Below are 110,468 nucleotides of genomic sequence, written 5' to 3'. Positions count from 1 at the left end.
GGTGTTCAGCCGAAAGCTCACGCGCGGCAAACTACTCGACTTCTTTGCGGCACACCCGCGCTGCCTCGTAGCGCTGGAAGCATGTGGCGGGGCGCATCATTGGGCCCGCGAGTTGCGGGCGATGGGTCATGAGGTCCGGCTGATCCCGCCGGCCTATGTAAAGCCGTACGTGAAGCGGCATAAGAATGATGCGGTGGATGCAGAAGCGATATGCGAGGCGGCGCAGCGGCCGAGCATGCGCTTCGTCGCTGTGAAGACCGAGGAACAGCAGGCGGCAGCGCTGGTGTTCCGTACGCGTGACCTGGCAGTGAAACAGCGCACACAGCTCGGCAATGCAATCCGCGGGCACTTAGCTGAATATGGCTGGGTCGCACCCAAGGGCGCAACGCATCTCGCGATGTTGGCGGACCTGCTTGAAGACGGCGAGATCGGAGAAACTCTACCCGGAGCGGCGCGACCGATGTTCGCGATGATGGTCGAAATGCTGGCTGACCTCGACAAGCGGATCGCCGCGCTGGACAAGGAGATCACGCGTCGCGCTCGCGAAGACGAGGTTGCGCGCCGGCTGATGACCATTCCCGGCATCGACCCGATTACTGCAACGGCAATCGCGGCGATCGCACCGCCAGCGGAGACGTTCGCGAAGGGGCGCGACTTCGCTGCCTGGCTGGGACTAGTACCGAAGCAGGCGTCGACCGGCGGCAAGCAGAAGCTGGGTGCGATCTCGAAGATGGGAGAGCGCACTCTCAGGCGCCTGCTCATCATCGGCAGCAGCGCGGTCGTGCTCCAGGCGAGCAAGCGCGGCGCGCCGGCTGGCTCGTGGCTAGAGGGTATGCTGGCGCGCAAGCCGCGCATGCTGGTCACGGTGGCACTCGCCAACAAGATGGCGCGCACCGTCTGGGCATTGCTGGTCAAAGAAGAGGATTACAGAGCTCCGGTCGCAGTCGCGGCGTAAAGCCGAGGCGGGCCAGAGGCGTCGGAGGGCGCAGTCGGTCGAAGGAGAGTATGGCACAACAGTCGGCGAGACGGGGCCGGAAGAACCAGATAGACCCATCGTGCGCTAGAACACGCGATTGTGAAATGGATCCGGTCCGCGAACTCCCATACAGGCCAGCAGCTCACTGCTGCATCACAGGCCGGACAGATGGCAGCATCCGACTACTGCGTCAGACCTTCAAAAACCACTTGCAACCAAAGGGGCGTCCACAGATGGGTCTTAGGCGCACAGCTCCCTAATCCGCCGCATATGATCTTGTAGGCATCTCTCGGGGCGAAGCGCGCATTTCATCCCAGCGACTTTACCTCTTACCAGCCATCTCAGCCCCACATCCCAGAGAAACGCGGCGATCTCCAGCCGCCAAGGGGAAGCACGCCCAAGGCGTACTCCTGTCACGGAGGTCCGGTTTCGGTGTCAAAGGATAGACCGCTGGATGCCCCGTGAGGATTCGAACCTCAATTAACGGAGTCAGAGTCCGTAGTCTTACCTTTAGACGACGGGGCAACGCGGGCGCTTCCCCTAAGTGGCGACGCTCCTGCTGTCAACCGATTGCGTGTCGCGGCTTGCCGCATCGTCGCACCTGCACTAGCTTGGGTCCAAGCACCGAGCGTGGGCCATTCCGGCCGGCGTGACGGCAGAACCTAAGAGAGTGAGTTGACGGCATGGGGGATCAGTCGCCCAGAATGCCGCATCGGCGGGATGTGTCTCCCGTCCGTCCGGCCCCGAAGGAGGCGCGTGGCAGATGGCCCGAGGCGCGCCATTACGCCGCGCTCGATCTCGGCACTAACAATTGCCGGCTGTTGATCGTGCGGCCGCAGGGTAGCGGCTTCGCGGTGGTGGATGCGTTTTCGCGAATCGTCCGGCTGGGGGAGGGTCTCGCCTCGTCAGGTCGGTTGAGCGATGCCGCGATCGACCGCACCGTCGCCGCGCTGAAGATCTGCGCCGACAAGCTGCGGCGCCGCAACGTCGCGCTGTCCCGCGCGGTGGCGACCGAGGCGTGCCGGCGCGCAGCGAACGGCGCGGACTTCATCGCGCGCGCCTATGACGAAACCGGCATCCACCTCGACATCATCACCGCCGAGGAGGAGGCGCGGCTGGCCGTGCTCGGCTGCCACGCGCTGATCGAGCCGGGCGAGGGGCCGGCGCTGATCTTCGACATTGGTGGTGGATCGACCGAACTGGTGCTGATCGACACGCGCGGGCCGAACCCGGTCGTACTGGATTGGCACAGCGCACCGTGGGGGGTGGTGTCGCTGACCGAGAGCCTCGGCCACGGCGATGGCGAGGATGGCCGCGCCGCCGCCTATGCGCGCATGCGCGCGGCGGTGACGGAGAGCTTTGCCGGCTTCGCCAGCCGGCTGCCGCGCAGCGTCGAGCGGCCGCGCCTGCTTGGCACCAGCGGCACGGTGACGACGCTGGCGAGCGTGCACCTGCAACTCTCGCATTACGACCGCGCCGCGATCGACGGGTTGATCGTACCCGCCGCGTCGATGCGCAAGATCAGCAGCGACCTGTCACGGATGAGCCTTGCCGAGCGCGCGACGCTGCCGTGTATTGGCACCGAGCGTGCCGATCTGGTGGTGGCGGGTTGCGCGATCCTTGAAACCATTCTCGACCTTTGGCCGGCGGAACGGCTCGGCGTTGCCGACCGTGGTATTCGCGAAGGGATTCTGCGGCGCCTTATGAACGGACCGGTATTTTGAGTAGAGATGGCGGCGGCCTGCGCACTCGCGTCAAGACGGCGCGCAAACGCACCGCGCAATCCACCCGCTGGCTGGAGCGTCAGCTCAACGATCCATATGTGAAGCGTGCCAAGGCGGAGGGTTATCGCAGCCGCGCCGCGTTCAAGCTGATCGAACTCGACGAGCGGTTCGGCTTTCTGAAGGGTACACGGCGCGTGGTGGACCTCGGCGTGGCGCCGGGCGGCTGGGCGCAGGTGGTACGCCGGCAGGTGCCGAAGGCGGCGGTGGTCGGTATCGATCTGCTGCCGGTCGATCCACTTGACGGCGTGGTGCTGCTCCAGATGGACTTCATGGACGATGCCGCGCCCGACAAGCTCGTCGCGGAACTTGGCGGCGCGCCCGACCTGGTGCTGTCTGACATGGCGGCCAACACCGTCGGTCACCCGCAGACCGACGCGCTGCGCACGATGGCGCTGGTCGAGGCGGCGGTCGCCTTCGCGGTCGACGTGCTGGAACCGGGCGGCGGCTTCGTCGGCAAGGTGTTCGCCGGCGGCGCCGATTCCGCGCTGGTGGCGGAGTTGAAGCGCAACTTCACCAGCGTGAAGCATGCCAAGCCGCCGGCCAGCCGCAAGGCGTCTTCGGAATGGTACGTCGTCGCGCAAGGGTTCAAGGGGCGGGCGCAGGTCGAGGGGTGAGGGTGCCGGGGGAGATCGCTTACTGTTGCGGCCACTTTCGCCGACTGCAATCGCTGTGTTCTCCTGTTAGGTTCTCAATCTAGGGAGAGCAGCGATGGCGGTCATAGATTGGGTGTGGGGGCACAAGACCAGAAGTGCTCTTGTTGCAGTCGCGTGCGCTAATGCCGTGTTTGTCTGGTGCCCTCTGGCTGATGCTCCTACATTCTCGTGGCTGAAGCTGGTTACGCCCATCGTAATACTAGCGGTCGCGCTTCGAAGCTGGGTAGAATGTCGCGACGGCAGCTAAACACACCTGTCTGAACGTGTCTCCGGCGCCCTCGCTCATCCCGCCTATTCCAATGCATTGATCGCGGCGTGCACCACCGCCTCCGCCTGTTTGCGGGGTGACCCCGGTGGCACCGCCTCGCCGAAGCGGATCGTCACCACGCCCGGTCGCTTCCAGCCTTTGCGCGGCCACACCCGTCCGCTGTCGAGTGCGATCGGCACCACCGGCAGCTTGAGCATCTGGTACAGGCCGGCGAAACCCGCCTTCAGTGGCGGCTGCTCGCCGGGGCGCACGCGCGTGCCTTCGGGGAAGATCAGGATCGACCGCCCCGCCTCGAGCGCAACCCTCGCCTCACGCAGCATCCGCCGCAGAGCGCTCGCCGACGCCTCGCGATCGACCACGATCACACCGTAGCGCCGCGCGGCCCATCCCCAAACCGGGATCGCCGCCAGCTCCTGCTTCATCACGATCGCGGGTCGTTTCAGCAGGCGGCTGAGTTCGATCGTTTCGTACATCGATTGATGTTTGACGGCATAGAGCACCGGCTCGAACAGGTGTGGATCGCCCTCGACCCGCGTCACGATGCCGAGCAGCACCCGCGTCGCCCAGCCGTGAAACCCGAACCAGCCGCGTGCATAGCGGAGCATCGCACGCTGACCGAACAGCGCGGCAACCGGCGACAGCAGCACGAACGGCACCGATCCGCCGTAGAAGATCAGCATGAAGGCGAGGTTGCGCGCCACGATCATGCGTCGGCCCCCACCAGCAGGGCGATGCGGCGCACGATCAGTTTGTTATACTCCCCAAGCAACGTGACGAAGCGTGGCTTGCTCGCCACGCCGTCACCCAGCACGGTGATGTCGGCGCCGGTCGCGGCGACAAGTTCCATGCGCGCGCGCGGCAGGTGCCAGTTCGAGGTGACCAGCCGCACGGTGTGATAGCCATGCTCACGCAGCCAGCCGGCGGTTTCCTCCGCGTTCGAGCGCGTATCGACCGCCTCGTGGCCAAGATCGACGCAGCACGCCATCAGCGCGGACGACACGTGGTACTCCGCCGCCAGCTCTCCGGGGGTCACCTCCGGCGCGACGCCGGACACCAGCATGCGTTTGGCGGCATGGCGCTGGAGCAGCGCGAGCCCGCGGTCGATCCGCCCCGCGCCGCCGGTCGGCACGACGATCGCGTCGGTATGCCGGTCGTCGAGCGGCTTTGGCATCATGGTCAGGAACACGCCGAACCCGCCGACCCACAGTACCCCGAGTAAGCCGACGAGCTTGCGGATCACAGGATTTTCCTCAACGCGCCCATCACTGCATACCGCGCGGCGACGGTGGCGAGCAGCGCGAACGCGAACGGTAACATAGCCAGGAGCGCCCAGTCGCGCTGGCCGAGCGTCAGCCCGTCGAGCAGGTCGGAGCCGAGCGTCGCCAGCCGCGCGCCCATCGCCGCCGCGACGAGTCCCGCCAGCACCGTGCCCGCCGCCCCGCCGATAAGCGTATCAAGCGCGATGCGGCGCTGAAACAACCGCGCGAGCTGCACATCGGTCGAGCCGAGCATGTGCAGCACCTCGATCGTCTCGCGGTGCGTCTCAAGGCTCGCGCGGGTGGCGAGGATCACCACCGCCGCCGTCGCCGCCGCGATCAGCGCGACGAGGCCGGCGGTCAGCCACGTCACCAGCCGCATGAAGCTGCTGACCGGCGACATCCAGCTTTCGTGCCGGTCGACCCGCGCGGAAGGGGCGGCGCGCGTTACTGCAGCCTGCACCGCCGCCACCGCCGCGCTGGTGCCGGAGGCAAGATCGACGTCGATCATCGCCGGGATCGGCAGTTCGGGATCGGCACCGTCCGCGCCCAGCCACGGCCGCAGCAACCGCGCGAGCCGGTCGCGATCCACTTCCACCGCGTCGCGCACGAAAGGCATGCCGCGCAACGCGGCAATGGTGGCGGCGGTCTGCGCGGTACGTAGCGGGGCGGACGGCTCGACGATCTGCACGGTCAGCCGCCCGACCAACTGGCGGTCGAGCAGCGTCGTCGCGGTCAAGGTGGCGAGGCCGAGCGCAGCGGCGAGTGCGGTCAGGAACAGCATGATCGCCATGATCCACATCATCGCGCGTGTGCCGCGCCGCTCGTCGAGCAGGCGGCGATCGGCGGCGGCGGTGACGAAACCGATCTTCATGCGCCTTCCCCAGTGGGCGGGAAGCGCAGTGAGCCGGTCGGATCTAGCAGCCGGCCCTTGTCGAGCCGCATCATCCGCGCATCGGGAATGCGCCCGAGCAGGTGGAAGTCGTGCGTCGCCACCACCACCGTCGTGCCGAGCCGGTTGAGCGAATCGAACAGGTGCAGCAACCGCTCGGCCATGTCGGGATCGACGTTGCCGGTCGGCTCGTCCGCAACGAGGATCTCCGGCCGGCCGATCACCGCGCGCGCGATCGCGACGCGCTGCTGCTCTCCGCCCGATAGCGTCGGCGGCTTCGCTTCGATGCGCTGATCCAGCCCGACCCAGGCCAGCATCTCGCGCACCGGCGCATCGATGTCGCTCTCCGCCACGCCCGACACGCGTAAGGGGAGCGCAATATTATCGTACGCCGACAGGTGCGGCACCAGTCGGAAATCCTGGAACACCACGCCGATCCGCCGCCGGAAGCCGGGAATGCGCGCGCGCGGCAACGTCACCGCATCCTCGCCGAACATGCGAATGCCGCCGCGCGTCGGGCGTTGCGCGAGATACAGCAACTTCAGCAGCGAGGTCTTGCCCGCGCCGCTCGCGCCGGTGAGGAAGTAGAACGCACCGCTCGACAGCGTGAAGCTCACGTCGGACAGCGTCTCGGCGCCCCCGCCGTAACGCAGGCCTACATTCTCGAACTGGACGATATTCGCCATGCTTTCGGCGCTTGCCGCTCGCTTAATTGCCGTACCCCGACGAAACCCATCGCACGATCGCACGCGATCCTTCAAGCGGTGCTGCTCGAAAGACTTGCCACCGCGCCGAACCGATGCTTAGATTCCGGGGCGAGGCTGTGGGTGGCCGGCTGCCTTTAGACTGCGTAACCAACATGATCCTCGAATGTCCCGAATGTCGTAACCGCTATCTCGTTCCCGATGCCGCGATCGGTGTCGACGGGCGCACGGTTCGTTGCGCCAATTGCCGCCATAGCTGGTTCCAGACCGGCGTCGAACCGGAAGAGGACGTGCAGGAGCCCGTCGCGGCACCCGCGCCGGCGGAGTCCGCGCTTCAGCAGATGGCGACGGCCGAGCCTGCGCAGCCGCGGGTTTATGAGGACGCCAGCTACACGGCGCCCGATTACGACGCGTTCGCGCACCGGCCACCGTTCAAACCACGTCGCAACCCGGCGAAGCGTTGGACCATGGCGGCGATCGCGGCCGGGCTGGTGATGCTGATCGCGGCTGCCGGCGTATTGTATTCAGGCGCGCCCGGGCTTGCCGCGAAGATCGGCCTGCCGATCGGGCCGGGCGAGACGCCGCTCAAGATCGTCAGCAAACCGATCGACCATCACGATCTCGACAATGGCAGCGAGATCTTCGCGATCAGTGGCAACGTCCTCAACCCGACCGATTCGCGCCAGCAGGTGCCGGACATCCGCGCCGAGCTCCGCGATGAGCAGGGCAGGCTGGTCTATAGCTGGACGATTCGCCCGGATGCGATGATGCTCGCTCCGCACGGCCAGGTCGGCTTCAACAGCGCGAAGCTCGACGTTCCGGTCAACGCCAAGAAGCTGGTGCTGAGCTTCTCGGGCGATGAGCGCGACTGACGAAAGCGCATAATCTGCGAAACCCGCAGATTGTAGATTGCCAGCCGGAAAACGCCCTGCTAGTGGCGCTCGCCTGCCAGCCACCGGGGCCTCCCCGGTGTATCACGTGCGGTCGTGGCGGAACTGGTAGACGCGCAACGTTGAGGTCGTTGTGGCCGAAAGGCCGTGGAAGTTCGAGTCTTCTCGACCGCACCACTCTCCCGGATCGGCGCGTGCCCAAGCGGCACGCGCCGCCGGAGCAGGCCTGATCCTGAAGCGACCGATCAACCCCTGGGGGCAAAATCGCCTGCAATGCGCGGCGCATCTTTCGCTTTTGCGCGAAATCCCCTATATAGGCTGGTCTGAAACATCAGGAGCAATACCCATACGTCCTCCCATGATCCGGCGCCCACAGGGCGCGCCGATGCCGATGAACGGCCCGCGCTTCAATGAATTCATCCAGTCGCCCAAGGTCCGCGTGATCGATCAGGACGGCGAGAATCTGGGTGTGATGTACACGCGCGAGGCGTTCGAGCAGGCACAGGCCGTTGGGCTCGACCTCGTTGAAGTGTCGCCCAACGCCGATCCGCCCGTCGCAAAGTTCCTCGACGTGGGCAAGTTCAAGTACGAGGCGCAGAAGAAGGCCAACCTCGCGCGCAAGTCGCAAAAGACGCAGGAGATCAAGGAGATCAAGATGCGTCCGAATATCGACGATCACGACTATGACACCAAGATGAAGAAGATCATTGAATTCATCGGTGAAGGCGACAAGGTCAAGGTGACGTTGCGCTTCCGTGGTCGCGAGCTTTCGCACGGTCAGCTTGGTATGCAACTGCTCCAGCGCGTGCAGGCCGATGCGGCCGAAACCGCCAAGGTCGAAGCCTATCCACGTATGGAAGGCCGTCAGATGCTGATGGTGCTTTCGCCGAAGTAACGCGTAACGCCCGGCTGCGCTCGCGTTGCGCGCCGGGCTAGGCCTCTCTCACCTGAGCGTCGGCATGGCATCGCCTGTCGTAGAGCGCCAGGAGACGACAGGATCCCTTTATCAGAGCTTAGCGACTCGCCCTTTGCAGATTTGGGCAGCGTTTTGCCGTAATACGATCAATCCGCACCGCTCTGCAGCGATGCGGATTTGATCCTTTGGTGCTTATTCTGCGATTATCAACAGACAGTCGCCGCGTTTAAGCTGGCTTCCGAGACAGCTTTCGGTCGCATCGGAGATGATCCAGAAACGACCGTAGCCATGCCGTTAACGTTTCCAGCAGCCGCATCTGCGATGCGCTAAGCCTTGTCAGGCGTCGTCGCGTGCGTGCTTGAGCGCGTCGATGCGTTGCGATGCCTCTGCCTTGGTCAGATCCTCTGCCGGCGGTTCCTCGCCGACCTCTTCGCTGAGCGTCGTCAGGTAACTGGCCTGCGCGCCCGTCATCGGCTCACCGCCGGACACCCAGTTCGCCGGGTCCTTCTCGGCATTCGAGCCGGGGTGTTCATCGAGCTTCGGGTTATGGACTTGATCGGTCATGATGTGCCTCGCATGTTCGTTATCTGTTCCAACGCGGCGCGATGCCCGACGGTTCCCAACAATCACACACCAAGCCAGCGCAGCCCGCCTGGCAAATCCTCCGCCGCGAAATCGATCTGGAGGACCCGCCGCCGCCCGATGTGCTCTGCCACCGCCGAAGCATGAACGATCGGCGTGGCGTAGAGCCACACGTCACCAGCTTCGGCGAGGCACGCGACGCTGCCATGATCGCGCACCACCGCGGCGATGCGATCCTCGGCAATGCGGCCGAGCCGGTGTGAGCCGGGCGCGACAAGCAACGGCGCGTTGTTGGCGGGTACGGCATCGACGTGGACACGCATCGTCAGCATCGCCGCGTGAAGCTCGGGTGGCGGAGCGACGTGGATCAGCCCGCGTTTGATCGACCACGGACCATAACCAGCTGTTTCGATCCGCTCGCGTACGACGATGACGCGGTCCTGATGCCAGCCGAGCGCCCAGTTCGTAGCGGGTGTCTTGTCGAACAGAAGCGCGCGTACCGGCCGCGAGGCAGCGCCGAGATGCGCGGCGGCAAGGCGACCGAGCGGCGCATCGGCCGCAAGCAACGCGGAGAGTGCGGGCGTTCCATGAAGCCGGCTGCCGGCGCGCTCGGTCGGTAGCGCGTCGGCCAGTGCCTTTAAAGCGGGCAAGATCCCCCGCGCCGCGCCCTGCAGACATTCGGCGCCGTGCTGCCGCAATGCCAACGCACCCGGTACAGGCATCATGTCCGATCGCGCGGCATCAGTTCCACACGACACCACGCGGCACGCCCGCTCTGTTCGTGCACGACGTTTTCGACCGGCCCAGCCGGCGATCTACAGTTTCGAGGTCAGTTCCGGCAAAATCGTGAACAGATCGCCGACCAGCCCGACATCGGCCACTTGAAAGATCGGCGCATCCTCGTCCTTGTTGATGGCGATAATGACTTTCGAGTCTTTCATCCCGGCGAGATGCTGGATCGCCCCGGAGATGCCGATCGCGATATACACTTCGGGCGCGACGATCTTGCCGGTCTGACCGACCTGATAATCGTTCGGCACATAGCCCGCATCGACCGCGGCGCGGCTCGCGCCCACGCCGGCGCCGAGCTTGTCGGCGAGCGGCTCGATCAGCTGGGTGAAGTTCTCGCCGCTCTGGAGCGCACGTCCACCCGACACGATGATCTTCGCGGAGGTCAGTTCCGGCCGCGCCGACGTGGCGATCTCGCTGCCGACATAGCGCGACACACCCGCGTCGGTTGCGCCGGAAACTGGCTCGGTCGTGGCCGATCCACCCTCGGCAGCAGCCTTTTCGAACGCGGTGCCGCGTACCGATAGCACCAGCTTGGCGTCCTTGGTCTGGACGGTCGCGATCGCGTTGCCGGCGTAGATCGGCCGCGTGAACGTATCCGCGCCCTCAACCGAGAGGATATCGGAGATCATCGCCACGTCGAGCAATGCCGCCACGCGCGGCGCGATGTTCTTGCCGTTGGTGGTACCGGGCACCAGGAAAGCGTCATAGCCCGCCATCGTGCTGGCGACGAGTGGCGCGACGTTCTCTGCCAGCATGTGCGCCAGCGCGGCATCGTCGGCGACCAGCACCTTGGTCGCGCCGGCGATCTTCGCGGCGGCCTCGGCCACGCCGCTCACGTTTTCGCCCACCACCAGCAACGTCACATCGCCGAGCTTTGCAGCGGCGGTCACGGTCGGCAGCGTGGCATCCTTGATGGCGTGGCCGTCATGCTCGACCAGAACAAGCGTCTTCATTTCTCGACCTTTCCCGGGGTTCGCACCCTCAAAACCGTTCGGGCGAGGCCTGTCTCGGCCCGAACCCGCAAGGCAATTGCGTGCTCGCGTCAGCCTAGGACGCCGAGCACCTTCAACTTGTCGACCAACTCATCGACCGAGGCGACCTTGACGCCGGCCGATCGCTTCGACGGCTCCTCGACCTTCAGCGTGGTGAGGCGCGGCGCGACGTCGACGCCGTAATCGGCCGCGGTCTTGGTCGCGAGCGGCTTCGCCTTGGCCTTCATGATGTTGGGCAGCGAGGCATAGCGCGGTTCGTTGAGGCGCAGGTCGGTCGTCACGATCGCCGGCAGCGTGAACGTCTCGGTCTCGGCACCACCGTCGACCTCACGCGTCACCGTCACGGCGCCGTCCGCCACCTCGACCTTGGAGGCGAACGTGCCCTGACCCCAGCCGGTCAGCGCGGCGAGCATCTGCCCGGTCTGATTGTTGTCGTCGTCGATCGCCTGCTTGCCGAGGATCACCAGCGAAGGCTGTTCCTCGTCGGCGATCGCCTTGAGCAGCTTGGCCACGCCGAGCGGCTCGACCTTGGTCTCGCTGGTGACGAGGATCGCGCGGTCGGCACCCATCGCCAGCGCGGTGCGCAGCGTGTCCTGCGCCTTTGGCTCACCGATCGAAACCACGACGATCTCGGTGACGACGCCCTTTTCCTTGAGGCGGATCGCCTCTTCGACGGCGATCTCGTCGAACGGGTTCATGCTCATCTTGACGTTGGCAAGATCGACGCCCGTTCCATCCGCCTTCACGCGGGGCTTCACGTTATAGTCAAGCACACGCTTGACCGGCACCAGCACCTTCATGCGGCTGTCCTCTCAAAATTCGTCGCGACCATTGTCGTCATCTGGCGACCATCGCTGAAAACGCAACCGGCCGGCAACGGGAAAGTTGCCGGCCGGACGCTTACACTTCCAAACAAAACGCCGCGGCGTCGGTTCAGGCGGCCTTCTGAACCTCGGCAACGATCTTCTTGGCGGCATCGCCGAGATCGTTGGCGGGAACGATGGCGAGACCCGAATTAGCGAGGATGTCCTTGCCCTGCTGCACGTTGGTGCCTTCCAGGCGGACGACCAGCGGCACCGACAGGTTCACTTCCTTGGCAGCGGCGACGATGCCCTCGGCGATGATGTCGCACTTCATGATGCCGCCGAAGATGTTGACGAGGATGCCCTTCACGTTCGGATCGGCAAGGATGATCTTGAACGCGGCGGTGACCTTCTCCTTGTTGGCGCCACCGCCGACGTCGAGGAAGTTGGCCGGGAACATGCCGTTCAGCTTGATGATGTCCATCGTCGCCATGGCAAGGCCCGCGCCGTTGACCATGCAGCCGATATCACCGTCGAGCTTGATGTAGGCGAGGTCGTACTTCGACGCTTCCAGCTCGGCGGGATCTTCCTCGGTTTCGTCGCGCAGTTCCATCAGATCCTTGTGGCGGAACATGGCGTTGCCATCGAACGCGACCTTGGCGTCGAGCACGAGTAACTGGCCCTGCTTGGTGACGGCGAGCGGATTGATCTCGATCTGCTCGGCATCGGTACCGAGGAATGCGGCGTACAGCTTCGACGCGGTCGACGCGGCCTGCTTGGCGAGATCACCGGTCAGGCCGAGCGCGCCGGCAACGGCACGGCCGTGGTGCGGCATGAAGCCGGTCGCGGTGTCGATATCGATCGCGTGGATCTTCTCCGGCGTGTCGTGCGCGACGGTCTCAATGTCCATGCCGCCCTCGGTCGAAACAACCATCGACACCCGGCCAGTCGCGCGGTTGACGAGCAGCGCGAGGTAGAACTCCTTGTCGATGTCGGCGCCGTCGGTGATGTACAGGCGGTTGACCTGCTTGCCGTGCTCGCCGGTCTGGATCGTCACCAGCGTGTTGCCGAGCATGTCGGTGGCGTGTGCACGAACCTCTTCCTCGTTCCAGGCGAGGCGGACGCCGCCCTTCGCATCGGGGCCGAGTTCCTTGAACTTGCCCTTGCCGCGGCCACCGGCATGGATCTGCGACTTAACCACATAGAGCGGCCCAGGCAGCTTCTTCGAGGCTTCGACAGCCTCCTCTACGGTCATCGCCGCGTAGCCTGCGGGGACGGGCACGCCAAACTTCGCGAGCAGTTCCTTGGCCTGATATTCGTGAATGTTCATGTTGGCGCGCCTTTCGACTTGCGGGAATTGCTCTGCCTAAAGCACAGCCGGGCGCGTGAATCCACCCCCGCAGCACCAAGCGGGCAGATCGTACCCAGCACTATTGCAGTTGCGAAGCGTTATCAGTGCAGGCCAAGCGCGCAGAGCGCCGCGGCGGTGGTCGTCACGTCAACGATCCTGGGATCGTTCAACGACCGCAATCGGTGCAGCAGTTCGTCTAACCCGCGCGCGTGACCAGCCTTCCCGATCTCGGCGAGTTTGCGCATTTGCGTCAGCGACAAACGATCCGACATGCGCGTTGCCATGCAATTTGCGATCGATGGTGGCACGCCTTCCCGGAGCAAACCGGCGCGGAGCTGCTGCTCGGGTGACGAACAGCCAACCAGCGCGGCGAGGACGAGCAGGGGGATGAAGCGTCGCGTCTTGGCCATCACCGCATTATAAGCGGCGTCATGTTGCGGATGCACGCCCTTTTGCGCTTCGCCGCAACGCTCGCGGGGGTGGAGGCAGGCGCCGATGCCGCGCACCGCTGGCTGCCGCGCGGCTGCGGCTGGCTCCGCTACGCGCGGCGGCCGGGGGCCTCACCAATCGACATCATGCGCTGGGCCCGCGCCGACATGCGGGCCGCGCATTGACCGACTCGCTGCTGTTCTACGCGGTGGCGGTTCCGGCGGTGATCCTGCTCGGCCTCTCCAAGGGCGGCTTTGCGGGACTGGGCGCGCTGTCTTTGCCGGTCCTGGCGATGATCATATCGCCGGTGCGCGCGGCGGCGATCCTGCTGCCGATCCTCATCGTGCAGGACGTGGTGAGCGTGTGGGCGTTCCGGCGGAGCTGGGACGGCTATGTGCTGGCGTGGATGTTGCCCGGCGCGGTGATCGGCATCGCGCTCGCCTATCTGTTCGCGGCGCATGTCGATGCCGATGCGGTGCTCGGGCTGGTCGGCGCGATCTCGATCGTGTTCGGCGTGTACCGGCTGTGGCTGGCGCGGCGCGGCGGCGAAGTCGTCGCGGCCAGTTCTCCTGGCTGGGTAGGCACGCTGGCAGGTGTCGTCTCGGGCTTCACCAGCCAGATCGCGCACGCCGGGCAGCCGCCGTTTCAGATGTGGGTGTTGCCGCGCCGGCTGACGCGGGATGTGCTGGTTGGCACCACCGCGATCTTTTTCGCCGCGACCAATTGGCTCAAGGTGCCGGCCTACTGGGCGCTCGGCCAGTTCACGCGCGACACGCTCACCGTCGCGGCGTTGCTGATGCCGGTCGCGATCGCATCGACGTTCGCCGGCGTGTGGCTGGTGCGGCGGGTGTCGCCCGAGCGATTCTACACCGCGATCTACGTGCTGATGATCGCCGTGGGCATGAAACTGGTGTGGGACGCGGTCGTCTAACGATCAGTCGAACAGCGACGATACCGAGCTTTCATCCGCGATCCGCTTGATCGCTTCGCCGACCAGCGGTGCGATCGTCAGGTGGCGGACGCGCTTGGCGGCTGTGATCGCCTCCAGTGCGCCGATCGAGTCGGTAATCACCAGTTCCTCAAGCTCCGACGCCTCGACCCGCGCGACCGCGCCGCCCGACAGCACGCCGTGGGTGACATAGGCGACCACGCCCGCCGCGCCCGCTTCCTTCAGCGCGGCGGCAGCGTTGCACAAGGTGCCGGCGGAATCGACGATATCGTCGATCAGGATGCAGAACCGGCCTTCGACATCGCCGATGATGTTCATCACCTCCGATTCGCCCGCGCGCTCGCGCCGTTTGTCGACGATCGCGAGCGGCGCGTTATCGAGTCGTTTGGCAAGCGCCCGCGCCCGCACCACGCCGCCGACATCCGGCGACACCACCATCAGATTTTCCGAGCCGAACCGCGTCTCGATGTCGAGCGACATCACCGGTGCGGCGAACAGGTTATCCGTCGGGATGTCGAAGAAACCCTGGATCTGCCCGGCATGGAGATCGACCGACAACACCCGGTTCGCGCCCGCCACGGTGATGAGGTTCGCCACCAGCTTGGCCGAAATCGGCGTGCGCGGCCCGGGTTTGCGATCCTGCCGGGCGTAGCCGAAATACGGGACGACGGCGGTGATCCGCTTGGCCGAGGCGCGTTTCAGCGCGTCGATGCAGATCAGCAGTTCCATCAGATTGTCGTTGGCCGGGTAGCCGGTCGACTGGATCACGAACACGTCCTCGCCGCGTACGTTCTCCTGGATCTCGACGAACACCTCCTCATCGGCGAAGCGCCGCACGCTCGCCTGCGTCAGCGGCGTGTCGAGATAGGCGGCGATGTCGCGCGCCAGCGGCAGATTGGAATTGCCGGTGAGGAGTTTCATGAAGTGCAGCCCCTTACGCGCGGTGTTTCGCGGCTCCTTTAGGGGGGTGGATGGGCTGGGGGAAGGGTGCGCGTGGCCCGATTATGACGCCGGGCGTCATAATCGCGGTGCCGTCGCCGCGGCTTGCCGATCTACGGATGCTTGGCCTAGGCGCTTGGGTCATGACCATCCGCACGCGCTTCGCCCCTTCACCGACCGGCCTGCTCCACGTCGGCAACATCCGCACTGCGCTTCACAACTGGCTGTGGGCGGCCAAACATGGCGGCGAGTTCTGGCTGCGGATCGACGACACCGACCCCGAACGCAGCGAAGAACGTTTCGTCGATGCGATCCGCGCCGATCTCGGCTGGCTGGGGTTGAACCCGCACGGGCAGGAACGCCAGTCGGAACGGTTCGCTCTGTACGAGGCGCGCTTCGAAGCGCTCAGGGCGGCCGGCCGCGTCTATCCCGCTTACGAGACCCAGGCCGAGCTCGACCTGAAGCGCAAGATCGCCGCCGGGCGCAACCTGCCGCCGCTGTACGACCGCGCCGCGCTGGCGCTGACTGACGCCGATCGCGCGCGGCTGGAAAGCGAAGGCATCGCCCCCCACTGGCGCTTCAAGCTCGAACACGAAACGCCGATCGAGTGGGACGATCTGATTCGCGGGCCGCAGCGGTTCGATGCCAAGACGATGAGCGATCCCGTCATCCGGCGCGCCGACGGATCGTGGCTGTATATGCTGCCGTCCGCGATCGACGATGCCGAGATGGGCATCACGCATGTGGTGCGCGGTGAGGATCACGTCTCGAACACCGCGTTGCAATTGCAGATGTTCGACGCGATGGGCGCGACGCCGCCCGCCTTCGCGCACGAGGCGCTGTTGACCGGCAGCGAGGGCAAGCTGTCCAAGCGGCTCGGCAGCCTCGGCGTCGAGCATTTCCGGGGAAGCGGCATTGAACCAGAGGCGGTGCGCGCGCTGCTTGCGCGGATCGGCACCAGTGACTCGGTAGAACCGGTCGTGGAGGTCGCCACCCTGATCGAGGGGTTCGATTTCAGCCGCTTCGGTCGCGCGCCGGCGCGCTTCGACGAAGTGGAACTGGCGACGCTAAACGCGCGCATCGTGCATCAACTCGACTTCGCGCGCGTTGCATCGCGCCTGCCGAACGGCATGGGCGCGGCCGAGTGGGCGGCGGTGCGCCCCAACCTGACCCGTATCGACGAGGCGGGCGAATGGTGGCGCGTGATCGAAGGCCCGATCACCGCCGACCGCGATCCCGCCGATGCGGACTTTCTCGCTGCCGCCGCGCGGATCGCCGCGTCGCTCGACTGGTCGGCCGAGCCTTGGGGGGCGCTCACCGCGCAGTTGAAGGCGGAGACCGGGCGCAGCGGCAAGGCGCTGTTCCTGCCGCTACGCCGCGCGCTGACGGGCTTGGATCACGGCCCCGACATGAAGGCGCTGGTGCCGCTGATCGGCCAGACCCGCACCGTGCAGCGACTTTCTTGAGGATATAACATTACGCTTGCCAAAGATGTGACGATGTAACATCCTCTCCCTTGCCGTCGAACCGGGCGGTACGACTCCAGGAGAAGGAGACCCAGGCATGTATGCGGATCGTTACGGACGGCACGGGCGGATCAACCCCGGCAGCTTTATCCTCGCGCTCACCATCAACGGCGCGATCCTCGGCGGATTGGTGTTGTTCGCCAACCCGACGTTCAAGAAACAGATCGAGCACCATCTGAAGCTCATCCCCATCGCTGCCGACCCGCTGCCACCGCCGCCGTCACCGCCACCGCCCAAGCCGCACCCCGAGCTGAAGGTCGAACCGGCGCTGCGTCAGCCGGTCGACACCAGCAAGAGCGTCATCGTCACCACGATCGCCGATCCGACGCCGCTCCCACTGCCGACCTTCACGCCCGGCCCGATCGATGGGACCGGCACCGTCGGCACCGCCACGGTCGAACCGGTCAAGCCGCTGCCGCCGGTTCTCACCACGCCGACGATCGATCCGCGCTACGCCAACCTCTTCCAGCCGGTCTTCCCGCCCGACGAGCAGCGCGCCGGGCGCAGCGGCCGGGTGGTGGTGCGTGTGCTGGTCGGCGTCGACGGGCGCGTGAAGGATATCGCGCGGGTCAGCGCGACCAGCGACTCGTTCTACGATGTCACCCGCAAACGGGCGCTCGACAAATGGCGGTTCAAACCCGCCACGCGCGACAGCATCCCGGTGGAAGCGTGGCGCGAAGTCGCGGTCAGCTTTGTCCTGGCCGAGGGAGAGTAAGCAGCGCTGGCAAGGGGGTGGCGTCCGGCGGGCGCCACCCCTATCTTCAAAAGCATGAAGTTCCGCATGCCCTGGATGTCCGAAGATCTCGCCAATGCGGTGTCGCCGCGCGGCGCGATTCGCGATCTGCTCGCCTATATGCGTCGCCGCCAGCGGCACGAGATCGTGTTTCTGACCGGTGCCGCCGGCCTGACGTTCCTGATGCTGTTCGGCTTCACCATCGAAATGCACGGGCCGAAACGGGAATATCACCGCGACATCATCTATTTCCAGCAGTGGAATGCTAACCGCACCGATGCGCAGATCATCGCCCAGCAGAAGATCGACGGGCCGGAACAGACCAAGCGCGAGGAAGCCGAGCGCAAGCTGGAAGCCGAGAAGCGTGCGATCTTCAAGCGCTTGGGCGATCAGATGAACTCCGTCGGCCTGTACTGACCGGCCGATGCTGGGGGCGGGCGACGACAGGCGCTGGATGGCGGCGGCGCTGTCGTTGTCCGAACGCGCGCGCGGGCGATCGACCCCGAATCCCAATGTCGGCTGCGTCATCGTGGCGGATGGCCGGGTAGTCGGACGCGGCTGGACCCAGCCGGGCGGGCGACCCCATGCCGAGGCGATGGCGCTCGCACAGGCGGGCGACACGTCGCGTGGCGCGACCTGCTACGTCACGCTCGAACCCTGCGCGCATGTCTCGCCTCGCGGCCCCGCCTGCGCCGATCTGCTGATCGCGTCCGGCGTGGCGCGCATGGTGATCGCCTGTCGCGACCCCGATCCGCGCACCGACGGCGACGGCATCGCCCGGCTGGAGGCGGCGGGAGTCGCGGTGCTGACCGGAGTCGGCGCAGACGGTGCACGCCGTGCCATGGCCGGCTTTCTCGCCCGCCAGCAGTATGGCCGCCCGCATGTCACGTTGAAGCTGGCGCTGTCGCTCGACGGTGCGGTGGCGATGGCGGATGGCCGCAGCCGCTGGATCACCGGGCCGCAATCGCGCGCGCACGCGCATCTCGAGCGCGCCCGTCATGATGCCATCTTGGTTGGGCGTGGGACGTTTGCGGCGGATCAGCCGCGCCTCGATGTGCGGCTTGCCGGGCTGGAGCACCGCGCGCCGGAGCGTCTGCTCTTGTCGGCCACGGCACAACCGGGCTGGACCACGCTTGCCGCGCCGTCCGACATTGCCGGGCTCACCGACGTCGATCACCTGCTGGTCGAGGGCGGGGCGGCGACGGCGGCGGCGTTCCTGGCGGAGGATCTGGTCGACCGGCTGCTGCTCTACCGCGCGCCGGTCGTGATCGGCGGCGGGCGCACCTTGCCCGACATCGGCCTCGCCGATCTCGCGGCCGCACATCACCGCTGGGCGATGCTTGACGCGCGCGCGCTTGGCAGCGATCGACTCGAGGTCTACGAGCGCGTGAGGAAAGACTGATGTTCACCGGAATCATCACCGATGTCGGCACGATCGAGGCCGTCGAGCAGCGCGGCGATACGCGCATCCGCATCGGGACGGCTTATGATACCGCTACCGTCGATCTCGGCGCGTCGATCTCCTGTTCGGGCGTATGCCTGACGGTCGTTGAAAAGGGTGCCGGCTGGTTTGCGGTCGATGTATCGGGCGAAACGCTGTCGCGCACCGCCGGCGCGCAATGGACCGCAGGCCGCCGCCTCAACCTCGAACGCGCGTTGAAGCTCGGCGACGAACTCGGCGGGCATATCGTCACCGGGCACGTCGACGGCACCGGTACGATCATCGATCTGCATGAAGAGGGCGGGTCGAAGCGCATCACCATCCTCGCCGGTCCGGATATCGCACCGTACATGGCGGAGAAGGGCTCCGTCACGCTCGACGGCGTGTCGCTCACCGTCAACAGCGTCGAGGATCGCGCCGATGGCGTCGCGATCGGCGTCAACATCATACCGCACACCGCCGCCGTCACCGCGATCGGATCGGCCGCCGTGGGCGACACCGTCAACATCGAGATCGATGTGCTCGCCCGCTACCTCCAACGCATGGAAGCTTATCGTGCCAAACGCTGAACCCCGCAGTCCGTCCGGCACGGGCGATCTGCATCGCATCCGCCACGGCTTCCTATCCAGCCCCGAGGAGATCATCGACGAGGCGCGTAACGGCCGCATGTACATCCTTGTCGACGACGAGGACCGCGAGAACGAGGGCGACCTCATCATTCCGGCACAGATGGCGACGCCGGACGCGATCAACTTCATGGCCACGCATGGCCGCGGGCTGATCTGCCTCGCGCTCACCAAGGAGCGGGTCGATCAGCTCGGCCTAGACCTGATGAGCCGCAACAACGGTACGCGACACGAAACCGCCTTTACCATTTCGATCGAAGCGAAGGAGGGCGTCACCACCGGCATCTCCGCCGCCGATCGTGCGCGCACCGTCGCCGTCGCGATCGACGGCAATCGCGGCAAGGACGAAATCGTCACGCCGGGCCATGTCTTCCCGCTCGTCGCCAAGCGCGGCGGCGTGCTGATCCGCGCCGGACATACCGAGGCGGCGGTCGACGTCTCGCGGCTCGCCGGGTTGAACCCTTCTGGCGTGATCTGCGAGGTGATGAAGGACGATGGCACGATGGCGCGGCTCGACGATCTCGTCGCGTTCGCGCAAAGGCATAACCTCAAGATCGGTACGATTCGCGATCTGATCGCCTATCGCCGCCGCCACGACCATCTGCTGGAACGCCGCATGGATACGCGCTTCACCAGCCGCTGGGGCGGCGAGTGGACCGCGATCAGCTTCTATAACAAGGCGGTCGGCTCGGAGACGATGGCGCTGGTCAAAGGTCATATCGATCCAGCTCGGCCGACGCTGGTGCGGATGCACACGCTGTCGGTGTTCGCCGATACCTTCGGCGAAAAGTCGGATCGCGAAGGTCTGCTTGCCGGCGCGATGAAGATGATCGCGGAGGAAGGGAGCGGTGTCGTCGTCATCATCAACCGCGCGATGCAGAACCTCGTGTCGCGGCAGATGGAAATCCAGAACAACGGCTCGCGCGAGAGCGATGTCGAGGAACTGCGCGATTACGGCATTGGTGCGCAGGTGCTGGCAGAGCTAGGTGTTCACGACATGGTGCTGCTCACCAATACGCATCACACCCTTGTCGCGCTCGAGGGCTATGGCCTGTCGATTGTCGGGGAACGCGAAGTCGAACGCGTCGTGGAAGGAAACGCCTGATGGCCCATATTCTGATCGTCGAAGCCCGCTTCTACACGCATCTTAACGACCTGCTGCTCGAAGGCGCCCGCGCCGCGATCGAGCAAGCGGGGCACAGCCACGAAACCATCACCGTGCCGGGCGCGCTGGAAATCCCCGGCGCGATCGCACTGGCGGCGGAAAGCGACCGCTATGACGCCTTCGTCGGCATCGGCGTGGTGATCCGGGGCGAGACCTATCACTTCGAGATCGTCGCAGGCGAAAGCGCGCGCGGGCTGATGGCATTGTCGATGGACGGGCTCGCCATCGGTAACGGTATCCTGACCACCGAAAACGAAGCTCAGGCGCTGACCCGAGCCAGGCGTGATGAAAAGGACAAGGGCGGCGAGGCGGCCAAGGCCGCGCTTGCCATGCTCGCGCTGCGCGAACGCTTCGCCCGCTAGGCATGCGCCCCGTTCGCCGATAGCGGCGAACGGGGCAAAGCGTCAGGCGTCCGCCGTTTCCAGCGCCGGATAATCGACATAGCCCTTCGGGCCACGGCTGTACCAGGTCGGCGCGTCCGACACGTTGAGTGGCGCGCCGATCTTCAGCCGCTCCGGCAGGTCGGGGTTGGCGAGGAAGGTGCGCCCGAACGCCACCGCGTCCGCTAAGCCTGAATCGATCACCGCCTGTGCGGCTTCGGCCGTGTCGTAATCGGAATTGACCACCAGCACGCCGCCGAACACCTTTCGAATCGCTGGCGACAGCTTCGGTACATCGGTCTTGCCGAACGTTCCGTCCGGCCCCGGCTCGCGCAGTTCGAGGAAGCCGATGCCGAGATCGGACAGCAGCTTGGCAGCATGGGTGAACAGCGGCTCCGGGTTGCTATCGTTCACGCCCTGCGAATCGCCATTGGGCGACAGCCGCACCGAGGTCCGCCCGGCACCGGCCACCGAGATGACGCGCTCGGTCACTTCGCGCAGCAGCCGCGTGCGGTTCTCGATCGACCCGCCGTAGCGGTCGTCACGGAAGTTCGCGTTGTCGCGCAGGAACTGGTCGATCAGATAGCCATTGGCGGCGTGGATCTGCACCCCGTCGAACCCGGCGGCGAGCGCGTTACGCGTCGCGGTCTCGTAATCGTCGAGCAGGCCGGGGATCTCGTCCAGCGTGAGCGGGCGCGCCGTCTCGAACGCCTGCTTGCCGTCATAGGTGTGTGCCTCGCCCGCGGTTGCGGTGGCGGAGGACGACACCGGCTGTTCGCCGATTACCGAGGAATGCACCTGCCGACCCATATGCCAGAGCTGCGCGACGATCCGTCCGCCGGCCGCGTGTACGGCATCCGTCACCGGCTTCCACGCGGCGACCTGCGCGTCGTTCCATAGCCCGGGCGCGTAGGGCCACCCGAGCCCCTGTTGCGAGATTCCGGTCGCTTCGCTGATGATGAGCCCGGCGCTGGCACGCTGGCGGTAGTATTCGATCATCAGCTCGGTCGGCACATGGTCCTGCGTGGCGCGCCCACGCGTCAACGGCGCCATCAGCACGCGGTTGGGGGCCTGGATGTCGCCAAGGGCGATCGGGTCGAACAATGAAGCCATATGGCGAAATCCTTTATGTACCTGTTGGTCTGAATGTAGGAACGGTGGATACGCGCGGCACCGCCTGCGGGTTCAAGAAATTCTGCTGCACTGCAAACAAAGCTATGGGTCGACGTTGCTCCGGTTGCATCGGCGGCGCGCAGGCACCACACAGGGCGCGGAGACTTCACCCATGCAGACCATCGCCCCCGACGCCACGCTCGACGAAATCGCGATCCAGCTCGCGCCCGCCATCGCCGCCAACGCCGCGTTTGACGGTTGGGGCGACGAGGCGCGCGATACGGCTGCCGCGGGTGCTGGCGTCGACCCCGACGTCGCGCTGCTGGCCTATCCGCGCGGGCAGATCGACATGATCGCGGCGTGGTTCCGCAGCGTCGACGCGGCGATGCTGGCGCGTGTGCCCGCCGCCGATCTCACCACCATGAAGATCCGCGAGCGGATCACCGCGCTGGTCGAGGCGCGTCTGGCGATCGTCGCGCCGGACCGGGAGGCGCTGCGCCGCGCGCTGGCCATTCTCGCGCTGCCGCAGAACGTCGCGACGGCTGCGAAGCTCGGCTGGGCGGCGGCGGATACGATTTGGCGTGCAGCCGGCGATACCGCGACCGACTACAATCACTATACCAAGCGAACGATCCTTGGCGGCGTCTATGCGGCGACGGTGACGGTGTTCCTCGACGATGACAGTGAGGACTGGGCGGACACGCGCGGGTTCCTGGCGCGGCGGATCGACGGCATCCTCCGCTTCGAGAAGACCAAGGCCGGGCTGCTCGCGCGCGCCGCGTATCGCCCGAGCCTGTCGCGCTTCATTGGGCGGCTGCGTTATCCGGTGGTGTGAGCCGACCGACCGCCCCGCAGGCGAGGTGAACGGTACGATTACGCTGGTGCTCGCCGCAAGTTAATGATAATCAGTCGCATCATGAACATGTTCTCGCGTATCGACTCCGGTGTCAGCCTTGAATCCCTGCCCAACCGTCAGCCGGCGACTGTCGCCGCGATCGACTGGACGCGGCTGAGCGTGCCGGAAGCGCGGCGGCTGCGCGAACTCGGCTTCGATGAAGGTGTCGGCGTCGAGGTGTTGCACCGTTCGATGATCGGCAAGGGGCCGATCGCCTGCCGGATCGGCCGCATGACCGTCGCGCTACGCCGCACCGTCGCCGACGCGATCCGCGTTTCCGCGCAAGCCGCCTGACAGGTGATCGCCTGACATGAACGCCGCGCCGCTGGTGGCGCTGGTCGGCAATCCCAACGCCGGCAAGAGCGCCCTGTTCAACGCGCTCACCGGTGCGCGTCAGAAGGTCGGCAATTACCCCGGCGTCACCGTAGAACGCCATTCGGGTCGGCTGGTACTCCCCGATGGCCGCCCGGTCGAACTGGTCGACCTGCCCGGCGCGTACAGCCTCGAACCCTCCAGTCCAGACGAGCGCGTGACGCGCGATTTCCTGACCGGTACGCAGGCCGGCGAGCGGCTGCCCGACGCGCTGGTGGTGGTGGTCGATGCGTCCAACCTCGACAACCATCTGCGCTTTACGCTGCAACTGATCGCGCTCGGCCTGCCGGTGGTGGTCGCGCTGAACATGGTCGATCTCGCCGAGCGTGACGGGCTGAAGCTAGATCCGGACTTGCTGTCGCGCGAACTCGGCGTGCCGGTGGTGCCGACGGTGGCGGTGCGGCGGCGCGGCCTGGACGACCTGCGCGACCGGCTCGACGGCATCCTTATCGGCGGCGCGGCGACGCGGCTGCGGGCAAGCGACGGCAGCATCGCGGACGACATCGCGACGCTGCAACGGCGTGCGCGCAAGATCGCCGCGCTCGCGACCGTGTCGGAGGCGCCGGTGCGGCGCTGGGGCAATGCGCTCGACGCGGTCGCGCTGCATCCGGTGTCGGGCGTGGTGATGCTGCTCGCGATCCTGTTCGTGATGTTCCAGACGGTGTTCTGGGCGGGCGCCGCCCCCGCCGACGCCATCGCTGCCGGGTTCGATGCGCTGTCCGGCCTCGTCAAGCAGGTGATGCCCGATTCGGTTCTCCGCTCGCTCCTGACCGATGGCGTGATCGCCGGGGTCGGCGCGGTCATCAAGTTCCTGCCGCAGATCCTCGTCATGTTCCTGTTCATCCTGGTGCTGGAGGCGAGCGGCTACATGGTGCGCGCCGCGTTCCTGATGGACCGGCTGATGGCGCATGCCGGCCTGTCAGGCCGCGCGTTCATTCCGCTGCTGTCGTCGTTCGCCTGTGCGGTGCCCGGCATCATGTCGACCCGCACGATCGACGACGAGAAGGACCGGCTCACCACCATCCTGATCGCGCCGCTGATGACGTGTTCGGCGCGGCTGCCGGTCTACACGCTCATCATCGGCGCGCTGATCCCCAATGTGCGCGTGCTGCCCGGCGTCGGCTTGCAGGGGCTGGTGATGCTTGGCCTCTACATCATGGGTGTGGTCGGCGCGTTCGTCGTCGCCGTCGTGTTGCGCAAGACGGTGACGCAGGGCGCATCGTCGGGCTTCATGATGGAAATGCCGAAATATCAGCTGCCCCGGCTCAACCACCTTGCCATCGGGCTGTGGAGCCGGGCGGCGATCTTCCTCAAGCGCGCCGGTACGACCATCGCCTTCACCACCATCGTGCTGTGGGCGCTGCTGAGTTTCCCCAAGCCGCCCGAAGGCGCGCACGTCTCCCCGGTCAACTATTCGGTCGCCGGCCGGATCGCCAACGGCATCGAGCCGGCCTTTCGCCCGATCGGCTTCAATCGCGACATCGTGCTCGCGCTGATCCCGGCGATGGCGGCGCGCGAAGTGGCGGTGGCGGCACTCGGCACGGTCTATGCCATTGATGAATCCGGCAATGATGGCGGCGAGGCGCAGATCGCGACCACCCTGCACGCGCGCTGGAGCCTGCCGACCGCGCTCGCCTTCCTGATGTGGTTCGTGTTCGCGCCGCAATGTATCTCCACCATCGCGGTTACCCGTCGTGAGACAAACGGGTGGAAATGGCCGGCGTTCATGGTTGGATATTTGTTCGTGCTCGCCTACGGTGCCGCCGGCGCGACCTACTGGGTCGCAAAATTCTTCGGGCTTTAGGATAATCGATGGCGGGTAGCGTCAATAAAGTGATTCTGGTCGGCAATCTCGGGCGCGACCCGGAGAGCCGCTCGTTCCAGAACGGCGGCAAGGTGGTCAACCTGCGCATCGCCACCTCCGAATCGTGGAAGGATCGCAATTCGGGCGAGCGCAAGGAAAAGACCGAGTGGCATTCGGTCGCGATCTTCAGCGAAGGTCTCGCCAACGTCGCCGAACGGTTTCTGCGCAAGGGCAGCAAGGTCTATATCGAGGGCCAGCTTCAGACGCGGAAGTGGCAGGACGCGCAGGGCCAGGATAAGTATTCGACCGAAATCGTGTTGCAGGGCTTCAATGCGGTGCTGACCATGCTCGACGGTCCCGGCGGCGGTGCAGGTGGTGGTGGCGGCAATGCCGTTCGCGACGATTTCGGCGGTAACGAGGACTTCGGCGGCGGCGGCGGCGGTGGTTCGCGCGGCGGCTATGGCGGCGGTGGCGGTGGCCGCTCGAGCCAGCCGGCCGGGGGCAACCGCGGCGGCGGCTTCGCAGACGATCTCGATGACGACGTTCCGTTCTAAGGATGGTCGACAAACGCAGGCCGGCCGCGGGACGCGGCTGGCGGCTTGACGAAACGGTCCGTGCCGAAGCGCTTGCCGCCTATGATTTGACCACCCTGGCCGGCAGCGCCGCGCTCAGGCGTATCACCGATTTTGCAGGCGCCCTGTGCGACACGCCGGTCGCGCTGGTGAGTTTGGTCGAGGAGCATATCCAGTGCTTCGTCTCGCGCACCGGCACCGAACTGATCGCCACCCCACGCGATATGTCGTTCTGCCAGTTCGCGATGCTCGGCGACGACGTGATGGTCGTGCCCGACGCGCTGAACGACCCCCGCTTCGCCGATACCGCCTTGGTCACCGGGGAGCCGTACATCCGCTTCTACGCAGGCGCGCCGCTTATCAGCGACGCGGGCGTCCCGCTCGGTGCGCTGTGTGTGATCGACACCAAACCGCGTGAGGGGCTCACACCGCTTCAGCATCAGGGTCTGCTCGTTCTGGCGGCGGACGTGATGTCGCGCTTCCGCGCGATCGAAGCCGGACGCCGCTGAGCGACGGTTACGGCTGCGCGCGCAGCATATCCGCGATGCCGGGCGCAAGCCGCTCCATGAACCGGTCGGGGCGCACCGGCGCGTGGAAGCCGAGTGCCGCGTAGACGCCGTGCGCGTCCATCGTGACGAGCGCGATGCGGCGTAGTTCGGCAAAGTCTGGATGGTCGAGGAACCACTGCACCATCGCGCGCCCGAGGCCTTGCCCGCGTGCGCCCTCGTCGACCCAGACATCGGCAAGCCACGCGAACGTCGCATGATCGGTAATCATCCGCGCGAAGCCGACCTGTTCGCCCGCGCGGTACGCGCCGAGGCAGTGCGAGCCGCGAATCGCCCGCTCGACCTTCTCGCGCGCGATGCCGGGCGACCAGTAGCTCGACGCAAGCCAGCCATGGATGCGCGCGACCTGCAAGCGCTCTGTGTCGTCGGACAGGATGATCTCGACCATAGCCGTGTCTAGCCGAATCGCCGCGCCGGCGCGCGTGCGGCGATGATCGCCTCCGCCGCCAGCCGTCCCGTCTGCGCGCCGCCGTTCATATAGCCGGGATAGGCGTCGGAGAGATGCTCGCCGGCGAAGTGTACCGGCCCGGACGGCACCGGGCGGCTGGCGATGCCGTCCGTCTCGGTCCAGATCAGCCGGCCGAAACGGGTGAGCTGGCCGGGGCGGAAGTTGACATAGCCGCCCATCGTCATCGGGTCGCGGTGCCATGCGCTACGCCGCGCCGCGCCGCTTGCCGCGACCATCCCGGGCAGTCCGCTCTCGACCTGCGCGGCAAAGCGTTTCGCCTGCGCGCGCGCGTCGCCGGTGGCCGCCGCCGTTACCTGATCGCCACCAAGATACCAGTTCCATACGCCACCCGCCCCGGTCGCGGGGCGTACGCCCGCGTCCCAGCCCTGCGAGACGCCGGATTTCGCACTCACGTCCCAAACCTCGCCACCACGGCCGATCGGCTTTTCCCACGGCCGGGTCGGTGTCACCGCCTGCACCTTCTCGTTCTTGCCCAAGCCCACCTCGGCGATGAAGCGCTGCCACAGCGGCGGCAGCGGCAGGGTGAAGGCGATGTTGCGGGTGATGCCCGCTGGCGTCGCGACGATCACGGCGGAGGCGTCGGCGGTCTTGCCGTCCGCGAACACCAGCCGCACGCCCGAGCCAAGCGCGTCGACCCGCTTCACAAGCTTGCCGGTCGAGATCCGCCCGCCGAGCCGTTGCGCCATCGCCGCGACCAGCGCGCTGCTGCCGCCGCTGATGAGGAAGCGTTCGTCGCTGCGGCTGAGCACGTCGATGCGCCGCCCCTCGATCGCCGGCAGGTTGAAGATCAGCTCGATCGCGGAGGCCTGGACGGGCTCGCAGCCATATTCGGTGCGGGCGGTCGCTTCCATCAACTGCCGCACCCACGGATCGGGCATCAGGCGCGCATATTTGTCGAGATAGTCGGTGAAGCTCAGCCGATCGAGATCGAGCGAGACCGTGGCGTAATTCTGGTCGAGCCGCACCGCATCCGCATCGATCTGCCCCGCGATCCCGCGAAGGCCGGCGGCGAGCTTGCCCTCGGCGATCTCCTTGCCGTTCTGCACGACCATGGTGCGGTGCGCGAAGCCCTTGCGGTCGATCAGCGCGAGGCCGAACTCGCGACACAGCGCGTGCATGTCGGCATGATCGGTGTTGACGAATTGCCCGCCCATTTCGATCGCCGGCTGGCCCGCGACCTTGGAGGTCCACATCCGTCCGCCCAATCGCAGTCGCGCCTCGTACAGCCGCGCGTCGATGCCGGCCTGCGTCAGGTGCCACAGCGCGCTCAAACCCGCCATGCCGCCGCCGATGATCGCCACCGGGCCGGGCGCGATCGGCGCGGCATAGGCCGGGCGTGGCAGCGCCGCCGCGATACCGCCGGCGCCGAGCGCGGCCAGCACCGCGCGCCGCGTCGCGCCGGGCGCACCCGGCGCCGGCGCCGCAACCCCCATATCCTTCAGGTTCAGCCGTCTGGCCGCTGCCAGCGCCTCCCATACAAACCCGCTACCGCGCATCGCCGCCCCTTCGTCCCGCGCCCTGATAGCAGCCGCGCGGCAGAGTGCCAGCTTGGCCTTGCCCAACTTGCCATACCCGCCCGCATCCGTCATGCGATCGCCCATGCTGCCTTTTTCCCGCGTCACCGTGATCGGCATAGGCTTGATCGGCTCCTCCATCGCCCGCGCGGTGCGCGCCACGATGCCGAGCGTGCGGCTGACCGGCTACGATGCCGATGCAGGCGTGCGCGCCACCGCCGACCGGCTCGGCCTGTTCGACGATGTCACCGACACGCCGGGTGCAAGCGTGATCGACGCGGATCTCGTCATCCTGTGCGTACCGGTCGGTGCGATGGGGCGGGCGGCGGCGGCGTTCGCGGAGGATCTGCCCGCCGACGCGATCGTCAGCGATGTCGGCTCATGCAAGGCGGAGGTGGTGCGCGCGCTCGCCGAGGCACTGCCGGGCGCGACCGTCATCCCCGCGCATCCGGTGGCAGGGACCGAGAACAGCGGACCGGAAGCGGGCTTCGCCACCCTGTTCAAACATCGCTGGTGCATCGTCACGCCGCCGGAGGGCGCGGCCCCGTTCGCGGTCGAGCGGGTGTGCGAGTTCTGGCGGCGGTTGGGTGCCGAGGTCGAGACGATGGCGCCCGATCATCACGACCGGGTGCTGGCGATCACCAGTCACCTGCCGCACCTGATCGCCTATACGATCGTCGGCACCGCCTCGGACATGGAGGAAGTCACCAGTTCCGAGGTCATCAAATATTCCGCGGGCGGCTTCCGCGACTTCACCCGCATCGCCGCGTCCGATCCGACCATGTGGCGCGACGTATTCCTCTCCAATCGCGAGGCCGTGCTCGATATGCTGCAGCGTTTCTCGGAGGATCTAAGCGCGCTGCAACGCGCGATCCGCTGGGGCAAGGGCGACGAACTGTTCGATCTGTTCACCCGCACGCGAGCGGTGCGTCGCTCGATCATCGATTCGGGGCAGGACGATCCCGCGCCCGACTTCGGCCGCACGCGCGAATAGCGCCGAGAACGCCAATCAGAGTTTGCGATACGGGTTGGGCAGATCCGGCATCCAGCCGGCGGTCGGCCCCGAGGTTCGCACGTCGCGCGGTGCGTCGGCTTGCGGGCGCGGCGTGATGACCGCCTTGGCACGAGCGTCGTCCGGGTTGATCGGCTCGATGAAGCGCAACCCTGCCGATCCCTTGTCGACCCACACCACGGTGGCGCCGATCGCCTGGAGTGCCCCTATCGAAATCAGCACCGTCGCGCCGACCTGAAGTCCGATCGCCTGGTCGATCCGGAGTCCGTCCGTCGAAAGGTCACGCACACGGTGGCGTGAGGGTTCACCGCCCCCGAAGCGTTCGATGGACGCAGTCAACATCACGCTCGCGCGCGTCTTGCGCGGCGTAGGCGCCGTGCTGACGCCGTCGGGGTCAGGAGTGTCTGTCATCGCTGCTATGTGGGAAATTCCACGCACCCGCGCAACGCCGCATCATCGCGCCGCGCCGATTTGCGCGTATATCAGCGGGTCGCAGCGCGACTTATTGCTCTGCGCCGCCACCCAGCGCCCGAAACGTATCGCTCGCCGCCTGCAATTGTTGGGTGCGCAGTTGCAGCAATGCGCGCTCGGCATCGAGTGCGGCGGTCTGTGCCGTCACCACTTCGAGATAATCGGATGCGCCATCGCGGTACCGGATCAGCGCGAGATCGCGGGTCCGCTCGGCCGCTTTGGCGGCCTGCGCCTGATTGGCCTCGCCCGCGACGAGCAGCCGCTGGGTGGCAAGGTCGTCCTCGACCTCGCGGAAAGCGGTCAGCACGGTCTGGCGGTAATTGGCGGCGGCTTCCGCGAACTGCGCACGCGCCTGCCGCACCTGCCCGGCACGCCGTCCGCCGTCGAACACGGTCAGCGCGGCCTGCAGCGGCCCGAGCGCCCAGAAGCTGCTCGCCGCGCCCAGCCAGTCGCCCCCGACCGATTCGAAGCCACCCTGCGCCCCCAGTGTCACGTTGGGGAAGAACGCCGCGCGCGCGACGCCGATCTGCGCGTTGGCGGCGGCGACGCGGCGTTCGGCGGCGGCGATATCGGGCCGCCGTTCGAGCAGCGTGGAGGGCAGGCCCGCCGCGATCGCCGGCGGTCGCGTTTGATCGTCCGCGACGGGGATGGCGAAGGTCGAGGGCGTTTCGCCGATGAGCACGGCGATGGCATGTTCGTCCTTCGCCCGATCGATCTCGACCGAGGACAATTCCGACTTGGCGCTGGAAAGCTGTGCCTGCGCCCGGCTCACGTCGATGCCGGAGGCGATGCCGCCGCTGTGCCGCGTATCCGTCAGGTCGAACGCGCGCTGGTAGGAGGTGACCGTCTGGTTGAGCAGGATGATGCGCGCGTCGAGGCCACGCAGATCGAAATAGGTCGCTGCCAATTGGCTTTGCAGCCCCAGCCGCACGCCCGCCACGTCGAACGCCGACGCACGCGCGTTGGCACGTCCTGCGGCGATATTGTTGCGCACCCGCCCGAACAGATCGAGTTCGTAGGCGAGCGATCCACCGATGATCTTGTCGGTCTGCGTCGATGCCAGCCCCCGCGCGATCGGCCGGTTGGCGGACAGCCGGTTGCGATCGACGCTCGCGCTCGCGTCGATCTGCGGGAACAGGTCGGCGCGTGCCTGACGCACCAGCGCGCGTGCCTGATCGTAGCGTGCGACGGCGGCGGCGAGATCGAAATTGCCTGCCTCGATCCGGTCCTCAAGCGTGTCGAGCGATGCGTCGCCGAATGCCTGCCACCATTTGCCTGCCGGCGGCGGCGTCACAGCGGCCTGTTGCCACGGTGCCGCCTCCTTGAAGGCGGGCGCCACCGCCACCGCCGGGCGCTGGTAATCGGGCGCGAGCGAACATCCGCCGAGCAGTACGGCGGTCAGCGACGGCAACCAGCGCTTACTTGCCACCGGCGGCACCCCCGGCCCGCGCAATCTGCACCTTGTCACCGGTCTGGAGCGAATCGGGTGGGCTGTCGATCACGCGGTCGGTCGGCGCGAGGCCGGCGCTGATCTGCACCCGATCGCCGAGATCCTGCCCGATCGTCACCGTCTTCAACCGCGCGCGCCCGTCCGCGCCGACCACCGCGACCTGCGTGCCGTTCTGGCCGATGATCATCGCGCTTGCCGGCAGTTCCACCGCGCTGCCACCGCCCGTGACGGGGAAGCTCGCCTGCGCATAGGCTCCGGGCTTCAACGCGCGGTCGCCGTTCGCCGCCTGCAACTCGACCAGCACCGTGCCCGAACCGGTATCGACCGCATCGGCCGACCGCGTCATCTGCGCGGTGAAGGTGCGACCCGGATATTCGGGCAGGGTGAGCTTCACCTCCATGCCTTTATGCACCTGCGCGGAATAGGCCTGCGGCACCTTCACATAGGCGCGGATGCGGCTGATGTCGGCGACGGTGAACAGCGGCGTCGAGGCGGCGGTGCCGGCCGTCACCAGCGAACCGACATTGGTGGAGCGCGTCGTCACCACGCCCGAGAACGGCGCGACCAGCCGCGTGAAACCGGCGGTATATTGCAGCCGGTTGACGTTGGCGCTCGCGGCGTTGGTCAGCGCGGTCTTGGCGGCGAGATCGCCGACCTTCTCGTCGGTTTCCTGCTTCGACACCGCATCCTTGGCGAGCATCGTCTTCCAACGGGTCGCGGTGCTGGCGGCAAGCTGCTGGTTGGCGCGCGCGGTCTGGTAATCGGCGCGCGCGGCGGCGAGCTGCTGATCGACCTCGGGCGCGTCCAGCACGGCGAGCGTCTGGCCAGCACGAACATTGTCACCGATATCGACCAGCCACTTGCGCACATAACCGCTGGTGCGCGCGTAGATCGGCGCGGCCTGTAGTGCTGCCAGTTGCGCGGGCAGCACCAGCGCGCTCGCCGCCTTGCTCTGCGCGGGGTGGATCACGGTGACGGTCGGCACCGCCTGCGTCGCGGTCCATGTCGCCAAGTTGCTTTCCGAATGCGAGCGCGTCGCGACGCCGACGCCGACGATCGCCACCGCGGCGATCACGCCGACCACGCCGACAGTCTTCAAAGTGCGGCCGTTGCCCTCAGGCATGTTGAAGCTCCAGATGATCCGGCGTCGTGCCGGGGACGGGTTTGCCGTGGCGGCGGTGCACCAGGCTGAAGATGACGGGGACGAACATCAACGTAGCGAAGGTCGCCACGGTAAGCCCGCCGATCACCGCGCGGCCGAGCGGCGCGTTCTGCTCGCCGCCCTCGCCGAAGCCCATCGCCATCGGCAACATGCCGATGATCATGGCGAGCGCGGTCATCAACACCGGGCGGAAGCGGACTTGCCCCGCCTCCAGCGCGGCGGCGGTGGCGTCGCCCAGCACCTCGAGCCGTTCGCGCGCGAAGCTGACGACCAGGATCGCGTTGGCGGTTGCCACGCCCATGCACATGATCGCACCGGTCAGCGCCGGCACCGACAGCGTGGTGCCGGTGATGAACAGCATCCAAATGATGCCGGCGAGCGCGCCGGGCAGCGCGGTGATGATGACGAACGGGTCGAGCCAGCTCTGGAAGTTCACCACGATCAGCAGATAGATCAGCACGATCGCCGCGACGAGGCCGAAGCCCAGCCCCGAGAAGGCGGTCTGCATCGTCGCATATTGCCCGCGCAGCGTGACCGTCACGCCCTTCGGCGTCTGATCTTTCAGCGATGCGATCACCTGCTTGATATCGCCCGCGACGGCACCGAGATCGCGGCCGTTGGTGGTGGCATATACGTCTGTCACCGGCGCGATGTTGTAGTGCGTCACCACCGCCGCACCGTTGCCGCGCGTGATCGTGCCGATACCGCCGATGATCTGCGATTTGCCGCCGTTCGCCGCCGTGACAGGTACGTTGGCGAGGTCGCTCAGCGAACCGATCTGATATTCCGGCGTCTGCGCGACGACCGGATAGGACACGCCGGTCTTGGGATCGAGGAAGTAGGTCGGCGCGGTCTGCGAGGTGCCGGCGAGCGACGAGGCGAGGCTGGTCGTCACGTCACGCTCGTTGAGGCCGTACTGGCTGGCGCGGGTGCGATCGATATCGACGTTGAGCTGCGGATAGCGCGCCGACTGCTGGATGCGCGCATCGGCCACGCCGGGGATCCTGGCGATGCGGCGCAGGATTTCCTTGGCGAGCGCCTGGTTCTCCGCATCTTTCTTGCCGGTCACCTGGATATCGATCGGCGCGGGCGCGCCGAAGTTGAGAATTTGGCTGGTGATATCGGCGGGCAGGAACGAGAAGGTGGTGCCGGTGAACGCCTTGGGCAGTTCCTCGCGCAGCTTCTGCACATAGCCGGCGGTCGGCTTGTGATCCTTGGCAAGCTGGATGAGGATATCGCCGTCCTGCGGGCCGATCGTGCCGGAGTTGTTGTAGGTCGTGTTGATCGAGCTGACCGGCAGGCCGATGTTGTCGACCACCGAAACCAGTTCGTCCGCCGGGATGATCTCGCGGATCTTGCGCTGGATGCGGTCGAACTCGGCCGACGTGTCCTCGATGCGAGAGCCGACCGGCGCGCGGACGTGCATCGCCATCTGCCCGGCATCGACCGACGGGAAGAAATTCTCGCCCAGGAACGGTGCGAGCAAAAACGATGCGGCGACGCAAACGAGGAAGCCGATCACGAACATCTTGCGCGCGGCAAGCGCGCGTTCGAGCAGGCCGAGATAGCCGCTGCGAAACCGCTCGAACTGCCGTTCAAACCCGCGCTGGAACCGCACCAGCGGATTGCGTGAGGGTGGTGCCTCGTGCAGCGCGGCATCGTCGTGGCCGGCATGCGGTTTCAGCAGATACATCGCCATCGTCGGCACCAAAGTGCGCGACAGGATGAACGACGCGATCATCGCGAACACCACCGCCAGCGCCAGCGGCACGAACAGGAAGCCGGATACACCGGGCAGGAAGAACATCGGCACGAACACGATACAGATGCACAGCAGCGACACGAACGCTGGCCCGACGATCTGCGCCGCGCCGTCGAGGATCGACTGGATCACCGGTTTGCCCTGTTCGAGATGCCAGTTGATGTTCTCGATCGTCACCGTCGCGTCGTCGACGAGGATGCCGACCGCGAGGGATAGCCCGCCCAGTGTCATCGTGTTGAGCGTATTGCCCGTCACCGACAACGCGATGATCGCGGCCAGGATCGACAGGGGAATCGAGATCGCGATGATGAGGGTCGAGCGCCAGCTCCCCAGGAACAGCAGAATCATCACCGAGGTGAGTGCGGCGGCGATCGCGCCTTCCTTGATCACGCCCTCCACCGCCGCCTTCACGAACAGCGACTGGTCGCCGATCGGCACGACCTTCAACGTCGGCGGCAGCGTCGCCTGGATCTTGGGCAGCGCGTCCTTGATGCCCTGCACAATCGCCAGCGTGGAAGTCGCGCCGTTCTTGAGGATGGTGATGAGCACCGAACGCGAACCGTCGACATGCACGACGTTGGTCTGCGGCGCGGAGCCGTCGCGGACGTGCGCCACGTCGCGCATGTAGATCGTCGCGCCGTTGACGACCTTGATCGGCAGCGCGTTCAGTTCCTCGATCGTGCTCGGCGCATTGTTGAGCTGCACGCTGTACTGGAAGCCGCCGATCTTGGCGAAGCCGGCCGGGTTGATCTGGTTCTGCGCGGCGATCGCATTGCCGACATCCTGCCCCGACAGCCCCTTGGATTGCAGCGCGGCGGGATCGAGATCAATCTGGATCTGGCGCGTGCGTCCGCCGGAGGGGTAGGGGACGGCGGCGCCCGGCACCGTCACCAGACCGGGGCGAACCTGATTCTGCGCAAGATCGAACATGCGGCCTTCGCTCAGCCCCTTGCCCGAGAGCGCAAGCTGGAGGATCGGCACGGTCGAAGCGTTATAGTTGAGGATCAGCGGCGGCGTCACGCCCGGCGGCAACTGCTTCAGCACGGTCTGGCTGACCGACGTCACCTGCGCGGTCGCGGTGCGGATGTCGGCGCCCGGCTGGAAATAGATCTTCACCACGCCGATGCCGGGCAGCGACTGGCTTTCGATATGGTCGATATCGTTGACGGTGGTGGTCAGCACGCGCTCGAACGGCGTGATGATGCGCCCGCTCATCTGGTCGGGCGGCAGGCCGCTATACTGCCATGCGGTCGCGATCACCGGCACGCGAATGTCGGGGAAGATGTCGACCGGCGTGCGGATCGCGGCCAGCACGCCGATGATCGCGATCAGGATCGCCATTACGATGAAGGTCAGCGGGCGCGTCAGCGCCATCCGGACGATACCGATCATCGTGTGGGTCCGATGCTGCTGTGGTGCGGCGCGTGAGCCACAAGGCGTGTCATGTCTGGATCGCCGTTCGTATGTTGCGATGCGGCGAAGTGCGCCTGCCAAACACGCGTGTCCAATATTGTTTACGGCATGATTGATATGATACAGCTATTAATCATGGAACTTCGCCATCTGCGCTATTTCGTTCAGGTCGCCGAGGATCTGCACTTCGCGCGTGCCGCCGCGCATCTCGGCATCTCGCAACCACCGCTCAGCCAGCAGATCCGTGTGCTGGAGGAGGAGTTGCAGGTGCGCCTGCTCGAACGCACCAGCCGCCGCGTGGCGCTGACGCCGGCGGGGCGGCTGTTCCTCGACGCCGCCCGCGCGACGCTGCGCGAGGCGGACAACGCGATCTCGGTCGCGCGCCGGGCCGCGCGCGGTGAACTCGGCGGGCTGGCGATCGGGTTCAGCGCGTCGGCGCCGTTCGTGACGGAAATCGCGCATGCGATCGCCGATTTCCGCGACCGCTATCCGGCGGTGTCGCTGATGCTGCGCGAGATTGCCGGGACCGACCATCTCCGGCAGCTCGAGGATCATCTGCTCGACATCGCCTTCCACCGCAGCCGCGCCATGCCCGATCTGCCCGACACGCTGACTGCCGAGCCATACCTCAGCGAGCGGTTGTTCGTCGCCTGTCCGCCCGGCCACCGTCTTGCCGCGCAGGACAGCGTGCGTCTTGCCGATCTCGCCGATGAGCCGCTGGTGCTGTATTCGCAGGATCGCAGCCCGTTTACCGGCCACCTGCTGGCGCTGCTGCGCGAGAGCGGCATCGAACCGCGTGTCGCGCAGGTCGTCACCGACGTGACGACGCTGTTCGGGCTGGCGGCGGCGGGGATCGGGGTGATGGTGGTGGTCGAATCGCTGTGCACGCTGCAGTCGGCGATGCTGACCTACCGCCGGGTAGAGGACGATATCGCCACGATCATGCTGTGGCTGGTCCGCCATCGCGAGCCGACGCTGCCCTGTCGCAACTTTCTGGGGATGCTCGGCGCGCCCGAAGCGCGGTGAGGCGGATCAGCGTGTCGACATCGAGTAAGGCCGCGCCGCCTTGCTGCTCGCCCACGTCTTGTTCGGCGTTGCCGCCATGGTAAAGCGCAATTCGCCGCCGCTGCGGATCTCGGCATCGGTGACGTAGCTGCGCGCGAGCGGCTTGCCGTTCAGCGTCACCGCGCCGACATAGCGGTTCGCGTCGGATAGCCCGTCCGCCAGCACGGTGAAGCGCTTGCCGTTCGGCAGGTTCATCACTGCGCGCGAAACGAACGGTCGCCCGATGGCATATTGGTTCGACCCAGGCGTAACGGGATAGAAACCCAGCGCGGTGAACACCAGCCACGCCGACATCTGGCCGAGATCGTCGTTGCCGGCGAGGCCCTCGGGCGTCGGCTTGTACTGCGTGTCGACGATCTGCTTCAGTCGCTCCTGCGTGCGCCACGGCGCGCCTGCGTAATCGTACAGATAGGCGACGTGGTGGCTCGGTTCGTTGCCGTGGATATATTGGCCGATCAGCCCGGCGATATCCTCGGCATGGCTGTAATCGACCTTGCTGTTGTCGAAATCGAACATCGCATCGAGTTTAGCGATCGTTTGCCGGTCGCCACCAAGCGTTTGGATCAGCGAAGCCTCGTCTTGCGGCACGAACCAGCTATATTGCCATGCGTTACCCTCGGTATAATCCGAACCATAATTGATCGCGGTCGGGTCGAACGGGGTGCGGAATGCGCCGCTCGACAGCCGCGCGCGCAGCCAGCCGGTTTTCGCGTCGAAGCTGTTGCGCCAATTGCCCGCGCGCTTGTCGAACCGGTCCGCGATCGCGGTCTTGCCCATCGCCCGCGCCATCCGTGCGATGCTCCAGTCGTCGAAGGCATATTCCACCGTCTTGGATGCGGCCTCAGGCTCCTTGTCGATCGGCACGTAGCCGCGATCGATATAGTCGCCCAAGCCCCCGTAAGACCGGTGATCCGCACTCGCCACCATCGCCGCCAGCGCGGCCTCGGCATCGAACCCGCGCAGGCCCTTCATATAGGCATCGGCGATCACCGGCACGGCGTGATAGCCGATCATGCACCATGTCTCGCGCCCGGCGAACTGCCACACCGGGAGAATGCCGTCCGGGCTGACCTGCTGACTCGCCACCAGCGACTGCACCACGTCGGCGGTGGTCTGTTCGGGCTGCACCAGCGTCAGCAACGGATGCTCGGCGCGGAACGTATCCCATAGCGAAAAGGTCGAGCGGAAGGTGAAGCCCTTGGCCTGATGCACCTGATCGTCCGGTCCGCGATACCGGCCATCGGCATCGCTCCACACGCTCGGCGCGAGCAAGGCGTGGTAGAGCGCGGTGTAGACGTTAATGCGCGTCGCCGCCGGTGCGTCGATCTGCACCGCGCCCAGCGCTTTGTTCCACGCTGCCGTGGTCCGCGCGCGTACCGCATCGAACCCGCCGGCCTCGCTGGCGAGATTGGCGACGGCGGCGTTCTCGTCCACCCCCGACAGCGCGACGTTCACCTCGAGCGGCTTGGTGAGCACCCCGAAATCGAGCCGCGCCTCCAGCGCCCGCCCGAGCTTTTCGGCCAGCGCGTCGCTGCCGCGCCCTGGCCCCTGGAAACCCTTGTAAGGCACGTTCTCCTCGCGATCGACAAAGCCGTGATCGATGAGCGGCGCGGAAAACCGCATCGCGAAGTACAGCTTGCGCCCCGGCGCCCAGCCGCGCGTCTCGCGGAACCCGGTGAGGGTGCCGTCCGGCCGCAGGTGCAGCCCTGACCACAGCACCTTGCCGGGATAATTGTACAGCGACGATCGCAGATCGATTACCAGATGCGCCGCCTTGTTCGCCGGGAAGGTATAGCGATGCACGCCGATCCGCGTCCCCGCCGTCATCTCCGCGCGCACGCCGCTATCGGCGAGCTTGACCGCGTAATAGCCGGGGTGCGCCACTTCGGTTTTATGGCCGAAGCGCGAGCGATAGCCGCTGCCTGGCCGCTTGGGGTCGCCGGGATCGAGCGACACGGTATCGCCCGCCACCGGCATCACCAGCACGTCGCCAAGGTCGCTATGTCCAGCGCCTGAGAAGTGCGTGTGGCTGAATCCCTGAATGGTGGGGTCTTCGTAGCGATAGCCGGCGGCATGGCTGTAACATTCGCGGATCACGCAACTCGTGTCGGTGTCGGGTGACAATTGCACCATCCCGAACGGCGCGGTCGCGCCGGGGAAGGTGTGCCCCTCGCCACCGGTGCCGATCATCGGGTCGACCGCGTCGATCGGCGCGGGGGCCTGCGCCGCGAGCGTGGCGGGCAGCAGGGCGGCGAACAGGAGAGGATAGCGCATCGCCGCAGTTAAGCAGCGATGTGCCCACCCGGCAATCGCCCGCGGTTCAGATCGCCGCCAGCGCCTGTTCGAAATCGGCGATCAGGTCGTCGGCATCCTCCACCCCGATCGAGATGCGCACGAGATTGTCGGTGATGCCCAGCGCTGCCTTGCGGGCATCCGGGACCGACAGGTGCGTCATGCCCGCCGGATGGCTCGCCAGCGTCTCGGTGCCACCCAGGCTGACCGCGAGCTTGGCGATCTGGAGCGCATCGAGGAAGCGGAAGCTCTCCGCCTCGCCGCCTTTAAGGAACAGCGAGAAGGTGCTGCCCGCGCCCACGCAATGCCGCCGGTAGATGTCGGCCTGTCGCGCATCGCCCTGCGCTTCCAGGAAGCCGAGATAGCCGACCCGCTCGACCTTGGGGTGCCCGTCGAGGAACGCGCAGACTGTGGCGGCATTCTCACCCGCGCGGCTCATGCGCAGTTCCAGCGTTTCGAGGCTGCGCAGCAGCATCCAAGCGGTATGCGGGTCGCAGATCGTGCCGATCGTGTTGCGCATCGACCGGATTGTGTTGATGTGCGCCTTCGTCCCCAGCACGCCACCGGCGACGAGATCGCTATGCCCGCCGGCATATTTGGTGAGGCTGTAGACCACCAGATCGGCGCCATGCCGCAACGGCTGCTGCCACAATGGGCCGAGGAAGGTGTTGTCGATCGCGATCGGCGGCTTCTCGTCGGACGCACCGAAGATCGCGTCGCGGCTCGCCGCCACCGCCTCGATATCGACCAGCGCGTTGGTCGGGTTGGCGGGGCTTTCCAGATAGATCAGCGCGACGCGGCCCTGGCCCTTGGCCTGTTCGAGCACCGTGTCGATTTCCGCGCGGGTCGCACCCGCCGGGAAGTCGAGCCACTTCACCCCGAACTTGCCGAGGATGCGACCGATCAGCGTCTCGGTCGCGGCATACAGCGGGCCGGAATGGACGATCGTGTCGCCCGGCGCGACCATCGCCAGGAACAGCGTGGCGATCGCCGACATGCCGGACGAAAAGGCGAGCGCATCCTCCGCTTCCTCCCACACGCCGAGCCGGTCCTCGAGGATCTCCTGATTCGGGCCGTTGAAGCGCGAATAGACCAGCCCGTCCGCACCGCCCGGCCGCTTGCCGGTGACGCCCTCGAAATGGCGCTTGCCCGCCGCCGCATTGGGGAACACGAACGTCGAGGTCAGGAAGATCGGCGGCTTGAGCGATCCTTCCGACAGCATCGGATCATAGCCATGCCCCATCATCCGCGTTGCGGGCGAAAGCTTGCGGCCGCCGATCTGTTCGAGCGCGGGCTTGGCGCCGCGTTGCGGTGCACCGCCGGTCAGGTCGGCTTCAGTTTCGTCAGTCATGCTCGTCTCCTCGCGCGTCCCGGCTGATGCGGGTTCGTCACATTTGTAACGATCTGTCGGCAACCGGCGCCGAATGCAAGCGCAGGTCGTGGCCGCGCTTGCAAACACGACGAGCCGCTATGTCAGCCCGATGATCGACACCTGCCGGCCATAGCCCGGCTCGCCGCGATGCGTCGCGCGGCGGAAGCTGAAGAAACGCGCCTCGTCGGCGTAGGTATCAAGGCCGAGCGTTTCGACGTGGCCGATCCCCTCGCTCGCCAGCCGATGCGCGACATAGGCTTCGAGATCGAACTGGTGGTGCCCCGCGCGACCGTCCGAGAAGAACCTTGCATTGGCTGGGTCTGCTTCGTCGAAGCGCAACGCGAAAGCGGCATCCACCTCGTAGCTCGCCCGCGCGATGCACGGTCCGACTGCGGCGACGATCCGCTCGCGGCGTGCGCCCAGCGTCTCCATCGCGAGGATCGTGGAGGTGGTGACACCGCCCAGCGCGCCTTTCCACCCGGCGTGTGCCGCGCCGACCACGCCGGCTTGCGCGTCGGCCAGCAGCACCGGCGCGCAATCGGCGGTGAGGATGCCGAGCGCGATCCCCGGCCGATCGGTGACGAGCGCGTCCGCACGCGGACGCAACCGTTCCTCGAACCCGGACAGCACGGTCACGGCATCGGCGGAATGAACCTGATAAAGTGTGACGAGCGTCGCGCCCGACAGCACCGCCTCGCCCGCGCGGCGGCGGTTCTCCATGATCGCGTCTGGTTCGTCTTCCGATCCGAGGCCGACGTTCAGCCCAGCGTGGATACCCTGCGATACCCCGCCGCGCCGACCGAGGAAGCCGTGCGCCACACCCTCCAGCGCCGGTGCGCGGTTCACCTCGACCGGCACGCTCATAACGCTAGCCGCATCAGGCGGTCGTCATCGATTGTCTCGCCGACCTGGAAGGCATAGGCGCCGATCTCCTCGAAGCCGTAGCGCTCGTAGAAACGTCGCGCGCGGTGGTTGTCGACATACACGCTGAGGATGATCTCGCGCGCGCCGTGATCGCGCGCGTGGAAGATCGCCCACTCCATCATCTCCTGCGCGATGCCCTGCCCCTGCCAGGGGGCAAGCACGTAGAACTGGTACAGTTCGATCGCGTCGGGGCGCCATTCGCCGGGGAACGTCACCGGGCCCATTTTGGCGAAGGCGATGATCGCGTCGCCCTCGACCGCGAGCCTGACGGTAAATTCAGGGTCGGAGAGTTGCGCGGCGAGGCCGTTCGCACCGAACGCGTCATCCAGGAAGGTCGCGAGATCGGACGGGCTGTAGAGCGTGCCGAACGTCTCGACGAACGACTGCCGCGCCATCGCCGACAGGGCCGCGGCATCGGCGGCGCGTGCGTCACGGTAGGTTATCACGCGGCGAACCCCGCCGGCTGCGGCCAGCCCGGCGCGGTGACGGCGAGCGCCTTGAACAGATCACCCATCGCATCGACCAGCCGGTCACGGTCGGCGGCGATGGCATCGGCGCGGGCCGGTGTGGCGCGGGCCAGCGCGGCGGCGCGCGCGTCGATGCCGAGTGCGCGCAGCAACGCGCCTTGCCCAACGACGGGTGACGGCACCGCGCCCTCTTTGACGGCGGCGGCGGCCAGCGTGGCGAAATCGACGTGTGCGGTCAGGTCGTTCTCGCCCGGGTGTTCGAACGGGTTGGCAAAGGCGTGGCCGCGCACCGCCTGCAGGGTGTCGCCGATCGCCGGACCTTCGTAGCCGTAATCGATGGTGAGGATTGCGCCGCCCTGGCTGGCGATCCGCCGGGACAGCGCGCGAAAGATGGCGACGCTGGCCGGCGACGTCTCGATGATCGATCCCGGCGCGGCATCGCGCAAGCCTTCGGGGATGATCTCGCCCGGTACGGGTTTGCCCATGATCGGCAGGAACAACGTGTCTTGGCAGGCGACGTAGCGTTCCGCCCAGCCGCCTCCTGCGCGAACGAGTTGGCGGATCGGCAGTGCGTCGAAGAATTCGTTGGCGACGACGATCAGCGGCTGGCCTTCGGGCAGCGTCGTCACGTCGTCATGCCACGTCGCGCCTGGCACCCGCTTCGCCTGTTCGGCGCGCAGCATCGGGCTGGTCTCGACGAAATGCACCGGCGGCGTGAAGCCCGCCTTGGCGGCGGCGCGCACCGCATCGCCGGTGAGCGTGCCGCGACCGGGGCCGCACTCCACCCACGCCGCATCCGGCCGCCCGGCGCGATCCCACAGGTCCGCCGCCCACAGACCGATCAGCTCGCCGAACATCTGGCTGATCTCGGGCGCGGTGGTGAAATCGCCGCCCGCACCCAGCGGATCGCGGGTCGCGTAATAGTGCGTATTGGCGGCGGCCATATATTGCGCGATTGGAATCGGCCCGGCGAGCGTAATCGCGCGCGACAGCCGGTCGGCGAGGGTCGCCGCCTCAGGCGCGCTCAGGCGACGCTCTCCGTGCCGGCGATCGACTCGACGCGCGTGCGGCGTCCCTTGGCGGTCGCGACGAGATACACTCCGCCCAGGATCATCGGCAGCGTCAGCACCTGCCCCATGTGGATGGTGGTGGCGAAGAACGTACCGGCGAACTGCGAATCCGGCTCGCGGAAGAACTCGACCGTGAAGCGCGCGAGGCCGTAGCCGATCAGGAAGATACCGACGAGCTTGCCCGGCTCGTACCGCGCCTTGGTGCGCCAGAAGAAGAACCACAGGACCGCGAACAGCGCGATGCCCTCAAGGCTCGCCTCGTACAACTGGCTTGGATGGCGCGGGATATCGCCGCCGCCGCGCGTGAAGATGATCGCCCACGGCACGTTACTCGGCTTGCCCCAAAGCTCGCCGTTCACGAAATTTGCGATCCGCCCGAAGAACAGCCCGAACGGCACGCAGCACGCGAGGTAATCATGCACGCGCAGCCAGTTGAGCTTGTGATTACGCGCGAACAGGATGATGCCGAGCGAGGTGCCGATCATGCCGCCGTGGAACGACATGCCGCCATCCCACAGCCGCAGGATGTTCAGGGGGTGCAGGAACATCTCGGGCGCATAGAACAGCGCATAACCGAGCCGCCCGCCGAGGATGATGCCGAGCGTCGCGTAGAACACCAGATCGTCGGCATGGCGCCGCGCCATCGGCGAACCGGGCTGCGCGATCAGCTTGAGCAGGTACCACCAGCCGATCAGGATGCCGGTGATATAGGCGATCGAATACCATTTGATGTCGAAGAAGCCGAGGCTCAACGCGACCGGATTGAGGTGCAGTTGCTCGAAGCGCAGGTGCGTCTGCGTGGACGCAGCGAGCGCGGTGGCGGCGATGAGAGTCAAGCGGCAGGTCCTCGGTCGTTCGTTACGCCTCCATAGTCGGCGGGGACCACAACACCAAGCGGAAGACGATGAGCCGCGCTTGTCCCCGGCTCAGGCCGGGCACGAAGCCGTGAGGAGAATGGCGCGAGAACCGAACGCTGGCGGCGCGCGTTAGGGATGGTGGCGCGGCAAAGCGCAGGATAGAGCAAGGCTATGGTAGCGCGCGGAGAGGGAAACACAGTCGGCCGGCGCGGTCTGTTGATCGGTGGCGGCGTTGGGGTCGGGCTGATCGTCGCGTGGGCGGTTTGGCCGCGCAGTTACGCGCCCAACCTACCGCTCGCGCACGGCGAGTCCCTGTTCAACGCGTACCTCAAGATCGGCGAGGATGGTGTCGTCACCGTCGCGGTGCCGCAGGCCGAACATGGCCAGGGCGTGTATACCGCGCTCCCGCAGATCCTCGCCGACGAACTTGGCGCGGACTGGCGCACGGTGGCGGTGCAGCCCGCGCCGCTCAACCCGCTCTATGCCAATCCACTCGGCGTCGACACGCTGTTCGAGGGGCTGTTCGATGCGCTGCCGGTCCCCTTACGCGAAGGCCACGCCCGGCGCGGCGCGCTGTTGCTCACCGCCGGGTCGACCTCGGTGCGTGCGTTCGAGGCGCCGCTGCGGCAAGCGGGCGCGGCGGCGCGGGTGCTGCTGTGCAAGGCCGCCGCGAAACGCTGGAACGTTGGCTGGCAGGCGTGCGCGAGCGAGGGCGGCTTCGTCACGCACGGCAAGGACCGGCTGCGCTTCGGCGAACTGGCGGCGGCTGCGGCGGGCGGCGTGCTCCCCGATCCGCTGCCGCTGCGCGGAGAAGGGGGCACCCGCCTGTCTGGACAGGCGCTGCCCCGGCTCGATGCGCCCGCCAAGGTCGACGGCTCCGCCAATTTCGCCGGCGACATCCGCCTGCCCGACATGGTGTTCGCCGCGATCCGGCAGGCGCCGGTCGGCGATTCGAAACTGCTCTCGGTCGATCGCGATGCCGCCGCGCACGTGCGCGGGATGCTGTCGGTGGTCACCAAGGACGATTGGGTGGCGGCGGTGGCGAGCAACTGGTGGGCGGCGAACCGCGCGCTCGATGCGCTTGCGCCGAAATTCTCGACCACCGGGCCAATCGTCAACAACGATAGTATCGATGCGGCCCTCGCTGCCGCGCTGAAGGGCGATGGCACGCGGATCTGGTCGACGGGGGATCTCGCCACCGCCTTCAAGGGCGCGAAACTTGTCACCGCCACCTACCGCGCCGGGCTCGCCGTCCACGCCGCGATCGAGACGATGACAGCGACCGCGCGGCTGACCGACGGCAAGCTCGAATTGTGGATGCCGACGCAGGCACCAGGCCTCGCGCGGGCGGCGGCGGCAGCGCTCGGCATTTCGGAGGGCGCGGTGGTGGTCTATCCGATGCTGATCGGCGGATCGTTCGGCGCCAATCTCGAACATCTCGCCGCCACGCAGGTGGCGGTGCTGGCGCGCGACCTCAAGCGGCCGGTGCAACTCACCTGGTCACGCAGCGAGGACCTGCTGCACGATCGCTACCGTCCGCCCGCACTGGCGAGGATGACGGCGCGACTCGGCGGCAATGGCCAGATCCTCGGCTGGCAGGCCAAGATCGCCGCGCCCTCGACCGGCCGCGAACTGGCGCACCGGCTGCTCGCTACAGATCGGGCTGCGCGCGCGGCGTTGGCGATATCGGCAACGGGGGACACCTATGCGGTGGCGGGCGCGCGACCGGTGTACCGCATGCCGGCCTATGCGATCGATCATCATCCCGCCGATATCGGCGTGCCGACCGGCCACTGGCGATCCGGCGCGCACAGCTACACCGCGTTCTTCAACGAGTGTTTCATCGACGAACTCGCGCATGTCGCCGGTACCGAGGCGCTGTCGTTCCGCATCGGCATGTTGGGCGGCGACGCGCGGCTGGCGCGCTGCCTGTCCACCGCCGCCTCGCTGGGCGGATGGGAGGGTGGCGTTCAAGGCAGCGGGCAGGGCATCGCCTGCCACAGCTTTCGCGGCAGCCACATCGCGGTGCTGGCGGAGGCACATCTCGACGACGACGGTTCGGTCGCGGTCGACCGCATCGTCGCGGCGGTGGATTGCGGGCGGCAGATCAACCCCGATCTCGTCCGGCAGCAGATCGAGGGCGGGCTGATCTTCGGCATGGCGGCGGCGATCGGCGCATCGATCGGGTTCAGCGACAATCTCGCCACCGCGCGCACGCTCGGGGATCTCGATCTGCCGCGCCTTGCCGACACCCCCGACATCACCGTCGAACTGATCCCGAGCGAGGCCGATCCGGGCGGGGTGAGCGAACTCGCCGTCCCCGCGATCGCCCCCGCCATCGCCAACGCGCTGCAAGCCGCGACCGGCACCCGCCGCCGCACGCTGCCGCTCATCACAGGAATCGCATGATGTTGCCTGCCAACCATCCCCCCATCGCGCCGCCGCGCATCGGCGTGCTGCTCATCAACCTCGGCACGCCCGACGCCGCCGACGCGCGCGCGGTGAAGCGCTACCTGCGCGAGTTCCTGTCCGATCGCCGGGTCGTCGAACTGCCGCCGCTGCTGTGGCAGCCGATCCTGCGCGGCATCATCCTCAACACCCGGCCGAAGAAATCCGCGCACGCCTATGGGCAGGTCTGGCGCGAGGACGGCTCGCCGCTCGCCGCGATTACCGCCGCGCAGGCGCGCGCGCTGAACGGCGCGTTCGGGCCGGGTGTGACGGTCGACTATGCGATGCGTTACGGCAATCCGTCGATCGCCGAGCGGCTGGCGGCGATGAAGGCGGCGGGGTGCGAACGCATCCTGCTCGCCCCGCTGTATCCGCAATATAGCGGCGCGACGACCGCCACCGCCAACGACAAGGTGTTCCTAGCGCTGGCGGCCATGCGCTGGCAGCCGGCGATCCGCACGCTGCCGCCCTATCACGACGACGCGCGGTATATCGCGGCGCTGAAGACCACGGTCGAGGCGGGGCTGGCGGCGCTCGATTTCACGCCGGACCTGATCCTCGCCAGCTTCCACGGCATGCCCAAGCGGACGCTGCAACTTGGTGATCCGTATCATTGCCACTGCCAGAAGACCGCGCGGCTGCTCGCCGAGGCGCTGGGCCGGCCACTGACGATCACCTTCCAGTCGCGCTTCGGCCCGGCCAAATGGCTGGAGCCGGCAACCGACCTCACGCTCGCCGCGCTGCCGGGGCAGGGCATGAAGCGCGTGGCGATCGTCGCGCCGGGCTTCTCGGCGGATTGCCTCGAAACGCTCGAGGAACTGTCGATTCGCGGGCGCGAGCAGTTCCTTGCGGCGGGCGGTACCGACTTCGCATATCTGCCGTGCCTCAACGATTCGGCTGCGGGCATTGAAATGTTGCGCGAAATACTCGGACAAGAACTTGAAGGCTGGCCGCGCCCGGCTTAGCGTCGGCGTAGAAACGTAGGAGAGATGCATTGGCACGAGTAGCAATCGTCACGGGTGGAACGCGCGGTATCGGCGAGGCGATCAGCCTCGCGTTGAAGGACGCCGGCGTTACCGTCGCCGCCACCTATGCCGGCAATGACGAGCGCGCGCGCGAGTTCACCGAGCGGACCGGCATCAAGGCGTACAAGTGGGACGTGGCGGATCATCAGGCCTGTCTCGACGGGTGTGCCAAGGTGGCGGAGGAGCTTGGCCCGATCGATATCGTCGTCAACAACGCCGGCATCACCCGCGACGGCACCATGCTCAAGATGACCTACGAGATGTGGAAAGAGGTGATGGACACCAACCTCGGCGGGTGTTTCAACATGGCCAAGGCGACTTTCCCCGGCATGCGCGAGCGCAAGTGGGGGCGGATCGTCAACATCGGCTCGATCAACGGGCAGGCCGGCCAATACGGTCAGGTCAACTACGCTGCCGCCAAATCGGGCATCCACGGCTTCACCAAGGCGCTGTCGCAGGAAGGCGCGCGCGCCGGCGTGACCGTCAACGCGATCGCACCGGGCTATATCGACACCGACATGGTCGCGGCGGTGCCGGCCGACGTGCTGGAGAAGATCGTCGCCAAGATCCCGGTCGGTCGTCTAGGCCAGGCGCACGAGATCGCGCGCGGCGTGGTGTTCCTGTGTTCGGAAGACGGTGGCTTCGTGACCGGTTCGACGCTGAGCATCAACGGTGGACAACATATGTACTGACGATCGAAGGCACGGCGGCCGGCCGCCGTGCCTCGCGCTCTGAGCGAGTTGGCCTGCGCGGCCCGCAGCTCGGCATCGCCATGCTAGCCAAGGCGCACACGCTACCCGACGCAGCTCGCAATGATCGCTGCCAACGCGTTTGCCGTCGCGGCTTCGATCAACGACAAGAGGGTTGGTGTCTTCCGACACCAACCCTCCGCTTCGCCCCGATACGCCACACGGGGGAAGATGCTAGACCGTTTTGCGCAGGATTTTACTCCGCCTGCCAGATCGGAACTCAGCGGCAGGAACGCGGATTGTCCGACCGATCGATCGCGCGTCCGGTCAAGGCGCCTGCACCCGCGCCCAGCACCGTACCGACGCCGCGATCACCACGCCCGGCCACCGAATTGCCCAGCAAACCGCCGGCTATCGCACCAAGGATGGTCCCGGTCGCGCTGCTGCACCGATTGGGGCGATACCGACGACGATCGTAACCGCGATCTTCATAGCCACGTCGGGCGTACCCACGCCGATCATAGCCACGGTCGTACCCGCGTCCACGATACCCGTCGCGATCCGCATGATCGTAGCGAGCACCGTCGGAATATTGCGCCGATGCCGGAGCCGCGGCGATGCCGCCCGCCGACAACACGAGAGCGGCAGCGGCGAGCGAGGCTTTGTTGATCATCGTGGCGTTTCCCGTAAACTCGTCCAAACGTTGCTTGCGACTATTCGGAAGCGACTAGGTTCCGAAGAGTCGACGGCGCGACATCTGTTGGTGGTGTTATGGGCAAAGCGCGTTGAGCGCAGACTGAACGGGCCCGTTATCCCCCGTTCATCACAATCCTGTGCTTCGAAGCATTGCGCGCTGCCGCGTCATGGCTCACGGCAGCGTCGATGCGTGTGTTTGCTGCCTGTCTGCTGGCGCTTTTCTTTACCCCGGACTGGGTTGGAGAGCCACGTTTGCCGCTGATGGGGCGCGATGTCGTCATCCACGCCGCGCCGGTGTCGCTTGACGCGCAACATCCCGAGCGGAACCGCGTCGGTGCGCTGGAATGGCTTGGCGGGGTGCGGTTGACCAGCCCGGACGCGGCGTTTGGCGGCTTCTCCTCGCTACACGTCGCCTCCGGCCATCGCATCACGCTGCTGAGCGATGGCGGCAATATCGTGCAGTTCACGCTTGGCGACGATTGGCGGCCACGGCACATAGCGTTTGGCGATCTGCCGGCGGGACCGGGGACGGGATGGTCCAAAGTCGATCGTGACAGCGAGTCCATGAGCGTGGATCCCAAGGACGGCAGCGTGGTGGCCGGGTTCGAGACCAGCAACATGCTGTGGCGCTACACGCCCGATTTGCGTCACGCGCTTGGGTCGGTCGCGCCGCGTGCGATGGCGGCGTGGCCGGCGAATGAAGGCGCGGAGAGCTTCACGTTTCTGCCCCTCGCACGGTGGGGTGGCGGCGCGATCACGATCGGTGAGCAGGACCCGTGGCCGAAGGGCAAGGGCCGCGCGGCGATTCGCTTCACGGGCAACCCTGTAACGCAGCCGAATCGCGGCTTTCGCTTCAGCTTTGTGCCGCCACCGCATTATGATCCGAGCGACGCGACGATCTTGCCGGACGGTCGGCTGATCGTGCTGACCCGGCGCTTCGAGCTGCCGTTCACGTTTTCGAGCAAGCTGGTGGTGATCGACCGCGCAGCAATTCGTCCGGGCGCGGTGGTGCATGGCCGCGAGATCGCCACGTTGGCGCCGCCGCTGATCCATGAGAATTTCGAAGGGATTGCCGCGACGCGCGAAGGCGATCGGACGATCATCTGGCTGGTGTCGGACGACAACCAGTCGATGCTTCAGCGAAGTCTGCTGCTGAAGTTCAGGCTAGACGAGCCGGGCGCGCCCAAAGGCGTTGCCCGGCCCTGACTGCTCTCAGGCCGCGACCTGCGTGCTGAGCTTCTTCGACACGTCACGCTTGAGGCGACGCGCGCGCAGCGACAGCTTGTCGTCGCTGGTCTTGACGAGCCAATTGTCGAGGCCGCCGACATGCTCGACCGAGCGGATGCCATGCGTCGAAACGCGCAGCTTCACGCTGGTGCCGAGCGCTTCCGACATCAGCGTGACGTTCTGGAGGTTCGGCAGGAAGGTACGCTTGGTCTTGTTGTTGGCGTGGGAGACATTGTTCCCCACCATCCGGCCCTTGCCGGTCAGTTCGCAAATGCGCGACATGCTATAATCCTGAAAGCTGGGGTGATCCCGTGAAGGCGTGGGCGCATAACGGGGATGCCGGCGAAGGTCAACCGATTCACGCCATTGGCGCGGCAATGCAACGATCACGGACCCTTTGCGTTGGTTTCGGTAACGATTCGATTTCGCTCTGTGGGGAGAGACTGTATGCGGTTCCTGTTAGCTTTGGTCGGCATTGCCGCCGTGATCGTGATCGCGATGATCTCGCTTGGGCTGCTGTCGTTCCAGACTCGCCCCGGTACGCTGCCGAGCGTGCATGTCGATGCTGGCACTGCGCCCAGTGTTAAGGCCGATGTCGCGACACTCTCGGTCGGCACGGAGAACAAGGTGGTCGACGTGCCCACCGTCGGCACCACGCAAAAGACGATCGCCGTGCCGACGCTGCGCATGAACAAGCCGGCTGACCAGGCGAGCAACGCCAACGCGCAATAAGCCGCTGGACAGCGCGGCCAGCCACGGCTTTGGGGTCAGGATGTTTCCGATCCCCCTGCCGATGCGGGCCGCGCTCGACGCCGCAGCCGCTGCCGCCGCGCGCGAGGAGGTGCCGGTCGGTGCCGTGATCGTCCGCCGGGGCGAGATCATCGCAACGTCGGCCAACTCGCCCCGCAGTCGCCACGATCCTACTGCCCATGCCGAGATGCTGGCGATCCGCGCGGCCGCTGGGGTGATCGGTGACGATCGTCTGACCGATTGCGACCTGTGGGTCACATTGGAGCCATGCGCGATGTGTGCGGGTGCGATCGCCCATGCGCGGATCGGGCGGCTGTATTACGGTGCTGGCGATCTCAAGGGCGGGGCGATCGAACACGGCCCACGCTTGTTCACCCAAACGACGATCCATCATCGCCCCGAAATCTATCCGGGCATCGCGGAAGGCGAATCTGCAGCCCTGTTGCGCACCTTTTTCGCATCCCGCCGGTAGCGGCGACGTAGCAGCCCGCAAGTCCGGCGAATTGCTACGGCAAGCGCACGTCTTTCTCAGCGCAGATCGCTCTCGGGAATCGGTACGATCTTGATCTCCACCCGCCGATTCGCCGCGCGGCCCGCTTCGGTATCGTTGGCGGCGATCGGTTGCGTCTTGCCGTAACCGCGCGTGGCGATGCGCGCGCCCTGCACTCCGCGTGAGACGAGGTAGTCCGCCACGGCTACCGCGCGCCGTTCCGACAGTGCCTGGTTGTACTGGTCCGATCCGACCGAGTCGGTATGGCCGTACACGTCGATATAGGTGCGGTCATACTGCCCGAGCACACGCGCCACGTCGTCAAGCGTATGCTGGAATGCCGGCGCGACCGTGTCGCTGTTATAGGCGAAGTTGATGCCTGATGGGATCGACAGGATCAGGTCGTCGCCCTGCCGAACCACGCGAACCTCGGTGCCGGCGGTGCGGTCGCGCAGGTCGCGCTCCTGCTTGTCCATGTACGATCCGATCGCAGCCCCGGCGAGGCCGCCGATGCCCGCGCCGGCGATCTTGGCGGTGCGATCATGCCGGCCGCCAACCAGATCGCCGAGCAGATAGCCGCCGAGCGCCCCGCCGATGCCGCCGATCGCGGTGTTCGACAGATGCCGCCGGCCGGTGTCCGGATCGGTGACGCACGCTGTCGTGGCGAGCAGCGCGGCCAGCGTGGCAGCACCCGTGAGCTTGCGGAATGCGCGCATGATCTTTCCCTTTTTTCTAAATAACTCTCGCTATCAAACCCGCTCGGACGCGAAGCTGTTCCACCTCCGAACCGAATCGGCATGCGGATCGTTGTTGTTAAGCATCGCATTGTGCGCCAAAGCGTTGGCGGCGCCATGCACCCGCTCTCTCCCTTTCCCTGGATCGACGTCGCGATCATCGTCGCGCTGATCTTCCTCAACGGCCTGTTCGCCATGTCGGAACTGGCGATCGTGTCCGCGCGCCGGGCGCGGCTGGAGGCGATGGTGCGCGCCAAGGTGCGCGGCGCCGATACCGCGATCGCGCTTGCCGCCGATCCCGGCAAGATCCTGTCGACCACGCAGATCGGCATCACGCTGATCGGCATCCTCGCCGGCGCCTATTCGGGCGCGAGCCTCGGCGCGCCGGTCGCGGCGCGGCTGCGCTGGCTGGGGCTGCCCGCGCAGACCACCGAGTCGTTCGGCTTTGCGCTGGTGATCGGCATCACCACCTACGCCTCGCTGGTGATCGGCGAACTGGTGCCCAAGCAGATCGCGCTGCGTGCGCCCGAGCGGATCGCGGCGGTGGCGGCGCGGCCGGTGCTGGTGCTCGCCTGGGCCTGTGCGCCAGTGGTGTGGCTGCTCGATTCGTCCTCGGCGCTGCTGTTTCGGCTGATGCGGCTCGACCGCAAGACCGAGGAGCATGTCACCGCCGAGGAACTCCACCTGATCGTGGCCGAGGCGAGCAAGTCGGGCGTGATCGAGGAGCATGAGCGTTCGATCATCTCGGGCGTCGTCCGCCTCGCCGACCGGCCGGTGCGCGAGGTGATGACGCCGCGCACCGATGTCGAGTGGATCGACGCGACGCTGGACGAGGCGGGCGTGCGCACCGCGCTGATGGTCGCCTCGCACAGCCGGCTGCCGGTGGCGGAGGGTTCGGTCGACAAGGTGATCGGCGTGGTGCAGGCGCGCGACGTGGCGATCGCGCTGTTTCGCGGTGAACCGCTCGATCTGCGTGCGCTAATGCGGGCGGCACCCGTGGTGCTCGACCAGATCGACGCGATGGACGCGCTCGATGCGCTGCGCCAGGCCGAGGTGCCGATGGCGCTGATCCACGACGAATACGGGCATTTCGAGGGGATCGTCACTCCCGCCGATCTGCTCGCCGCGATTGCCGGCGAGTTCGCATCGGATGCCGATCCCGACGATGCGCCGTCGGTCGTGGAGCGCGACGACGGCTCGCTGCTGGTGGCTGGCAACATGGCGGCGGACGCGCTTGCCGAGCGGTTGTGCATCGACCTGCCCGAAGATCGCGACTATGCAACGGTCGCCGGGCTGGCGCTCGCCAAGTTCCGCCATCTGCCCGGTGAAGGCGAGCATTTCCTCGAACAGGGCTGGAAGTTCGAAGTGGTCGATCTCGACGGCCGGCGCATCGACAAGTTGCTGGTAAGCCGCGACTGACGGATTACCCCAGTAAAGCCTCACCCGGGTAAGGCTTGCGGTGCATCCGTTTGGCGAGCGCGCCGCCTAGCATCGGCAGCACGATCGCACACACCTTCATCCACACCGGGTGCGGCAGCGTGGCTACGCTCACGACGGCCGAAGCGACCACGGCAATCACCACCGCCCATCCGACCCGCCGCCGATCGCAAACCCGCAGGCCGAACCATGCACCACCAAACGCCCCGGCAAGCCAGCCGAACACGATAAGCAGCTTGGCAACGAGGGGCATGTCGTGGACGACATCGGACAACGTTGCTGCATCGGCAGAATCTAAGATTGGGAGCGGGTAGAGCGCAGACGTTACCTGTTCGACGGCGTCGATGATCAGCAGCGCCGCGAGCACGCCGAATACGATTGCCAACAGTGTGCGCATGTGATCTCCGCCGCGTCCCGATGACGCGGCGTTATAGTATTCGATCAGCCGCGTGCGTGAGTGCTGCGGTTTTGCGCGAGGCGCGCGCCTTTCGCCTGGCAACTTGCGGAGACGACCGGGAAATCGAGATCGCTGTTGCGGGCGAGCGCGGCGGGCATCGCCGCCTGACACTGTTCGATCGACCGATATTGCGCGGTTTCGAGCCGTGCCTGTGCGCACTGCGCACTGCCATCGCCGCAACCCATGATCGCCATGACGTAAAAGAGCGGTTCCATGATCGTTTCCGTCTCAGCCTCGGGGTCGGACACGCTGGTCCGGTATGTGAGGTAAAATCGATGAGCCGGTGCACTAGTTCCATGAACGCTTCCGATTCCGCTTGACTGTCCCTACATCCGCTCTCGATGCCACCCGAAACTTTTACCTCCGACACGCCCGAGCGGGCGTTGCTGCCGACGCTGCGGCGCTTCCTCCCGTATCTCTGGCCCGCCGATGCGCCGGCGCTGCGGATGCGGATCGTCGGTGCGATGCTGCTGGTGATCGTCTCGAAGCTGGTACAGGTCTATGGCGCGCCGTTTGCGTTGCAGGGCGCGATCGACGGGATGGCCGGGCACGCGCCCGCGCCGGACCTGACCCAGCTCGTGGGGCTGATGGTGATCGGCTACGCCGCCGCACGGTTCGGATCGGTGGTGTTCGACAATCTACGCAATGCGGTGTTTGAACGTGTCGGCCAGGACGCGACGCGGCGGCTGGCGGCGACGGTGTTCCGTCACCTGCACCAGCTTTCGCTGCGGTTTCATCTCGAACGCCGCACCGGTGCCGTCACCAAGGTGGTCGAGCGTGGCACCAAGAGCATCGATACCATGCTCTACTTCCTGTTGTTCAACATCGCGCCGACGGTGTTCGAGCTCGCGTTGGTGCTCGGCATTTTTTGGGTGAAGTTCGGCGTGTGGCTGGTGGTCGGCACGGTGGTGATGGTCGGCGTTTACATCTGGTTCACGCGGGTCGTCACCGATTGGCGATCGGCGCTGCGCACGCGGATGAACGATTTCGATACCGGGGCGGTCGCGCACGCAGTCGATTCGCTGCTCAACTTCGAAACGGTGAAATATTTCGGCGCCGAGGAGCGCGAGGCCAGGCGTTACGACCGGGCAATGACGCTCTACGCCAATGCGGCGGTGTCGTCGGAAAACTCGCTGGCGTGGCTCAACATCGGCCAGTCGGCGATCACCAACCTGATGATGGCGGGCGGCATGCTGCTCGTTGTGATCGGCTGGAGCCAGGGGCGCTTCACCGCCGGCAACGTCGTGCTGGTGTCCACCCTGCTCAGCCAGTTGTTCCGCCCGCTCGATCTGCTCGGCATGGTGTACCGCACGATCCGGCAGGGCGTGATCGACATGGGCGCGATGTTCGATCTGGTCGATACCGCATCCGAAGTGACCGACGCGCCCGGCGCACGACCGCTCGCCGTCGCGCGTGGACATATCCGTTTCGAGGACGTGCGTTTCGGCTACGATGCCGGTCAGCCGATCCTGAAAGGCGTAGATCTCGATATCCCGGCGGGCGCGACGCTGGCGGTGGTCGGCCCATCGGGTGCGGGCAAGTCGACGCTCGCGCGGCTGATGTACCGGTTCTATGATCTGACCGGCGGCCGCATCACCATCGACGGGCAGGATATCGCCGGCGTTTCGCAGGCAAGCCTGCGCTCCGCGATCGGCATCGTGCCGCAGGATACCGTGCTGTTCAACGACACAATCGGCTATAATATAGCCTACGGCCGCGAGGGCGCGGGCGAGGCCGAGGTCCATGCGGCGGCGCGCGGCGCGGCGATCGCCGGCTTCATCGAACGCCAGCCGCAGGGCTATGATACGCGAGTCGGCGAACGCGGACTGAAACTGTCGGGTGGCGAGAAGCAGCGCGTCGCGATCGCCCGCACGCTGCTCAAGAACCCGCCGATCCTGATCCTCGACGAGGCCACCAGCGCGCTCGACAGCCGGACCGAGGGCGAGATCCTCGGCACGCTACAGGCGATCGAGCAGGGCCGCACCACCATCGTCATCGCGCACCGCCTGTCGACGGTGGTTCATGCCGACGAGATCGTCGTGCTGGAAGCGGGCGAGGTGAAGGAACGTGGCACCCATACCGAACTGCTCCGACAGGACGGCCTGTATGCGGAAATGTGGAACCGGCAGGCGCAGGAGCGCGCGGAGGAATCGCTGGCGGCGGAATGAATTGTCAGGCGACTAGGCTGCGATACTCCGGGTGCCGTTCGATATAGGCGCGTACGAACGGACATTGCGGCACCACCTTCAGCCCGCGGTCGCGCGCTGAATCGAGCGCGGCCTTGATGAGCTTGGAGCCGACGCCGCGCCCCTCGATCGCGGGAGGAACGACGGTGTGGGTGAACACGATCGTGTCGCCCTCCATCTGATAGGCGGCGACGGCGCGGTGGCCGCCTACGACCAATTCGAATTCATATTCGGCGCGATTGTCGGTAACGTCTGGCATGGCCGCCGTGTCGCACAAACGTGCCTCGACCGACAAGATGCCGCGTCAGGCGGCGGCTTTGGCCTCGATCCGCGCGCGTGCCGACAGGAACGGCCCCCGCGGATCGCGCGGTGCCGCGAAATGGCCGAAGCCGACCGCGCCGGGCATGTCGACATACACGCCCTCCATCCCGCCGCGCATCCGGTATGCCTCGTGCCAGAAACCAGCGCCGCCACTGTCGCGCAGGAAGTCGCGCCACCAGGTCGCGTGCGGCTCGCTACGGGTGAAGCGTTCGAGGCTGTCGTAATCGCGCCAATATTGCCGCATCCCGACGTGGGTGAGCGAGAAGAAGAACTGTTCGTGGTGGAGCAACCCGTCCGGTCGATCACGCTGGATCTCACCGAGACTACGCCCGATCCGCAGCATCGACAGCACCCCGCGCCAGCGCCGGATGCGAAAACCCAGCATCACCACCACCAGATCGGGTGTGGCGGACAGATCGATGGATTCGCGTTTGACCGGCTTTTGCATGGCATGGCTCCAATGTATATGGCGTATACATAGGGAATTAAGTGTACGATGTAAACATGGCAGAAGCTTATCATCATGGCGCCCTTCGAGAGGGGCTGGTTTCAGCGGCGCTGGAACTGCTCGACGATGGCGACACCGCACCAAGTCTGCGTGAAGTCGCCCGTGCGGCAGGCGTGTCGGCGATGGCACCGTACCGGCATTTCGCCGATCGCGGCGCGCTGCTGCGGGCGGTGGCGGAACGCGGCTTCGCGCAACTGCGGGAGGTGCTGCTCGTCGCCGATACTGCCGAGCATGCGCGCGCGGCCTTGATTGCGCAGGGCCGCGCCTATGTCGATTTCGCGCGCGCACATCCGGCGTTGTTCCGGCTGATGTTCTCGGGCGAGAAGACCGGCGGCATGCCGGAGGGCGAAACCGCCTACACTGTGCTTGCCCGCCGCGTTGCCGGGATCGCGCCCCGACGCGCCGAGGTTGCCACGCTCGCGGCATGGGGGCTGGTGCACGGCCTCGCCACCTTGTTGCTGGATACGCGGGTCGGCACGCTGCCACCGAGCGCGGTCGACGCGGCGCTCGACCTGTTGGTCGACGGCATGGCCGCGCAAGGCTCGACAGCGGCGGGGTAATCCGCGTAACCGGGCCTCGTGATCGACCCGCTTCCGATATTGCAGGATACGTTCGGCTTCCCCGGTTTCCGCGGCGTGCAGAAACAGGTGGTGAGCCGCGTGCTCGCGTCCGAGAACACGCTGGCGGTGATGCCGACCGGCGCGGGTAAATCGCTGTGCTACCAGCTTCCCGCCGTCGCGCTGGAGGGGACGTGCATCGTCGTCTCACCGCTGATCGCGCTGATGCACGACCAGTTGCGCGCGGCCACCGCGATCGGCATCCGCGCCGCCACGCTCACCTCGGTCGATACCGATCAGATGGAGACGATCGCCCGCTTCCGGCGCGGCGAGCTCGATCTGCTGTACGTCGCGCCCGAGCGCGCCTCCAACGAGTCGTTCCGCAACCTGATCGGCCAGTCGCCGCTTGCGCTTTTCGCGATCGACGAGGCGCATTGCGTGTCGGAATGGGGGCATGATTTCCGGCCCGACTACCGGCTGCTGCGCACGATGCTTGATGCGTTTCCGCACGTGCCCCGCCTCGCGCTGACCGCGACCGCCGACGCGCACACCCGCGCCGACATCCTCGAACAGCTCGGTATTCCGCACGAAGGCATGATCGTGGCGGGGTTCGACCGGCCCAACATCCAGTACCGGATCAGCCCGAAGGACAACATCACCCGCCAGATCGCCGATATCGTCGCCGAGAATCCGGGGCCGGGCATCGTCTACGCACAAACCCGCAAGGGCGTGGAACAGCTCGCCGAGCGGCTCGCCGCGACCGGGCGCAAGGTGCGGCCCTATCACGCCGGGCTCGATCCGCATGTGCGGGCGCGCAATCAGGCTGATTTCGTGGCGAGCGAGGATATGGTGATCGTCGCCACGGTCGCGTTCGGCATGGGTATCGACAAGCCCGACGTCCGCTTCGTCGCCCACGCCGGCCTGCCCAAGTCGATCGAGGGATATTATCAGGAGACCGGCCGCGCCGGGCGCGACGGTGATCCATCAATCGCGCACCTGTTCTGGGGGGCGGAGGATTTCGTTAAGGCGCGCCAGCGCATCGCCGAGGTCGAGCCGCACCGCCAGCCCGGCGAGCGCGCCCGCCTTACGGCTCTGGGTGCACTGGTCGAAACGCCGACCTGCCGCCGCCAGATCCTGCTCCGCCATTTCGGCGATCCCGCGCCGGATAACTGCGGCAACTGCGACAATTGCCTCAGCCCGCCAGGTGCGATCGATGCGACGGAGGTGGCGAGGAAATTCCTCTCCGCGGTGTTTCGCACGGGGCAGAGCTTTGGCGTCGGCTATATCGAAAGCATTCTGACCGGCCAGTCGACCGAGCGCAGCCTGATGAACGGGCACGAAGCGCTCGGCGTGTTCGGTATCGCGTCCACTCCCGAGGAAGTCGCGCTCATCAAGCCGGTGAGCCGCGCGCTGCTGCTGCGCGACGCGCTACGCGCAAACGATTTCGGCGGGCTGGAATTCGGCCCGGGCGCGCGCGGTATCCTGAAGGACGAGACTTCCGTCTCGTTGCTGGTTCCACCCAAGCGCGAACGCCGGCGGCGTGGCGGCGCGGCCGAGAACCCGGCGGGCGATCCGCTGTTCGAGGCGCTGCGCACGAGACGGCGCGAGCTGGCGGCGGCGGCAAGCGTGCCGCCCTATGTCATTTTCCACGATTCGGTGCTGCGCGAAATGGCGACGCTGAAACCGACCAGCCGCGCCGCGCTCGCCCACATCACCGGCATCGGCGCGCGCAAGCTGGAGACCTATGGCGAGGCCTTTCTGGAGGTGTTACGCGGATGAACGAGAGGACTGCCATGCTACGCAAAATCGACGAGTCGGTTTCGGTCTCGCCCCAGATTACGCCGGAGCAGGTCGCGGAGATCGCCGCTGCCGGCTTTGTCGGCATCGTCAACAACCGCCCCGATGGCGAGGATGCCGGCCAGCCCGGAGGTGCCGCGATTCGCACGGCGGCGGAAGCGGCGGGGCTGAGCTACACCGAGATTCCGGTCACGCAGGCCGGCTTTTCGCACCCGCAGATCGACGCGATGGTGACGGCACTCGAAGGCGCGGGCGGGCCGGTGCTGGCCTATTGTCGTTCGGGTACGCGGTCCTGCAACCTGTGGGCGCTGGCGCGGGCCAAGCAGGGCCGCGATCCCGACGTGCTGATCGCCAAGGGGCGCGAGGCGGGATACGACCTGGACGGGTTGCGTCCGCTGCTTGAAGCACTGTCCGGTCGCGCATGATGCACTTGCCGCTCGATCTGCGCTGGTATCAGCTTATCGCGGGCGTGATCGCGCTGGTCGGGATCGGCCTGTTCGCGCGCAAGTTGCGGCGCGACGACAGCAAGATCACCAGCATCGACAAGGCGCGCGAGCAGGCGGAGGAGCGGCTCGCCGGCTTCATCGGCCGCGCCGGGCTGGTGAGCGGCGATGGCGGTGCGGCGGTGGTCGCGGGCAACGGCACGATCGCGGTGCTGCGTAGACAGGGTATCCGCGTCGATGCGCGGCGTCTGGTCGCCCCGCTGTCGCTCAGCACGTCGGTGGAGGGCGTCCGGATCGATACGGGCGAAAGCGTGCTCGGCAGCGTGACGTTGTTCGGCGTGTTGGAGGCGGACGTGCGCCGTATCGAGGCGATCGCGCAGGCCGGCAATGTCGTCGACATCCGGCAGTTCCGCGCGAACTGAGCACGCCACCCAAGCTGAACGAACGTTGCACGACCGGTTCAGGACCGGTTCGGACGCGAATCGGTAAACCGTCTTCATCACCTGGAAGGAGACGTACGATGTTGAAGCAAAAGTTTGCCGCCGCTGCCCTCGCCGCCGCAGCGATCATGCCGATGGCCGTCGCGGCACCGGCACAGGCCCAGCGCTATGGTTATGATAATCGCGCTCAGTATCAGCGCAGCTATGACGACGGGCGCGGGTACAGCAATTATAACCGCGGCTACCGCGGTGACTACAGCCGCAGCTACCGTGGCAACGATCGCCGCTATTATCAGGATTGCCGCCGTTCCAGCGGTACCACCGGCTTGATCGCCGGCGGCGCGGGCGGGGCGGTGCTCGGCTCGGTGCTCGGTGGCGGAACGCTCGGCACGATCCTTGGCGCGGTCGGCGGTGGCTTGCTCGGCAAGAACCTCGACCAGAACCACGATCGTTCGCAGAACTACCGCAACGGTTGCTGATCCAGATGCGCAGGGCCGGTCACACGACCGGCCCTGTTATTTGCGTTTGCCGATCTGAAGCGCGCCGACGCAACTTGCCCGATCGATCGGACTGCCATCGGCCTGCCGCGCGTCGACATAACTGACGACCGGCTGGCCTTTGCCGTTGGGGTAGAGATAGGCATCCAGCACGCAGGTCGCATTGCCATATTGCAGCTTTTGCGCGGTGCCTTCGCGCACGTCGGCGATCGGCGCACCAAACATCTGCGTCAGCGTCGGCCCGGTCTGCCCCATCACCCGCTCCAGCATCGGCCCGCCGCGCGGTACCGGCACGAAGCTCGCCGGTCGGGCGGTCGGCGCGCCCGTGGCGGCGCAGCCGCCCAGCGTCGCCAGCCCCAGCAGAGTCGTAAGTTTCGGGGCGGTCCGTTTCATGCTTTCCTCCCGTGGAACAGATGCGTCGCCATTGCCGCGCCCAGCACGGGTGCTGCAAGGTTGAGGATCGGAACCATGAACAGCCCGGTGCCCGCAACCCCCAGCGTGAAGCGCTGCCACGCAGTCGCCTTGCGCCAGCCACGCATTGCCGCAGCGGGTAGGTGCCGCGCCGCCACCATCTCGGCGAGATCGCGCCCGAGCAGCCAGCCGTTGACGACGACGAACAGCGCGACCGTACCCACCCCGGTCACCAGCAGCACGATGTAGAGCGGCAGGACCACCACGTTGACGAGGATCGCGCGCGCTGCCGACGCGAGCCCCATCAGCGCCGCCCGTCCCATGCCGACATGTCGCGCCTCCGCCAGCGCCTGCGGGTAATGCTTGCGCTCGACCGCGACGACGATCTCCTCGACGAACAGCATCAGCACGCCGACCGCGATCGCGCGAAACAGCAGCCACCCGGCCGCGAACACCGCCACCAGCGCGGCAAAGCCGGCGAGTGCCGACAGCCACCCTTCCGCCCCTTGCGTCGCCGCCAGTCCCTGCGCCCACCACCACGCCCCGCCGCCGAGCAGGATGAACAGCGCAAAGGTGATCGCCAGCGACTTTGCGAACACGATCAGGAAGGCGCGATCGCCGAACTGGCCGATCGACAGGAAGAAGGCGCGTAGCATCGCGCAACCGTTGCGGCGTGACGGCGGCCACGTCAACGCGGTTGCGTCACGTCGCGCGGCACCGTACCCGCCGAACTTTCAGTTCCGCATGGAGAGAACCCTTGAGCGCCCCAACCTACGACGTCGTCGCGATCGGCAATGCCATCGTCGACGTACTGGCCCAGTCCACCGACGCCTTCATCACCGAGGCCGGCATGAACAAGGGCTCGATGGCGCTGGTGTTCTCACCCGAGGAGGCCGACGCGCTCTACGCCAAGATGGGCCCGGGGATCGAGGCGAGCGGCGGTTCGGCGGCGAATACCGTCGCCGGCATTGCCGCGCTCGGCGGGAAGTGCGGATTCATTGGTCAGGTCGCGAATGACGAGCTCGGCCAGATCTTCGCGCACGATATCCGCTCGGTCGGGATCGACTTCACCACCGCCGCGCGCGAGGGCGAGCCGACCACGGCGCGTTGCCTGATCTTCGTGACGCCGGATGGCCAGCGCACGATGAACACCTTCCTCGGCGCATCGCAGTTCCTGCCCGAGACCGCGCTCGACCGCGAGATGATCGCCGCCGGTGCGATCCTCTACCTCGAAGGGTATCTGTGGGACCCGGAGGAGCCGCGCGCCGCGATGCGTGCCGCCATCGAGATCGCGCGCAAGGCGGGCCGCAAGGTCGCCTTCACACTATCGGACACGTTCTGCATCGGCCGCCACGGTGGCGATTTCCGCGATTTGATGGCGAAGGGCCTGATCGACATCATGTTCGCCAACGAGGCCGAGCTGCTCGCGCTGATGGACACGCAGGATTTCGAGGCGGCGGTATCGGCCGCCTCGGCGCAGGTGCCGACCCTGGTCGTCACGCGCGGCGCGGACGGCGCGATCGCAGTGTCGGCCGGGCAGCGCGTCAGCGTAGGCGCGGAGCCGATCGCGCGCGTGGTCGACACCACCGGCGCGGGCGATCTGTTCGCAGCCGGCTTCCTGCACGGACAGGCGCAGGGCATGGGGCTGGAGCGCTCGCTGCGGCTCGGCGCGCTGTGCGCGGCGGAGATCATCTCGCATTACGGCGCGCGCGCGCAGACCGACCTGAAGGCGCTCACCACGCAAAAGCTGGGGTGAGCGCCGGGCGGGCGCTATATACGGTCGTATGACGCGCCCGCCGGCTTCTCGCTTCCTCTCTCCGGCGTCCGCCGGGGAAGGTAGAAGGTGGGAAGGCGTGCTGTGAAAGCGTTCGCCACCACCCTTCGCGGGCACATCACCGCGCGCACCATTGATGCTGTCGAATGCGTCGCCTCGGTGCTGCTCGCCATCCTCGTCGCGCATCTGCTCGGCGCGACCAACGTCTCCTGGGCGGCGTTCTCCGGCTACATGGTGATGCGCGGCCATGTCGGCGAAACGGTGCAGCGCGGTTTGCTGCGCATCGTCGGCACGCTCGTCGGTGGTGTGATGGCGCTCGCGGCGATCCCGCTGATCGCGCCGCACTGGCCGCTCGCCGCGCTCGGCATCTTCGCGGTCGGTACGGTGACGCTCTACCAGGCGATCACCGCGCGACGCGCCTATGCCTGGCTGTTCGTCGGCCTCACCTTTGCGATGGTGCTGTTCGACAAGCTGCACGATCCCGAGATTCCGCTTGGTACCTTCGTGCAGACGCGCATCCTCGAAACCAGCGCCGGTACGCTCGCCTGCATGGCGGTCAGCCTGATGTCGGCGGTGACGTTGCGTCGGCTGTGGCCGGGCGTGCGCAACGCCGCCACCGGCATCGACGGGTGGAGTGGCCCTGCGGCGCGCCACGCCGCGCAGGGTGGCGTGGCGCTGGTGCTGCTGGTGGCGATCTCGGCATGGCTCGACGTGCCCGCTCTGTCCGGCGGCGCGATCACGATCATGGCGGTGATGCTGGTGCCGATCGCGGGGCTCGGCGCGAGCGGGTTCGTGCCGGTGAGTTGGCGGCTGTTGTACCGCTTCGTCGGTGGGTTAGCCGGGGCAGGGTTCGCCGCTGCGTTTCTGTTCTCCGCGCACGGCAACGCGCCGGTGCTGATCCTCGGTACGATGATCGGCGTCGCGCTCGGCCGACGGGTCGAGAACGGCGATCATGCCTACCGTTATGCCGGCACCCAATTCACGCTCGCCGTGCTGGTGACGCTGGTGCCGGACAGCTACGCGCATGCCGCGATCACGCCGGCGCTGGAACGGCTGGCCGGGACTCTGGTGGGCATGGCGGTGATCGAGCCGGTGCTGCTCGCCTGGCATCTATTCGCGCCTGCCCGCCGCGAGCGCGTCGAGACGGCACGCGGCGAGATCGGCGGAGTTTAGGCCGGAGCGAGATGCCCGCCACGGGCAAAGCCCGTGGCGTCGGACGCGGCTTTGCCGCGCCGGCCGGCGCTGCGCGTCGCTGGTGCGAACGCGGCTCCGCCGCTCGCTTGCGCTAGCTCGTGTAGCCTTTCAGTTCATCGCCGACGATCCGCACGACATGCAGCACGTTGGTCGAGCCCGGCGTCCCGAACGGCACGCCCGCCATGATGATGACCCGGTCGCCCGCCGCCGCCAGCCCATGCCGCAGCGCCATCCGCTTTGACTTGGACACCATCTCCTCGAACGAGGCGACATCCTTGGTGTGGACCGCGTAGGCACCCCACAGCAGGCCGGAGCGGCGTGCCGTCTCGGGCTTCGGGGTCAACACCATCAGCGGCACGCCCGGCCGCTCGCGCGCGACCCGGCGCGCGGTCGATCCGGACGAGGTGAAGCAGATGATCGCAGAAGCGCCGGTCGTCTGGGCGATGTTCTTCGCCGCCTCGGCCAGCGCATCGGCGGTGGTCGGGTCGGGCCGCGTCACCGTGAAGTGGATGCGGTCGCCATGGGTTGGATCGCGCTCCACCGAAGTGCCGATCGCGTCCATCATCGCGACCGACTCGATCGGCCACATGCCCGACGCGCTTTCCGCCGACAGCATGATCGCATCCGCGCCGTCATAGATCGCGGTCGCCACGTCGGACACTTCGGCGCGAGTCGGCGAGGGCGAGGTGATCATCGATTCGAGCATCTGCGTCGCCACCACAACCGGGCGGCCAAGCCGGCGCGACACCTCGATGATGCGCTTCTGGAGTGGCGGCACCGTTTCCGGCGGCAGTTCGACGCCGAGATCGCCGCGCGCGACCATCACGCCGTCGCACATCTCGACGATTTCCTCGAGCCGCTCGATTGCGGACGGCTTCTCGATCTTGGCGAGCAGCGCGGCACGCCCCTCGATCAGCTTGCGCGCCTCGGCGAGATCCTCCGGGCGCTGCACGAACGACAGCGCGATCCAGTCGACGCCCTGATCGCATGCAAAGGCGAGATCGCTGCGGTCTTTCTCGGTCAGCGCCGCCATCGGGATCACCACGTCGGGGACGTTGAGGCCCTTGTTGTTCGACAGCATCCCGCCGACGATTACCTCGGTGACGATGCGGTCGGCATCATGCTCGGTGACCTTCAGCACCAGCTTGCCGTCGTCCAGCAGCAGCCGCGCGCCGACCTCGATCGACGCGAAGATCTCGCGGTGCGGCAGTTCGGCGCGGGTGGCGTCGCCCGGCTCGGACGATCGGTCGAGGATGAAGGTCGATCCCGTCACCAGCTCGACCTTGCCGTCGGCGAACTTGCCGACACGCAGCTTCGGCCCCTGCAGATCGGCGAGGATCGTGGTGGGACGACGATAGGTCTTCTCCATCGCGCGAATCGCGGCGATCACCGCAACCTTCGATTGCTGGTCACCGTGGCTCATGTTGATGCGGAACGCGTCGGCGCCCGCTTCGTACAGTGCGGCGATCTTCTCCGGCGTGCTGCTCGCCGGGCCGAGCGTGGCAAGGATGCGGACCTTGCGCGAGCGCGGAAGGATGGTCTTGGTCATGGCATATCCCGTCGGTTTGCGCGGGCCGCTCTAAACCCTATCTATCCTCGATCAACCTCGGAAAGACACGGATGAACACGATCGACCAACTTGACGACCAGATTGCCGCCGCCGCGTTCCGCCGGTTGGTGCACCATTTGCAGCACCGCAAGGATGCGCAGAACGTCGATCTGATGGGGTTGGCCGGCTTTTGCCGCAACTGCCTCGGCGATTGGGTGGCGGAGGCAAGCGACGGCACGCTCGACAAGGATGCAGGCCGCGCGGTCGTTTACGGCATGCCCTACAGCCAGTGGAAGGCCGAGCATCAGGCCCCGGCCACGCCCGAACAGATCGCGCGCATGAACGAAAGCGTTGCGAAGAACGGCTGATCGCACGACCATGATCTCGGGGGGTGACGGCGCGGGGCTGGTCGCCTAAAGGCGCTCGCTTTCAGCCATTCATACCCCCGGGGGATCACCATGAGCGAGTCCATCGCCGCCGACCAGCTTCGCCTTCTCATCGAGCGTATCGAGCGTCTCGAGGAAGAAAAGAAGGGCATCGCCGACGACATCAAGGACGTCTACGGCGAGGCCAAGTCGACCGGCTTCGACGTGAAGACGATTCGCACGATCGTCCGCCTGCGCAAGATGGAGAAGCACCACCGCGATGAGGCGGAGATGCTGCTGGAGACGTACAAGCAGGCGCTCGGGCTGGCGTAAGCCGGGCGCTTTCCCTATCCCCGTCCCGAACACGAACCGAACAAGCAGCGGACGCGACCCATGGCAGGCCATTCCAAGTTCAAGAACATCATGCACCGCAAGGGTGCGCAGGATAAGAAGCGTTCGGGCATGTTCTCGAAGCTCAGCCGCGAAATCACCGTCGCGGCGAAGATGGGCCTGCCCGATCCGGACATGAACCCGCGCCTGCGCGCCGCCGTTAACGCCGCCAAGGCGCAGTCGGTGCCCAAGGACAACATCCAGCGCGCGATCGACAAGGCGTCGCGCAGCGATGCCGAGACTTACGAGGAAATCCGCTACGAGGGGTTCGGCCCGGGGGGTGTGTCGCTCATCATCGAGGCGCTGTCGGACAATCGCAACCGTACTGCCACCAACGTGCGCGTCGCGGTGTCGCGCAACGGCGGCAACCTCGGCGCGTCGGGTTCGGTCAGCCATGCGTTCGACCGGGTCGGGCTAATTACCTATCCGGCGGAAGTGGGTGATGCGGAAAAGGTGTTCGAGGCGGCGCTCGAGGCCGGTGCCGAGGACGTTTCGTCGAGCGAGGATGGCCACGAGATCTGGACCGCGCAGGGCGACCTGCACGAGGTCGTCAAGGCGATCACCCCCGTGCTGGGCGAGCCGGAAGGCGCCAAGCTCGCGTGGAAGCCGCAGACCATGGTCGAGGTCGGCGAGGAGGACGCCGCGTTGCTGTTCAAGCTGATCGACACGCTCGACGACGATGACGACGTGCAGACCGTGTGGGGCAATTACGAAGTGTCCGACGCCGTGATGGAAAAGCTCGCCTGATTATCCTCGGCCTCGATCCCGGTCTCGGCACGACGGGCTGGGGCGTGATCCGGGCTGAAGGCAACCGCTTGAGCCATATCGCTAACGGGCAGGTCCGTACCGATCCGTCGATGCCGCTGCCGCGCCGGCTGACCAACCTTCACGCCGCGCTGCTCGACGTGATCCGGGCGGAGCGGCCCGACAGCGCGGCGGTGGAAGAGGTGCTCGGAAACACCAACGCGCAGTCGACGCTGAAGCTCGGGCAAGCGCGCGGCGTGGTGTTGCTCGCCGCGGCGGGGACCGGGCTGGTGATCGGCGAATATCATCCCAGCGTCGTAAAAAAGGCGGTGGTCGGCACCGGCGGCGCGGAGAAGCGCCAGATCCAGGCGATGATGGCGCACCTGCTGCCCGGTGCGAAACTTGCCGGCGCCGATGCGGCCGATGCGCTCGCCGTGGCGATCACGCACGCGCACCACATGGCCAGCGCGGCCGGGCTCGCGCGGCGGATCCGCGCGCAGGCGTGACGCGCGGCGGCAAATCGCCTAACGCCGCGCGATGATCGCGCATCTCAAAGGCAGGCTGGTGGAAACCGGTATCGATTCCGCCGTCATCGACGTCGGCGGAGTCGGCTATCTGGTCGGTGCATCGGCCCGCACCCTGTCGGCGATCGGCCCGGTCGGCGAGGCCGTCATGCTTCATACCGAAATGCTGGTGGGGGAAGACTTCATCCGGCTCGTCGGCTTCTCGACCGGTGCCGAGCGGGACGCCTTCCGGTTGCTGACCGGTGTGCAGGGTGTCGGCGCGCGCGTCGCGCTGGCCATCCTGTCGACGCTCGATCCCGGCGAACTGGCCCGCGCGATCGCGTCACAGGACAAGGCCGCCGTGGCGCGCGCCAACGGCGTCGGCCCGAAGCTGGCCGAACGGATCGTTCGGGAATTGAAGGATCGCTTCGGCGGCATCCCGCTGGCGGCAGGCGTGGCGACGATGGCGGCGCCGAAGGGTACCGGCGCGGACGCGGTGTCGGCGCTGCTCAACCTCGGCTTCCGCCCGGCCGAAGCGGCAAGCGCCGTCGGGGCGGCGGAGGAAGAGTTGGGTGCAGGCGCGACGCTCGACGCGCTGGTGCGTCTCGCATTACGCAAGGCGGCGAAATAACCGGTCGCCCGCCGCCGGGATCGGCAGCGGGCGAAGCGGATCATTTATTGGCCAGCGCCGCTGCCCCAACGGCTGCTGAGCTGCTCCATCGCGGTCGCATAGCTATCGCGGAAGCATTGCGACCGCCGCACCGCCTGCCGGTATTCGGACAGGCTGCGCTGGTCGGAGCCGCAGGCGGCCTCGGCCGCGTTGGCGATCTTGAACCGCACGACCGCCTGTTCCTGCGGAGTGGTCGGCTGGGCGAGGTTGCCGACGCGCACGGTGGTCAACACGTCGATAGGATCGGCAAATGCGGGCGTGGTAAGCGCCGCTGCGCCGAGAATCGCGCCGGTAAGAAGGGCTGAACGGGCGATCGTCGCCCCGAACTTGCCTGACATTGTTGTGGTCTCCTGCGCGCCGCCTGCTATGCCAGTGCCGAAGGACGGTCCGGATCGCGCCGTTTTAAGCGCGCCCTCGCCTCCATGTCAGCCGCCAGCCCGCGGCGCGGGGGTCCGCAACTGTTCCATGGAACTGGAGCCGCCGCTGTACGCCTTCGCCCCATTTGGGGGCAAGTGCGTGAGGTTTCGCGCCAAAGCCGCGTAAACCCGTGTTAACGCGTCGTTCGCCGTCACCGCGTTGCAGCAACCGCATGTGAATATCGCTCGGCGCGACCACCGCCGCGTCCGGAACGATCGAGTCGATCCGCGCGCGTCGTGCATTCGCCGTGGCACCGCGCTGATCCGCACGCCCGCGCGCAGGATCACATGGCCGCGATCGGCTCGATGTCGGTCGCCGCCTGATTGCGTCGACCCTCCGTTGCCGGCTCGACAGCGATAGGGGTGAACAGGTAGGGAACGGCGGATGGACGATCCCGACCGCCTGCTTGCGCCCACCCGACGCCCCGAGGATGTCGACGCCGCGCTCCGCCCGAAGTCACTCGACGACTTCGTCGGGCAGAGGGCGGCGCGTGAGAATCTGCGCGTGTTCATCGCGGCGGCGCGGGCGCGCGGCGACGCGCTCGACCATGTGCTGTTCTTCGGCCCGCCGGGTCTCGGCAAGACCACCCTCGCGCAGATCATCGCGCGCGAGATGGGGGTGGGCTTCCGCGCCACCTCCGGTCCGGTGATCGCCAAGTCGGGCGATCTCGCCGCGTTGCTGACCAATCTCGAAGACGGCGACGTGCTGTTCATCGACGAGATCCACCGCCTTCAGCCCGCCGTCGAGGAGGTGCTGTACCCGGCGATGGAGGACCGCGCGCTCGACCTGATGATCGGCGAGGGGCCGTCCGCGCGATCGGTGCGGATCGACCTGCCGCGCTTCACGCTGGTCGGCGCGACCACGCGGCAGGGCTTGCTCACCCAGCCGCTGCGCGATCGCTTCGGCATTCCGGTCCGGCTGACCTTTTATACAGTGGACGAACTGGAGCGGGTCGTGACGCGGGCGGCGGCGCTGCTCGGCCTGCCGGTGTCGCCCGATGGCGCGCGCGAGGTCGCGCGGCGCTCGCGCGGGACGCCGCGCATTGCCGGGCGACTGCTGCGCCGGGTGCGCGACTTCGCGCATGCCGCCGAGCACGACACGGTCGACGCACGTTCGGCGGACGGTGCGCTCAACCGGCTGGAGGTCGACTCGCTTGGGCTTGACGCGATGGACCGGCGTTACCTGATGATGATCGCCGACATCTATCGCGGCGGTCCGGTCGGCGTCGAGACGCTCGCAGCGGGCCTGAGCGAGCCGCGCGACACGATCGAGGAAGTGATCGAGCCGTATCTCATCCAGCTTGGCCTCGTCGCCCGCACCGCGCGCGGACGGTGCCTTAACGCAGGCGGCTGGAAACACCTTGGACTCAATCCGCCCGCCGGCAGCCAGGACGGGTTGTTCGACTGAGACAAGCGTTCTTTTACCGAAATGGTGCGCCGCAAGATGGATCGCACCCCGCCCTTCTGATAGCGAGTCGCCCATGCTCACGGCCGTCGCCTCCGCCCGCGAAATCCTGGTTCGCCTTCACGATGTGATGGCGTCGCGCAACCCAGCACAGGCCAAGCTCAATTCGGTCGTCCAGATCGTCGGTGAGGCGATGGCGAGCGAGGTGTGTTCGATCTATCTGCTGCGCGACGGGGTGCTCGAACTGTTCGCCACACGCGGTCTCGCGCAGGAGGCGGTGCATGTCACCAAGCTGGCGCCGGGCGAGGGGCTGGTCGGCACGATCGCCAACAATGTCGAGACGCTCAACCTCGACGAGGCGGCGTCGCATCCTGATTTCGCATATCGGCCGGAGACTGGCGAGGACAGATATCACAGCTTTGCCGGCGTGCCGATCATCCGGCGCGAGCGGGCGGTCGGCGTGCTGTGCGTCCAACATGCCGATCCGCACCGCTATGATGATGTCGAGATCGAGGCGCTGCAGACGGTGGCGATGGTGTTGTCCGAGCTGATCGCCAACGCCGATCTGGTCGATGGCGCGGGTACCGCGGCGGCGAAGGTGCAATCGACCGCGCCGATCCGCATCGATGGGCTGAAGCTGGTCGACGGCATGGCGATCGGATTCGCGGTCTATCACCAGCCGCGCATCACCGTCGAACATACCGTCGCCGAGGATGTCGAGGCCGAACGCCACCGCGTCTATGCCGCGTTCGACAAGATGCGCGAGCAGATCGACCGCATCGCGCGCGAGGCCGAGTTCGGCGTCGGCGGCGAGCATGAGGAGGTGCTCGCCACCTATAAGATGTTCGCCTATGACGAGGGCTGGGCGCGCCGCATCAACGAGGCGATCGACAGCGGGCTGACGGCGGAGGCGGCGATCGAGCGTGTGCAGCAACGCACGCGGATGCGGATGCGCCAGATCGACGATCCGCTGCTGGCCGATCGCATGCACGATCTCGAGGATCTGTCGAATCGGCTGTTGCGGATCGTTTCGGGCCAGCTTGGCACCGCCGCGCAGATGGGGTTGCGACAAGACACGATCCTGATCGCGCGCAATCTCGGCCCGGCCGAACTGCTCGAATACGATCGGCGGCGCCTGAAGGGCGTCGTGCTGGAGGAAGGCTCGCTGACCGCGCACGTCACCATCGTCGCGCGGGCGATGGGCGTGCCGGTATTGGGCCGGGTGAAAAGCGTGCGGCGGCTCATTAGCGAAGGCGATGCGCTGCTGCTCGACGTGACGGCAGGACATGTGTTCGCGCGGCCGTCGAGTTCGATGGAAGAGGCGTTCGAGGCCAAACTGCAGGCGCGTCAGAAGCGCCGCGCCGCGTTCGCCTCGTTGAAGAACGAGTTGCCGGTGACGAAAGACGGACACCGTGTGACGGTGATGGTGAACGCAGGGCTGCGCGACGACGTGGCGGCGCTGGACGTCACCGGGGCAGACGGCATCGGCTTGTTTCGCACGGAATTCCAGTTCCTGATTTCCTCGACGCTGCCCGCGCGGGAGCGGCAGCAACGGCTGTATCGTGACGTGCTGGACGCGGCGGGCGAGCGCCCGGTAATCTTCCGCACGGTCGACATCGGCGGCGACAAGGCGCTGCCGTATCTCGCCGAGGATGAGGACGAGGAGAATCCGGCGATGGGCTGGCGCGCGCTTCGGCTCGCGCTGGAACGGCCCGGGCTGATGAAGGCACAGGCGCGCGCGCTGCTCGAGGCGACCGCCGGGCGCACGCTCAATGTGATGTTCCCGATGGTGTCCGAACCGTGGGAGTTCGACGAGGCGCGTGCGTTGTTCGAGCAGCAGCGCGCATGGCTGGCGGGACGCGGCAAGATGCTGCCGACCACGATCCGCTACGGCGCGATGCTGGAGGTGCCGGCGCTGGCCGAGCAGCTCGATCTGCTGCTTCCCAATGTGGACTTCCTTTCGGTCGGCACCAACGACCTGACGCAATTCCTGTTCGCCGCCGATCGCGCCAACCCGAAGCTTGCCGAACGCTACGACTGGCTGAGCGCGGCGATCCTGCGCTTCCTCAGCCGGCTGGTCGCGCCGTGCCGGGCGGCAGGCGTGCAACTTGGCGTGTGCGGCGAAATGGGCGGGCGCACGCTGGAGGCGATGGCGCTGATCGGCCTCGGGATCGACCGGCTGTCGATCACGCCGGCGGCGGTCGGCCCGGTCAAGGCGATGGTGCGCTCGCTCGATCACGGCGCGCTGACGGCGAAAATGGCCGAGCTGCTGGCGGCGCCGCCACGTGACATGCGCGCGGCCTTGCTCGATTGGGCGAGTGTGAGCGGCGTCGAACTGGCGTAATTGCGTGGTCTGGTGACAGGCGGGGGCGTTGCGCTGGCGCGTGTGCTGGTGCAACAGGCAGATCGTTACGCGCAGGTTGACCATCAGCCGCAACCGCCTGCGCCGGAGGATGTGAATGACCGACACCGATCCTACGGTCGAACCGGCCAAGCCGATCCCGACGACGCCCGGAGCACGCCTGCGAGAGGCACGCGAGGCGCAAGGCCTCTCGCTTGACGAGATCGCGGCGCGCACGCGCGTCCCGTTGCGCCAGCTCGAAGCGATCGAGGAGAGCAATTACGCGGCGCTCCCGTCGATCACCTATTCGATTGGCTTTGCGAAAGCATATGCGCGCGCGGTGGGGATAGACGAGGTCGCGATCGCACGCGACGTTCGCAGCCAGAACAGCCTACAACCGGCGGTCCGGCGGACCGAATACGTCGCGTACGAACCCGACGAACCGCGGCGTGATCCCAGTGGTCTGGTCGCGGTGATCGGTGTGGCGGTCGCGCTGCTGTTGCTGGTCGCGGCCGGTTTGTGGTTCGGCACCACCTGGTTTCGCGGCGAGGGGGGCGGTTCAGCCGCCGCACCGGCGGTCACGGCAGCGCAGGACGCGGTGCCCACTGCGCCCGTCACACCGGCGCCGGCTGCTGGCGGACAGGTCGTATTGACCGCCACCGACGACGTGTGGCTACGGATCTATGATGCCAGTGGCACGGTATATGAGCACACCATGAAGTCCGGCGACACCTATTCGGTGCCGCAGGACAAGCCGAACCTGATGATCAACATCGGGCGCCCGGACAAGCTGAAGGTGACGATCAACGGGAGTGCGGTGCCGGCGCTCGGCGATGGCCATGTCGCGATCAAGGATGTGCCGATCACCGCCGCCGCATTGCTGGCGCGCGGAACGCCCGCAGCCACGGCCACCCCGTCGGTAGCCGCGTCGCCTGCCGCGCGGCAGGCGACGCACGCACCGTCGCATCGCCGTGAGAGTACGGACGCTGGCGCCGCCACGCTCAACATCGCCGCGCCCGCCACGTCGAACGTGCCGGCGCCGGCCGCGACGCCGGCGCCTTAACGCTGGAGACAGGCGGCGCGGCTTAGCTATACCGGCTTGAAAAGGTTTGCGGGGAAGTGACGATGCGGAAGCACATGGTGGCGTTGGTCCTGCTGGCGAGCAGCGCGATGGGGGCGGTACCGGCGGTTGCCCAGTCAGGCGTGGAAGGTCGCGTAAGTCGGCTGGAGAGCGAAATGCGGGCGGTGCAGCGCAAGGTTTTCCCCGGTGGCGCCGGCCAGTACATCGAACCGGACATCAAGCCGACCGATCCCAACGTGATTCCGGGCACTCCGGCGAACAGCCCCGTCGCGGACCTCAGCACGCGCGTCAACGCGCTGGAAAACCAGCTCAGCAACGTCACCGGCTCGATCGAGACGACGCAGCACCGTGTGCAGGTGCTGGAGGACGCGTTCAACGCCTACAAGCGCAGCACCGACGCGCGGTTGAAGGCTTTGGAGGATACTGCGTCGTCCACCGGCGGCGGTTCCAACGGCGGCAGCGGCGCGCCTGCGCCGATCATGGGCGACGACGGCGCGGCACCGCCTGCCCGCTCGGGGAGTGGCGCGGTGAAGCAGCCTGCGCGCTCCGGCGCGAATGGCGATGGCGCGACATCTTCGGGTGGCGATACGGATCGTCAAGCGCGCATCGCGGCACTTCAGCGGCCGCCGTCTGGCGACAAGGCGGAGGACGCCTATCTTTACGGTTACCGGCTGTGGCAGGCGAAACTGTATCCGGAAGCCGAGGCGCAACTGAAGCTCGTCACCACGACGTACCCCAAGCACAAACGCGCCAGCTATGCGCAGAACCTGCTCGGCCGGTCATACCTGGAAGACGGCAAGCCTTCGCTCGCCAGCCTCGCCTTCTACGACAATTACAAGAAATGGCCGGATGGCGAACGCGCGCCCGACAGCCTCTATTACCTCGGCCAATCGCTGGTGAAGCTCGGCAAGCCCAGTGCCGACGTGTGCAAGGTCTACCGCGAGCTAGAGGACGTGTACGGCGCGAAACTGAGCGAGACGATGAAGGCCGATGTCGCGCGCGCCAAGACGCAGTCGAAATGCGCTTGATGTGACACCTGAGCCAGCGCTGATCGCGCGGTTTCGGGACGATTGCGCGCGGTTGTTCGGCGCCGCGCCGCGTGAGCAGCGAATCGCCCTGGCGGTATCGGGCGGGCCGGACAGCATGGCGATGCTCGCGCTGGCAACGGCGGCATTTCCGGGTCAGGTGGTCGCGGCGACGGTGGATCATGGCCTGCGCGCGGACAGCGCGGCCGAGGCGGCGATGGTCGCGCGCTGTTGTGCGGGGCTGGGCGTACCGCACGCTACCCTGCCGATCACCGTGCCGCCCGGTACGACGGGAAATCTGCATAGCTGGGCGCGACAGCAACGCTACCGCCTGCTGTATCGCTGGTGTGTCGCCGAAAGCGCCGATTGCCTCGCCACCGCCCACCACGCCGACGATCAGGCCGAGACCTTCCTGATGCGCGCGGCGCGGGGCTCCGGTGTGGCCGGGTTGGCGGCGGTGCGGGCGCGGCGCGAGATCGCCGTGCCTCGTGACGACCAGCACGACGGCAAGGCAGTCGACGTCGGCACCTCTGTCGAAGACGCCCCCCTCCTGCTGTTGCGCCCGCTGCTCGGCTGGCGGCGCGGGGCGTTGCGGGGAGTCGCGGTCGCTGCGGGGCTGCCGTTCGTTGATGATCCCAGCAACACCGCCGAGCGGTTCGATCGGGCACGCTTCCGACGGTGGGTGGAGGATGCAGACTGGATCGACCCGCTCAATATCGCGCGCGCTGCCAGCTATGTCGCCGAGGCGGAGGCAGACCTTGCCACCATCAGCGCGTGGTTCTGGTCGGACCGCGCCCGCCCGGCGGCACCGGGCGAGGTCCGGATCGATATGGTCGGCCTGCCGCGCGAAATCCGACGCCGGCTGGTCAGGATCGCAATCGAATCGGTGCGCACGGCGCACGCACTCGGCGGTCCGTGGACGGCAGCGGCCAACGTCGAGTCGCTGCTCGACGCGCTCAATGCGGGGGGCAGATCGGCCACACAAGCCGGTGTCATGGCGTCTGCCGCCGGCGACATTTGGCACTTTCGCGAGGCCCCGGCGCGCCGATCACACTCATCGGCGTAAGTAGTGTTCCTGTTCCATTGCCATTAACCTCGGGCTGCTTATCTTGTAGGTTCGAAAGGTAACGTAATCCATGAACGACAACGAGAAGCGGCCGGCTCCCGATAATGGCGGTGGCAACCCCTGGATGAAGAGCCTGCTGATCTGGGTCGGCATCCTGGTGGCGTTGGCGCTGTTCGTGATGATGCTCGATACGCGCGATGTCGCGACCGGCAACAACACGATCGCCTATTCGCAGTTCCTCGACAAGGTTGAGGCGCATGGCGTCAAGGATGTGAACGTCGCGGGTGAAGTCATCACCGGCACGCAGACCGATGGCACCAAGTTCCGCACCTACGCGATGCAGGATCCGCAATTGACCGACCGCCTGCGCAAGGCTGGCGTCGAGATCAATGCGAAGCCGGAAGAAGGCGCGCCGATCTGGCAGTATCTGCTCGTTCAGTCGCTGCCGTTCCTGCTGTTCCTCGGCATTGCATATTTCGTGCTGCGCCAGATGCAGAAGGGCTCCGGCTCGGGCGCGATGGGCTTTGGCAAGAGCCGTGCGAAGATGCTGACGCAGCGCGAGGGCAAGGTGACGTTCGACGACGTTGCCGGCATCGACGAGGCGCGCGAGGAGCTGGAGGAGATCGTCGAGTTCCTCAAGGATCCGACCAAGTTCGCCCGCCTGGGCGGCAAGATCCCCAAGGGCGCGCTGCTGGTCGGGTCACCCGGTACCGGCAAGACGCTGCTCGCCCGCGCGATCGCGGGGGAGGCGGGCGTGCCGTTCTTCACCATCTCGGGCTCCGACTTTGTGGAAATGTTCGTCGGCGTTGGCGCGAGCCGCGTCCGCGACATGTTCGAACAGGCCAAGAAGTCCGCGCCGTGCATCGTCTTCATCGACGAGATCGACGCAGTCGGCCGCCATCGTGGCGCGGGCCTCGGCAATGGCAACGACGAGCGTGAGCAGACGCTCAACCAGTTGCTCGTCGAGATGGACGGTTTCGAGGCGAACGAAGGCATCATCATCATCGCGGCGACGAACCGCCCCGACGTGCTCGATCCCGCGCTGCTGCGTCCGGGTCGTTTCGATCGGCAGGTGCAGGTGCCGCGCCCGGACATCGAGGGTCGCGTGAAGATCCTGCAGGTCCACATGAAGAAGGTGCCGCTCGCGCTCGACGTCGACCCGCGCACCATTGCGCGCGGTACGCCGGGCTTCTCGGGTGCGGATCTCGCCAACCTCGTCAACGAGGCGGCGTTGCTCGCCGCGCGACGCAGCAAGCGGCTGGTCGCGGCTGCCGAGTTCGACGATGCGCGCGACAAGGTGATGATGGGTGCCGAGCGTCGCTCGATGGTGATGACCGACGACGAGAAGCGGATGACCGCCTATCACGAAGCCGGCCATGCGCTCGTCTTCGCGCACGAACCCACCGCCGACCCGATCCACAAGGCCACGATCATCCCGCGCGGCTTCGCGCTCGGCATGGTTCAGCCGCTGCCGGAGCGGGACACCTACAGCTATCACCGCGACAAGATGCACGCCGATATCGCGGTGGCGTTCGGTGGCCGCATCGCCGAGGAACTGGTGTTCGGTTTCGACAAGGTAAGCTCGGGTGCCTCGAACGACATCATGCAGGCGACCCGTCTCGCCCGCGCGATGGTGACCAAGTGGGGCCTGTCCGATCGGCTTGGTCCGCTCGACTTCAGCGAGAGCGAGGATAGCCCGACCGGCTATTCGATGCAGCGCGGCAAGGCGATGTCGGACGAGACCGCCCGGATGATCGATAGCGAAGTGAAGCGCTTCGTCGAACAGGGCTTGGAGCGTGCGCGCCAGATCCTGACCGATCACGTCGACCAGCTTCACCTCATCGCCAATGCGCTGCTCGAACTCGAGACGCTGACCGGTGAGGAGATCAAGCGGTTGATCGCGGGCGAGGATATCGACCGTCCCGACACGAGTGCCACGACTGCGGTGCTGCCGAGCAGCGGCACCTCGATCCCGAAGACGCGGCGGCCCAAGGGGCCGGGACCGTTCGGGAACCCGCTGCCGCAAGGCGCCTAAGCTACAGACCGGCGGGGCTCTACGGAGGTCCGCCGGTTCCGTATGGAGCGGGGTAATCACGGGCCGCTCCTTTTCAGTCTGAGCAGCGGCGCTACAACCCGCGTGAGAGGCGGACCGCCTGCGCGATCCAAGGCGGGCTGACGACGGTCTGTTGGCGTGCACCGTGCTCCAACGGCAGGATCTGCAACCGGCTTGTCTCTCCGGCCTCTTGGCCGATCAACCGGCCGAACAAAAAGCGCCCGGCGGCAAGCGGCACCAGCACGTCGCGATTGAGCGCGGAGGCAAAACACTCCGGCATCAGGCGCTCGCACCAGATCTCATCGCCCGCGCGGTAATCGCCGACGCCGACCGCGACCATCACCGCGATCAGACCCGGCGCAGGTGCTGGCGGCACCACCGTGGCGGGCCGACGGGGCGCGACGGCGCCGCCGGATTCAAGCACCGCCGCCACCGGTTTGTCGTTCCGCTCCGGCAATTGTACCAAATCCGCCGCCACCACGCCGAGCGCGGCAGCGATGCGGTTCAGCCAGGCCACCGAAACGGTGCGCGTGCCGGTCTCAAGCCGCCCAATCGTCTGTGCGGTGGTGGGCGGTAGGCAGGCGCGCGCCACGTCGTCGAGCGTCATCCCCTTGGCACGGCGAACCTCGCGGATGGCAGTAATCATGCACGTTTCCTAACCAGATCGGTTCTCGCCTGTCGTACAGAAGGCTCGCCGTGGCAACCGCTACCAGAACCTGCGATACAGCTGCGGGCGTTCGTCGATGCCAGCCGGCGACACTTTACGACATGACGGGATCCGCCACCGCCGGTTCGGTGACGATCAGGCGGCGATAGGCCCAGCCGATGCCGATCAGGGCGAAGCCGAGCCCCATGAACGACAGGATGCGCAGCACACCCGCCAGCGCGGCGGCATCGATCAGATACACCTTGAGCGTCACCGCCGTCAGCAGGCCCAGCCCGGCGACGCGCAGCTCGGCGGTGCGATTGCGCAGCCCGGTTCCCAGGCACAGGATCGCCAGCGCCAATAACGCCGCGGAGTACAGCCAGTTCTCGGTACGGCCGATCGCACCGGTGAGGATGGTGCCGTGTGTAACCTGCCGAACGCTGGCCGCAACGCTCAGCGTAATCGCAGCGAGGACCGCGAGGCGTCCGATCCGTCCACCCCGCCAGCGCCAAAGCCACGCCGCCACTAGAGCCGTGTCGAGCGTCGCCGCGTTCAGCAGCGGGAGCGGCCCGACCGCCTGCGGCACGATCACCGGATCTAGAATGAAGAGATCGAACCAGACAAAGCGCGCCATGCCGACGATCGTCAATGCGCGGCCAAGATCCGGCTGCCGCGCACGGAGCGCCCAGCCGCCGGCGAGCAGCGCCTGTGTGATGGCAACGCGTTCCGCCATGCCGAGTGCGGTGAAGCGCATCACGTCCCCGATCGCGAGCGGCTGCTTGGCGACCACGTAGAGCGTAACGACGCCGATCGCTGCCACTACCATGTTGGCGCGCTGTCGCCATACCGGCGCGAGCGACGCGCGGAGCGCGAGCGCGGCTGCGATCAGCGCGGCGGGCAGGGTCAGCGTGCGCAGTATGTCGGTGATCGGCGGGAGCAGCCGCCATGGCAGACGGTCGCCAAGGATCGCGCGGCCGGCGAGATACAGCAGATCACCGATCGGGTGCCATGCAAACGCGAGTGTCACCAGTGCCGCCGTCGGGCCCGCGCCGGGCAATGGCACGCGCCCGGCGATCACAAGTGCGGCTGCCAGTCCAAGTCCGGCCGCGTGCCACGGCGCGGGCAACACCGCCGGGACCAGCGACAGCGCGACGGCCAAGGCGATCCAGCCGAGCACGCGGCGACTGGTAGAGCTGGTCAGCAGCCAGCCGGTCGCGGCGATCAGCACGGCGGGGAACAGTCCGATCGCGATCAGGTCGGCGAGCGGCGGCGCCGCGTGATCGGTGAGGACACTCAACATGTAGCCATGCGCCAGCCCGAAATTCGCTGCGATGGCGAGCGTGGTCACCACCAGCGGGACCAGCGCGAGCCGGTCCAGCGCGGCGTCGCCGGTGCGGCGGGACCAGCCGGCGATCGCGACGCCAATCGCAAGCCACGCGCTCCAGCGCCACGGTTCCGGCAGCGCCTGAGCCGCCGCCACGCCGGCAAGCAGCGCCGCCGCCGCCGCGCCACCGACAAGGCCAGGACCCAAACGCACCGCAGCGTTTGCCATGTCACGTGTGCGCCAACTAACCAGCGCACAGGCGGCGGACAGCACCAGCAACAGCATCGTCCACGCAGAAGGGGTGAGCAGCGCGGGATCGGTAGCGATGCTGACCAGCACCGGGCCGGCGCTGCCGCCGACCGCGAGCGCGGCCCACAGCGGCCCACGGCGCAGCAGTGCTTGGCCGGCACCGGCGAACAGCACCGTGATAACGATGGCTGCCGCCGGTGCAGCGGGATGCAACGGTTGAAGCAATGCGGCCGCCAGCAGCACCAACACCAGGGCGAGCGCCGCGCCAGCGCCCGCTGCCAGCTTTGCGTCACGCCAGCCCAGCCATACGGCCGCCGCGCTCAGCAGCAGATATAAGCCCCATGACAATGCCGAAAAATCGAGTGCCGGGGCCAGGATCAGCAACTGCACCAAGCCGGCGATCAACGGCACCAGCCGTAACCACGTCCGCGCTGCGGTGCGGCCGGTGCCTGGCAGCGCCAGCGTCGCGCCGATCGCGAGCAGCAGCACGAATCCACCGACGCCCGCCAGCCCGCCGCCCGGCAGCATCACGATCAGCAGATTGGCCCAGGCGAACCCCCCGCCACACGCCGCCAGTGCAAGCCACGCCCAGCCGCGCCGGATCGAGAGGCCGAACAAGGCTGCGATCAGAAGCGCCAGATACACCAGCAACGGGCCAACCCCGCTTTCGCCGAACCCCGCCAGCAGCGGCGCGACGAACCCGCCGATCAGCGCCATGATCGCGGTCGGCGAACCGTGCCGCAACGCAAGTCCGAGTGCCGCCAGCGTCACCACGACCATCAACGCAAACGCGGTGCTTACGCCAATAAGATGGTATAGCGCCGCCCCGACATACAGCGTCCCGTAGAGGCTGGCGGTGCCCGCGCCGGCAAGCGCTTGCCCGACACGCGTATCATCTCGCGTCGCCGGAAGCCGCCGCGCCAACTCGCTGCCGGCGATCAGCACCAGAGCGAACAGCCCGGCGAGCAGCGTCCGCGCGAACGGCCCAAGCAGCCCGCTGTCGATCGAGTAGCGCACCAGGAAAAAGCCCGACAGCACCAATGCGGCCGCGCCGATCCAGATCGGCAGCTTGCCACCCACGATCGTTTCGAACGTCATGCGCGGTTTGGGGCTGCGTGGAGGTGGTGCTGGCTTCGGTTTCGAGGTCGCAGGTTCGGCACGTGGCGGCACGACTGCGGCGACTGAAGGCGCTAGGTCGGGTGGCGTCAAGGCCGGCATGCTCTCGGCCGGTGCGGCCGCCGTCGTGGGCGGTGCGGTTGTCGTGATCGGCGCCACCTCCGGTAGCGTCCGCTCCAGCCGCAAATCTCGGACCTGCGCCTCCAGCGTGCGCAGGCGGCGGAACAGCGTCCGCACCAGCACGCCGAGCGTGACGACGGCGATCAGCAACACTCCCGTCATCGTCACTCCGGCTTAAACCCCCGCGCACCATAGCATACCGAACGCGCCGCGCACGCTATCGGCGCGGATCGGCTTGGGCTATGTCCCTTGGCATGCAGATCGACTTCATCAAATGCCACGGTTCGGGCAATGATTTCCCGCTGATCGACGCGCGGGATGGAACGGTGGCGGAGCAGACATGGCCTGCGATCGCCCGTGCGCTCGCGGATCGGGCGGGGCCGGTCGGTGGCGACGGCGTGCTGTTGCTGACCGCCGGCCAGGCCGGCCACGCGTTCGGGATGCGGATGTTCAACAGCGATGGCAGCGAAGCGGAGACCTGCCTCAACGGTTTGCGTTGCGTCGCGCGTGCCGGGTTCGAGAGGCTCGGGCTGGACCATGCACGCGTGGCGCTCAAGACCTCGGCCGCAAGCGTCGCGCGCGATCCCGATCTCGCACCGGGCGTGGTGACGATCCGTGAGGTGGCAGGACCGGCGACGCGGGACGTCGCGACGTGGCCGCTTACCGGTGCGGGCGCCGAGATCACCGACGCGCCGATCGCCATGCTCCCCACCGACCGGGCCTTCACCGCGATCGCCATGCCCAATCCGCATCTCGTCAGCTTCGTCGATACCGTGGATGAGGCGGAACTGGTCGCGATCGGCACGGTCTGCGAGGCTGCGCCGGCATGGCTTCCGAACCGCGCGAACGTCAGTTTTGTCGAGATCCGCGATACCGGGCTGTTCGTCCGGACGTTCGAACGCGGCATTGGTCTCACCAACAGTTGCGGCAGCGCGATGGCAGCGTCCACCTATGCCGCCTGCCTGACCGGCCGGCTCACGTTTGGCCGCGAGGTTCCTGTGTTCAACCGAGGTGGGCTGGTGCGCGCGCAGGCCGAAGCGGACGGCATGGTGCGGTTGTCCGGCAATGCGACGTTCGAATGGGCTGGCAAGGTTGTGGTGGATGTCGAACAGGCAGCGGCGCGCGATCTCGTCATCATCGACCGCTACGATGCGGAAACCCAAGCATGGGCGGACACGCTTGCGGCGATAGCGGGCTAGGCCGCTCGCTCGTGGTTCAGGAGACGAATGCAACCAATCCGGCCAAATCTCGTTACCCAGACATAACGAACAGGATGGATGCCGTGAGTAGATTTTCCCATGCGACTCCACGCTGGTTCGCCTTGGTGGCGACCGTCTCGTTTGCGCTTTCGGCACCCGCTGTTGCGCAGACCCGCGATGACGATGCCCGCTTCCAGGCGGCGCAGCAGCGGTTCGACGACGAACTTAACATCTTCCGGCAGGAGTTCGACCGCTACCAGGCGGCGCGCGCGCGCGGCTATCGCGACCAGGGCTATTATGCCGGCCCGCGGAACGCGCCGCCGCCGCCCAATGTGCAGCCCTATGCCGACGACCGGGACGAGGGCAATTACGACCCGGCGCGCTACTACCGCGACGGAGCGAACTACCAGGAACGCACGCTCGGCAGCAACGACCGCGTCTATCGTGGCGATGACGGGCGTTATTACTGCAAGCGGAGCGATGGCACGACCGGTCTCATCATCGGTGCAGCGGGCGGCGGTATCCTCGGCAACGTGATCGACGGTGGCCATTCGCGGATCGTCGGCACGCTGATCGGTGGCGCGGCCGGCGCGCTGGCGGGCAAGGCGATCGACCAGAACAATAGCCAAATCCGGTGCCGCTGACCGGCGGCGCGCCTTGCGTCGCGGCGATCGAGCTGGGCGGCACCAAATGCATCGCGGCGATCGCGCGTGGACGCGAGATCATCGCCCGCAAGCGCTGGTCTACGCGTGCGCCCGAGGAGACGCTGCCGGCGATCCTCGACTGGATCGCCGAGGCCCCCGGTGGCCCGCTCGCCGCGATCGGCATCGCCGGGTTCGGGCCGCTGGTAGTCGATCCGCGCCATGCGAACTATGGGCGGATCGGCTCAACGCCCAAACCGCACTGGACCGGCTTTGATTTGCGCGGGTCCGTGGCGGCGCGGTTCGACATGCCGATCGGCTTCGATACCGATGTCGCCGGCGCCGCGCTCGCGGAAGGGCGGTGGGGCGCGTCGCAAGGCTGTGCAACCCACGTCTATGTCACGATCGGCACCGGAGTCGGCGCCGGCATCGTCGTTGACGGCAAACCGCTCCACGGGGCGGCACATCCCGAGGTTGGCCATATCCGCGTGCGGCGCGACCCTGGCGATAGCTTTGCCGGTGCCTGCCCATTCCACGGCGACTGTTTGGAGGGGCTGGTCGCCGGCCCGGCCATCGCCAAGCGTGCAGGGATGCCGGCCGAGCAGCTCGCCGGCGACGACCCGTTGTGGGACCGTATCGCCGGGGAGATCGCCGAGCTGGTGATGACCCTGATGCTGACCGTACCGCCGCAGCGTATCGTGATCGGCGGCGGTGTCGGCGGTGCGCAGGGTGACCTGCTCGGCAAGGTTCGCGCGCGGGCGACGGAACGGCTGGCGGGCTATGGACCGGGCAGCGATGCGGGCGCGATCGACCGGTTGGTGGTGCCGCCCGGTCTCGGCGCCGATGCCGGGCCGTTAGGTGCAGTCGCGCTCGCGCTCGACGCTTTGGAGTGACGGCATGAGCGAAACCCCTGCGATCCGCGTCGGCATCGGCGGCTGGACCTACGAACCGTGGCGCGGAAGCTTCTTCCCGGAGAAATGGCCGCACAAGCGCGAACTGGAATATGCCGCCGGCCAGCTCACCGCGATCGAGGTCAACGGCACCTATTACGGCAGTCAGAAACCGGCCACCTTCGCGAGTTGGGCAAAGGCGGTGCCGGACGGCTTTGTGTTCACGCTGAAAGCGTCCCGCTATTGCACCAACCGCAAGGTGCTGGCCGAAGCCGGCGAATCGATCGCCCGGTTCGTCGGTCAGGGCATCGTCGAACTAGGCGATCGGCTCGGCCCGATCCTGTGGCAGTTCATGGCGACCAAACAATTTGACCCCGACGATTTCCGCGCCTTCCTCGCGCTGTTGCCCGCGCAGCAGGACGGCGTCGCGCTGCGCCATGCCGTGCAGGTGCGGCACGAGAGCTTCGCGGTGCCGGAGTTTGTCGCGATGGCGCGCGCGGCAGGGGTTGCACTGGTGTATGCCGACTCGGCGGACTACCCCGCGATCGCCGACGTGACCGGGGATTTCGTCTACGCGCGGCTGGAGAATGCGGTGGAGGCGGAGGCGACCGGATACGCCTCGGCCGCGCTGGACGACTGGGCGGAAACGGCGCGGGCGTGGGCGAAGGGCGAGCAGCCGGATGGCCTGCCGTATGCCTCGACCGAAGCGCCCGCCAAGCGACCGCGCGAGACGTTCGTGTTCTTCATCAACGGTGCCAAGGTCCGCGCGCCGCACGGCGCGATGGCGTTGATCGAGCGCCTTCGGACTTAAGGCTGGTTCATCTGCTGTCGTCCATAGCGGACGTGCAAGCCTCCTAAGTTTACGGCTTACAAGCGCTCACGATTACAGCCGGCGAGGCACCTATGAATAGGCATTGGTTTCGATGGCGGCGGCCTGATGAGGGGCAAGGATATTCTGTCGCGAGCCGAGAGGGCTGGTTTGCCGTTGCCGCATTCATAACTGCGGTCACAGTCGCCATTGTTCTTCCTATACGGCTTGGAGGTTCGGCTAAACTCGATCACCGCTGGTGTGTTTCTGTTAGCGATCTCGACGGGTTGGTTTGCGCGATCCGTGCGGCTTCATTGTGAGCGGTGAGGGTAGAGAGCTTCTGGTTTAGCCGTGCTCAGTCTCTAAGCGGCCGTTCCGCCTTCCACTATTCAAGATGTTCATTCTCACCCGGCAGCCCGACGCTCACTTGGCCAGCCCGATATGCATGTGTGCTCGTGTGCCCGACACCATCAACGGTACCAAGGTCCGTGCGCCACACGGCGCGATGGCGCCGATCGGGTGCGCGGGCGGATAGCGCCCAGGCGCTACCGCGCGTCGGCAGCCGCAGTCGGTGTCGGGGTTGGTGTCGGCGCTGTCGCCGGAACATTCGGGCGCACTGCCGGCGGCGCGACGCTCCCCGCCGCTTGGCCCGCCAGCGCCGCCCATTCAAGGATGTCGAGCGCATGTCGCGAATCGACGTAGCGTCGCGCCGCCTCGGTCCAGCGGCCGGCATTGGCCGCACCCGGTAATCGCGCGACCTCGCCCAGCGCGGCTTCGATCCGGCCGCTCTCCACCAGTCGACGCGCGCGCGCCAGCCGGTCTGCCGGCAGCGGCGAGGGCGATCCGGCGCGGTGCAGCGCAACGAGGTTGGCCAGCTCGCGCCGGAAACTGGCGACGATGCCATCCTGCAATCCGCCCGTCACCAGATCCGGACCGATCGTATCGAGCCCGCCGCGCAGATCGTCCAGCGTCACCGGTTCACGCGCGGCCTGAACAATCATCGAAACCGCACCCGGCTGGCTCGCGCCGAACCGGTAGCGCAGCCGTTCCTCGAGATAGCCGAGGCCAACCCCACGATCCAGCGCGCGCCGCGCGGCGAACGCGACCAGCATGCCCTCCGCGCGAGCCGCATTGCCAGCGGCCGCCTGCGCATCCGCACCGACGCCGGCGGTGCGCTCCTCCAGCGTGTCCAGCTGCGCGGACAACGCGGCCTCGCGCGCGGACAAGGCGTCGAGATCGATCGTGGACCCTTGCGCATTCCCTTTGGCCGGCACGATCACCACCGGCGCTTGTGGCGTACCGGACGCATCGTTGCCGACCGGCAGCGTCAGCGTGGCCGTCTTCGGCGCTGGGCCGAGGCCAAAGGCGCGAAACAACAGAAACGCGCCGCCGGCACCCGCCAGCAGCAACAGGATCGCGACGAGGGTGATCGTCCGCCAGCCCGCTCGGCGTGCGGGAACCATCGGCATCGGCGGCATTTGATCCATGCCGGTCTTATCCGCGCCGAACGCGAAACGGTCAACGCCCAAGCGCATCGATCGCCGCGAACAGCGCCGCATCGCTCGGGGTGGGCGCGATCGCCACCGCCTGCCAGCCAGCCCCGGCGGCAGCGGCGATCGCCGGGCTGAACGCCGCGATCCTGATCCCGTCGCGCGCAATCGCCGCCGTATCGAGCAACATCGCCAGCCGCCGCGCCGCGCGGGCCGAGTGGAGCAGGGCGGTCTGTCCGGCAATCCGCGCAACTTCGCCGGGTGCCACTTCGACCGGCTCGCTTACGTACACTGCCACCGCGCGTGACACGCCCGCCACCGCCGCGTGATCCTGGCCGCCCAGATGCAGCGCACGGGCGATGCCGCATTCGGCAAGCAGCGTCGCCAGCGCACCCGCATCGCTCGTCCCGACCGCCGAGACCTCAAGCCCCGCGCTCCGAGCGGCGGTGGCGGTCTGCTCACCGACCGCGATAACCGGCAGCGCGCCGAACCGGTTGATCGGGGTACCGGCATGTCGCACCGTGTTGGCGCTGGTCAGCACGAGGCCATCGTGGTCGCGCGGATCGGGCGGGGTCCACGCCACCGGCACGACCGAGAACAACGGTAGCCGCAGCACCGCGTAACCGGCGGCTTCGGCGCGCGCGGCGGTGGCGGCGTTGCCAGGTTCGGGCCGCAGCACCGCGAGCAGGCCGCTCACCCGCCGAACAGCCGCCGTACGTCGTCGGGCGCCCGCGCGAGCAGATCGCGTGCCAGCGCCTCGGCGAGCGCGGCGCCCGGCTCTCCGCGCACTTCACCGCCGACGTGCGCGCTGCCGTCGCCGGCGAGCAGTTCCGCGACGATGTGCATCACCCCGCCCTCGATCGTCGCGAGCGCCGCCACCGGCGAGTGGCAGTCCGCCGCCAGCCGCGCGAGCAGCGCGCGTTCCGCCCCCACGCACGCCTGTGTCACACCGTCGCCGATCGCCTCTACCGCCAGCCCGGCAGCATCGTCCTCCGCACGCACTTCGATGCCGACCGCGCCTTGCGCGGGTGCGGGCAACATCACAGCAGTATCGATCGCCACGCCGACATCGTCGCGTCCGAGCCGCTCCAGCCCCGCCGCCGCCAGCAGCGTCGCATCCGCCTCGCCCGCCGCCAGTTTGGCCAGCCGCGTCGCGACGTTGCCGCGAAACAGGATCGTCGTCACATCAGGCCGCAACCGCTTCACCTGCGCCGCGCGGCGCGGCGAACTGGTGCCGAGCACCGCGCCCGGCTTCAGCGCGGCGATGCTGTCGGCACCGACCAGCCGGTCGCGCACGTCGGCGCGCGGTAGCATTGCGGCGATGCGGATCGCCTCCGGGCGGATCGTCTCGACGTCCTTCATCGAATGCACTGCGCAGTCGATCTCGCGGGCGAGCAGCGCCCGGTCGAGTTCCTTGGTCCACAGCGCCTTGCCGCCGATCTCGGCGAGCGCCCGGTCCTGCACGCGGTCGCCGGTGGTGCGGATCGGCACGATCGAGACCTGTTCCGCCGTCCAGCCGTGCGCCGCGCACAGGGCGTCACGGACCAGCCCGGCCTGAACAAGCGCCAGCGGCGAACCGCGCGTACCGATACGAAACGTCATGCCCGCGCCCTAAGCCCAAGCGCCGCCCTTCGACAAGCGGCGGGTGATGCGATAGGGCGACACCATGACTGCCAAGCTTATCCTAGGCCTAGAATCCAGTTGCGACGAGACGGCCGCCGCGCTCGTCACCTCCGACCGGCGCGTGCTCGCGCACCGCGTGCTCGGGCAGGAGGCGGCGCATCGCCCGTTCGGCGGTGTCGTCCCCGAAATCGCCGCGCGCGCCCATGTCGAGGCGCTGATTCCGCTCGTAGAAGGCGTGTTCGCCGACGCCGGGCTGACGCTCGGCGATGTCGACGCGGTTGCGGCGACGGCGGGGCCGGGGCTGATCGGCGGGGTGATGGTCGGCCTCGTCACCGGCAAGGCGCTGGCCCATGCGGGTGGCAAGCCGCTGGTGGCGGTCAATCATCTCGAAGGCCATGCACTGTCGCCGCGATTGAGCGATCCCGATCTCGATTTCCCTTATCTGCTGCTGCTCGTGTCGGGCGGGCATTGCCAGGTGCTGCTGGTCGAGGGCGTCGGCCGCTACCGCCGGCTCGCCACCACGATCGACGATGCGGCGGGCGAGGCGTTCGACAAGACCGCCAAGATCCTCGGCCTGGGCTTCCCCGGCGGCCCGGCGGTGGAGCGTGCCGCCGCGCTCGGCAACCCGAAGGCGGTGCCGCTGCCGCGTCCGCTGAAGGGGTCGGCGGAACCGCATTTCTCGTTCGCCGGGCTGAAAAGCGCGGTGGTGCGCGCGCATGATTCGGGACGCTATTCGCCCGAGGACATCGCCGCCTCGTTTCAGGCGGCGGTTGTCGAGTGCCTGATCGACCGCACCACGCGCGCGCTGCACCGCGCGGAGGATGCGACCGCGCTTGTGGTCGCTGGCGGGGTCGCCGCCAATCAGGCGGTGCGCGCGAGCTTGCAGAATCTGGCGAGCGCCAACGCGCTACGCTTCGTCGCGCCGCCGTTGTGGCTGTGTACCGATAATGCCGCGATGATCGGCTGGGCCGGGGCGGAACGCTACGTCGCCGGCTTCACCGACCCGCTCGACATGCCGGCGCGCCCGCGCTGGCCGCTCGACCCGTCGGCTGAAACGGTACGCGGCGCGGGGGTGAAGGCATGAAGATCGGGGTTCTGGGTGGCGGTGCATGGGGCACCGCGCTCGCGCAGGTGATGGCGGCGGGCGGTCACGGCGTGACGCTGTGGGCGCGCGAGGCGGAGGTGGTCGACGCGATCAACGATGCCCACGAAAACCCGCTGTTCCTCGCCGGGGTGCCGCTCTCGCCCGACATCCACGCGACCGGCGACATCGGGTTATTGGCGCACGCCGATCTCACGCTCGTCGTCACGCCCGCGCAGCACGCTCGCGCGGTGCTGAGCGGGTTGGCGCAGACCGGCCGACCGCTGCTGCTGTGTTCCAAGGGGATCGAGGCGGGCAGCCACAAGTTGCTCAGCGAGGTCGCGGCAGAGGCGCATCCGGCCTCGGCGATCGGCGTGCTGTCCGGCCCGACCTTCGCGGGCGAGGTCGCACGCGGCCTGCCCACCGCCGTGACGATCGCGATGGAGCACGCGCGAGACGCCGAGCGGATGGCCGAAGCGCTCGCGCTGCCGACGTTCCGCACCTATGCGTCGGACGATGTGATCGGCGCGGAGATCGGCGGCGCGGTCAAGAACGTGCTGGCCATCGCGTGCGGCGTGGTTGAGGGGGCCGGGCTTGGCCAGAACGCCCGCGCGGCGCTGATCGCGCGCGGCTTTGCCGAGATGACGCGCTTCGGCCTGGCGCGGGGCAGCCGGGCGGAGACGCTCGCCGGGCTGTCTGGGCTGGGCGATCTGGTACTGACCTGTTCCTCCACCAGCAGCCGCAATTTCTCGCTCGGTCTGGGGCTGGGGCAGGGCCGTTCGGCGGCGGACCTGATGGCGGATCGCCGTACCATTGCGGAGGGTGCGTTCACTGCACCGGTGCTGTGCGCGGCGGCGGAGAGCGCCGGTGTCGATATGCCGGTCGCGCGTGCGGTGGCGGCGCTGCTCGATGGCGCCGAGGTCGGCGCGGAGATCGGCACCTTGCTCGCCCGTCCGCTGACGCGCGAACACGGTTGAGCGCGTCAGAAGTCGATCGCGATTCCTTTCAGCGTCCAGTCGCCATAGCGGGTCGGATCGAGGTCGAGCGGGTCTTTGGTCTTGTGCTGCGGCTCCGGTGCAGGAACCGGCGGATTGGGGGAAAGATAGGCGGGTGGCTTCACATGCGGCGGTCGGCGGCTCATGGAGGTTCCTTTCGGCGGCGTGTGTGACGATGTGTCACAGATCGTCCGCCTGCTTTGCGAGTTCAAGCCTTGAAGACCCCATCCGCAACCAAACCCAACGATCCCCCCGGCGTTCCGGCCCGCCGTGCTGCGCTGAAACTGCTCGACGCGGTGCTGCGTCAGGGCCTGCCGCTGGAGGCGGCGCTGGGCCGCGCCACCGCTGGAATTGAACGGGCGGACGACCGCGCGCTTGCCCACGCCATCGCCGCCGAAGTGTTACGCCGCCTGCCCGATCTCGACGCGCTGATTGATTCGGCGACACCGCGCGCGCTGCCGGAGGATGCCAAGGCGCGCTTCGTGCTGCGCATCGCGCTGGTGCAGATGCTGTCGCTCGGCACACCCGCGCATGCCGCGATCGCGACGGTGCTGCCGCTGGTCGATGGTGGCCCCAAGAAGCTCGTCCACGGCGTGTTCGGTGCGCTCTCCCGCCGGGGTGACACGCTGCCCGAGATCCCCGCCTTGCCGGACCCGGTGGCGATCCGCTGGCATGCCGCCTGGGGTGACGACATGATCGAGGCGGCCGAACAGGCGATCTCGGCCCCGCCGCCGCTCGATCTCACGCTCGCCGACCCTGCCACCACGGCGGCTTGGGTCGAGCGACTCGGCGGCACGTCGCTGCTGCCCGGCCACGTCCGGCTTGAATCAGCGCATGTTCCCGAGTTGCCCGGCTTCGAGGAGGGCGCATGGTGGGTGCAGGACATCGCCGCTTCGCTGCCCGCGCGCCTCATCGGACGCGGTGAGGGGACTGCGCTCGATCTGTGCGCGGCGCCTGGTGGCAAGACGATGCAGCTCGCCCACGCCGGCTGGTCGGTGATCGCGGTCGATGCCTCCGAGGCGCGCCTCACCCGGCTGCGCGCCAACATCGCGCGGACCGAGACGAAGGCGCGCGTCATCACCGGCGACGTGCTGCACTGGTCTCCGCAAGAGCCGGTGGACGCCGTGCTGCTCGATGCGCCGTGCAGCGCGACCGGCATCTTCCGCCGCCACCCGGATGTTTTGTATCGCACACGCCCCTCGGTGATCGCGCAGATGGCGGTGACGCAGGCCAGATTGCTCACCCGCGCCGCCGCCTGGGTGAAGCCGAGCGGTACGCTCGTCTACGCAACGTGTTCGCTGGAACGCGAGGAAGGTGAAAGCCGGATCGAGGCGTTCCTTGCGGAACAGGGCGACTTCACGCTCGACCCGGTCCGTGCGGACGAGCTTCCCGCTGGCGTTATGCCGCACGAACGCGGCTGGTTGCGATTGCTGCCGGGGCAGGTGACGCCGGGCGGTAACGATGGCTTTTTCATCGCACGGTTACGGCGCGCTTAACCGTCGCAATTGATACGTAGCTTGCGGCTACTCCCGGCCATGCCTACAGATTCCGGCATGCCGAACCACGTCCGCATCGCCCCGTCGATCCTCTCGTCCGATTTCGCACGCTTGGGCGAGGAGGTCCGCGCGATCGACGCCGCCGGCGCCGACTGGATTCACATCGACGTGATGGACGGGCATTTCGTCCCCAACATCACGATCGGCCCGCAAGTGGTGAAGGCGCTTCGCCCACATACGCCCAAGCCGTTCGACGTCCACCTGATGATCCAGCCGGTCGATGCGTTCCTCGATGCGTTCGCAGAGGCCGGTGCCGACACGATCAGCATCCATCTGGAGGCCGGGCCGCACACGCACCGCAGCCTCCAGCACATCCGTACCCTCGGTAAGCGCGCCGGTGTGGTACTGACCCCGCAGACCCCGGCCAAGGCGCTCGAATATCTCATCGACTCGGTCGATCTGGTGCTGGTGATGAGCGTGAACCCGGGCTTCGGCGGGCAGAGCTTCATCCCGAGCGCGCTGCGCAAGATCGCGGCGGTCAGGTCGATGATCGACAAGGGCGGCTACCGCGTCGATCTGGAGGTCGACGGCGGCATCGATGTGGAGACCGCGCGCGATGCGATCGAGGCGGGTGCCGACGCGCTCGTCGCCGGCACCGCCACCTTCCGCGGCGGACCCGACCAGTATGCCGCCAACATCCGGGCGTTGAGGGGCGCGTGAGCGACCGCTTGCCCGCCGACGACCTGCTCGAATTGGGCGCGCTTGAGCCGGTCGAGGGCAAGTGGCTGGTCCGTGCCGGCGGCGACAAAGGGCTTTCACTGGCGGAGCGACTGGCCGAACAGTTCCACCGCCTGACGTGGCGCACGCCGCTGCATGGCATGCGGCTGAAAGGGCGCTATCCGCTCAAGCTGCTGGCGGTGCCGGACGATCCCTTCCTTGGCGATTTCAAGCGCGGACAGGCGCTGCTCGGCGGGGAGATGATGTTCCGTGGCGAAACCCGCGCGATCGAGTCGCTCAACCTAGCCAAGCCCGATTTCTCCGCCGATTTCGCCGAGTATCTGCACAGCGCTGCGTGGCTGCGCGATCTGTCGAGCGTAGCGACACGCGTGCAGGGCGTACCCGTTGCCGAGGCGATCATGCGGCAATGGCTCGTCGCGCATGCCGACACGATCAGCGAGCCGGCGTGGCGCGCCGATCTCTGCGGGCGGCGGATCCTTGCATGGTCGGCCCATGCGCCGCTGATCCTGTCCTCGACCGATCTTGTCTATCGCAGCAAGGTGCTCAACACCTTCGCACGCGGTGCGCGCCATCTCGATCGCGGTGCCGACAAGATCGCGCCGGGTGCGGCGCGGGTCGCCACCGCCTGCGGCGTAGTGGCCGGCGGTATGCTGCTGCCCGGCGGCGATCCGCGCCGGCTCGCCAACGAGGCCGCGCTCACCCGCGCGCTGGCGGTGTCGGTGTTCGAGGACGGCGGTGTCGTTTCACGCAGCCCGGCGACGCAGCTCGACGTCATCATGCTGCTCACCGCACTGCGCGAGGTGTATGAGGCGCGCCGGATCGAGCCGCCTGCGCTGATCGCCGACACGCTCGGCCGGCTCGTGCCGGCGCTGCTCGGCGTGTGTCTCGGCGATGGCGGACTGTCGAGCTGGCAGGGCGGCGGCCCAGTTCCGGGCGAAACCGTCGCGGAGATCGTCGCCGCCACCGGCGTGCGCACCCGCCCGCTGCGGCAGGCTCGCGAGTGGGGGTATCAGCGGCTGTCCGCCGCACAGGCGGTGGTGGTGTTCGATGCCGCACCGCCGCCGGTCGCGCGGGTGGTGAAGGGCGGCTGCGCCTCAACGCTGGCGTTCGAGTTTTCGGACGGGCCACACCGCATCATCGTCAACTGCGGCGGCGCGCGGGCCGGCATCGCGCAACTGCCGGGCGCGCTGGTCGAGGGGCTGCGCACCACCGCCGCGCATTCGACGCTAGTAGTCGGCGACAGCAATTCCACCGCGGTTCAGGTCGACGGCACGCTTGGGCGCGGTGTCGGTGCGGTCGAACTGGCCCGGCAGGAGAGTGAAAACGCCAGCCGCGTCGAGGCGAGTCATGACGGCTACGCGCGCCGCTTCGGCTTCGTCCACCGCCGTCAGTTGATCCTTACCGGCGATGGCCGCGAACTGCGCGGCGACGACATGCTGCTGCCTGCGAGCAAGCGCGGGCGCGTGGTCGCGACCGGCTTCGTGCTGCGTTTCCACCTCGGTGACGGTGTCGAAGTCTCGCCCACGGCCGATGGCATGGCGGCGCTGCTGCGGCTGCCCGGCGGCACGCTCTGGCAGTTCCGCTGCAAGGGCGGCGCGCTTACGGTTGAGCCGAGCCTGTGGGTCGACGGCGCGGGACGACCGCAATCGACCTTCCAGCTCGTCGTCACCGGCGAGACGCCGGCTGGCGGTACCAATGTCGGCTGGGTCTTGAAGCGCGCAGGCTAAGCGGGCAGGGAGCGCGCGACCGCACATTCCCGGTTCGTCCTGCGTCAGCTTACGACGAACGCTGCTAGGATCCTCGTATGACCGCCATCCCCATCCGCCGCGCCCTCCTGTCAGTGTCTGACAAGACCGGCATCGTCGATCTCGGCAAGGCGCTTGCCAAAGCGAACGTCGAACTGGTCTCGACCGGCGGCACCGCCAAGGCATTGCGGGATGCGGGCCTCACGGTGCGCGACATCTCCGATCTCACCGGTTTCCCGGAAATGATGGACGGTCGTGTCAAGACGCTCCACCCCAAGGTGCACGGCGGTCTGCTCGCAGTGCGCGACGATAAAGCCCATGCCGCCTCGATGGCGGAACACGAGATCGGCGCGATCGATCTGGTGGTGGTCAACCTCTACCCGTTCGAGGAAACCGTCGCGCGCGGTGCCGAGCGTGACGAGGTGATCGAGAACATCGACATCGGTGGCCCGTCGATGGTGCGCTCCGCCGCGAAGAACCACGCCTATGTCGCGATCGTCACCGATCCCGCCGATTACGCGCTCGTCGCGGGCGGCAGCACCACGCTGGAAGACCGCAAGCGCCTCGCCGCAAAAGCCTATGCCGCCACCGCCGCCTATGATGGCGCGATTGCGCAGTGGTTCGCGTTCGTCGACCAGCGCGAGTCGTTCCCGCAGGTGCTGCCGGTTACGCTGACGCTCGGTTCGGCGCTGCGCTATGGCGAGAACCCGCATCAGCAGGCGGCGTTCTACGCGACGCACAAGCCATCCGCGAACGGCGTCGGCCAGGCGCGGCAGGTGCAGGGCAAGGAACTGTCGTACAACAATTTCAACGACGCCGACGCCGCGCTCGACCTTATCAGCGAGTTCCGCGATGCCGACCCGAGCGTGGTGATCGTCAAGCACGCCAACCCTTGCGGCGTCGCCACCGCCAAGACGATCGAGCAGGCCTATGCCGATGCGTTCGCCTGCGACACGGTGTCCGCGTTCGGCGGCATCATTGCGCTCAATCGCAAGCTCGACGCGGCGACCGCGCGGGCGATCACCGGCATCTTCACCGAAGTGGTGATCGCGCCGGACGCCGATGACGAGGCGCTTGCGCTGTTCGCCGCCAAGAAGAACCTGCGCCTGCTGCTCACCGGCGATCTGCCCGATCCCGCGCGCGGCGGGTTGCTGGCCAAGGCGATCACCGGCGGCTGGCTGGTGCAGGGCCGCGACAACGCCTCGGTGCCGGAGATGAAGGTCGTCACCAAGCGTGCGCCCACCAAGAACGAACTGGCGGATTGCCGCTTTGCCTGGACGGTGGCCAAGCACGTCAAGTCGAACGCGATCGTCTATGCAAAGGACGGCGCCGCCGCCGGCATCGGTGCGGGCCAGATGAACCGACTAGAGTCGGCGCGCATCGCCGCGTGGAAGGCCAAGGACGCGGCGGACAAAGCGGGCTGGGCGCAACCCCGCACGATCGGCTCGGCCGTGGCGTCGGATGCGTTCTTCCCGTTCGCCGACGGCCTGCTGGCAGCGGTCGAGGCGGGTGCTACGGCGGTTATCCAGCCGGGCGGCTCGATTCGCGATGACGAGGTGATCGCCGCCGCGGACGCCGCCAACCTGGCGATGGTGTTCACGGGCGTGAGGCATTTTCGGCACTGAGGCCGATCGCTCCTAGCCGCAGCAAAGCTCCGGCCCGGGTCTCCGCGATCGGCCCGGCCGGCGGCGCCAAAGTGCCGTCCGACGAGTGACAGGTGGAGGATGCCCCGCATCCTGCACCTGTCACTGGCTTCGCCCATGACCGGCCGTGAGCACCTGCGACGTTTACCTAAGCCGCCTCGGCCAGAAGTCGACGTGCGCCGCGACCGTTCAGGCCGTCGCCGCGGCAGGCGTCTTACGCAACAGCGCGCGATCTTCCGGGCCGGTGGCGAACTTCCACAGCACGAACAGGTAGCTCGCGGCGATTGCCGGCTCGCCGAACACCAGTTCCGCCCATTCGTAGCGATGCGGCAGCGAGGTGAAGATCGTCCCCACCGCGATCGCCGCCGCCGCCGCGCCCAGCATCTGCCAGCGCCAGCCGCGCACCGGCGCACCCAGCATCTTCGCGAGAACGCTCGACTTCACCAGCGACGACGTGCCCATCGCTAGGAGCAGCGCCACAGCCGGCCCGGCGGCCTGATAATTTTCCGGCCAGCCGATCCATCGCATCGCGAAGATCAATCCGAAACTCAGCGCCACCTGCAAGGTCAGCGCGCCGATCGACAGCATCAGGTTGAGATGCCGTGCGATATAGACCAGGGCGCTTTCGCACACCGCGCCGGTCGACGCCGCCACCTCCGCGCAGAGCAGGAACGCCATCGCCGCCGTGCCGGCGACGAACTGCGGGCCGACGACGCCCATCACCGCCTTGCCGGGGATCGACCCCATCAGCGCAAGGCCCAGCTGTGCCGACATGATCCAGAACCCCACCTGTCGGACCTGCTGCGCCACCGCCTTGCGGTCGTTCTGCGCAAGGCTGGAGGTGATGACCGGGCTGAGGATCGGATCGAAGCTGGTTTTCAACTTGCCCGGCAGCGTGGCGATCTGCACCGCCATGTAGTAGATGCCGACGATCTTCGGCTCAAACATATAGCCCAGGATCGCGCGATCGACATTGCGCGAGCCCCATTCGATCGCGTCGGCGCCCGCCAGCGGAACGTTGTGCCGCGCCAGCGCGACCAGCCGCCCGGGCTCCGGGCGCCAGCCATAGGGCAGACCATAGCTTTTCAGGAACGGCACGAACGCCGCCAGCAGCGCCCCGACCATCGACAGCATGTACGACAGGACCAGCCCGTCCGGTTTCGCGATGAACGAGAAGACCAGCGCGGCGATGCTGATTGTCCACGGCTCGACGATCGCACGGGCGGTGACCGATGCACCGACGTTGCGGCGGTAGGCGAGCGCGGCGAGGCTGATCTCGGTCCACGCCCAAGCCACGATGACGACCGGCAGATACCGTTCGAACCCGCCGGACAGCCCGCTGGGGAACATGATTTCGGGCAGCGCGAACAGCACCACGCTGGCGATCGCCGAGGCGACGAACGCCACCGCCAGCGCGTCCCATGCGACATGCGTGTGCGACCGCTCTCCCGACTTGGCGAACGCCTGCGCAAGTCCGCGCTTCAGCCCGAGCGTGCAGAGCTGCGCGGCGAACTCCACCACCACCACCGCCAGCGCGAACCGCCCGACCAGATCGGGGCCATAGCTGCGACCGGCGATGAACAGGAACGGAATCCGCGCGGCGAGTCGCAGCAGAAAGCCGAAGATGTTGGTGCGCCCACCCTTGGCGAGCGCGTCGATGTCGTCTGGCGCCCCCGCCGACCCAGCGGCGTTGGTCAATGCGCCGCGCCCCAGCTCAGCCCCACGCCGATTTCGACGCCGAGCGGCACCGACAGCGTAATGGCGGGCTCGGCTGCGGCTGCCATCACGCGCTCGATCACCGGGCGTGCGGCGTCGACGTCGCCTGCGGGCAGTTCGAACACCAGTTCGTCGTGCACCTGCAGCAGCATGCGGACGTGGCCGAGACCAGCCTCCGCCAACGCTGGCTCCATCCGCACCATCGCGCGCTTGATGATGTCGGCGCAGGTGCCCTGGATCGGCGCGTTGATCGCGGCGCGTTCGGCACCCTGGCGTTCGTGCTGGACCTTGGATTTGATGCGCGGAAAGTGCGTCTTGCGCCCGAACAACGTTTCGGTGAAGCCACGCTCGCGCACGAATTCGGTGGTTGCGGCGATATAGTTGCGGATGCCGGGGAAGCGCTCGAAATAGCGGTCGATCATCGCCTGCGCCTCGTCAGCGGTCACGTCGAGGCGGCCCGCCAGCCCCCAGCGCGAGATGCCGTACAGGATCGCGAAGTTGATCGTCTTGGCACGTCCGCGCGTGTCGCGGTTGACCTCGCCGAACAGCTCCTGCGCCGTCAGCGAGTGAATGTCCGCGCCGCTCGCGAATGCCTCGCGCAGCTGCGGCACGTCGGCCATGTGCGCGGCGAGGCGCAGCTCGATCTGCGAATAATCGGCGGCGAGGATGACGTTGCCCTCCTCCGCCACGAACGCGTCGCGGATCTGGCGGCCGATCTCGGTGCGGATCGGGATGTTCTGCAGGTTGGGGTCGGTCGAGGACAGCCGCCCGGTCTGCGCACCGGTCAGGCTGTAGCTGGTGTGCACGCGGCCGGTCGCCGGATTGATCTGCGCCTGCAACGCATCGGTATAGGTGTTCTTGAGCTTAGTGAGCTGGCGCCATTCCAGCACCTTGCCGGCGATGCCGGAACCAACCGAGTCCTTATCGGCGGCGATCCGTTCCAGCTCGTTGACGTCGGTCGAATAGACGCCCGACTTGCCCTTGCGCCCGCCCTTGATGCCCATCCGCTCGAACAGCACGTCGCCCAACTGCTTGGGGCTGCCGATCGTGAACGGGCCGCCGGCGATCGCGTGGATTTCGATTTCCAGCGCGGCGATTTGCGTCGAGAATTCGCCCGACAGGCCGGCCAGCTTCTCGCGATCGACCTTGATGCCCTGTCGCTCCATCCGTGCGATCACGGGGGCGAGCGGGCGGTCGACCATTTCGTACACGCGCGTCGCAGCCTCGGCGGCGAGACGCGGTTTGAAACGGCGCCACAGCCGCAGCGTCACGTCGGCATCCTCGGCGGCGTAACGGGTCGCGGCGACGAGATCGACCTCATTGAACTGGCGCTGCGTCTTGCCGACGCCGACCACGTCCTTGAAGGCGATGCAACTGTGCGACAGGTGCGTCGCGGCAAGCTCGTCCATACCGTGGCCATGCAGACCGGCGTCGAGATCGAAGCTCATCAGGATGGTATCGTCGAACGGCGCCACGTCGATGCCAAGCCGCCCCAGCACGATCATGTCGTATTTGAGGTTGTGGCCGATCTTGAGGACCGAAGCGTCCTCGAACAGCGCCTTCAGTTTGTCGAGCGCCACCGCCGTGTCGATCTGCGCGGGCCGCTCGGCGAAAAGGCCGGTGCCGCCGTGGCTCAACGGGATGTAGCACGCGCGATTGGGTTGCAGCGCCATGCTGATGCCGACCAGTTCGGCGCGCGTCGCATCGATGCCGGTGGTTTCGGTATCGACCGCCACCCAACCCTGATGCCGCGCGGCCGCAATCCACGTATCGAGCGCGGCCTCGTCCACCACCGTCTCGTAGCCGTCGTGATCGCACGCCGGTTCTTCGTCCGGCGTCAGTACGCTCTTGGGCGTTTCTACCGGCGCATCCGCCACCGCCGACAATTTGGTCAGCAGCGACTTGAAGCCGTGATGTTCCAGAAACGCGCGCAGCGGCGCATCGGGGATGCCCTGCAGCGTGAGATCGTCGAGCGGCTCGGGCAGGGTGCCGTCGCACTTCAGCGTGACGAGCACCTTGGACAGGCGGGCATTGTCGGCCTGCTCGATCAGATTGTCGCGCAGCTTGCCCTTCTTCATCCCCTCGGCGGCGGCGAGCACGCCTTCGAGATCGCCATGTTCGAGAATCAGCTTGGCGGCGGTCTTGGGACCGACCCCGGTGACGCCCGGCACGTTGTCGACGCTGTCGCCCATCAACGCGAGCACATCGCCGAGCCGCTCCGGACCGACGCCGAACTTCTCGACGACATGGTCCGCGCCCAATCGGCGGTTGTTCATCGTGTCGTACATGTCGACCGACGGATCGGTCATCAGCTGCATGAGATCCTTGTCCGAGGACACGATCGTCACCGACCAGCCCTGCGCCAGCGCGGCCTGGGTGTAGCAGGCGATGATGTCGTCCGCCTCCAGCCCCTCTTCCTCGATGCACGGCAGCGAGAAGGCGCGCGTGGCGTCGCGGATCATCGGGAACTGCGGTTTGAGATCCTCGGGCGGCGGCGGGCGGTGCGCCTTGTACTGATCGTACAGGTCGTTGCGGAACGTCTTGGAGGATTTGTCGAGAATCACCGCCATGTGGGTCGGGCCATCGGCGGTATTGAGTTCGTCGACCAGCCGCCACAACATGGTGGTATAGCCATAGACCGCGCCGACCGGCTCGCCATGCTTGTTGGTGAGCGGCGGAAGCCGGTGATAGGCGCGGAAGATATAGCCCGAGCCGTCGACGAGATAGAGATGTGGCATTGTGCGCGCGGGATAGCCCAGCGTGGCGGGCGACACAAAGGCTTAAGCGCGACACGCCAGCGGCATGTGGTTTTTGGGTAACGCGGGGGATGGTGAACGGGCGGAAGCGCGCTGCGGCGTTAACCAGTTCCGCCAATCCTTGCTTGACCGACCGCCGCTAATCCCGGCGGCATGCCATATGCCAAACTCTTCCGCAGCCGCTGGGCAGCGTTGCTCTGGGCGGGCGGCATCCTGTGGACGGCGGTGGATTTCGTCGGTGTCGCGCCGCGCCACGATGCGGTCGCCGCCTCGAACGCGAGCGACCCCGCCACACAAGATGCGAACGGCATGCCGGTCAACAGTGCCGATCTCGCCACCCTCGCCAACGCGATGGGCAATTGAGGTTCAGCGCGCTTTCGGCTTGATCGGTGCGCGCGGCCGGCGCGTCTCGACAGTGGGCGGCCCGGATTTCGAGCGCGGGCGCGGCGGCGGCGTCGGGCTGCGCGGCGCAGGCGGCGGCGTGGTGCCGCGACTCGGCGCGACGGTGTAGCCCTCCTTCAACAACCGCGAGAACGCATCGCGCACGCTCGCGGTGATCGCCGCCTGCACCTCGGCGGGCAGATCGGCGAGGGTGGTGTTGGCGTGCACCGCGTTGAGATCGCGCACCAGCGCGTTGGGCAGCCCGCCCGAAGATTTCTTGAGCGCCATGAACGCATCAAGCGTCGCGGCGACGAGGATATCCTGCATCAGGTCGGTTGCGGACTTTGCCATGCGCGCCCCAACGCACGAGGCGCGATTCGGTGCAAGTCCCTACGTCTTGCCCGGCGAGACTTTATCCACCTTTCCAAGTGCGATCCGCAGCGGAAGGGCGAGACCGGCCTATGCCTTGATCCCCAACTGCCACAACACGAAGGCATGTTCCTCCGCCGCCTCACGCAGCGATTCGAACCGGCCGGACTTGCCGCCATGCCCCGCGCCCATGTTGGTCTTGAGGAACAGCACATTGTCGTCGGTCTTGGTGGCGCGCAGCTTGGCCGTCCATTTCGCCGGTTCCCAATAGGTCACGCGCGGATCGTTCAGCCCACCGCTGATGAACAACGGCGGATAGGCCTGCGCCTTTACCTGATCGTAGGGGGAGTACGACCGGATCAGCTCGAACGCCGCCTTGTCCTCGATCGGGTTGCCCCACTCCGGCCATTCGCCCGGCGTCAGCGGCAGGTCCGCGTCGAGCATCGTGTTGAGCACGTCGACGAACGGCACGTCGGCGATCACCGCGCCCCACAATTCGGGATCGGAATTGACCACCGCGCCCATCAGCTCGCCACCCGCCGAACGCCCGGCGATCGCGATTCGGCCCGCACTGGTCCAGCCCCCCGCGATCAGCCCCTTCGCCACGTCGACGAAATCGTTGAACGTGTTGGTGCGCTTTTCGAGTTTGCCGTCGTGATACCATTGCTGGCCAAGATCGTCGCCGCCGCGAATATGCGCGATCGCATAGGCAAAGCCGCGATCGAGCAGGCTCAAACGCCCGGTTGAGAAGCCCGGCGGGATGGCATGGCCATAGGCGCCGTAGGAGTAGAGGTAGAGCGGCGCGGAGCCGTCCTTCACGAAATCCTTCGGATAGACGATCGACACTGGCACCTCAGTGCCATCGCGCGCGGTGATCTTGAGCCGTTCGGTGCGATAGCCATCCGCGTCATAACCGGACGGGATCTCCTGCACCTTCAGCACGGTCATCTCGCCCGTCGCGACGTCATAATCATAGGCGGTGCCCGGCGTGACCATCGATTCGTACCCCAAGCGGAGCACGTCCATCGCATATTCGGGATTGTCGCCGAGGCCCGCGTCATAGCTCGCCTCCGGGAACGCGATCCGCTTCGGCGCGCCGCCGTCGTAGCGGTGGATCTCGACCTGATCGAGCCCATCCTCACGCCCGTCGACGATGAAGAAGTCGCGGAAGCACGACACGCCGGTCATGTAGAAATGCGCGGAGGGTGCGATCCGCTCGGACCACTCGCCCGGCGCGTTGATCTGCGCGGTGCACAGCCGCCACATCGGATCGACGTCGTTGGTGTGGATGAACAAAGTACCGTCATGCTCGTCCACGTCATACTCGCGGCCCGGCTGCCGCGCCGACACCAGCAGCGGCGTGGCGAGCGGATCGTTCGCGGGCAGCAGATACACCTCGCTGGTGACATGATCGCCGGTGGCGATGATGATCCAGTTGCGCGCGCTCGTCTCCGAAATGCCGACGCGGTAGCCCTCGTCCGCCTCGCGGAACAGTTCCACGTCATCCTTGGGGTCGCTGCCCAGCCAGTGCAGCCGGGCATTGTCGGTGCGCCATTGTTCGTTGGCGAGGCCGTAGAGGAAGCCCTTGTCGTCCGCCGTCCACACGATTTCGGACAGGGTGCCGGGGATCACGTCCGCGAGATGCTCGCCGGTTTCGAGGTTCTTGACGCGCAGCTCGAAGCGTTCCGAGCCGTTGTCGTCGATCGCATAGGCGAGCAGTTTGCCATCGTTGCTGACCGACACCGTACCGAGCCGGAAATATTCCTTGCCCGCCGCCAACGCCGGCTCGTCCAGCATCAACTGGTCCTCGCCGCCCGCCACCGGCTTTCGCCACCACTGGCGATATTCGCCGCCGGTCTCGAACGCGGTCCAGTACAGCCAATCGCCGTCCTTTTGCGGCACCGACGATTCATCTTCCTTGATGCGCCCCTTCATCTCCGCATACAACCGGTCGATCAGGGCTTTGCGCGGCGCCATCAGCGCCTCGAAATAGCCGTTCTCGGCTTCGAGGTACGCCAGCACGTCCGGGTCGGTCACATCGGGATAGTTCGGGTCTTTCAGCCAGGCATAGGGATCCTCGACGGTGATGCCGTGGCGCGTGAAGCTGCGCGGGCGGCGTTCGGCAATCGGCGGTGCAATATCGGTCATGTCCGCAGACCTAGGGTGCGTGGACGGCGGCGGCAATGGCCGGGCGAAACCCCTCGCGTGCGCGTGCCGGCGCCGATACAGTGGCAAGCCCTCCCCGATCGCCCGCCAAGGATCCCGAATGTCGACCTACTCCGCCCGTCTCGCCGCGCTTCGCGAACACCTCGCCGGCGTGCCGCTCGACGGCTTCGTCGTGCCGCTCACCGACGAGCATATGAGCGAATATGTCGGCGCGTACGCGCAGCGCCTCGCCTGGCTGACCGGCTTCCAGGGCTCGGCCGGCACGGCGGTGGTGCTGCCGGAAGTGGCGGCGATCTTCACCGACGGACGGTACACCTTGCAGGTGCGCGAACAGGTTTCGGCCGACGACTGGCAGTATGTCGCCGTGCCCGGCACCAGCGTGTCGGCGTGGCTTGGCGCCAATGCGAGGCAGGGCGGGCGTATCGGCTATGACCCGTGGCTGCACACCCGCGCATGGGTGGCGGAAGCGTCGCGTGCACTCGCCGAGCGCGGCGCGATTCTGGTGCCGATCGACACCAATCCGATCGACGCGGTATGGCCCGATCGACCCGCCCCCTCGCGCGCCCGGCTGGCCGTGCAGGACGATGGCACCGCCGGCGCCTCTTCGGCGGAAAAACGCGGGGCGGTCGCCGACTGGCTGACGACGCGCAAGGCCGACGCGGTGGTGCTGACCGCGCTCGATTCGATCGCCTGGGTTCTCAACGTGCGCGGCACCGATGTCGCGCATACGCCCGTCGCGCTCGCCTATGCGATCATTGATGCCGACGGCACCGCAGAGTTGTTCGTCGCGCCCGAGAAGGTGGACGATGCCGTCCGCCAGCATCTCGGCAATGCGGTGCGGGTGCGCGACCGCGCGGAGTTCTCCGCCGCGCTCGGCAGTTTCTCCGGCAAGCGCGTCGCCGCCGATCCCGAACGCGCGGTCGCCGCGATCTTCGACGTGCTCGAAGGGGGCGGGGCAAGCGTGTTGCCGCTGCGCGACCCCACCGTCCTTGCCAAGGCGATCAAGAACCCGGCCGAGATCGCCGGCCACCGCGCCGCCTCCGCCCGTGACGGCGCCGCGCTCGCGCGCTTCCTGCGCTGGGCGGAGACCACGCTGCCGGCTGGCGGCGAGACCGAACTCTCCGCCGCCGCCAAGCTACAGGCGTTCCGCGAAGCGACCGGCGTGTGGCTCGACAGTTCCTTCGACACCATTTCCGCCACCGGCGCACACGGCGCCAGCCCGCATTACAAGGTGACCGACGAATCGAACGCCGCGATCCTGCCGGGCCAGCTCTACCTCGTCGATTCCGGGGGGCAGTACCGCGACGGCACCACCGATGTGACCCGCGTGATCCCGGTCGGCACGCCGAGCGAGGAGATGCGCGACCGCTTCACCCGCGTCCTGCGCGGCCACATCGCGCTGACGACGGCGGTCTTCCCGACCGGGACCACCGGCGGCCAACTCGACGGCTTCGCGAGGCGGCCGTTGTGGGAGGCTGGGCTGGACTATGGGCATGGCACTGGCCACGGCGTCGGCGCGTATCTGTCGGTGCACGAAGGGCCGCAGCGCATCGCTCAGCCGTTCTACCCCGGCGGCGGCCCGTCCGAGCCGCTGCGTGCAGGCATGATCCTGTCCAACGAACCCGGCTATTACAAAGCCGGCGAATACGGCATCCGTATCGAGAACCTCATCCTGGTCGAGCCGCGCGGGATCGCCGGCGCCGAGCAGGCGATGCTCGGCTTCGAGACGCTGACCTTCGTGCCGATCGAACGCTCGCTGATCGTCGCGGACATGCTCACCCCGCCCGAGCGGGCGTGGCTCGACGCCTATCATGCGCAGGTGCTCGGGCTGCTCGGGCCGCAGATGGACGATGCGGAGCGCATGTGGCTCGCCGCAAAGTGCGCGCCGATCGCTTAGCGAGGTCGTAGCGCCTGTTCGTTGGAGGCGATCGAAATCGAGAGCCCGGGCGCAGTGCTGGTAGTATGCGCCGCGACCGCGCAGGACACGGACGAATTGGGGGCGGCGCCCTCAGTCCGCCACCCCTTGTGTATCGGGCGACGTCGAGGCGGCTTGCGCCGTGCTTGCCGCATCAGCCTCGCCCCGGGCCCGCGCCTTCCTGCGTCGCAGGTTCTCGCGCAGCGCCGCCGCCAGCCGCTCCTCGCGTGTTTCCTTGTCGTTCATTCGCTTACAGCCTTGACAATCCGGTCCGCCTCGTCTCTTACGCCGCTTCCGCGATAACCGGAAATGCTGCCGTAGCTCAGTGGTAGAGCGCATCCTTGGTAAGGCTGAGGTCGTGAGTTCAATCCTCACCGGCAGCACCATTTTTTCCGCGTTCGAGGCGGATCAGGCGAATGCCGCGTAAGTGCGGGTGATCGCTGCGACGGCTGGGCCGGTGCGACCGCGTGTTCACGCAGTCGCGGCCTTTCATCTGCCGACCTCCTGTCGCACCCCGATCAGCCGCGCGGCATCGCCGGGAGGCATGTCGCGATCTCCCGTGCCATCGCCGTTGTTTCGCCGCGGTGACGGGGTAAGGCCGGGTCTGTGATGAAGCTCTCCCTGCGTGGTGCCCCGGTGTGGTTCGGGCTGGCCGTCCTGTTCTGCGCGCTCGCGCTGCTGCGCCCGCTCGACCATGACGAGAGCCAGTATGTCGCCGCCGCCACGCTGACCGCGCGCGGCCACCTGCCGTATCTCGATTACCTCTATCTACAGGCGCCGCTTCAGCCGCTGCTGTTCGCACCGCTGGCCTGGGCGGCGGGCATGTGGGCATGGCCGGCGCTGCGTCTCGTCAACGCGCTGCTCGGCGTCCTCGCGCTCGCCGGCGTGTACCGCGCAGCCCGCGCCGCAGGGGCGGGGGAGCGTGCCGCCGCCAGCGCAACGGGGCTATTCGCGTGCTGTGACATCCTGCTGTTCAGCATCGGCACCGCGCGCAACGACGCGCTGCCGCTCGCGCTGTTCGCCCTGGCGCTGCCGGCGCTGGTGCGCGGAAGCCTGGGGCGCACGACCACCAGGTCGGCGCTGCTCGCCGGGTTTCTGCTCGCGGCGGCGGCGGCGGCGAAAGTGTCCTATGCGGTGCCTGCGCTGGGCTATGGCGCGCTCGCGCTGGTCGATCGGCGGCACCGGCCAGCGCTGGTGGCGGCGGGTGCGGCGCCCGTGGCGGCGCTGGTCGCCGGGTTCTACGTCGCCGATCCGCCTGCGTTCCTGTTCGGTGTGCTCGGCTTTCCGACCCGCGCGCCGGTGGAATATTATCTCGGCGGCGCGCGTGCGTGGAAGCTTGGGTGGTTGGCCAAGCTGCTCGACACGCTCAAGTTCCTCGCGCTCGGCCCGGCGCTGCTGGCGATCGTCGCGGTGGTGCGCGACCGGCGGCGCGATTCCGTACGGGTGCTGCTCGACCTGTTGGTGGTCGCCGCCTTCGTCGGTGCGCTGATGCCCGCGCCGACTTGGCGGCAATATCTCGCACCGGTGCTGCCGGTGTTGTTCGTGCGGGCGGCGATGGCGCTGGAGGTGCACCCGCCGGGGCGGACCGCGAAGCGGCTGGCGGCGGTGTTCGTCATCGCCGGCCTCGCGCCGAGCCTCGTCGCGCTGGCGGGGCTGGTGCGCGGCGTGCCGATGATCGAAGCGATGCGCCAGTCGCTCGCGATACGCGCGGCGCTCGATCACGCCGGCAGCACCGGCCCGGTCGCGACGCTGTCGCCGCAATTCCTGCCGGCCGCCGCCCGCGCGGTCGATCCGCGTTTCGCCGCCGGGCCGTTCTACTTCCGCAGCCACGCGCTGCTCACGCCCGCGCAGGAGCCGGCGCTGCACGCGGTGTCCGGTGATCGCCTCGGCGCACTCGGCGCGCCGGCGGCGATCCTGCTGGGCGGGGAGGGCGAATGGACGAGCGGCGACCCGGCGCTTGAGCGCCCGCTGGAGGCGTGGGCGCAGGGCCACGGCTACCGTGCGCAAGCGGTGCCCGGTGGTCGCTTCCGCCTTTACGTCAGGCCGCGTTGAGCCGCTTGCCGTCACGCTTGGCGCGCACCAGACTCTCGTAGTAATTCATTAGGTCGACGGTATGCTCGCGGTCGCTGCGTACCTTGCCCGCCGCCACGCGCGCGGCGCGCCGCAGCATCGGCTGGTCACGCGCGAACAGCCGGGCGATCGCCAGCGCCGCCGCACCGGCATCGCGCGCGGTGTAGAGTTCGGACGACAGCGGATCGGCCACCTCCGCGCAGCCGCCGGTATCCGGCACGATCAGCGGCAGGCCTGCCGCCATCGCCTCCGATGCGACCAGCCCGAACGGCTCGGCTTCGGACCCGTGGATCAGCGCATCGCAGCTCGCCATGATCCGCGCCAGCCGCTCGCGATCGTAGACGGGTCTGAACATGCGGATGTGCGGGCTGCCCGCGACACGCTTCTCGATCTTCTGCGTCTCGACGCCCGCGCCGAGCAGGATCAGCCCGACCGGCAGTCCGGCACCGGCCCGCTCGACCGCATCGATCACCAGCCGCCAGCGCTTCTCCGGGTGATGCCGCCCGAGGCCGAGCAGCAGATGCCCGTGCGGCGGTAATCCGCACTGGGCGAGCAACGCCACCCGCAGCCGCTCGTCGCGCAGATCGGGCGAGAAATGGCCGCGCTCGATCCCCAGCGGCATGGACGCGTCGATCCGCACGCCACGTGCGGTCAGTCGCTTCTCCAGCGCCGGGCCGTTGGTGACGACTGCATCGAACGCGCCGAGGAACTTGTCCATGTAGCGGCTGTACCACAGGAACGCGCGCTCGATCCGCTCGGTCGGCGCGAGGTTCTCGAACCAGCGCAGCGCATAGGCCGAGACATTGTCGTTGTGCATGAAGAACGTCTTGACCGCGTCACTCTGCCACTGGCCGACCACCCACGGCGGCCGCCACGGCGACGACGTCTCGACCAGGTCGGGCTGCAACCGGTCGAGCGCGTGCGTGATCGGCGCGGGATCCCAGAACAGCCCGTAATTGTGGTCGAACGGCAGCCGCCCGGCCTTGAGGTAGATGATCCGCCCCCCGCCGGGACGTTCCTCAATCGCATTTTCGCGGCCCGGCGCGATCACGATCAGCTCGTGGCCGAGGTCGGACATCGCACCCATCTTGCGGTCGATATAGGTGCGGACGCCGCCGCCCGTCGGTGAGTAGAACTCGTTGACGTCGACGATTCGCATCGCGGCTCAGCTCCCCTTGGGTGCCGGTGCGAAGCCGCCCAGCCCGCGCAGATACTGAGCGTGAATGTCGGTGGTGACCACCCCCTCGGGCACGTTGATCGTCGCCATCTCGAGCTTGGGGCGCGAGCGGCCGAGCCGCTCGTTGCTGGGGAAGCCGGCGCCGTCGGACCAGAAGTTGAACTTGTTCTTGCCGTCTCGGTTGTGCGTGAACAGCAAGGCATAGCGCCCGGGCGTTGGCGCCTTGATGCACAGCGAGATCGGACCGGTCGCCGGGGTCGGCACCCGCACGCGACGGAAGAACTTGCCTTCCTTGATGAGGTCGCGGTCGTCCTTCAGGAAATCGGCGTCATTGGCGGGGTAGAGTTCAAGCTTCAGCTCGCCCGCCCGATCCTTCAGGCCATCGACGTTGACGCGGATCGCCGGCCCGCCGCCGCTCATGCAGGCGGCGCTATCGCTGCCCAGCACGCCGGCCTGCGCCACCGCCGGCGTGACGAGGATCGCGACGCCAAAGATCGCAAGGGGGGTGGCGGCAAGCGCCGCGAGACTAGGAAACCGCATTTCTCTTCCTCAGCAGCCCATGCAGGCTGAACAGCGCGACCAGCACCACATGGACGACGAGCGTGAGGCCCGCGGTCAAGGCGATGAGGTTTCTCACATCATCACTCTGACCGATCAAAGGAGTGGATAAGGCGAAAAAAAGGTCTTTGTTTGGCACCAGCGGCAGCCGCGATACGATCATCCGGAGCGCGGCGAGGAGCAGCCACATGCCGACCGTCTGAGTCGGCATCCCGAAATGCCAGGTCAGCGCGACCAGCACCGAACCCGCGATCAACCGCACCAGATGCACGCCGAAGATCCACCACAAGGTGTGGCGATCAAGCGAGAACACCCGTTTCGAGAAGATCAGGAACGGCACCGACATCAGGAACACGATGACGCTCGACCAGATCGCGATCTGTTGCTGGTGATGCGTGAGCAGCCCGAGATACAGGGAGAGCGCAAGTACGGTGATGCCGAACGTCACCGCATTGCCCGCGATCGCGGAGAGGATGCTGACGTCCTTCACTGCCCCGAACGGCGCCGCCACCAGCGACGTGCGTTGCCGCGCCCAGGCATAGAAATACGCCTCGCCGGAATAGTTGAGCATGTCGTTGGCGATCCGCTTCTTCGCCAGCGCGATGAAGCCTTCCGGCGGAATTTTCCACAGTTTCCGGAAGATGACGTAGTCGCCGGTGACCGGCGAGAAATACAGCAGCAGGAAGAACACGTAGAACCACGGGCTCGTCGGAAAGGCATGGGCGAGGCCGGCGAGGCCGGTCGACAGCAACTGCCGCGCGAGCAGCGCGACCATAACGATCGTCAGCGCGGCGCCGAGATAGGATGGCCAGCGCCGTTTAAAGGTCTGCACCGGCTCGAGACCGGCAAGATCGGGAGCGAGGGATGCCGGAGCATCGACAGCACGTGTCGATGCCGCTGCCCCGGAGCGAAATTTGTCCACCGTGGGATCGTCCGTAACCGCTCGATCGCGTCGAGCACCCGGCGGCGCTTAGCTGGATATTGCGCGCTCGGCAAACCGGAACGGAGAACACGAAGTCGTCACATCATGCCACATTACTGTCTAGTTCCAACGATATCGCAGTGCAACGATTTCCATCTCGCCTGCGAAACTTTTGCGACAATCGTTGGTTACGGATCAGCTTATGCTCAGCCCGCGCGCGCCTTCAGCACACATTCTGGCATATGCGCAGACGTTGAACGGTGGCGGGGTCGAACATGCGTTGATGCGGCTGATGCGCGGCTGGGTCGCGCTTGGTCGGCGCGTCACCTTGGTGGTTGGCGACATCAGCGGGCCGCTCGCGGACGAGCTGCCGCGCGGCATCGACGTCATCGTGCTGGGCGACGCGCGATATACCGGGATGGTCTGCGTCGCCGAGATCGTCGAGCAGATCGCCCCCGATCTGATCTTCTGTCCGGGCAATCACTACACCGCCGTCGCCGCCTGGATCCGCTTGCGGTTGGGTGCGGCGTGCCCGCCGATCGTGGCCAAGGTCTCAAACGCGCTCGACCGCCGCGATCAGGGTTGGCTGTTGTCGCCGGCATACCGGGTGTGGCTCAACTGGCATCGTCATTTCATCGATCATCTCGTCGCGATGACGCCGGCGATGCGAGACGAAGCGATCCGCACCACCGGTATCGACCCGTCGCAGATGAGCGTGATCGCCAATCCGCCGGTGCGCCGCGCGGACGGGCCGGCAATGACGTTGCCGCTCCCGACCGGGCGTTTCCTGCTCGGCGTCGGCCGGCTTGCGCCGCAGAAACGGTGGGACCGCCTGATCGCATCCTTCGCCAAACTGGCCGATCGCGACGCAAACCTGATGATCCTTGGCGAGGGCGCGGAACGTGGCGCGCTGGAGGCACAGGTCGCGGCACTCGGCCTCGGCGGTCGGGTGACAATGCCCGGCCATGTCGCCGATCCGACCTTTGCGATCGAGCGGGCCACCGCTCTTGCGCTGACCTCCGACTTCGAGGGCGTGCCCGGCGTGCTGCGCGAGGCGCTGGCGGTCGGCACGCCGGTCGTTTCCACCGATTCGAGCGTGGCTGTGCGCGAGATCGTTGCGTCGCCCGCATTAGGGTCGGTGGTCGCGCCCGACGATAGTGCGGGTCTCGTCGCCGCGCTCGATCATTGGCTCGCCCCGCAGCAGCCACGCCCGGCGCCTGTGCCGCCGCCCGGCGCGGACTCTGCCGCCGCGTATCTCGATCTGTTCGATCAGGTC

The 110,468-nt window shown here is 67.2% G+C and carries 109 protein-coding genes, 3 tRNA genes and 1 pseudogene (1 of these 113 cut by a window edge); 63 read left to right on the top strand and 50 right to left on the bottom strand.

The genetic code is table 11. The annotated features are described in order from the left end of the window. Position 1 precedes the first annotated feature (1 nt). Positions 2-955, top strand: a complete 954-nt coding sequence (locus L8F97_RS07980; RefSeq protein ID WP_242148232.1) for an IS110 family transposase — start codon at positions 2-4, stop codon at positions 953-955. A gap of 472 nt (positions 956-1,427) precedes the next feature. Here L8F97_RS07980 and L8F97_RS07975 read toward each other — a convergent pair. Beyond that, positions 1,428-1,501, bottom strand: a tRNA-Gln gene (locus L8F97_RS07975). A gap of 179 nt (positions 1,502-1,680) precedes the next feature. On the opposite strand from L8F97_RS07975, the gene L8F97_RS07970 reads away from it, so the two are divergent. Both L8F97_RS07970 and L8F97_RS07965 read left to right on the top strand, forming a co-directional pair. Next, the gene (locus L8F97_RS07970; RefSeq protein ID WP_242148229.1) at positions 1,681-2,700 is read left to right on the top strand and encodes a Ppx/GppA phosphatase family protein; all 1,020 of its coding nucleotides are present in this window, start codon (positions 1,681-1,683) and stop codon (positions 2,698-2,700) included. Then, positions 2,697-3,374, top strand: a complete 678-nt coding sequence (locus L8F97_RS07965) for an RlmE family RNA methyltransferase (protein WP_242148227.1) — start codon at positions 2,697-2,699, stop codon at positions 3,372-3,374. The genes L8F97_RS07970 and L8F97_RS07965 overlap by 4 nt, the downstream gene beginning before the upstream one ends. Before the next feature lie 330 nt (positions 3,375-3,704). Here L8F97_RS07965 and L8F97_RS07960 read toward each other — a convergent pair whose 3' ends face one another. Genes L8F97_RS07960 through ftsE form a run of 4 tightly spaced genes read right to left on the bottom strand, consistent with a single transcriptional unit; the run spans position 3,705 to position 6,515 of the window. Beyond that, the gene (locus L8F97_RS07960; protein WP_242148225.1) at positions 3,705-4,388 is read right to left on the bottom strand and encodes a lysophospholipid acyltransferase family protein; all 684 of its coding nucleotides are present in this window, start codon (positions 4,386-4,388) and stop codon (positions 3,705-3,707) included. Beyond that, the gene (locus L8F97_RS07955; RefSeq protein WP_242148223.1) at positions 4,385-4,921 is read right to left on the bottom strand and encodes a YdcF family protein; all 537 of its coding nucleotides are present in this window, start codon (positions 4,919-4,921) and stop codon (positions 4,385-4,387) included. The genes L8F97_RS07960 and L8F97_RS07955 overlap by 4 nt, the downstream gene beginning before the upstream one ends. Next, positions 4,918-5,811: a cell division protein FtsX gene (locus tag L8F97_RS07950; RefSeq protein ID WP_242148221.1), complete on the bottom strand. Its 894-nt coding sequence runs from the start codon at positions 5,809-5,811 to the stop codon at positions 4,918-4,920. Before L8F97_RS07950 ends, L8F97_RS07955 begins: the two co-directional genes overlap by 4 nt. After that, a complete protein-coding gene (gene ftsE, locus L8F97_RS07945; RefSeq protein WP_242148220.1) occupies positions 5,808-6,515 on the bottom strand; it encodes a cell division ATP-binding protein FtsE in 708 nt (235 codons plus the stop codon). Before ftsE ends, L8F97_RS07950 begins: the two co-directional genes overlap by 4 nt. Positions 6,516-6,688: 173 nt before the next feature. Here ftsE and L8F97_RS07940 point away from each other — a divergent pair, with 173 nt between their 5' ends. The 3 genes from L8F97_RS07940 to infC all read left to right on the top strand — a co-directional run bounded on the left by L8F97_RS07940 (position 6,689) and on the right by infC (position 8,318). Continuing rightward, positions 6,689-7,405: an MJ0042-type zinc finger domain-containing protein gene (locus L8F97_RS07940; RefSeq protein ID WP_242148218.1), complete on the top strand. Its 717-nt coding sequence runs from the start codon at positions 6,689-6,691 to the stop codon at positions 7,403-7,405. Positions 7,406-7,513: 108 nt separating this feature from the next. Continuing rightward, a tRNA-Leu gene (locus tag L8F97_RS07935) sits at positions 7,514-7,600 on the top strand. 208 nt (positions 7,601-7,808) lie between these two features. After that, positions 7,809-8,318, top strand: a complete 510-nt coding sequence (gene infC / locus L8F97_RS07930) for a translation initiation factor IF-3 (RefSeq protein ID WP_409929019.1) — start codon at positions 7,809-7,811, stop codon at positions 8,316-8,318. 357 nt (positions 8,319-8,675) lie between these two features. Here infC and L8F97_RS07925 read toward each other — a convergent pair whose 3' ends face one another. From L8F97_RS07925 to L8F97_RS07900, 6 genes are all read right to left on the bottom strand, one after another. Continuing rightward, entirely contained in the window at positions 8,676-8,903 is a 228-nt protein-coding gene (locus tag L8F97_RS07925) for a DUF3072 domain-containing protein (protein WP_242148216.1), read from the bottom strand. 62 nt (positions 8,904-8,965) lie between these two features. Beyond that, positions 8,966-9,646, bottom strand: a complete 681-nt coding sequence (locus tag L8F97_RS07920; protein ID WP_313931922.1) for a phytanoyl-CoA dioxygenase family protein — start codon at positions 9,644-9,646, stop codon at positions 8,966-8,968. Between the two features lie 90 nt (positions 9,647-9,736). Then, positions 9,737-10,666 carry an electron transfer flavoprotein subunit alpha/FixB family protein gene (locus tag L8F97_RS07915; RefSeq protein ID WP_242148214.1) on the bottom strand — a complete coding sequence of 310 codons (930 nt, stop codon included), beginning with the start codon at positions 10,664-10,666 and terminating at the stop codon, positions 9,737-9,739. Positions 10,667-10,755: 89 nt separating this feature from the next. Next, a complete protein-coding gene (locus L8F97_RS07910; RefSeq protein WP_242148213.1) occupies positions 10,756-11,505 on the bottom strand; it encodes an electron transfer flavoprotein subunit beta/FixA family protein in 750 nt (249 codons plus the stop codon). A gap of 133 nt (positions 11,506-11,638) precedes the next feature. After that, positions 11,639-12,838 (bottom strand): ADP-forming succinate--CoA ligase subunit beta, encoded by a 1,200-nt coding sequence (sucC, locus tag L8F97_RS07905; protein WP_242148211.1) that lies wholly within the window; start codon positions 12,836-12,838, stop codon positions 11,639-11,641. A gap of 122 nt (positions 12,839-12,960) precedes the next feature. Beyond that, entirely contained in the window at positions 12,961-13,305 is a 345-nt protein-coding gene (locus L8F97_RS07900; protein ID WP_242148209.1) for a hypothetical protein, read from the bottom strand. Between L8F97_RS07900 and L8F97_RS07895 the strand changes: the two genes are divergently transcribed. Both L8F97_RS07895 and L8F97_RS07890 read left to right on the top strand, forming a co-directional pair. Beyond that, entirely contained in the window at positions 13,300-13,473 is a 174-nt protein-coding gene (locus tag L8F97_RS07895; protein WP_242148207.1) for a hypothetical protein, read from the top strand. The two genes, L8F97_RS07900 and L8F97_RS07895, sit on opposite strands and share 6 nt — an antisense overlap. Continuing rightward, positions 13,470-14,219 carry a sulfite exporter TauE/SafE family protein gene (locus L8F97_RS07890; RefSeq protein ID WP_242148206.1) on the top strand — a complete coding sequence of 250 codons (750 nt, stop codon included), beginning with the start codon at positions 13,470-13,472 and terminating at the stop codon, positions 14,217-14,219. The genes L8F97_RS07895 and L8F97_RS07890 overlap by 4 nt, the downstream gene beginning before the upstream one ends. A gap of 3 nt (positions 14,220-14,222) precedes the next feature. On the opposite strand, the gene L8F97_RS07885 is transcribed toward L8F97_RS07890, so the two are convergent. Then, on the bottom strand, positions 14,223-15,158 hold the full coding sequence (locus L8F97_RS07885) for a ribose-phosphate pyrophosphokinase (RefSeq protein ID WP_242148204.1): 936 nt from the start codon (positions 15,156-15,158) through the stop codon (positions 14,223-14,225). A 161-nt stretch (positions 15,159-15,319) separates the two neighbouring features. Between L8F97_RS07885 and L8F97_RS07880 the strand changes: the two genes are divergently transcribed. The 7 genes from L8F97_RS07880 (at position 15,320) to ribH (ending at position 21,029) form a co-directional block, all read left to right on the top strand. Beyond that, positions 15,320-16,642, top strand: coding sequence for a glutamate--tRNA ligase (locus L8F97_RS07880; RefSeq protein ID WP_242148203.1), 1,323 nt, complete (start codon positions 15,320-15,322; stop codon positions 16,640-16,642). 97 nt (positions 16,643-16,739) lie between these two features. Further along, complete coding sequence (locus L8F97_RS07875; RefSeq protein ID WP_242148201.1) at positions 16,740-17,417, top strand: TonB family protein; 678 nt, start codon at positions 16,740-16,742, stop codon at positions 17,415-17,417. A 66-nt stretch (positions 17,418-17,483) separates the two neighbouring features. After that, positions 17,484-17,852, top strand: coding sequence for a hypothetical protein (locus tag L8F97_RS07870; RefSeq protein WP_242148199.1), 369 nt, complete (start codon positions 17,484-17,486; stop codon positions 17,850-17,852). 7 nt (positions 17,853-17,859) lie between these two features. Further along, complete coding sequence (gene ribD, locus L8F97_RS07865) at positions 17,860-18,837, top strand: bifunctional diaminohydroxyphosphoribosylaminopyrimidine deaminase/5-amino-6-(5-phosphoribosylamino)uracil reductase RibD (RefSeq protein WP_242148197.1); 978 nt, start codon at positions 17,860-17,862, stop codon at positions 18,835-18,837. Then, positions 18,837-19,445 carry a riboflavin synthase gene (locus L8F97_RS07860; RefSeq protein ID WP_242148195.1) on the top strand — a complete coding sequence of 203 codons (609 nt, stop codon included), beginning with the start codon at positions 18,837-18,839 and terminating at the stop codon, positions 19,443-19,445. The genes ribD and L8F97_RS07860 overlap by 1 nt, the downstream gene beginning before the upstream one ends. Continuing rightward, entirely contained in the window at positions 19,432-20,607 is a 1,176-nt protein-coding gene (ribB, locus tag L8F97_RS07855) for a 3,4-dihydroxy-2-butanone-4-phosphate synthase (protein ID WP_242148193.1), read from the top strand. Before L8F97_RS07860 ends, ribB begins: the two co-directional genes overlap by 14 nt. Continuing rightward, on the top strand, positions 20,607-21,029 hold the full coding sequence (gene ribH / locus L8F97_RS07850; RefSeq protein ID WP_242148191.1) for a 6,7-dimethyl-8-ribityllumazine synthase: 423 nt from the start codon (positions 20,607-20,609) through the stop codon (positions 21,027-21,029). Before ribB ends, ribH begins: the two co-directional genes overlap by 1 nt. 42 nt (positions 21,030-21,071) lie before the next feature. On the opposite strand, the gene L8F97_RS07845 is transcribed toward ribH, so the two are convergent. Then, on the bottom strand, positions 21,072-22,160 hold the full coding sequence (locus L8F97_RS07845) for an alkene reductase (RefSeq protein ID WP_242148188.1): 1,089 nt from the start codon (positions 22,158-22,160) through the stop codon (positions 21,072-21,074). Here L8F97_RS07845 and L8F97_RS07840 point away from each other — a divergent pair. The 5 genes and pseudogenes from L8F97_RS07840 to L8F97_RS07820 all read left to right on the top strand — a co-directional run. Next, positions 22,123-22,995 (top strand): COQ9 family protein, encoded by an 873-nt coding sequence (locus tag L8F97_RS07840; RefSeq protein WP_409929016.1) that lies wholly within the window; start codon positions 22,123-22,125, stop codon positions 22,993-22,995. The two genes, L8F97_RS07845 and L8F97_RS07840, sit on opposite strands and share 38 nt — an antisense overlap. Positions 22,996-23,076: 81 nt before the next feature. Further along, positions 23,077-23,349, top strand: a complete 273-nt coding sequence (locus L8F97_RS07835) for a FeoA family protein (protein WP_242148184.1) — start codon at positions 23,077-23,079, stop codon at positions 23,347-23,349. A gap of 16 nt (positions 23,350-23,365) precedes the next feature. Then, complete coding sequence (locus L8F97_RS07830) at positions 23,366-25,231, top strand: ferrous iron transporter B (RefSeq protein ID WP_242148182.1); 1,866 nt, start codon at positions 23,366-23,368, stop codon at positions 25,229-25,231. 8 nt (positions 25,232-25,239) lie between these two features. Then, positions 25,240-25,785: a single-stranded DNA-binding protein gene (gene ssb, locus L8F97_RS07825; RefSeq protein ID WP_242148180.1), complete on the top strand. Its 546-nt coding sequence runs from the start codon at positions 25,240-25,242 to the stop codon at positions 25,783-25,785. Between the two features lie 2 nt (positions 25,786-25,787). Continuing rightward, positions 25,788-26,282 (top strand): annotated as a pseudogene (locus tag L8F97_RS07820) (GAF domain-containing protein); the annotation flags it as partial. Positions 26,283-26,319: 37 nt separating this feature from the next. Here L8F97_RS07820 and L8F97_RS07815 read toward each other — a convergent pair. Both L8F97_RS07815 and L8F97_RS07810 read right to left on the bottom strand, forming a co-directional pair. Then, complete coding sequence (locus tag L8F97_RS07815; RefSeq protein WP_242148178.1) at positions 26,320-26,757, bottom strand: GNAT family N-acetyltransferase; 438 nt, start codon at positions 26,755-26,757, stop codon at positions 26,320-26,322. A gap of 8 nt (positions 26,758-26,765) precedes the next feature. Then, on the bottom strand, positions 26,766-28,460 hold the full coding sequence (locus L8F97_RS07810) for a flavin monoamine oxidase family protein (protein WP_242148176.1): 1,695 nt from the start codon (positions 28,458-28,460) through the stop codon (positions 26,766-26,768). On the opposite strand from L8F97_RS07810, the gene L8F97_RS07805 reads away from it, so the two are divergent. Further along, positions 28,438-29,346: a prephenate/arogenate dehydrogenase family protein gene (locus L8F97_RS07805; protein WP_242148174.1), complete on the top strand. Its 909-nt coding sequence runs from the start codon at positions 28,438-28,440 to the stop codon at positions 29,344-29,346. The genes L8F97_RS07810 and L8F97_RS07805 overlap by 23 nt on opposite strands. A 15-nt stretch (positions 29,347-29,361) precedes the next feature. On the opposite strand, the gene L8F97_RS07800 is transcribed toward L8F97_RS07805, so the two are convergent. The 4 genes from L8F97_RS07800 to L8F97_RS07785 form a co-directional block, all read right to left on the bottom strand. Then, positions 29,362-29,775, bottom strand: coding sequence for a PilZ domain-containing protein (locus L8F97_RS07800; RefSeq protein WP_242148172.1), 414 nt, complete (start codon positions 29,773-29,775; stop codon positions 29,362-29,364). 91 nt (positions 29,776-29,866) lie between these two features. Beyond that, complete coding sequence (locus L8F97_RS07795; protein ID WP_242148170.1) at positions 29,867-31,264, bottom strand: efflux transporter outer membrane subunit; 1,398 nt, start codon at positions 31,262-31,264, stop codon at positions 29,867-29,869. Next, the gene (locus L8F97_RS07790; RefSeq protein WP_242148168.1) at positions 31,254-32,408 is read right to left on the bottom strand and encodes an efflux RND transporter periplasmic adaptor subunit; all 1,155 of its coding nucleotides are present in this window, start codon (positions 32,406-32,408) and stop codon (positions 31,254-31,256) included. The genes L8F97_RS07795 and L8F97_RS07790 overlap by 11 nt, the downstream gene beginning before the upstream one ends. After that, positions 32,401-35,601, bottom strand: coding sequence for an efflux RND transporter permease subunit (locus L8F97_RS07785; protein ID WP_242148166.1), 3,201 nt, complete (start codon positions 35,599-35,601; stop codon positions 32,401-32,403). Before L8F97_RS07785 ends, L8F97_RS07790 begins: the two co-directional genes overlap by 8 nt. A 156-nt stretch (positions 35,602-35,757) precedes the next feature. Here L8F97_RS07785 and L8F97_RS07780 point away from each other — a divergent pair, with 156 nt between their 5' ends. Beyond that, the gene (locus L8F97_RS07780; protein ID WP_242148165.1) at positions 35,758-36,648 is read left to right on the top strand and encodes a LysR family transcriptional regulator; all 891 of its coding nucleotides are present in this window, start codon (positions 35,758-35,760) and stop codon (positions 36,646-36,648) included. Positions 36,649-36,654: 6 nt separating this feature from the next. Here the strand turns inward: L8F97_RS07780 and L8F97_RS07775 are convergent, their stop codons facing one another. The 6 genes from L8F97_RS07775 to lgt all read right to left on the bottom strand — a co-directional run bounded on the left by L8F97_RS07775 (position 36,655) and on the right by lgt (position 43,639). Beyond that, a complete protein-coding gene (locus L8F97_RS07775; protein WP_242148163.1) occupies positions 36,655-38,961 on the bottom strand; it encodes a GH92 family glycosyl hydrolase in 2,307 nt (768 codons plus the stop codon). 46 nt (positions 38,962-39,007) lie between these two features. After that, positions 39,008-40,330 (bottom strand): cystathionine gamma-synthase family protein, encoded by a 1,323-nt coding sequence (locus tag L8F97_RS07770; RefSeq protein ID WP_242148162.1) that lies wholly within the window; start codon positions 40,328-40,330, stop codon positions 39,008-39,010. Between the two features lie 117 nt (positions 40,331-40,447). Next, a complete protein-coding gene (pgeF, locus tag L8F97_RS07765; RefSeq protein WP_242148160.1) occupies positions 40,448-41,215 on the bottom strand; it encodes a peptidoglycan editing factor PgeF in 768 nt (255 codons plus the stop codon). After that, complete coding sequence (locus L8F97_RS07760) at positions 41,212-41,721, bottom strand: GNAT family N-acetyltransferase (RefSeq protein WP_242148157.1); 510 nt, start codon at positions 41,719-41,721, stop codon at positions 41,212-41,214. The genes pgeF and L8F97_RS07760 overlap by 4 nt, the downstream gene beginning before the upstream one ends. Next, the gene (locus L8F97_RS07755) at positions 41,718-42,686 is read right to left on the bottom strand and encodes a class I SAM-dependent methyltransferase (RefSeq protein WP_242148154.1); all 969 of its coding nucleotides are present in this window, start codon (positions 42,684-42,686) and stop codon (positions 41,718-41,720) included. The genes L8F97_RS07760 and L8F97_RS07755 overlap by 4 nt, the downstream gene beginning before the upstream one ends. A gap of 80 nt (positions 42,687-42,766) precedes the next feature. Next, positions 42,767-43,639, bottom strand: coding sequence for a prolipoprotein diacylglyceryl transferase (lgt, locus tag L8F97_RS07750; RefSeq protein WP_242148316.1), 873 nt, complete (start codon positions 43,637-43,639; stop codon positions 42,767-42,769). 201 nt (positions 43,640-43,840) lie between these two features. Between lgt and L8F97_RS07745 the strand changes: the two genes are divergently transcribed. Genes L8F97_RS07745 through phbB form a run of 3 tightly spaced genes read left to right on the top strand, consistent with a single transcriptional unit; the run spans position 43,841 to position 47,834 of the window. Further along, positions 43,841-46,078, top strand: a complete 2,238-nt coding sequence (locus L8F97_RS07745; RefSeq protein WP_242148152.1) for a xanthine dehydrogenase family protein molybdopterin-binding subunit — start codon at positions 43,841-43,843, stop codon at positions 46,076-46,078. Beyond that, on the top strand, positions 46,075-47,082 hold the full coding sequence (gene hemH / locus L8F97_RS07740) for a ferrochelatase (protein WP_242148150.1): 1,008 nt from the start codon (positions 46,075-46,077) through the stop codon (positions 47,080-47,082). Before L8F97_RS07745 ends, hemH begins: the two co-directional genes overlap by 4 nt. 29 nt (positions 47,083-47,111) lie before the next feature. After that, the gene (gene phbB, locus L8F97_RS07735; protein WP_242148148.1) at positions 47,112-47,834 is read left to right on the top strand and encodes an acetoacetyl-CoA reductase; all 723 of its coding nucleotides are present in this window, start codon (positions 47,112-47,114) and stop codon (positions 47,832-47,834) included. 277 nt (positions 47,835-48,111) lie between these two features. Here phbB and L8F97_RS07730 read toward each other — a convergent pair whose 3' ends face one another. Next, entirely contained in the window at positions 48,112-48,504 is a 393-nt protein-coding gene (locus L8F97_RS07730) for a glycine zipper 2TM domain-containing protein (protein WP_242148146.1), read from the bottom strand. Positions 48,505-48,713: 209 nt separating this feature from the next. Between L8F97_RS07730 and L8F97_RS07725 the strand changes: the two genes are divergently transcribed. Further along, on the top strand, positions 48,714-49,733 hold the full coding sequence (locus L8F97_RS07725) for an esterase-like activity of phytase family protein (RefSeq protein WP_242148143.1): 1,020 nt from the start codon (positions 48,714-48,716) through the stop codon (positions 49,731-49,733). Between the two features lie 6 nt (positions 49,734-49,739). On the opposite strand, the gene rpmB is transcribed toward L8F97_RS07725, so the two are convergent. Then, positions 49,740-50,036 carry a 50S ribosomal protein L28 gene (gene rpmB / locus L8F97_RS07720; protein WP_242148141.1) on the bottom strand — a complete coding sequence of 99 codons (297 nt, stop codon included), beginning with the start codon at positions 50,034-50,036 and terminating at the stop codon, positions 49,740-49,742. Positions 50,037-50,201: 165 nt separating this feature from the next. On the opposite strand from rpmB, the gene L8F97_RS07715 reads away from it, so the two are divergent. Further along, positions 50,202-50,486, top strand: a complete 285-nt coding sequence (locus tag L8F97_RS07715) for a hypothetical protein (RefSeq protein ID WP_242148139.1) — start codon at positions 50,202-50,204, stop codon at positions 50,484-50,486. A 61-nt stretch (positions 50,487-50,547) separates the two neighbouring features. Further along, complete coding sequence (locus tag L8F97_RS07710) at positions 50,548-50,976, top strand: nucleoside deaminase (protein ID WP_242148314.1); 429 nt, start codon at positions 50,548-50,550, stop codon at positions 50,974-50,976. Positions 50,977-51,032: 56 nt separating this feature from the next. Here the strand turns inward: L8F97_RS07710 and L8F97_RS07705 are convergent, their stop codons facing one another. Then, a complete protein-coding gene (locus L8F97_RS07705) occupies positions 51,033-51,710 on the bottom strand; it encodes an OmpA family protein (protein ID WP_242148137.1) in 678 nt (225 codons plus the stop codon). A 135-nt stretch (positions 51,711-51,845) separates the two neighbouring features. Here L8F97_RS07705 and L8F97_RS07700 point away from each other — a divergent pair, with 135 nt between their 5' ends. Further along, entirely contained in the window at positions 51,846-53,147 is a 1,302-nt protein-coding gene (locus L8F97_RS07700; RefSeq protein WP_242148313.1) for a hemolysin family protein, read from the top strand. A gap of 4 nt (positions 53,148-53,151) precedes the next feature. Here L8F97_RS07700 and L8F97_RS07695 read toward each other — a convergent pair whose 3' ends face one another. Continuing rightward, entirely contained in the window at positions 53,152-53,562 is a 411-nt protein-coding gene (locus L8F97_RS07695; RefSeq protein WP_242148135.1) for a hypothetical protein, read from the bottom strand. Between the two features lie 44 nt (positions 53,563-53,606). Then, positions 53,607-53,837 (bottom strand): hypothetical protein, encoded by a 231-nt coding sequence (locus tag L8F97_RS07690; protein WP_242148133.1) that lies wholly within the window; start codon positions 53,835-53,837, stop codon positions 53,607-53,609. Between the two features lie 126 nt (positions 53,838-53,963). Here L8F97_RS07690 and L8F97_RS07685 point away from each other — a divergent pair, with 126 nt between their 5' ends. Beyond that, a complete protein-coding gene (locus tag L8F97_RS07685; RefSeq protein WP_242148131.1) occupies positions 53,964-55,790 on the top strand; it encodes an ABCB family ABC transporter ATP-binding protein/permease in 1,827 nt (608 codons plus the stop codon). A 4-nt stretch (positions 55,791-55,794) separates the two neighbouring features. Here L8F97_RS07685 and L8F97_RS07680 read toward each other — a convergent pair whose 3' ends face one another. Beyond that, positions 55,795-56,067 (bottom strand): GNAT family N-acetyltransferase, encoded by a 273-nt coding sequence (locus L8F97_RS07680; RefSeq protein ID WP_242148129.1) that lies wholly within the window; start codon positions 56,065-56,067, stop codon positions 55,795-55,797. 45 nt (positions 56,068-56,112) lie between these two features. Next, a complete protein-coding gene (locus tag L8F97_RS07675) occupies positions 56,113-56,577 on the bottom strand; it encodes a DUF4188 domain-containing protein (RefSeq protein WP_242148127.1) in 465 nt (154 codons plus the stop codon). A gap of 56 nt (positions 56,578-56,633) precedes the next feature. Here L8F97_RS07675 and L8F97_RS07670 point away from each other — a divergent pair, with 56 nt between their 5' ends. The 5 genes from L8F97_RS07670 (at position 56,634) to L8F97_RS07650 (ending at position 60,353) form a co-directional block, all read left to right on the top strand. Continuing rightward, positions 56,634-57,197 (top strand): TetR/AcrR family transcriptional regulator, encoded by a 564-nt coding sequence (locus tag L8F97_RS07670; protein ID WP_242148125.1) that lies wholly within the window; start codon positions 56,634-56,636, stop codon positions 57,195-57,197. Positions 57,198-57,215: 18 nt separating this feature from the next. Then, positions 57,216-58,973, top strand: a complete 1,758-nt coding sequence (recQ, locus tag L8F97_RS07665) for a DNA helicase RecQ (protein WP_242148123.1) — start codon at positions 57,216-57,218, stop codon at positions 58,971-58,973. 14 nt (positions 58,974-58,987) lie between these two features. After that, positions 58,988-59,416, top strand: coding sequence for a TIGR01244 family sulfur transferase (locus L8F97_RS07660; RefSeq protein WP_242148121.1), 429 nt, complete (start codon positions 58,988-58,990; stop codon positions 59,414-59,416). Next, the gene (locus L8F97_RS07655) at positions 59,413-59,856 is read left to right on the top strand and encodes a hypothetical protein (protein WP_242148119.1); all 444 of its coding nucleotides are present in this window, start codon (positions 59,413-59,415) and stop codon (positions 59,854-59,856) included. The genes L8F97_RS07660 and L8F97_RS07655 overlap by 4 nt, the downstream gene beginning before the upstream one ends. A 98-nt stretch (positions 59,857-59,954) precedes the next feature. Then, positions 59,955-60,353 (top strand): hypothetical protein, encoded by a 399-nt coding sequence (locus L8F97_RS07650; RefSeq protein WP_242148117.1) that lies wholly within the window; start codon positions 59,955-59,957, stop codon positions 60,351-60,353. 36 nt (positions 60,354-60,389) lie between these two features. Here L8F97_RS07650 and L8F97_RS07645 read toward each other — a convergent pair whose 3' ends face one another. Both L8F97_RS07645 and L8F97_RS07640 read right to left on the bottom strand, forming a co-directional pair. Then, positions 60,390-60,764, bottom strand: coding sequence for a hypothetical protein (locus tag L8F97_RS07645; RefSeq protein WP_242148115.1), 375 nt, complete (start codon positions 60,762-60,764; stop codon positions 60,390-60,392). Beyond that, positions 60,761-61,438, bottom strand: coding sequence for an EI24 domain-containing protein (locus L8F97_RS07640; protein WP_242148113.1), 678 nt, complete (start codon positions 61,436-61,438; stop codon positions 60,761-60,763). Before L8F97_RS07640 ends, L8F97_RS07645 begins: the two co-directional genes overlap by 4 nt. Positions 61,439-61,539: 101 nt before the next feature. Here L8F97_RS07640 and L8F97_RS07635 point away from each other — a divergent pair, with 101 nt between their 5' ends. Both L8F97_RS07635 and L8F97_RS07630 read left to right on the top strand, forming a co-directional pair. Continuing rightward, positions 61,540-62,538, top strand: coding sequence for an adenosine kinase (locus L8F97_RS07635; protein ID WP_242148111.1), 999 nt, complete (start codon positions 61,540-61,542; stop codon positions 62,536-62,538). Positions 62,539-62,640: 102 nt separating this feature from the next. Next, positions 62,641-63,729 (top strand): FUSC family protein, encoded by a 1,089-nt coding sequence (locus L8F97_RS07630; protein WP_242148109.1) that lies wholly within the window; start codon positions 62,641-62,643, stop codon positions 63,727-63,729. Between the two features lie 112 nt (positions 63,730-63,841). Here the strand turns inward: L8F97_RS07630 and pyk are convergent, their stop codons facing one another. After that, positions 63,842-65,299: a pyruvate kinase gene (gene pyk / locus L8F97_RS07625; RefSeq protein WP_242148106.1), complete on the bottom strand. Its 1,458-nt coding sequence runs from the start codon at positions 65,297-65,299 to the stop codon at positions 63,842-63,844. 71 nt (positions 65,300-65,370) lie between these two features. On the opposite strand from pyk, the gene L8F97_RS07620 reads away from it, so the two are divergent. The 5 genes from L8F97_RS07620 to ruvA all read left to right on the top strand — a co-directional run bounded on the left by L8F97_RS07620 (position 65,371) and on the right by ruvA (position 67,932). After that, the gene (locus L8F97_RS07620; RefSeq protein WP_242148104.1) at positions 65,371-65,667 is read left to right on the top strand and encodes a DUF1244 domain-containing protein; all 297 of its coding nucleotides are present in this window, start codon (positions 65,371-65,373) and stop codon (positions 65,665-65,667) included. 90 nt (positions 65,668-65,757) lie between these two features. Continuing rightward, a complete protein-coding gene (locus tag L8F97_RS07615; protein WP_242148102.1) occupies positions 65,758-65,997 on the top strand; it encodes a DUF2312 domain-containing protein in 240 nt (79 codons plus the stop codon). Between the two features lie 60 nt (positions 65,998-66,057). Continuing rightward, complete coding sequence (locus tag L8F97_RS07610) at positions 66,058-66,801, top strand: YebC/PmpR family DNA-binding transcriptional regulator (protein ID WP_242148100.1); 744 nt, start codon at positions 66,058-66,060, stop codon at positions 66,799-66,801. Then, on the top strand, positions 66,798-67,304 hold the full coding sequence (gene ruvC / locus L8F97_RS07605; protein WP_242148311.1) for a crossover junction endodeoxyribonuclease RuvC: 507 nt from the start codon (positions 66,798-66,800) through the stop codon (positions 67,302-67,304). The genes L8F97_RS07610 and ruvC overlap by 4 nt, the downstream gene beginning before the upstream one ends. A gap of 31 nt (positions 67,305-67,335) precedes the next feature. Then, positions 67,336-67,932 carry a Holliday junction branch migration protein RuvA gene (gene ruvA, locus L8F97_RS07600; protein ID WP_242148098.1) on the top strand — a complete coding sequence of 199 codons (597 nt, stop codon included), beginning with the start codon at positions 67,336-67,338 and terminating at the stop codon, positions 67,930-67,932. A gap of 44 nt (positions 67,933-67,976) precedes the next feature. Here the strand turns inward: ruvA and L8F97_RS07595 are convergent, their stop codons facing one another. Further along, complete coding sequence (locus L8F97_RS07595) at positions 67,977-68,309, bottom strand: UrcA family protein (protein ID WP_242148096.1); 333 nt, start codon at positions 68,307-68,309, stop codon at positions 67,977-67,979. 463 nt (positions 68,310-68,772) lie between these two features. On the opposite strand from L8F97_RS07595, the gene ruvB reads away from it, so the two are divergent. The 6 genes from ruvB (at position 68,773) to ftsH (ending at position 77,340) form a co-directional block, all read left to right on the top strand. Next, positions 68,773-69,795, top strand: a complete 1,023-nt coding sequence (gene ruvB / locus L8F97_RS07590; protein ID WP_242148094.1) for a Holliday junction branch migration DNA helicase RuvB — start codon at positions 68,773-68,775, stop codon at positions 69,793-69,795. A gap of 73 nt (positions 69,796-69,868) precedes the next feature. Beyond that, a complete protein-coding gene (ptsP, locus tag L8F97_RS07585; protein WP_242148092.1) occupies positions 69,869-72,136 on the top strand; it encodes a phosphoenolpyruvate--protein phosphotransferase in 2,268 nt (755 codons plus the stop codon). Between the two features lie 115 nt (positions 72,137-72,251). After that, a complete protein-coding gene (locus L8F97_RS07580) occupies positions 72,252-73,196 on the top strand; it encodes a helix-turn-helix domain-containing protein (RefSeq protein ID WP_242148090.1) in 945 nt (314 codons plus the stop codon). A gap of 62 nt (positions 73,197-73,258) precedes the next feature. Continuing rightward, complete coding sequence (locus tag L8F97_RS07575; protein ID WP_242148088.1) at positions 73,259-74,242, top strand: tetratricopeptide repeat protein; 984 nt, start codon at positions 73,259-73,261, stop codon at positions 74,240-74,242. 1 nt (position 74,243) lies between these two features. Beyond that, on the top strand, positions 74,244-75,305 hold the full coding sequence (gene tilS / locus L8F97_RS07570) for a tRNA lysidine(34) synthetase TilS (RefSeq protein ID WP_242148086.1): 1,062 nt from the start codon (positions 74,244-74,246) through the stop codon (positions 75,303-75,305). 70 nt (positions 75,306-75,375) lie between these two features. Beyond that, a complete protein-coding gene (gene ftsH, locus L8F97_RS07565; protein WP_242148084.1) occupies positions 75,376-77,340 on the top strand; it encodes an ATP-dependent zinc metalloprotease FtsH in 1,965 nt (654 codons plus the stop codon). Positions 77,341-77,431: 91 nt separating this feature from the next. Here the strand turns inward: ftsH and L8F97_RS07560 are convergent, their stop codons facing one another. Next, positions 77,432-78,004, bottom strand: a complete 573-nt coding sequence (locus L8F97_RS07560) for a helix-turn-helix domain-containing protein (protein ID WP_242148082.1) — start codon at positions 78,002-78,004, stop codon at positions 77,432-77,434. A 115-nt stretch (positions 78,005-78,119) separates the two neighbouring features. Beyond that, positions 78,120-80,975: a DUF2339 domain-containing protein gene (locus L8F97_RS07555; RefSeq protein ID WP_242148080.1), complete on the bottom strand. Its 2,856-nt coding sequence runs from the start codon at positions 80,973-80,975 to the stop codon at positions 78,120-78,122. Between the two features lie 92 nt (positions 80,976-81,067). Here L8F97_RS07555 and dapF point away from each other — a divergent pair, with 92 nt between their 5' ends. The 4 genes from dapF to L8F97_RS07535 all read left to right on the top strand — a co-directional run bounded on the left by dapF (position 81,068) and on the right by L8F97_RS07535 (position 84,354). Further along, positions 81,068-82,012 (top strand): diaminopimelate epimerase, encoded by a 945-nt coding sequence (gene dapF / locus L8F97_RS07550; protein WP_242148310.1) that lies wholly within the window; start codon positions 81,068-81,070, stop codon positions 82,010-82,012. A gap of 83 nt (positions 82,013-82,095) precedes the next feature. Beyond that, the gene (locus L8F97_RS07545; RefSeq protein WP_313931916.1) at positions 82,096-82,656 is read left to right on the top strand and encodes a glycine zipper 2TM domain-containing protein; all 561 of its coding nucleotides are present in this window, start codon (positions 82,096-82,098) and stop codon (positions 82,654-82,656) included. Next, positions 82,647-83,546 (top strand): ROK family protein, encoded by a 900-nt coding sequence (locus L8F97_RS07540; RefSeq protein WP_242148076.1) that lies wholly within the window; start codon positions 82,647-82,649, stop codon positions 83,544-83,546. Before L8F97_RS07545 ends, L8F97_RS07540 begins: the two co-directional genes overlap by 10 nt. A 4-nt stretch (positions 83,547-83,550) precedes the next feature. After that, complete coding sequence (locus tag L8F97_RS07535; RefSeq protein ID WP_242148074.1) at positions 83,551-84,354, top strand: DUF72 domain-containing protein; 804 nt, start codon at positions 83,551-83,553, stop codon at positions 84,352-84,354. 542 nt (positions 84,355-84,896) lie between these two features. Here L8F97_RS07535 and L8F97_RS07530 read toward each other — a convergent pair. Genes L8F97_RS07530 through hemC form a run of 3 tightly spaced genes read right to left on the bottom strand, consistent with a single transcriptional unit; the run spans position 84,897 to position 87,443 of the window. Further along, entirely contained in the window at positions 84,897-85,886 is a 990-nt protein-coding gene (locus L8F97_RS07530) for a hypothetical protein (protein ID WP_242148073.1), read from the bottom strand. Further along, complete coding sequence (locus tag L8F97_RS07525; protein ID WP_242148071.1) at positions 85,870-86,538, bottom strand: uroporphyrinogen-III synthase; 669 nt, start codon at positions 86,536-86,538, stop codon at positions 85,870-85,872. The genes L8F97_RS07530 and L8F97_RS07525 overlap by 17 nt, the downstream gene beginning before the upstream one ends. Beyond that, positions 86,535-87,443, bottom strand: a complete 909-nt coding sequence (gene hemC, locus L8F97_RS07520; RefSeq protein ID WP_242148069.1) for a hydroxymethylbilane synthase — start codon at positions 87,441-87,443, stop codon at positions 86,535-86,537. Before hemC ends, L8F97_RS07525 begins: the two co-directional genes overlap by 4 nt. A 64-nt stretch (positions 87,444-87,507) precedes the next feature. Between hemC and tsaD the strand changes: the two genes are divergently transcribed. Together tsaD and L8F97_RS07510 are read left to right on the top strand one after the other, a co-directional pair. Further along, positions 87,508-88,548, top strand: coding sequence for a tRNA (adenosine(37)-N6)-threonylcarbamoyltransferase complex transferase subunit TsaD (gene tsaD, locus L8F97_RS07515; RefSeq protein WP_242148068.1), 1,041 nt, complete (start codon positions 87,508-87,510; stop codon positions 88,546-88,548). Beyond that, on the top strand, positions 88,545-89,522 hold the full coding sequence (locus L8F97_RS07510; protein WP_242148066.1) for an NAD(P)H-dependent glycerol-3-phosphate dehydrogenase: 978 nt from the start codon (positions 88,545-88,547) through the stop codon (positions 89,520-89,522). Before tsaD ends, L8F97_RS07510 begins: the two co-directional genes overlap by 4 nt. 5 nt (positions 89,523-89,527) lie before the next feature. Here the strand turns inward: L8F97_RS07510 and L8F97_RS07505 are convergent, their stop codons facing one another. Next, entirely contained in the window at positions 89,528-89,686 is a 159-nt protein-coding gene (locus L8F97_RS07505) for a DUF1674 domain-containing protein (protein WP_242148064.1), read from the bottom strand. Positions 89,687-89,755: 69 nt separating this feature from the next. Between L8F97_RS07505 and L8F97_RS07500 the strand changes: the two genes are divergently transcribed. The 4 genes from L8F97_RS07500 (at position 89,756) to purH (ending at position 95,144) form a co-directional block, all read left to right on the top strand. Beyond that, complete coding sequence (locus tag L8F97_RS07500; protein ID WP_242148063.1) at positions 89,756-91,036, top strand: RsmB/NOP family class I SAM-dependent RNA methyltransferase; 1,281 nt, start codon at positions 89,756-89,758, stop codon at positions 91,034-91,036. 57 nt (positions 91,037-91,093) lie between these two features. Further along, positions 91,094-91,756, top strand: a complete 663-nt coding sequence (rpe, locus tag L8F97_RS07495; RefSeq protein ID WP_242148061.1) for a ribulose-phosphate 3-epimerase — start codon at positions 91,094-91,096, stop codon at positions 91,754-91,756. Continuing rightward, positions 91,753-93,501, top strand: coding sequence for a heparinase II/III family protein (locus L8F97_RS07490; protein WP_242148059.1), 1,749 nt, complete (start codon positions 91,753-91,755; stop codon positions 93,499-93,501). Before rpe ends, L8F97_RS07490 begins: the two co-directional genes overlap by 4 nt. Before the next feature lie 77 nt (positions 93,502-93,578). Then, the gene (gene purH / locus L8F97_RS07485) at positions 93,579-95,144 is read left to right on the top strand and encodes a bifunctional phosphoribosylaminoimidazolecarboxamide formyltransferase/IMP cyclohydrolase (protein WP_242148056.1); all 1,566 of its coding nucleotides are present in this window, start codon (positions 93,579-93,581) and stop codon (positions 95,142-95,144) included. Positions 95,145-95,351: 207 nt separating this feature from the next. On the opposite strand, the gene L8F97_RS07480 is transcribed toward purH, so the two are convergent. Further along, positions 95,352-96,860 carry a lipopolysaccharide biosynthesis protein gene (locus L8F97_RS07480; RefSeq protein ID WP_242148054.1) on the bottom strand — a complete coding sequence of 503 codons (1,509 nt, stop codon included), beginning with the start codon at positions 96,858-96,860 and terminating at the stop codon, positions 95,352-95,354. Next, positions 96,857-99,616 (bottom strand): DNA polymerase I, encoded by a 2,760-nt coding sequence (polA, locus tag L8F97_RS07475; protein WP_242148053.1) that lies wholly within the window; start codon positions 99,614-99,616, stop codon positions 96,857-96,859. Before polA ends, L8F97_RS07480 begins: the two co-directional genes overlap by 4 nt. Before the next feature lie 171 nt (positions 99,617-99,787). On the opposite strand from polA, the gene L8F97_RS07470 reads away from it, so the two are divergent. Beyond that, complete coding sequence (locus tag L8F97_RS07470; protein WP_242148052.1) at positions 99,788-99,997, top strand: hypothetical protein; 210 nt, start codon at positions 99,788-99,790, stop codon at positions 99,995-99,997. Between the two features lie 3 nt (positions 99,998-100,000). On the opposite strand, the gene L8F97_RS22575 is transcribed toward L8F97_RS07470, so the two are convergent. Then, positions 100,001-100,366 carry a hypothetical protein gene (locus L8F97_RS22575; RefSeq protein ID WP_277924789.1) on the bottom strand — a complete coding sequence of 122 codons (366 nt, stop codon included), beginning with the start codon at positions 100,364-100,366 and terminating at the stop codon, positions 100,001-100,003. A gap of 108 nt (positions 100,367-100,474) precedes the next feature. Beyond that, on the bottom strand, positions 100,475-102,532 hold the full coding sequence (locus L8F97_RS07460) for a S9 family peptidase (RefSeq protein ID WP_242148050.1): 2,058 nt from the start codon (positions 102,530-102,532) through the stop codon (positions 100,475-100,477). A 118-nt stretch (positions 102,533-102,650) separates the two neighbouring features. On the opposite strand from L8F97_RS07460, the gene L8F97_RS07455 reads away from it, so the two are divergent. After that, complete coding sequence (locus L8F97_RS07455) at positions 102,651-104,447, top strand: aminopeptidase P family protein (RefSeq protein ID WP_242148048.1); 1,797 nt, start codon at positions 102,651-102,653, stop codon at positions 104,445-104,447. Between the two features lie 111 nt (positions 104,448-104,558). Here the strand turns inward: L8F97_RS07455 and L8F97_RS07450 are convergent, their stop codons facing one another. Beyond that, positions 104,559-104,711: a hypothetical protein gene (locus L8F97_RS07450; protein WP_242148045.1), complete on the bottom strand. Its 153-nt coding sequence runs from the start codon at positions 104,709-104,711 to the stop codon at positions 104,559-104,561. A 65-nt stretch (positions 104,712-104,776) separates the two neighbouring features. Between L8F97_RS07450 and L8F97_RS07445 the strand changes: the two genes are divergently transcribed. Next, positions 104,777-104,851: transfer RNA gene (locus L8F97_RS07445), tRNA-Thr, on the top strand. A 223-nt stretch (positions 104,852-105,074) separates the two neighbouring features. After that, the gene (locus tag L8F97_RS07440) at positions 105,075-106,517 is read left to right on the top strand and encodes a glycosyltransferase 87 family protein (protein ID WP_242148307.1); all 1,443 of its coding nucleotides are present in this window, start codon (positions 105,075-105,077) and stop codon (positions 106,515-106,517) included. Here the strand turns inward: L8F97_RS07440 and L8F97_RS07435 are convergent. The 3 genes from L8F97_RS07435 to L8F97_RS07425 are packed head-to-tail and all read right to left on the bottom strand — an operon-like array spanning position 106,504 to position 109,192. Beyond that, complete coding sequence (locus L8F97_RS07435; protein ID WP_242148043.1) at positions 106,504-107,694, bottom strand: glycosyltransferase; 1,191 nt, start codon at positions 107,692-107,694, stop codon at positions 106,504-106,506. The genes L8F97_RS07440 and L8F97_RS07435 overlap by 14 nt on opposite strands. 6 nt (positions 107,695-107,700) lie before the next feature. Beyond that, positions 107,701-108,252: a DUF2141 domain-containing protein gene (locus L8F97_RS07430; protein WP_242148041.1), complete on the bottom strand. Its 552-nt coding sequence runs from the start codon at positions 108,250-108,252 to the stop codon at positions 107,701-107,703. Further along, positions 108,239-109,192 (bottom strand): hypothetical protein, encoded by a 954-nt coding sequence (locus L8F97_RS07425; protein WP_242148039.1) that lies wholly within the window; start codon positions 109,190-109,192, stop codon positions 108,239-108,241. The genes L8F97_RS07430 and L8F97_RS07425 overlap by 14 nt, the downstream gene beginning before the upstream one ends. A gap of 202 nt (positions 109,193-109,394) precedes the next feature. Here L8F97_RS07425 and L8F97_RS07420 point away from each other — a divergent pair, with 202 nt between their 5' ends. Next, a protein-coding gene (locus L8F97_RS07420) for a glycosyltransferase (protein ID WP_242148037.1) crosses the window boundary here: on the top strand, positions 109,395-110,468 show its 5' portion. 90 nt of this gene lie beyond the right edge of the window; only the first 1,074 of its 1,164 coding nucleotides appear in the window; it begins with the start codon at positions 109,395-109,397; its stop codon lies off the right edge, out of view.

It is taken from the genome of Sphingomonas sp. BAUL-RG-20F-R05-02, assembly GCF_022662305.1.
Classification (GTDB): domain Bacteria; phylum Pseudomonadota; class Alphaproteobacteria; order Sphingomonadales; family Sphingomonadaceae; genus Sphingomonas.
This window is presented reverse-complemented; position numbering and strand designations above follow the sequence as displayed.

Excerpts from the sequence above, each read along its gene's own strand:
- L8F97_RS07970 (WP_242148229.1), top strand. The coding sequence starts at position 1,681 with ATGCCGCATCGGCGGGATGTGTCTCCCGTCCGTCCGGCCCCGAAGGAG.
- L8F97_RS07430 (WP_242148041.1), bottom strand. The coding sequence starts at position 108,252 with ATGCGGTTTCCTAGTCTCGCGGCGCTTGCCGCCACCCCCCTTGCGATC.
- ftsE (WP_242148220.1), bottom strand. The coding sequence starts at position 6,515 with ATGGCGAATATCGTCCAGTTCGAGAATGTAGGCCTGCGTTACGGCGGG.
- infC (WP_409929019.1), top strand. The coding sequence starts at position 7,809 with ATGCCGATGAACGGCCCGCGCTTCAATGAATTCATCCAGTCGCCCAAG.
- L8F97_RS07910 (WP_242148213.1), bottom strand. The coding sequence starts at position 11,505 with ATGAAGGTGCTGGTGCCGGTCAAGCGTGTGCTTGACTATAACGTGAAG.
- L8F97_RS07780 (WP_242148165.1), top strand. The coding sequence starts at position 35,758 with ATGGAACTTCGCCATCTGCGCTATTTCGTTCAGGTCGCCGAGGATCTG.
- ptsP (WP_242148092.1), top strand. The coding sequence starts at position 69,869 with ATGCTCACGGCCGTCGCCTCCGCCCGCGAAATCCTGGTTCGCCTTCAC.
- rpmB (WP_242148141.1), bottom strand. The coding sequence starts at position 50,036 with ATGTCGCGCATTTGCGAACTGACCGGCAAGGGCCGGATGGTGGGGAAC.
- L8F97_RS07705 (WP_242148137.1), bottom strand. The coding sequence starts at position 51,710 with ATGCGCGCATTCCGCAAGCTCACGGGTGCTGCCACGCTGGCCGCGCTG.
- L8F97_RS07710 (WP_242148314.1), top strand. The coding sequence starts at position 50,548 with ATGCGGGCCGCGCTCGACGCCGCAGCCGCTGCCGCCGCGCGCGAGGAG.
- ssb (WP_242148180.1), top strand. The coding sequence starts at position 25,240 with ATGGCGGGTAGCGTCAATAAAGTGATTCTGGTCGGCAATCTCGGGCGC.
- L8F97_RS07920 (WP_313931922.1), bottom strand. The coding sequence starts at position 9,646 with ATGATGCCTGTACCGGGTGCGTTGGCATTGCGGCAGCACGGCGCCGAA.
- L8F97_RS07645 (WP_242148115.1), bottom strand. The coding sequence starts at position 60,764 with ATGAAACGGACCGCCCCGAAACTTACGACTCTGCTGGGGCTGGCGACG.
- L8F97_RS07450 (WP_242148045.1), bottom strand. The coding sequence starts at position 104,711 with ATGAACGACAAGGAAACACGCGAGGAGCGGCTGGCGGCGGCGCTGCGC.
- L8F97_RS07595 (WP_242148096.1), bottom strand. The coding sequence starts at position 68,309 with ATGTCAGGCAAGTTCGGGGCGACGATCGCCCGTTCAGCCCTTCTTACC.
- L8F97_RS07805 (WP_242148174.1), top strand. The coding sequence starts at position 28,438 with ATGCTGCCTTTTTCCCGCGTCACCGTGATCGGCATAGGCTTGATCGGC.
- L8F97_RS07690 (WP_242148133.1), bottom strand. The coding sequence starts at position 53,837 with ATGGAACCGCTCTTTTACGTCATGGCGATCATGGGTTGCGGCGATGGC.
- rpe (WP_242148061.1), top strand. The coding sequence starts at position 91,094 with ATGCCGAACCACGTCCGCATCGCCCCGTCGATCCTCTCGTCCGATTTC.
- L8F97_RS07505 (WP_242148064.1), bottom strand. The coding sequence starts at position 89,686 with ATGAGCCGCCGACCGCCGCATGTGAAGCCACCCGCCTATCTTTCCCCC.
- L8F97_RS07615 (WP_242148102.1), top strand. The coding sequence starts at position 65,758 with ATGAGCGAGTCCATCGCCGCCGACCAGCTTCGCCTTCTCATCGAGCGT.
- L8F97_RS07895 (WP_242148207.1), top strand. The coding sequence starts at position 13,300 with ATGCACGCCCTTTTGCGCTTCGCCGCAACGCTCGCGGGGGTGGAGGCA.
- L8F97_RS07775 (WP_242148163.1), bottom strand. The coding sequence starts at position 38,961 with ATGCGCTATCCTCTCCTGTTCGCCGCCCTGCTGCCCGCCACGCTCGCG.
- L8F97_RS07835 (WP_242148184.1), top strand. The coding sequence starts at position 23,077 with ATGAACATGTTCTCGCGTATCGACTCCGGTGTCAGCCTTGAATCCCTG.
- L8F97_RS07455 (WP_242148048.1), top strand. The coding sequence starts at position 102,651 with ATGTCGACCTACTCCGCCCGTCTCGCCGCGCTTCGCGAACACCTCGCC.
- L8F97_RS07940 (WP_242148218.1), top strand. The coding sequence starts at position 6,689 with ATGATCCTCGAATGTCCCGAATGTCGTAACCGCTATCTCGTTCCCGAT.
- L8F97_RS07745 (WP_242148152.1), top strand. The coding sequence starts at position 43,841 with ATGGTAGCGCGCGGAGAGGGAAACACAGTCGGCCGGCGCGGTCTGTTG.
- L8F97_RS07885 (WP_242148204.1), bottom strand. The coding sequence starts at position 15,158 with ATGAAACTCCTCACCGGCAATTCCAATCTGCCGCTGGCGCGCGACATC.
- ftsH (WP_242148084.1), top strand. The coding sequence starts at position 75,376 with ATGAACGACAACGAGAAGCGGCCGGCTCCCGATAATGGCGGTGGCAAC.
- L8F97_RS07925 (WP_242148216.1), bottom strand. The coding sequence starts at position 8,903 with ATGACCGATCAAGTCCATAACCCGAAGCTCGATGAACACCCCGGCTCG.
- ribD (WP_242148197.1), top strand. The coding sequence starts at position 17,860 with ATGCTGGGGGCGGGCGACGACAGGCGCTGGATGGCGGCGGCGCTGTCG.
- L8F97_RS07640 (WP_242148113.1), bottom strand. The coding sequence starts at position 61,438 with ATGCTACGCGCCTTCTTCCTGTCGATCGGCCAGTTCGGCGATCGCGCC.
- L8F97_RS07840 (WP_409929016.1), top strand. The coding sequence starts at position 22,123 with ATGTCGCCAAGGGCGATCGGGTCGAACAATGAAGCCATATGGCGAAAT.
- L8F97_RS07870 (WP_242148199.1), top strand. The coding sequence starts at position 17,484 with ATGCCCTGGATGTCCGAAGATCTCGCCAATGCGGTGTCGCCGCGCGGC.
- L8F97_RS07815 (WP_242148178.1), bottom strand. The coding sequence starts at position 26,757 with ATGGTCGAGATCATCCTGTCCGACGACACAGAGCGCTTGCAGGTCGCG.
- L8F97_RS07845 (WP_242148188.1), bottom strand. The coding sequence starts at position 22,160 with ATGGCTTCATTGTTCGACCCGATCGCCCTTGGCGACATCCAGGCCCCC.
- L8F97_RS07440 (WP_242148307.1), top strand. The coding sequence starts at position 105,075 with ATGAAGCTCTCCCTGCGTGGTGCCCCGGTGTGGTTCGGGCTGGCCGTC.
- ruvB (WP_242148094.1), top strand. The coding sequence starts at position 68,773 with ATGGACGATCCCGACCGCCTGCTTGCGCCCACCCGACGCCCCGAGGAT.
- ruvA (WP_242148098.1), top strand. The coding sequence starts at position 67,336 with ATGATCGCGCATCTCAAAGGCAGGCTGGTGGAAACCGGTATCGATTCC.
- L8F97_RS07650 (WP_242148117.1), top strand. The coding sequence starts at position 59,955 with ATGTTGAAGCAAAAGTTTGCCGCCGCTGCCCTCGCCGCCGCAGCGATC.
- hemC (WP_242148069.1), bottom strand. The coding sequence starts at position 87,443 with ATGACGTTTCGTATCGGTACGCGCGGTTCGCCGCTGGCGCTTGTTCAG.
- L8F97_RS07610 (WP_242148100.1), top strand. The coding sequence starts at position 66,058 with ATGGCAGGCCATTCCAAGTTCAAGAACATCATGCACCGCAAGGGTGCG.
- L8F97_RS07675 (WP_242148127.1), bottom strand. The coding sequence starts at position 56,577 with ATGCAAAAGCCGGTCAAACGCGAATCCATCGATCTGTCCGCCACACCC.
- L8F97_RS07510 (WP_242148066.1), top strand. The coding sequence starts at position 88,545 with ATGAAGATCGGGGTTCTGGGTGGCGGTGCATGGGGCACCGCGCTCGCG.
- L8F97_RS07620 (WP_242148104.1), top strand. The coding sequence starts at position 65,371 with ATGAACACGATCGACCAACTTGACGACCAGATTGCCGCCGCCGCGTTC.
- L8F97_RS07755 (WP_242148154.1), bottom strand. The coding sequence starts at position 42,686 with ATGGCCGCCGCCAATACGCACTATTACGCGACCCGCGATCCGCTGGGT.
- L8F97_RS07470 (WP_242148052.1), top strand. The coding sequence starts at position 99,788 with ATGCCATATGCCAAACTCTTCCGCAGCCGCTGGGCAGCGTTGCTCTGG.
- L8F97_RS07660 (WP_242148121.1), top strand. The coding sequence starts at position 58,988 with ATGCTACGCAAAATCGACGAGTCGGTTTCGGTCTCGCCCCAGATTACG.
- L8F97_RS07875 (WP_242148201.1), top strand. The coding sequence starts at position 16,740 with ATGTATGCGGATCGTTACGGACGGCACGGGCGGATCAACCCCGGCAGC.
- L8F97_RS07695 (WP_242148135.1), bottom strand. The coding sequence starts at position 53,562 with ATGCGCACACTGTTGGCAATCGTATTCGGCGTGCTCGCGGCGCTGCTG.
- L8F97_RS07680 (WP_242148129.1), bottom strand. The coding sequence starts at position 56,067 with ATGCCAGACGTTACCGACAATCGCGCCGAATATGAATTCGAATTGGTC.
- polA (WP_242148053.1), bottom strand. The coding sequence starts at position 99,616 with ATGCCACATCTCTATCTCGTCGACGGCTCGGGCTATATCTTCCGCGCC.
- L8F97_RS07800 (WP_242148172.1), bottom strand. The coding sequence starts at position 29,775 with ATGACAGACACTCCTGACCCCGACGGCGTCAGCACGGCGCCTACGCCG.
- L8F97_RS07700 (WP_242148313.1), top strand. The coding sequence starts at position 51,846 with ATGCACCCGCTCTCTCCCTTTCCCTGGATCGACGTCGCGATCATCGTC.
- pyk (WP_242148106.1), bottom strand. The coding sequence starts at position 65,299 with ATGACCAAGACCATCCTTCCGCGCTCGCGCAAGGTCCGCATCCTTGCC.
- hemH (WP_242148150.1), top strand. The coding sequence starts at position 46,075 with ATGATGTTGCCTGCCAACCATCCCCCCATCGCGCCGCCGCGCATCGGC.
- pgeF (WP_242148160.1), bottom strand. The coding sequence starts at position 41,215 with ATGAGCGTGCCGGTCGAGGTGAACCGCGCACCGGCGCTGGAGGGTGTG.
- L8F97_RS07790 (WP_242148168.1), bottom strand. The coding sequence starts at position 32,408 with ATGCCTGAGGGCAACGGCCGCACTTTGAAGACTGTCGGCGTGGTCGGC.
- L8F97_RS07460 (WP_242148050.1), bottom strand. The coding sequence starts at position 102,532 with ATGACCGATATTGCACCGCCGATTGCCGAACGCCGCCCGCGCAGCTTC.
- ribH (WP_242148191.1), top strand. The coding sequence starts at position 20,607 with ATGGCCCATATTCTGATCGTCGAAGCCCGCTTCTACACGCATCTTAAC.
- L8F97_RS07860 (WP_242148195.1), top strand. The coding sequence starts at position 18,837 with ATGTTCACCGGAATCATCACCGATGTCGGCACGATCGAGGCCGTCGAG.
- L8F97_RS07830 (WP_242148182.1), top strand. The coding sequence starts at position 23,366 with ATGAACGCCGCGCCGCTGGTGGCGCTGGTCGGCAATCCCAACGCCGGC.
- L8F97_RS07960 (WP_242148225.1), bottom strand. The coding sequence starts at position 4,388 with ATGATCGTGGCGCGCAACCTCGCCTTCATGCTGATCTTCTACGGCGGA.
- L8F97_RS07950 (WP_242148221.1), bottom strand. The coding sequence starts at position 5,811 with ATGAAGATCGGTTTCGTCACCGCCGCCGCCGATCGCCGCCTGCTCGAC.
- L8F97_RS07655 (WP_242148119.1), top strand. The coding sequence starts at position 59,413 with ATGATGCACTTGCCGCTCGATCTGCGCTGGTATCAGCTTATCGCGGGC.
- sucC (WP_242148211.1), bottom strand. The coding sequence starts at position 12,838 with ATGAACATTCACGAATATCAGGCCAAGGAACTGCTCGCGAAGTTTGGC.
- tsaD (WP_242148068.1), top strand. The coding sequence starts at position 87,508 with ATGACTGCCAAGCTTATCCTAGGCCTAGAATCCAGTTGCGACGAGACG.
- L8F97_RS07560 (WP_242148082.1), bottom strand. The coding sequence starts at position 78,004 with ATGATTACTGCCATCCGCGAGGTTCGCCGTGCCAAGGGGATGACGCTC.
- L8F97_RS07785 (WP_242148166.1), bottom strand. The coding sequence starts at position 35,601 with ATGATCGGTATCGTCCGGATGGCGCTGACGCGCCCGCTGACCTTCATC.
- L8F97_RS07770 (WP_242148162.1), bottom strand. The coding sequence starts at position 40,330 with ATGACTGACGAAACTGAAGCCGACCTGACCGGCGGTGCACCGCAACGC.
- L8F97_RS07915 (WP_242148214.1), bottom strand. The coding sequence starts at position 10,666 with ATGAAGACGCTTGTTCTGGTCGAGCATGACGGCCACGCCATCAAGGAT.
- L8F97_RS07535 (WP_242148074.1), top strand. The coding sequence starts at position 83,551 with ATGAGCGAAACCCCTGCGATCCGCGTCGGCATCGGCGGCTGGACCTAC.
- L8F97_RS07730 (WP_242148146.1), bottom strand. The coding sequence starts at position 48,504 with ATGATCAACAAAGCCTCGCTCGCCGCTGCCGCTCTCGTGTTGTCGGCG.
- L8F97_RS07670 (WP_242148125.1), top strand. The coding sequence starts at position 56,634 with ATGGCAGAAGCTTATCATCATGGCGCCCTTCGAGAGGGGCTGGTTTCA.
- L8F97_RS07435 (WP_242148043.1), bottom strand. The coding sequence starts at position 107,694 with ATGCGAATCGTCGACGTCAACGAGTTCTACTCACCGACGGGCGGCGGC.
- dapF (WP_242148310.1), top strand. The coding sequence starts at position 81,068 with ATGCAGATCGACTTCATCAAATGCCACGGTTCGGGCAATGATTTCCCG.
- L8F97_RS07580 (WP_242148090.1), top strand. The coding sequence starts at position 72,252 with ATGACCGACACCGATCCTACGGTCGAACCGGCCAAGCCGATCCCGACG.
- L8F97_RS07685 (WP_242148131.1), top strand. The coding sequence starts at position 53,964 with ATGCCACCCGAAACTTTTACCTCCGACACGCCCGAGCGGGCGTTGCTG.
- L8F97_RS22575 (WP_277924789.1), bottom strand. The coding sequence starts at position 100,366 with ATGGCAAAGTCCGCAACCGACCTGATGCAGGATATCCTCGTCGCCGCG.
- L8F97_RS07530 (WP_242148073.1), bottom strand. The coding sequence starts at position 85,886 with ATGCGCTTGGGCGTTGACCGTTTCGCGTTCGGCGCGGATAAGACCGGC.
- L8F97_RS07575 (WP_242148088.1), top strand. The coding sequence starts at position 73,259 with ATGCGGAAGCACATGGTGGCGTTGGTCCTGCTGGCGAGCAGCGCGATG.
- L8F97_RS07715 (WP_242148139.1), top strand. The coding sequence starts at position 50,202 with ATGCGGTTCCTGTTAGCTTTGGTCGGCATTGCCGCCGTGATCGTGATC.
- L8F97_RS07880 (WP_242148203.1), top strand. The coding sequence starts at position 15,320 with ATGACCATCCGCACGCGCTTCGCCCCTTCACCGACCGGCCTGCTCCAC.
- L8F97_RS07555 (WP_242148080.1), bottom strand. The coding sequence starts at position 80,975 with ATGACGGGAGTGTTGCTGATCGCCGTCGTCACGCTCGGCGTGCTGGTG.
- purH (WP_242148056.1), top strand. The coding sequence starts at position 93,579 with ATGACCGCCATCCCCATCCGCCGCGCCCTCCTGTCAGTGTCTGACAAG.
- L8F97_RS07725 (WP_242148143.1), top strand. The coding sequence starts at position 48,714 with ATGCGTGTGTTTGCTGCCTGTCTGCTGGCGCTTTTCTTTACCCCGGAC.